The 112,757-nt window shown below is 74.8% G+C and carries 109 protein-coding genes, 2 tRNA genes and 1 other RNA gene (2 of these 112 cut by a window edge); 67 read left to right on the top strand and 45 right to left on the bottom strand.

Features of this window, described 5'->3' with window-relative positions; translation table 11 throughout:
• Together WJX68_RS06145 and WJX68_RS06150 are read left to right on the top strand one after the other, a co-directional pair.
• On the top strand, nt 1-872 hold the 3' portion of the coding sequence (locus tag WJX68_RS06145) for a UPF0182 family protein (protein WP_340286880.1). The gene continues 2,029 nt to the left of window position 1, outside the view; only the last 872 of its 2,901 coding nucleotides appear in the window; its start codon lies off the left edge, out of view; its stop codon occupies nt 870-872.
• Between the two features lie 93 nt (nt 873-965).
• Nucleotides 966-1,042, top strand: a tRNA-Met gene (locus WJX68_RS06150).
• Between the two features lie 47 nt (nt 1,043-1,089).
• Here the strand turns inward: WJX68_RS06150 and WJX68_RS06155 are convergent.
• On the bottom strand, nt 1,090-1,668 hold the full coding sequence (locus WJX68_RS06155) for a dihydrofolate reductase family protein (RefSeq protein WP_340286882.1): 579 nt from the start codon (nt 1,666-1,668) through the stop codon (nt 1,090-1,092).
• 87 nt (nt 1,669-1,755) lie between these two features.
• Between WJX68_RS06155 and WJX68_RS06160 the strand changes: the two genes are divergently transcribed.
• Complete coding sequence (locus WJX68_RS06160) at nt 1,756-2,361, top strand: TetR/AcrR family transcriptional regulator (protein WP_340286884.1); 606 nt, start codon at nt 1,756-1,758, stop codon at nt 2,359-2,361.
• Here WJX68_RS06160 and WJX68_RS06165 read toward each other — a convergent pair.
• A complete protein-coding gene (locus WJX68_RS06165) occupies nt 2,328-2,930 on the bottom strand; it encodes a class I SAM-dependent methyltransferase (RefSeq protein WP_340286886.1) in 603 nt (200 codons plus the stop codon). The genes WJX68_RS06160 and WJX68_RS06165 overlap by 34 nt on opposite strands.
• Nucleotides 2,931-2,963: 33 nt before the next feature.
• On the opposite strand from WJX68_RS06165, the gene WJX68_RS06170 reads away from it, so the two are divergent.
• A complete protein-coding gene (locus WJX68_RS06170) occupies nt 2,964-3,179 on the top strand; it encodes an RNA-binding S4 domain-containing protein (RefSeq protein WP_340286888.1) in 216 nt (71 codons plus the stop codon).
• Between the two features lie 3 nt (nt 3,180-3,182).
• Here WJX68_RS06170 and WJX68_RS06175 read toward each other — a convergent pair whose 3' ends face one another.
• Together WJX68_RS06175 and WJX68_RS06180 are read right to left on the bottom strand one after the other, a co-directional pair.
• Nucleotides 3,183-5,237, bottom strand: a complete 2,055-nt coding sequence (locus WJX68_RS06175) for an acyltransferase family protein (protein ID WP_340286890.1) — start codon at nt 5,235-5,237, stop codon at nt 3,183-3,185.
• A gap of 119 nt (nt 5,238-5,356) precedes the next feature.
• The gene (locus WJX68_RS06180) at nt 5,357-6,193 is read right to left on the bottom strand and encodes a transglycosylase SLT domain-containing protein (RefSeq protein ID WP_340286892.1); all 837 of its coding nucleotides are present in this window, start codon (nt 6,191-6,193) and stop codon (nt 5,357-5,359) included.
• 406 nt (nt 6,194-6,599) lie between these two features.
• Between WJX68_RS06180 and soxR the strand changes: the two genes are divergently transcribed.
• Nucleotides 6,600-7,070, top strand: a complete 471-nt coding sequence (gene soxR / locus WJX68_RS06185) for a redox-sensitive transcriptional activator SoxR (RefSeq protein ID WP_340286894.1) — start codon at nt 6,600-6,602, stop codon at nt 7,068-7,070.
• Nucleotides 7,071-7,122: 52 nt separating this feature from the next.
• The gene (locus tag WJX68_RS06190; RefSeq protein ID WP_340286896.1) at nt 7,123-7,878 is read left to right on the top strand and encodes a tyrosine-protein phosphatase; all 756 of its coding nucleotides are present in this window, start codon (nt 7,123-7,125) and stop codon (nt 7,876-7,878) included.
• Here the strand turns inward: WJX68_RS06190 and WJX68_RS06195 are convergent.
• Nucleotides 7,875-8,267, bottom strand: a complete 393-nt coding sequence (locus tag WJX68_RS06195; RefSeq protein ID WP_340286898.1) for a hypothetical protein — start codon at nt 8,265-8,267, stop codon at nt 7,875-7,877. The genes WJX68_RS06190 and WJX68_RS06195 overlap by 4 nt on opposite strands.
• 8 nt (nt 8,268-8,275) lie before the next feature.
• Nucleotides 8,276-8,518 carry a ribbon-helix-helix domain-containing protein gene (locus WJX68_RS06200; protein ID WP_340286899.1) on the bottom strand — a complete coding sequence of 81 codons (243 nt, stop codon included), beginning with the start codon at nt 8,516-8,518 and terminating at the stop codon, nt 8,276-8,278.
• Nucleotides 8,519-8,644: 126 nt separating this feature from the next.
• Between WJX68_RS06200 and WJX68_RS06205 the strand changes: the two genes are divergently transcribed.
• The 5 genes from WJX68_RS06205 (at nt 8,645) to WJX68_RS06225 (ending at nt 13,365) form a co-directional block, all read left to right on the top strand.
• On the top strand, nt 8,645-9,817 hold the full coding sequence (locus WJX68_RS06205; protein ID WP_340286901.1) for an acyl-CoA dehydrogenase family protein: 1,173 nt from the start codon (nt 8,645-8,647) through the stop codon (nt 9,815-9,817).
• Between the two features lie 14 nt (nt 9,818-9,831).
• Entirely contained in the window at nt 9,832-10,860 is a 1,029-nt protein-coding gene (locus WJX68_RS06210; protein ID WP_340286903.1) for an acyl-CoA dehydrogenase family protein, read from the top strand.
• A 104-nt stretch (nt 10,861-10,964) separates the two neighbouring features.
• Entirely contained in the window at nt 10,965-11,474 is a 510-nt protein-coding gene (locus WJX68_RS06215) for a PadR family transcriptional regulator (protein ID WP_340286904.1), read from the top strand.
• 32 nt (nt 11,475-11,506) lie between these two features.
• Nucleotides 11,507-12,613 (top strand): peptide chain release factor 2, encoded by a 1,107-nt coding sequence (prfB, locus tag WJX68_RS06220; RefSeq protein ID WP_340286906.1) that lies wholly within the window; start codon nt 11,507-11,509, stop codon nt 12,611-12,613.
• Nucleotides 12,610-13,365: a hypothetical protein gene (locus tag WJX68_RS06225; protein WP_340286908.1), complete on the top strand. Its 756-nt coding sequence runs from the start codon at nt 12,610-12,612 to the stop codon at nt 13,363-13,365. The genes prfB and WJX68_RS06225 overlap by 4 nt, the downstream gene beginning before the upstream one ends.
• A gap of 33 nt (nt 13,366-13,398) precedes the next feature.
• Here WJX68_RS06225 and WJX68_RS06230 read toward each other — a convergent pair whose 3' ends face one another.
• A complete protein-coding gene (locus WJX68_RS06230) occupies nt 13,399-14,610 on the bottom strand; it encodes a multidrug effflux MFS transporter (RefSeq protein ID WP_340286910.1) in 1,212 nt (403 codons plus the stop codon).
• A gap of 60 nt (nt 14,611-14,670) precedes the next feature.
• On the opposite strand from WJX68_RS06230, the gene WJX68_RS06235 reads away from it, so the two are divergent.
• The 3 genes from WJX68_RS06235 to ftsX are packed head-to-tail and all read left to right on the top strand — an operon-like array spanning nt 14,671 to nt 16,795.
• Nucleotides 14,671-15,150, top strand: a complete 480-nt coding sequence (locus WJX68_RS06235) for a MarR family winged helix-turn-helix transcriptional regulator (protein WP_340286912.1) — start codon at nt 14,671-14,673, stop codon at nt 15,148-15,150.
• Between the two features lie 52 nt (nt 15,151-15,202).
• The gene (gene ftsE / locus WJX68_RS06240; RefSeq protein ID WP_340286914.1) at nt 15,203-15,892 is read left to right on the top strand and encodes a cell division ATP-binding protein FtsE; all 690 of its coding nucleotides are present in this window, start codon (nt 15,203-15,205) and stop codon (nt 15,890-15,892) included.
• Nucleotides 15,893-16,795: a permease-like cell division protein FtsX gene (gene ftsX, locus WJX68_RS06245; RefSeq protein ID WP_340286916.1), complete on the top strand. Its 903-nt coding sequence runs from the start codon at nt 15,893-15,895 to the stop codon at nt 16,793-16,795. It begins immediately after the preceding gene.
• Here the strand turns inward: ftsX and WJX68_RS06250 are convergent.
• Nucleotides 16,767-17,639 carry an NmrA family NAD(P)-binding protein gene (locus WJX68_RS06250; protein WP_340286918.1) on the bottom strand — a complete coding sequence of 291 codons (873 nt, stop codon included), beginning with the start codon at nt 17,637-17,639 and terminating at the stop codon, nt 16,767-16,769. The two genes, ftsX and WJX68_RS06250, sit on opposite strands and share 29 nt — an antisense overlap.
• A 130-nt stretch (nt 17,640-17,769) precedes the next feature.
• Here WJX68_RS06250 and smpB point away from each other — a divergent pair, with 130 nt between their 5' ends.
• From smpB to WJX68_RS06280, 6 genes are all read left to right on the top strand, one after another.
• Complete coding sequence (gene smpB, locus WJX68_RS06255; protein ID WP_340286920.1) at nt 17,770-18,258, top strand: SsrA-binding protein SmpB; 489 nt, start codon at nt 17,770-17,772, stop codon at nt 18,256-18,258.
• 25 nt (nt 18,259-18,283) lie between these two features.
• A complete protein-coding gene (locus tag WJX68_RS06260; protein ID WP_340286922.1) occupies nt 18,284-19,228 on the top strand; it encodes an amidohydrolase family protein in 945 nt (314 codons plus the stop codon).
• The gene (locus WJX68_RS06265; RefSeq protein WP_340286924.1) at nt 19,229-20,488 is read left to right on the top strand and encodes a saccharopine dehydrogenase family protein; all 1,260 of its coding nucleotides are present in this window, start codon (nt 19,229-19,231) and stop codon (nt 20,486-20,488) included.
• Between the two features lie 81 nt (nt 20,489-20,569).
• Nucleotides 20,570-20,951, top strand: a transfer-messenger RNA (tmRNA) gene (ssrA, locus tag WJX68_RS06270).
• Nucleotides 20,952-21,063: 112 nt separating this feature from the next.
• Entirely contained in the window at nt 21,064-22,275 is a 1,212-nt protein-coding gene (locus WJX68_RS06275; protein WP_340286925.1) for a cytochrome P450, read from the top strand.
• A 5-nt stretch (nt 22,276-22,280) separates the two neighbouring features.
• Entirely contained in the window at nt 22,281-22,472 is a 192-nt protein-coding gene (locus tag WJX68_RS06280; protein WP_340286927.1) for a ferredoxin, read from the top strand.
• 9 nt (nt 22,473-22,481) lie between these two features.
• On the opposite strand, the gene WJX68_RS06285 is transcribed toward WJX68_RS06280, so the two are convergent.
• Nucleotides 22,482-23,210, bottom strand: coding sequence for a VIT1/CCC1 transporter family protein (locus WJX68_RS06285; protein WP_340286929.1), 729 nt, complete (start codon nt 23,208-23,210; stop codon nt 22,482-22,484).
• Between the two features lie 65 nt (nt 23,211-23,275).
• On the opposite strand from WJX68_RS06285, the gene WJX68_RS06290 reads away from it, so the two are divergent.
• From WJX68_RS06290 to WJX68_RS06300, 3 genes are read left to right on the top strand one after another with little or no spacing between them, the layout of a single operon-like run.
• Nucleotides 23,276-24,769 carry a cryptochrome/photolyase family protein gene (locus tag WJX68_RS06290; protein WP_340286931.1) on the top strand — a complete coding sequence of 498 codons (1,494 nt, stop codon included), beginning with the start codon at nt 23,276-23,278 and terminating at the stop codon, nt 24,767-24,769.
• A 51-nt stretch (nt 24,770-24,820) separates the two neighbouring features.
• Nucleotides 24,821-25,366 carry a MauE/DoxX family redox-associated membrane protein gene (locus WJX68_RS06295; protein ID WP_340286933.1) on the top strand — a complete coding sequence of 182 codons (546 nt, stop codon included), beginning with the start codon at nt 24,821-24,823 and terminating at the stop codon, nt 25,364-25,366.
• Nucleotides 25,366-26,103, top strand: a complete 738-nt coding sequence (locus WJX68_RS06300; RefSeq protein ID WP_340286935.1) for a DsbA family protein — start codon at nt 25,366-25,368, stop codon at nt 26,101-26,103. The genes WJX68_RS06295 and WJX68_RS06300 overlap by 1 nt, the downstream gene beginning before the upstream one ends.
• On the opposite strand, the gene yczE is transcribed toward WJX68_RS06300, so the two are convergent.
• The gene (gene yczE, locus WJX68_RS06305; RefSeq protein ID WP_340287244.1) at nt 26,054-26,695 is read right to left on the bottom strand and encodes a membrane protein YczE; all 642 of its coding nucleotides are present in this window, start codon (nt 26,693-26,695) and stop codon (nt 26,054-26,056) included. The genes WJX68_RS06300 and yczE overlap by 50 nt on opposite strands.
• 100 nt (nt 26,696-26,795) lie before the next feature.
• On the opposite strand from yczE, the gene yczR reads away from it, so the two are divergent.
• On the top strand, nt 26,796-28,262 hold the full coding sequence (yczR, locus tag WJX68_RS06310; protein ID WP_340286937.1) for a MocR-like transcription factor YczR: 1,467 nt from the start codon (nt 26,796-26,798) through the stop codon (nt 28,260-28,262).
• A 7-nt stretch (nt 28,263-28,269) separates the two neighbouring features.
• Here yczR and WJX68_RS06315 read toward each other — a convergent pair whose 3' ends face one another.
• The gene (locus tag WJX68_RS06315) at nt 28,270-29,769 is read right to left on the bottom strand and encodes a GntT/GntP/DsdX family permease (protein ID WP_340286939.1); all 1,500 of its coding nucleotides are present in this window, start codon (nt 29,767-29,769) and stop codon (nt 28,270-28,272) included.
• Nucleotides 29,766-30,311: a gluconokinase gene (locus tag WJX68_RS06320; protein ID WP_340286940.1), complete on the bottom strand. Its 546-nt coding sequence runs from the start codon at nt 30,309-30,311 to the stop codon at nt 29,766-29,768. The genes WJX68_RS06315 and WJX68_RS06320 overlap by 4 nt, the downstream gene beginning before the upstream one ends.
• Nucleotides 30,312-30,472: 161 nt before the next feature.
• On the opposite strand from WJX68_RS06320, the gene WJX68_RS06325 reads away from it, so the two are divergent.
• Together WJX68_RS06325 and WJX68_RS06330 are read left to right on the top strand one after the other, a co-directional pair.
• Entirely contained in the window at nt 30,473-31,210 is a 738-nt protein-coding gene (locus WJX68_RS06325) for a FadR/GntR family transcriptional regulator (RefSeq protein ID WP_340286942.1), read from the top strand.
• 139 nt (nt 31,211-31,349) lie between these two features.
• Entirely contained in the window at nt 31,350-32,285 is a 936-nt protein-coding gene (locus WJX68_RS06330) for a TrmB family transcriptional regulator (RefSeq protein WP_340286944.1), read from the top strand.
• 26 nt (nt 32,286-32,311) lie between these two features.
• Here WJX68_RS06330 and WJX68_RS06335 read toward each other — a convergent pair whose 3' ends face one another.
• On the bottom strand, nt 32,312-34,321 hold the full coding sequence (locus tag WJX68_RS06335; RefSeq protein WP_340286945.1) for a S9 family peptidase: 2,010 nt from the start codon (nt 34,319-34,321) through the stop codon (nt 32,312-32,314).
• 87 nt (nt 34,322-34,408) lie between these two features.
• Between WJX68_RS06335 and WJX68_RS06340 the strand changes: the two genes are divergently transcribed.
• The 4 genes from WJX68_RS06340 (at nt 34,409) to WJX68_RS06355 (ending at nt 38,314) form a co-directional block, all read left to right on the top strand.
• Nucleotides 34,409-34,481 (top strand) — tRNA-Ala (locus WJX68_RS06340).
• A 615-nt stretch (nt 34,482-35,096) separates the two neighbouring features.
• Nucleotides 35,097-36,659: a Re/Si-specific NAD(P)(+) transhydrogenase subunit alpha gene (locus tag WJX68_RS06345; protein ID WP_340286947.1), complete on the top strand. Its 1,563-nt coding sequence runs from the start codon at nt 35,097-35,099 to the stop codon at nt 36,657-36,659.
• 3 nt (nt 36,660-36,662) lie between these two features.
• Nucleotides 36,663-38,072, top strand: a complete 1,410-nt coding sequence (gene pntB, locus WJX68_RS06350) for a Re/Si-specific NAD(P)(+) transhydrogenase subunit beta (protein WP_340286949.1) — start codon at nt 36,663-36,665, stop codon at nt 38,070-38,072.
• 92 nt (nt 38,073-38,164) lie between these two features.
• Nucleotides 38,165-38,314, top strand: a complete 150-nt coding sequence (locus WJX68_RS06355; protein WP_340286951.1) for a hypothetical protein — start codon at nt 38,165-38,167, stop codon at nt 38,312-38,314.
• A gap of 128 nt (nt 38,315-38,442) precedes the next feature.
• Here the strand turns inward: WJX68_RS06355 and WJX68_RS06360 are convergent, their stop codons facing one another.
• Entirely contained in the window at nt 38,443-38,871 is a 429-nt protein-coding gene (locus tag WJX68_RS06360) for an ATP-binding protein (protein WP_340286953.1), read from the bottom strand.
• Nucleotides 38,872-39,085: 214 nt separating this feature from the next.
• Here WJX68_RS06360 and WJX68_RS06365 point away from each other — a divergent pair, with 214 nt between their 5' ends.
• From WJX68_RS06365 to WJX68_RS06395, 7 genes are all read left to right on the top strand, one after another.
• Nucleotides 39,086-39,916, top strand: a complete 831-nt coding sequence (locus WJX68_RS06365) for an RNA polymerase sigma factor SigF (RefSeq protein WP_422785665.1) — start codon at nt 39,086-39,088, stop codon at nt 39,914-39,916.
• Between the two features lie 279 nt (nt 39,917-40,195).
• The gene (locus tag WJX68_RS06370) at nt 40,196-40,930 is read left to right on the top strand and encodes a hypothetical protein (protein WP_340286957.1); all 735 of its coding nucleotides are present in this window, start codon (nt 40,196-40,198) and stop codon (nt 40,928-40,930) included.
• A 110-nt stretch (nt 40,931-41,040) separates the two neighbouring features.
• The gene (locus WJX68_RS06375; protein ID WP_340286959.1) at nt 41,041-41,754 is read left to right on the top strand and encodes an energy-coupling factor ABC transporter permease; all 714 of its coding nucleotides are present in this window, start codon (nt 41,041-41,043) and stop codon (nt 41,752-41,754) included.
• Nucleotides 41,751-42,056 carry an energy-coupling factor ABC transporter substrate-binding protein gene (locus WJX68_RS06380; RefSeq protein WP_340286961.1) on the top strand — a complete coding sequence of 102 codons (306 nt, stop codon included), beginning with the start codon at nt 41,751-41,753 and terminating at the stop codon, nt 42,054-42,056. Before WJX68_RS06375 ends, WJX68_RS06380 begins: the two co-directional genes overlap by 4 nt.
• Nucleotides 42,056-42,787, top strand: a complete 732-nt coding sequence (gene cbiQ, locus WJX68_RS06385) for a cobalt ECF transporter T component CbiQ (protein WP_340286963.1) — start codon at nt 42,056-42,058, stop codon at nt 42,785-42,787. The genes WJX68_RS06380 and cbiQ overlap by 1 nt, the downstream gene beginning before the upstream one ends.
• The gene (locus tag WJX68_RS06390; RefSeq protein WP_340286965.1) at nt 42,784-43,638 is read left to right on the top strand and encodes an energy-coupling factor ABC transporter ATP-binding protein; all 855 of its coding nucleotides are present in this window, start codon (nt 42,784-42,786) and stop codon (nt 43,636-43,638) included. The genes cbiQ and WJX68_RS06390 overlap by 4 nt, the downstream gene beginning before the upstream one ends.
• Before the next feature lie 4 nt (nt 43,639-43,642).
• The gene (locus WJX68_RS06395; RefSeq protein ID WP_340286967.1) at nt 43,643-44,503 is read left to right on the top strand and encodes an SAM-dependent methyltransferase; all 861 of its coding nucleotides are present in this window, start codon (nt 43,643-43,645) and stop codon (nt 44,501-44,503) included.
• On the opposite strand, the gene WJX68_RS06400 is transcribed toward WJX68_RS06395, so the two are convergent.
• Nucleotides 44,491-45,306 (bottom strand): crotonase/enoyl-CoA hydratase family protein, encoded by an 816-nt coding sequence (locus WJX68_RS06400; RefSeq protein ID WP_340286969.1) that lies wholly within the window; start codon nt 45,304-45,306, stop codon nt 44,491-44,493. The two genes, WJX68_RS06395 and WJX68_RS06400, sit on opposite strands and share 13 nt — an antisense overlap.
• Nucleotides 45,307-45,385: 79 nt before the next feature.
• Between WJX68_RS06400 and WJX68_RS06405 the strand changes: the two genes are divergently transcribed.
• Together WJX68_RS06405 and WJX68_RS06410 are read left to right on the top strand one after the other, a co-directional pair.
• On the top strand, nt 45,386-46,594 hold the full coding sequence (locus WJX68_RS06405) for an MFS transporter (protein WP_340286970.1): 1,209 nt from the start codon (nt 45,386-45,388) through the stop codon (nt 46,592-46,594).
• Between the two features lie 13 nt (nt 46,595-46,607).
• Nucleotides 46,608-47,396: a TrmH family RNA methyltransferase gene (locus WJX68_RS06410; RefSeq protein ID WP_340286972.1), complete on the top strand. Its 789-nt coding sequence runs from the start codon at nt 46,608-46,610 to the stop codon at nt 47,394-47,396.
• Here the strand turns inward: WJX68_RS06410 and WJX68_RS06415 are convergent.
• Entirely contained in the window at nt 47,384-48,919 is a 1,536-nt protein-coding gene (locus WJX68_RS06415) for an AMP-binding protein (RefSeq protein ID WP_340286974.1), read from the bottom strand. The genes WJX68_RS06410 and WJX68_RS06415 overlap by 13 nt on opposite strands.
• A 113-nt stretch (nt 48,920-49,032) precedes the next feature.
• The gene (locus WJX68_RS06420; RefSeq protein ID WP_340286976.1) at nt 49,033-50,241 is read right to left on the bottom strand and encodes an MFS transporter; all 1,209 of its coding nucleotides are present in this window, start codon (nt 50,239-50,241) and stop codon (nt 49,033-49,035) included.
• 54 nt (nt 50,242-50,295) lie between these two features.
• Between WJX68_RS06420 and WJX68_RS06425 the strand changes: the two genes are divergently transcribed.
• Nucleotides 50,296-51,477 (top strand): ROK family transcriptional regulator, encoded by a 1,182-nt coding sequence (locus tag WJX68_RS06425; protein WP_340286978.1) that lies wholly within the window; start codon nt 50,296-50,298, stop codon nt 51,475-51,477.
• Nucleotides 51,478-51,482: 5 nt separating this feature from the next.
• Here WJX68_RS06425 and WJX68_RS06430 read toward each other — a convergent pair whose 3' ends face one another.
• Nucleotides 51,483-53,219 (bottom strand): pyruvate dehydrogenase, encoded by a 1,737-nt coding sequence (locus WJX68_RS06430; RefSeq protein WP_340286980.1) that lies wholly within the window; start codon nt 53,217-53,219, stop codon nt 51,483-51,485.
• 178 nt (nt 53,220-53,397) lie between these two features.
• Here WJX68_RS06430 and WJX68_RS06435 point away from each other — a divergent pair, with 178 nt between their 5' ends.
• Nucleotides 53,398-53,553, top strand: coding sequence for a hypothetical protein (locus WJX68_RS06435; protein WP_340286982.1), 156 nt, complete (start codon nt 53,398-53,400; stop codon nt 53,551-53,553).
• Nucleotides 53,554-53,678: 125 nt separating this feature from the next.
• Here WJX68_RS06435 and WJX68_RS06440 read toward each other — a convergent pair whose 3' ends face one another.
• Nucleotides 53,679-54,599 (bottom strand): beta-keto acid cleavage family enzyme, encoded by a 921-nt coding sequence (locus WJX68_RS06440; protein WP_340286984.1) that lies wholly within the window; start codon nt 54,597-54,599, stop codon nt 53,679-53,681.
• A 50-nt stretch (nt 54,600-54,649) separates the two neighbouring features.
• On the opposite strand from WJX68_RS06440, the gene aroQ reads away from it, so the two are divergent.
• The 3 genes from aroQ (at nt 54,650) to WJX68_RS06455 (ending at nt 57,134) form a co-directional block, all read left to right on the top strand.
• Nucleotides 54,650-55,249, top strand: coding sequence for a gamma subclass chorismate mutase AroQ (aroQ, locus tag WJX68_RS06445; protein ID WP_340286986.1), 600 nt, complete (start codon nt 54,650-54,652; stop codon nt 55,247-55,249).
• A 95-nt stretch (nt 55,250-55,344) separates the two neighbouring features.
• Nucleotides 55,345-56,391 carry a 2,5-dihydroxypyridine 5,6-dioxygenase NicX family protein gene (locus tag WJX68_RS06450; protein ID WP_340286988.1) on the top strand — a complete coding sequence of 349 codons (1,047 nt, stop codon included), beginning with the start codon at nt 55,345-55,347 and terminating at the stop codon, nt 56,389-56,391.
• Nucleotides 56,388-57,134, top strand: coding sequence for a maleate cis-trans isomerase family protein (locus WJX68_RS06455; protein WP_340286990.1), 747 nt, complete (start codon nt 56,388-56,390; stop codon nt 57,132-57,134). Before WJX68_RS06450 ends, WJX68_RS06455 begins: the two co-directional genes overlap by 4 nt.
• Before the next feature lie 165 nt (nt 57,135-57,299).
• Here the strand turns inward: WJX68_RS06455 and WJX68_RS06460 are convergent, their stop codons facing one another.
• The 10 genes from WJX68_RS06460 to WJX68_RS06505 all read right to left on the bottom strand — a co-directional run bounded on the left by WJX68_RS06460 (nt 57,300) and on the right by WJX68_RS06505 (nt 67,012).
• A complete protein-coding gene (locus WJX68_RS06460; RefSeq protein ID WP_340286992.1) occupies nt 57,300-57,785 on the bottom strand; it encodes a hypothetical protein in 486 nt (161 codons plus the stop codon).
• A gap of 76 nt (nt 57,786-57,861) precedes the next feature.
• On the bottom strand, nt 57,862-58,716 hold the full coding sequence (locus WJX68_RS06465) for an alpha/beta fold hydrolase (protein WP_340286994.1): 855 nt from the start codon (nt 58,714-58,716) through the stop codon (nt 57,862-57,864).
• Nucleotides 58,713-59,354, bottom strand: coding sequence for an isochorismatase family protein (locus WJX68_RS06470; RefSeq protein ID WP_340286995.1), 642 nt, complete (start codon nt 59,352-59,354; stop codon nt 58,713-58,715). Before WJX68_RS06470 ends, WJX68_RS06465 begins: the two co-directional genes overlap by 4 nt.
• Entirely contained in the window at nt 59,351-59,863 is a 513-nt protein-coding gene (locus WJX68_RS06475) for a (2Fe-2S)-binding protein (RefSeq protein WP_340286996.1), read from the bottom strand. The genes WJX68_RS06470 and WJX68_RS06475 overlap by 4 nt, the downstream gene beginning before the upstream one ends.
• Nucleotides 59,860-62,214 carry a xanthine dehydrogenase family protein molybdopterin-binding subunit gene (locus WJX68_RS06480; protein WP_340286997.1) on the bottom strand — a complete coding sequence of 785 codons (2,355 nt, stop codon included), beginning with the start codon at nt 62,212-62,214 and terminating at the stop codon, nt 59,860-59,862. The genes WJX68_RS06475 and WJX68_RS06480 overlap by 4 nt, the downstream gene beginning before the upstream one ends.
• The gene (locus WJX68_RS06485) at nt 62,207-62,992 is read right to left on the bottom strand and encodes an FAD binding domain-containing protein (protein ID WP_340286999.1); all 786 of its coding nucleotides are present in this window, start codon (nt 62,990-62,992) and stop codon (nt 62,207-62,209) included. The genes WJX68_RS06480 and WJX68_RS06485 overlap by 8 nt, the downstream gene beginning before the upstream one ends.
• A complete protein-coding gene (locus WJX68_RS06490; RefSeq protein WP_340287001.1) occupies nt 62,989-64,395 on the bottom strand; it encodes an MFS transporter in 1,407 nt (468 codons plus the stop codon). The genes WJX68_RS06485 and WJX68_RS06490 overlap by 4 nt, the downstream gene beginning before the upstream one ends.
• 26 nt (nt 64,396-64,421) lie before the next feature.
• Nucleotides 64,422-65,690: an FAD-dependent monooxygenase gene (locus tag WJX68_RS06495; RefSeq protein WP_340287003.1), complete on the bottom strand. Its 1,269-nt coding sequence runs from the start codon at nt 65,688-65,690 to the stop codon at nt 64,422-64,424.
• A gap of 120 nt (nt 65,691-65,810) precedes the next feature.
• On the bottom strand, nt 65,811-66,341 hold the full coding sequence (locus WJX68_RS06500) for a MarR family winged helix-turn-helix transcriptional regulator (protein WP_340287005.1): 531 nt from the start codon (nt 66,339-66,341) through the stop codon (nt 65,811-65,813).
• Between the two features lie 86 nt (nt 66,342-66,427).
• Nucleotides 66,428-67,012, bottom strand: a complete 585-nt coding sequence (locus WJX68_RS06505; protein WP_340287007.1) for a TetR/AcrR family transcriptional regulator — start codon at nt 67,010-67,012, stop codon at nt 66,428-66,430.
• Nucleotides 67,013-67,187: 175 nt separating this feature from the next.
• Between WJX68_RS06505 and WJX68_RS06510 the strand changes: the two genes are divergently transcribed.
• Nucleotides 67,188-68,129: an SDR family NAD(P)-dependent oxidoreductase gene (locus WJX68_RS06510; RefSeq protein ID WP_340287009.1), complete on the top strand. Its 942-nt coding sequence runs from the start codon at nt 67,188-67,190 to the stop codon at nt 68,127-68,129.
• 61 nt (nt 68,130-68,190) lie between these two features.
• Here the strand turns inward: WJX68_RS06510 and WJX68_RS06515 are convergent, their stop codons facing one another.
• Nucleotides 68,191-69,822, bottom strand: coding sequence for a glycoside hydrolase family 13 protein (locus WJX68_RS06515; RefSeq protein WP_340287010.1), 1,632 nt, complete (start codon nt 69,820-69,822; stop codon nt 68,191-68,193).
• Between the two features lie 91 nt (nt 69,823-69,913).
• Between WJX68_RS06515 and WJX68_RS06520 the strand changes: the two genes are divergently transcribed.
• The 4 genes from WJX68_RS06520 to WJX68_RS06535 all read left to right on the top strand — a co-directional run bounded on the left by WJX68_RS06520 (nt 69,914) and on the right by WJX68_RS06535 (nt 72,062).
• Nucleotides 69,914-70,918, top strand: a complete 1,005-nt coding sequence (locus WJX68_RS06520; protein WP_340287011.1) for a LacI family DNA-binding transcriptional regulator — start codon at nt 69,914-69,916, stop codon at nt 70,916-70,918.
• Nucleotides 70,919-70,990: 72 nt separating this feature from the next.
• Nucleotides 70,991-71,206 (top strand): hypothetical protein, encoded by a 216-nt coding sequence (locus WJX68_RS06525; RefSeq protein WP_340287013.1) that lies wholly within the window; start codon nt 70,991-70,993, stop codon nt 71,204-71,206.
• A gap of 69 nt (nt 71,207-71,275) precedes the next feature.
• Nucleotides 71,276-71,644 (top strand): cupin domain-containing protein, encoded by a 369-nt coding sequence (locus WJX68_RS06530; RefSeq protein WP_340287015.1) that lies wholly within the window; start codon nt 71,276-71,278, stop codon nt 71,642-71,644.
• A 1-nt stretch (nt 71,645) separates the two neighbouring features.
• Nucleotides 71,646-72,062: an META domain-containing protein gene (locus tag WJX68_RS06535; RefSeq protein WP_340287016.1), complete on the top strand. Its 417-nt coding sequence runs from the start codon at nt 71,646-71,648 to the stop codon at nt 72,060-72,062.
• Between the two features lie 24 nt (nt 72,063-72,086).
• Here WJX68_RS06535 and WJX68_RS06540 read toward each other — a convergent pair whose 3' ends face one another.
• A complete protein-coding gene (locus WJX68_RS06540) occupies nt 72,087-72,860 on the bottom strand; it encodes an alpha/beta hydrolase (RefSeq protein ID WP_340287017.1) in 774 nt (257 codons plus the stop codon).
• A 51-nt stretch (nt 72,861-72,911) separates the two neighbouring features.
• Here WJX68_RS06540 and WJX68_RS06545 point away from each other — a divergent pair, with 51 nt between their 5' ends.
• Nucleotides 72,912-74,123: a macrolide family glycosyltransferase gene (locus WJX68_RS06545; RefSeq protein WP_340287019.1), complete on the top strand. Its 1,212-nt coding sequence runs from the start codon at nt 72,912-72,914 to the stop codon at nt 74,121-74,123.
• Nucleotides 74,124-74,235: 112 nt separating this feature from the next.
• Nucleotides 74,236-75,753 (top strand): alpha/beta hydrolase, encoded by a 1,518-nt coding sequence (locus WJX68_RS06550; RefSeq protein WP_340287021.1) that lies wholly within the window; start codon nt 74,236-74,238, stop codon nt 75,751-75,753.
• A 7-nt stretch (nt 75,754-75,760) separates the two neighbouring features.
• On the opposite strand, the gene WJX68_RS06555 is transcribed toward WJX68_RS06550, so the two are convergent.
• Complete coding sequence (locus WJX68_RS06555) at nt 75,761-76,780, bottom strand: YdcF family protein (protein WP_340287023.1); 1,020 nt, start codon at nt 76,778-76,780, stop codon at nt 75,761-75,763.
• A 202-nt stretch (nt 76,781-76,982) separates the two neighbouring features.
• Between WJX68_RS06555 and WJX68_RS06560 the strand changes: the two genes are divergently transcribed.
• A complete protein-coding gene (locus WJX68_RS06560; RefSeq protein WP_340287025.1) occupies nt 76,983-78,344 on the top strand; it encodes a ferredoxin reductase family protein in 1,362 nt (453 codons plus the stop codon).
• A gap of 5 nt (nt 78,345-78,349) precedes the next feature.
• Here the strand turns inward: WJX68_RS06560 and WJX68_RS06565 are convergent, their stop codons facing one another.
• The 3 genes from WJX68_RS06565 to boxC all read right to left on the bottom strand — a co-directional run bounded on the left by WJX68_RS06565 (nt 78,350) and on the right by boxC (nt 82,141).
• Nucleotides 78,350-78,835, bottom strand: a complete 486-nt coding sequence (locus WJX68_RS06565) for a hypothetical protein (RefSeq protein WP_340287027.1) — start codon at nt 78,833-78,835, stop codon at nt 78,350-78,352.
• 177 nt (nt 78,836-79,012) lie between these two features.
• A complete protein-coding gene (gene boxB, locus WJX68_RS06570; protein ID WP_340287029.1) occupies nt 79,013-80,425 on the bottom strand; it encodes a benzoyl-CoA 2,3-epoxidase subunit BoxB in 1,413 nt (470 codons plus the stop codon).
• Between the two features lie 3 nt (nt 80,426-80,428).
• Entirely contained in the window at nt 80,429-82,141 is a 1,713-nt protein-coding gene (gene boxC, locus WJX68_RS06575) for a 2,3-epoxybenzoyl-CoA dihydrolase (RefSeq protein ID WP_340287031.1), read from the bottom strand.
• Nucleotides 82,142-82,320: 179 nt separating this feature from the next.
• On the opposite strand from boxC, the gene WJX68_RS06580 reads away from it, so the two are divergent.
• Entirely contained in the window at nt 82,321-82,824 is a 504-nt protein-coding gene (locus WJX68_RS06580; RefSeq protein WP_340287033.1) for a DUF3558 family protein, read from the top strand.
• A 3-nt stretch (nt 82,825-82,827) separates the two neighbouring features.
• On the opposite strand, the gene WJX68_RS06585 is transcribed toward WJX68_RS06580, so the two are convergent.
• Entirely contained in the window at nt 82,828-83,271 is a 444-nt protein-coding gene (locus tag WJX68_RS06585; RefSeq protein WP_340287034.1) for a GNAT family N-acetyltransferase, read from the bottom strand.
• Nucleotides 83,272-83,367: 96 nt separating this feature from the next.
• The gene (locus WJX68_RS06590; RefSeq protein WP_422785666.1) at nt 83,368-84,969 is read right to left on the bottom strand and encodes a benzoate-CoA ligase family protein; all 1,602 of its coding nucleotides are present in this window, start codon (nt 84,967-84,969) and stop codon (nt 83,368-83,370) included.
• Nucleotides 84,970-85,173: 204 nt separating this feature from the next.
• Here WJX68_RS06590 and WJX68_RS06595 point away from each other — a divergent pair, with 204 nt between their 5' ends.
• The 4 genes from WJX68_RS06595 to WJX68_RS06610 all read left to right on the top strand — a co-directional run bounded on the left by WJX68_RS06595 (nt 85,174) and on the right by WJX68_RS06610 (nt 89,962).
• Entirely contained in the window at nt 85,174-85,980 is an 807-nt protein-coding gene (locus WJX68_RS06595; RefSeq protein WP_340287038.1) for a PIG-L family deacetylase, read from the top strand.
• Nucleotides 85,981-86,205: 225 nt separating this feature from the next.
• The gene (gene ctaD / locus WJX68_RS06600) at nt 86,206-87,960 is read left to right on the top strand and encodes an aa3-type cytochrome oxidase subunit I (protein WP_340287040.1); all 1,755 of its coding nucleotides are present in this window, start codon (nt 86,206-86,208) and stop codon (nt 87,958-87,960) included.
• On the top strand, nt 87,960-89,219 hold the full coding sequence (gene serB, locus WJX68_RS06605) for a phosphoserine phosphatase SerB (protein ID WP_340287042.1): 1,260 nt from the start codon (nt 87,960-87,962) through the stop codon (nt 89,217-89,219). Before ctaD ends, serB begins: the two co-directional genes overlap by 1 nt.
• On the top strand, nt 89,216-89,962 hold the full coding sequence (locus WJX68_RS06610; RefSeq protein WP_340287044.1) for a peptidyl-tRNA hydrolase: 747 nt from the start codon (nt 89,216-89,218) through the stop codon (nt 89,960-89,962). Before serB ends, WJX68_RS06610 begins: the two co-directional genes overlap by 4 nt.
• On the opposite strand, the gene WJX68_RS06615 is transcribed toward WJX68_RS06610, so the two are convergent.
• Both WJX68_RS06615 and WJX68_RS06620 read right to left on the bottom strand, forming a co-directional pair.
• Nucleotides 89,959-90,375, bottom strand: a complete 417-nt coding sequence (locus WJX68_RS06615) for an Ohr family peroxiredoxin (RefSeq protein ID WP_340287047.1) — start codon at nt 90,373-90,375, stop codon at nt 89,959-89,961. The two genes, WJX68_RS06610 and WJX68_RS06615, sit on opposite strands and share 4 nt — an antisense overlap.
• Before the next feature lie 72 nt (nt 90,376-90,447).
• Complete coding sequence (locus WJX68_RS06620) at nt 90,448-92,499, bottom strand: ATP-dependent DNA helicase (RefSeq protein ID WP_479692287.1); 2,052 nt, start codon at nt 92,497-92,499, stop codon at nt 90,448-90,450.
• Between the two features lie 152 nt (nt 92,500-92,651).
• Here WJX68_RS06620 and WJX68_RS06625 point away from each other — a divergent pair, with 152 nt between their 5' ends.
• Nucleotides 92,652-93,548, top strand: coding sequence for a thioesterase family protein (locus tag WJX68_RS06625; protein ID WP_340287049.1), 897 nt, complete (start codon nt 92,652-92,654; stop codon nt 93,546-93,548).
• 114 nt (nt 93,549-93,662) lie between these two features.
• Here WJX68_RS06625 and WJX68_RS06630 read toward each other — a convergent pair whose 3' ends face one another.
• The 3 genes from WJX68_RS06630 to WJX68_RS06640 all read right to left on the bottom strand — a co-directional run bounded on the left by WJX68_RS06630 (nt 93,663) and on the right by WJX68_RS06640 (nt 97,930).
• Nucleotides 93,663-95,009, bottom strand: coding sequence for a bifunctional folylpolyglutamate synthase/dihydrofolate synthase (locus WJX68_RS06630; protein ID WP_340287051.1), 1,347 nt, complete (start codon nt 95,007-95,009; stop codon nt 93,663-93,665).
• Nucleotides 95,010-95,012: 3 nt separating this feature from the next.
• Nucleotides 95,013-96,386 (bottom strand): L-serine ammonia-lyase, encoded by a 1,374-nt coding sequence (locus WJX68_RS06635; protein ID WP_340287053.1) that lies wholly within the window; start codon nt 96,384-96,386, stop codon nt 95,013-95,015.
• A 104-nt stretch (nt 96,387-96,490) separates the two neighbouring features.
• Nucleotides 96,491-97,930, bottom strand: a complete 1,440-nt coding sequence (locus WJX68_RS06640) for an MFS transporter (protein WP_340287055.1) — start codon at nt 97,928-97,930, stop codon at nt 96,491-96,493.
• Nucleotides 97,931-98,249: 319 nt separating this feature from the next.
• Between WJX68_RS06640 and WJX68_RS06645 the strand changes: the two genes are divergently transcribed.
• The 8 genes from WJX68_RS06645 (at nt 98,250) to WJX68_RS06680 (ending at nt 108,831) form a co-directional block, all read left to right on the top strand.
• Complete coding sequence (locus WJX68_RS06645) at nt 98,250-98,603, top strand: bifunctional 3-phenylpropionate/cinnamic acid dioxygenase ferredoxin subunit (protein ID WP_340287057.1); 354 nt, start codon at nt 98,250-98,252, stop codon at nt 98,601-98,603.
• Complete coding sequence (locus WJX68_RS06650; RefSeq protein WP_340287059.1) at nt 98,603-99,769, top strand: FAD-dependent oxidoreductase; 1,167 nt, start codon at nt 98,603-98,605, stop codon at nt 99,767-99,769. Before WJX68_RS06645 ends, WJX68_RS06650 begins: the two co-directional genes overlap by 1 nt.
• A 170-nt stretch (nt 99,770-99,939) precedes the next feature.
• Complete coding sequence (locus WJX68_RS06655) at nt 99,940-101,277, top strand: serine hydroxymethyltransferase (RefSeq protein ID WP_340287061.1); 1,338 nt, start codon at nt 99,940-99,942, stop codon at nt 101,275-101,277.
• Nucleotides 101,274-102,524 carry a sarcosine oxidase subunit beta family protein gene (locus WJX68_RS06660; protein WP_340287063.1) on the top strand — a complete coding sequence of 417 codons (1,251 nt, stop codon included), beginning with the start codon at nt 101,274-101,276 and terminating at the stop codon, nt 102,522-102,524. The genes WJX68_RS06655 and WJX68_RS06660 overlap by 4 nt, the downstream gene beginning before the upstream one ends.
• Nucleotides 102,525-102,550: 26 nt before the next feature.
• Nucleotides 102,551-102,841, top strand: coding sequence for a sarcosine oxidase subunit delta (locus tag WJX68_RS06665; protein ID WP_340287065.1), 291 nt, complete (start codon nt 102,551-102,553; stop codon nt 102,839-102,841).
• Entirely contained in the window at nt 102,838-105,666 is a 2,829-nt protein-coding gene (locus tag WJX68_RS06670) for a 2Fe-2S iron-sulfur cluster-binding protein (protein WP_340287067.1), read from the top strand. The genes WJX68_RS06665 and WJX68_RS06670 overlap by 4 nt, the downstream gene beginning before the upstream one ends.
• Nucleotides 105,656-106,294: a sarcosine oxidase subunit gamma gene (locus WJX68_RS06675; protein ID WP_340287069.1), complete on the top strand. Its 639-nt coding sequence runs from the start codon at nt 105,656-105,658 to the stop codon at nt 106,292-106,294. Before WJX68_RS06670 ends, WJX68_RS06675 begins: the two co-directional genes overlap by 11 nt.
• 32 nt (nt 106,295-106,326) lie before the next feature.
• On the top strand, nt 106,327-108,831 hold the full coding sequence (locus tag WJX68_RS06680; RefSeq protein ID WP_340287071.1) for a GcvT family protein: 2,505 nt from the start codon (nt 106,327-106,329) through the stop codon (nt 108,829-108,831).
• A gap of 174 nt (nt 108,832-109,005) precedes the next feature.
• On the opposite strand, the gene WJX68_RS06685 is transcribed toward WJX68_RS06680, so the two are convergent.
• The gene (locus WJX68_RS06685; RefSeq protein WP_340287073.1) at nt 109,006-109,671 is read right to left on the bottom strand and encodes a GntR family transcriptional regulator; all 666 of its coding nucleotides are present in this window, start codon (nt 109,669-109,671) and stop codon (nt 109,006-109,008) included.
• Between the two features lie 137 nt (nt 109,672-109,808).
• Here WJX68_RS06685 and purU point away from each other — a divergent pair, with 137 nt between their 5' ends.
• Nucleotides 109,809-110,657 (top strand): formyltetrahydrofolate deformylase, encoded by an 849-nt coding sequence (gene purU / locus WJX68_RS06690; protein WP_340287075.1) that lies wholly within the window; start codon nt 109,809-109,811, stop codon nt 110,655-110,657.
• A gap of 143 nt (nt 110,658-110,800) precedes the next feature.
• On the opposite strand, the gene WJX68_RS06695 is transcribed toward purU, so the two are convergent.
• Nucleotides 110,801-111,949, bottom strand: coding sequence for an aromatic ring-hydroxylating oxygenase subunit alpha (locus WJX68_RS06695; RefSeq protein WP_340287077.1), 1,149 nt, complete (start codon nt 111,947-111,949; stop codon nt 110,801-110,803).
• Nucleotides 111,950-112,610: 661 nt separating this feature from the next.
• Nucleotides 112,611-112,757, bottom strand: partial view of an isochorismatase family protein gene (locus WJX68_RS06700; RefSeq protein WP_340287080.1) — the 3' end only. The gene runs 414 nt beyond the window's last position; 147 of the gene's 561 nt are visible here — the last part of the coding sequence; its start codon lies off the right edge, out of view — the gene reads right to left on this strand; its stop codon occupies nt 112,611-112,613.

A 112,757-nucleotide genomic window follows, 5' to 3' on the forward strand; every position in this document is an offset into this window, starting at 1 on the left:
CGGAGCTGCAGGCGCACCTGCGCTACCCCGAGGACCAGTTCAAGGTGCAGCGTGAGCTGCTGACCCGCTACCACGTCGACGACCCGGGCGAGTTCTTCTCCACCGTGTCGTTCTGGGACGTGCCGTCCGACCCGACGGTGCAGGGCAGCGGCGGCACCCAGGACGCGCAGCCGCCGTACTACCTCTACGCCGGGCTGCCCGGCCAGCAGGGCGCGTCCTTCCAGCTCACCAGCGCCCTGGTGAGCCTGCGCCGCCAGTTCCTGGCCTCCTACGTCTCGGCGAGCTCGGACCCGGCGACCTACGGTCAGATCACGGTGCTGCAGCTGCCGAACGACACCCAGACGCTCGGCCCGCAGCAGGTCCAGACGCAGTTCCTCGGCTCGCCCGAGGTGTCGCAGGAGCTGAACCTGCTGCGCCAGAACCAGACCACGATCGACTACGGCAACCTGCTCACCCTCCCGGTGGCCGGTGGCCTGCTCTACGTCGAACCGGTCTACATCGAGCGGGCGGGCGGCGAGTCGTCCTACCCGCAGCTGGCCCGCGTGCTGGTCAGCTACGGCGGCCAGGTCGGCTACTCCGCCAGCCTGTCCGACGCGCTGAACCAGGTGTTCGGCGCCGGTGCGGGCGACGCGGCCGGTGCCGCGGCGCCCACGAACGGCCAGACGCCGACGCCGACCCAGCCGGCCCAGGGCGGCAACGGGCAGGCCAACCCGGCTGCTCCGAACGCCGCGCAGGCCAGCGCCGCGCAGCAGATCCGCCAGGCGCTGAACGACCTCAAGGCCGCCCAGCAGGCCGGTGACTTCGCCAAGCAGGGCGACGCGCTGGCCGAGCTGGACCGCGCGGTCTCGGCGTTCCAGAGCGCGGGAGGCTGACCCGCGCACCGGGCCGGACCCCCCTGCGGGCGGGCCCGGCCCGGTGTGTAGGGTTGCTCCTGCAACAGACGGGATGCAGTCGGTCCCGTCCGGCGCGGGGTGGAGCAGCTCGGTAGCTCGCTGGGCTCATAACCCAGAGGTCGCAGGTTCGAATCCTGCCCCCGCTACCACGCACGAAGGCCCCCGGGATCTCCCGGGGGCCTTCGTCATGCGGCCGTCATGCGGCGGGGACGTAGGTGTTCACGACCACGCCGGAGCCGTAGGGCACCGAGGACTCCAGGTGCAGGTCGCGAGGCCGGTAGCCGTCGGCGTCGTCGAACAGGGGGCGTCCCGCGCCCAGCACGACCGGGTTCACCTTGAGCACCAGGCGGTCGATCTCGCCGGCCAGCGCGGTCGCGAGCCGCCCGCCGCCGCACAGCCAGATGCCGGCCCCCGGCCGCCGCTTCAGCTCGCGCACGAGGTCCACGGGGTCGCACCCGGTCAGGGTGACGCCGGCGGGCACCGCACCGGCCTCGCGGCTGCGCGAGAACACGTACTGCTCCAGGTGCGGGTACGGGTCGGCGGTGACGTGCAGCCCCGCGGCGTAGGTGTTCCAGCCCATCAGCACGGTGTCGAACCGGGACCGGTCGGCCGTCAGGCCCAGCATCTCCAGCCCGACCGCGGGGATCGTGTCGGTCCACTCGCGCAGGATCATGTCGATGTGGTCGCCGGACTGCGCGAAGGCGTCGAACGTGCCGTCCGGGGCCGCGATGCGGCCGTCGAGCGACACCGCGACGTAGTAGACGAGCTCACGCACGGGCGCCTCCGGGATCTCGGATGAAGTACGACGGCTGTCGTGGTCGGAAAACTACAACAGGCGTCGTGGTTCGTCTAGGGTGGCCCCATGGCGCGCAACGACGACCGCAGGCACGGGCTGGCCGACGCCGGACTCGCCGTCCTGGCCAGGGAGGGTGCGCGCGGGCTCACCCACCGGGCGCTGGACCGCGAGGCCGGGGTCCCGACGGGCACCGCGTCGAACTACTTCCGCAGCCGGACCGAGCTCGTGCGGGCGCTCGCCGACCGGATCGGGCAGCGCCTGGCCCCGGACCCGGACACCGTGGCCCGGCTGCGCGAGGGCCCCGGCGGGACCGCCGGGTTCGCACGGCACGTCCGGGACATCGTGCGGCGGCTCACCGCCGAGCCGGAGGTGACGCTCGCGCTGTTCGAGCTGCGCCTGGAGGCCGCGCGGCGGCCGGAGGTGGCCGAGGTCGTGGGGGAGTGGCTGCGCGCCGGTTTCGCCGCCGACGTGGCCTACAACGAGGCCGCCGGCCTGCCCGGCGGCGCGCCGGAGATCGCGCTGTTCCACTACGCCGTCGACGGGCTGCTGCTCGACCGCCTGACGCTCTCGATCGACCCCGCCACCCCGGCCGGGGACGTCGTGGACGCGCTCGTCGCCGGGCTGCTGGGCCGGGAGGGTCAGGACGCGGGCGCGACCTCCAGCACCCGGTAGCCCTTCTCCGACACCAGCCGGGTCGCCGGGAAGCCCTGCTCGTCGCTCAGCCAGCGCGCCAGCGAGTCCGAGCCGAGGTTCTTGGCCACGACCAGGTACGCCCGCCCGCCGGGCATCAGCCGCGGCAGCCAGCGCAGCAGCAGCTCGTGCAGGGCGGCCTTCCCGGAGCGGATCGGGGGGTTGGAGTAGATGCCGGCGAACGTCACGTCGCCGGGCACGTCCTCGGGGCGGCAGGCGATCACGTTGCCCAGCCCGGCCGCGTCGGCGTTCTCCCGGGTCAGGCCCAGGGCGCGCTCGTTGAGGTCCACCGCCCACACCGGCAGCCGACGCCGGCGCGCGGCCAGGGTCAGCGCGATCGGGCCGTAGCCGCAGCCGACGTCGAGCAGCGGGCCGCGCACCGGCGGCATGGGCGCGGCGTCGAGCAGCACCTTCGTCCCGCGGTCGAGCCGGGTGTGCGAGAAGACGCCGGTGTCGGTGGCCAGCGTCAGGTCCGCACCGGACGTGTGCAGGCGCACCGACCCGCGGCGGCTGGCGACGGAGGGGCTGGCGCTGAAGTAGTGGTCACCCACGCCCGGGAATGCTACGGCGGGGACACTGGACCCATGACGACCCCGCTGGACGTGCCCATCCGCGACGAGCCGATCCGCATCGGCCAGTTCCTCAAGCTCGCCGGGCTCGCCGAGGACGGCGGGCACGCCCGGGAGATGCTCGAGGCCAACGAGGTCACGGTCAACGGCGCGCCCGAGCACAGGCGCGGCGCGCAGCTGCTCCGCGGCGACGTCGTCACCGTGGCCGGGCGGAGCGTCCGCCCGGCCTGAGGGTCACCAGCCGAGCTGGTCGAACGCCCGGGCGAGGTCCGGGGCGAGGGTCTCGGCGTAGGTGGCGGTGAGGTGGTTGTCGTCCATGTAGACCAGGACGTTGCCGACCTCGCTGCTGCAGGTCACCGGGTCGCAGATGCCGTTCGCCAGGTCGGCGAACACGACGTTGTGCGGCACGCCCGGCACCGTGGTCCACGGCGGGACCGGCTGGTAGAGCGTCGAGCGGTCGACCCCGCACTCGGGGGCACCGCGGCCCGCGGTCGCCACGCAGTCGACGACGTCGAACTCGAAGCGCGGGTTGTCCCGCACCGCGACGACCGGGATGCCGGCCTCGTCGAGGCGCTGCCAGGCCTGCACGAAGCCCTCCGGGGTCTGCTCGTGCAGACCGGGGCGCACGTCGCGGGAGGCCAGGGTCAGGACCGCGTCGGGGTGCATCTCGACGAGCTCGTCGTGGACGGCGGCGTTCCAGTCGGTGCAGCCCTGGTCGTCCGGCGCGGTCTCCGAGCGCACCGACATCGGGCAGGCGCCGCGGAACATGCTCACCATCGCCCAGTTGCGCTGCTCGGCGACGACCGCGAGCGTCGCCGCGTACTGCTGGGCGTGCGAGTCGCCGACGACCGCGACGGTGCGCTCGGAGCTCTCCGGGTGCGGGGCGGGGACGCGGCAGACCTCGAGCTCGGCGCCGTGCGTGGACGGCATGCAGTCCCAGCTCGTGCGGCGGTAGCTCCAGTCGTCGGGCGCCTGCACCAGCGACGGCGTCAGCTCGGCGTCGGCCGGGTCGAGCGAGACCGGGTCGAACTGCGGCGACAGCGCCCCGGCCCCCGGGTGCGTCGGCGACCCGGCCAGGACGGGCGAGGCCGTCCGTGCGACGGTGAGGCCGTACCAGGAGCCCGCCGCGACCAGCACCACCAGCGCGAGCACCAGCCCGGTGCGCAGGGCGCGGGCCACACCGAGCGCGGCGACCCGCTGCTCGACGAACCGGTGGGTGAGCCACGCCAGCACCAGCGACGCGGCGATCACGGCCGCGCCCTGCTCCAGGTCGAGGCGGTCCCGGCCGGTGGAGACCAGCGTGAGCACCAGGATCGGCCAGTGCCACAGGTACAGCGGGAAGGACAGGTCGCCGATCGTGCGCAGCACCCGTCCGGACAGCAGCCGGTCCACGCCCAGCCGGTGCCCCGACCGGCCCGCCACCAGCACCATCGACGCGGCGAGGGTGGGCCACAGCGCCGCCCAGCCCGGGAAGGCGCGGTCGACCTGCAGCAGCAGGCCGCAGGACACCAGCGCGACCACCCCGGCCCAGCCGAGCACCGCCCGGGCGCCGGCGGTCAGCTCCGGGCGGTCCTCGATCCGTGAGATCCACAGCGCGAGCAGCCCGCCCAGCGCGAACTCCCAGATCCGGGTCGCGGAGTGGAAGTAGGCCAGCGGCTGGTTCACCAGCGTCAGGTACACGGAGTAGACGAACGAGGCGCCGCCGAGGGCCAGCAGCGTCCCGGTGAGCCTGCGGTGCAGGTCGGCGCGGTCGCGGCGGGCGGCGATCGCGACGCCGGCGACGACCAGCGGGGCGAGCAGGTAGAACTGGCCCTGGATCGACAGCGACCAGAAGTGCTGCACGATGCTGGCCGCGTCGTCACGGGCCGCGTAGTCGACGGAGTTGTGCGCGAGCTCCCAGTTCTGCAGGAACAGCAGCGACGCGACCGTCTCCCGGACGGTGGGCAGCCACCGGTTCTCCGGCAGCAGCAGGTACCCGGCGAGCACGCCGGCGACGAGGACCACGGTGATCGCGGGCAGCAGCCGGGCGAACTGGCGCCGCCAGGTCGCGAGCACGTCCACCCCGCCGCGCAGCGCCGCGCGGTACAGCCCGCCGACGATGAGGAACCCGGTGATCAGGAAGAAGACGTCGACGCCGCCGGACACCCGTCCGACCCAGACGTGGTAGACGACGACGAGCAGCACGGCCAGGGCGCGCAGGCCCTGCAGCTCGGGACGGAACCGGGAGCGCGTACCGCCGTCCGCGGAGGTGGCGGGACGGGCGGACGGTGCTCCACCGGGATACGTCACGAGCGGCAGCTCCTCTCGGGTGCGGCGTGGGTAAAGAAGACTTTACGATTCACCGGGTGCAACGACGACGGCGGCCGCCGGGTTCCCCCGGCGGCCGCCGTCTGGTAGCAGGATCGTACTCAGTAGCCGATGTATCCACCGTGCGAGCCGACCCGGCCACCGGCGTCGAGCGTGTCGATGCCGTAGCGGTCGATCATGTAGCGGACGCCCGCGGTGATGTTCGCGATCGGGTCGGTGATGTCCCGGTCGGCGAAGTCGGGGTGCACGTAGGCCCGGAACGTCGAGGGGATGACCTGCATCAGGCCCTCGGACGGGTTGCCGGCCGCGGCGTTGGAGTCCCAGTTGTTGATGGCGTCGGGGTTGCCGTTGGACTCCTTGAGGATGATCTGCTTCAGCCCGGTCGCGTACGACTGGGACATCCCCATGTGGTCCAGGGCCTCGGCGATCCAGCCGTCCAGGCCGCCCTTGGCGACGATCGCGTCGATGCGCGCCTTCTCGGCCTGGCGCGCCTTCTCGGCGGCCGCGGCCTTCGCGTGCTCCTCGGCGATCTTCGTCGCGATCTCGCGGGCCTTGCCCATCGAGGCGAGGTCGGCGTCGCGGGCCGGCGCCGCGGACTGCAGCGCGCCGGTCGCGGTGCCGCCACCGGCGAAGGAGACCGGGCTGAAGAAGCCGCTGGCCGAGCCGTCGGCGGCCTTCTTCGCCGAGGGGATGTCCGCGGAGTACGCGGCCAGCGTCGTGGCGGCGGCGGTGCCGCCCTCCTCGGCGTCGGCCTGCGTCGACGTCCCGTCCAGGGTGGTCGGGACGATCGCGGCGAACGCGCCGGAGGCGAGCACGCCGAACGCGGCGCCGGTCGCGGCGGTCCGCGTGCCGGCACGGCGCGCGGCGTGCGCGGGGCCGTCCGGCCGGGGGGAGCGGACGGAGGGGGCAGCGGCCGTCGCTGCGGGTGCGGTCGCCACGGGTCGGGGGAACACGTGGCGGCCACCGGGGGAGCGGTGTCCGGGCAAGGGAACGCCTTTCAGATCACGGACGGCGCGCGGTGCACGAGCGGCCGGGTCGGGGGTCCCGGGGAGCCGGTCGGGGAGTCCGGCTCCGGCCCGCTCGAGATCGGGCCGTGATGACTTGGAAGAACCGTAGAGGGCCCGGCCACGGGGGTCCAGCCCCGGGGTCGTCGGTCGCCGCGCGGGACGCACCGTTCACCTGGTCCGCGATCTTGAGAGTGCCTACCGGGCAACCCGGTGGACGGTGCGGATCGTCCGACGGACGGTGATCATCGCAGGTGGCGGACGCGCGACGAACGGCGCGATACTGGACCCGGCTTCAGGTTCCGGACAGCCGGGCCGGTGCGGGGAACGGGGGACGGGGATGGACGCGAGCGACCTGCTCACCATCGGCGAGATCGTCGAGCGCAGCGGGTTCCCGCACTCGGCGCTGCGCTACTACGAGCGCGAGGGGCTGATCTCCGCGACCCGGACCTCGGGCAACCAGCGCCGCTACCGGCGCAGTGTGCTGCGCCGCCTCGCGTTCGTCCGGGCCGCCCGCTCGATCGGCATCGGGCTCGACGAGGTCCGGGCGGCCCTGGACGCGCTGCCCGCCGACCGCACCCCGACCCGCGCGGACTGGGCGCGGCTGTCGCGGTCCTGGCGCGGCCGGCTCGACGAGCAGATCCAGGCGCTGACCGCGTTGCGCGACGGCCTGGACGGCTGCATCGGCTGCGGCTGCCTGTCGATGACGACGTGCCGGCTGGTCAACCCCGGCGACGCCGCGGCCGCCCAGGGCGACGGCGCGCGGGTGCTGCCCCCCGCGCTGCGCCGGCCCCCGGTGCACGGCCGGTGAACTCCCGGCCGTGACCGCTGCCGGGGCGCCCGGGCCTGCCTAACCTGGAGCCGTGACCGATCTCGTGCCGGACCGCTGGTTGACCGTCGACGGCCTCGCCAACGCCCGTGACGTCGGGGGGCTGCCGCTGGAGGGCGGCGGCCGGGTGCGCCCCCGGGTGCTGCTGCGCACCGAGTCCCTGGAGGGGCTGGGGGAGGCCGCCGTCGCCCACCTCACCGGGGAGCTGGCCGTCGCGCAGGCACTGGACCTGCGCACCGACCACGAGCGCACGACCTACGGCCTCGGGGCGCTCGCCGAGGCCGGGATCCCGGTGCACCGGCTCAGCTTCATCCCCGAGACCGGCATCGCGCTGCCCGAGGTGGACCTGGACGACCCCCACCCGATGCTGCTGCACTACCTGGCCTACCTGGAGGACGGCCGGGACAACGTGGTCGACGGCGTGCGGCGCATCGCGGGCCTGGAGTCCGGCGCGACCCTTGTGCACTGCGCCGCGGGCAAGGACCGCACCGGCGTGCTCGTCGCACTGGTGTGCTCGGTGGCGGGCGTGCCGCGCGAGCAGATCGCCGAGGACTACGCGCTGTCGGCCACCCGGATCGACGCGCTGTTCACGAAGTGGACGACCGCGTCCGGCGAGCCGATGCCCCCGGCCGAGGAGATCGACCGGCACCGGCCGCGCGCCGAGGTGATGGCGGAGTTCCTGCGCCTGCTCGACGAGCGCCACGGCGGCCCGGTCGGGTGGCTGCGCTCCCACGGCGTCACCGACGACGAGCTGGCCCGCCTGCGGGCGCGGCTGCGCGAGCAGGACTAGGGGAGCTCCTCGATCGGCACCATCGGGTCGAGCTTGCGCAGGGCGCCCGGGTCACCGGTCACCGCGGGCCAGCCCCGCCGCCGCGCCGCGGTGACCACCTGGCCGAGGACGATGTCGTCGAGCCCCTGGGAGGCGAGCAGCAGCCCGGCCTCCTGGGCGCTCTCCGGCGAGAGCTCGTGGATCACCGTGTTGGGCAGCCCGAGCAGCACCTGCAGGGCCGAGTGGTGCTCGGCGTCCACCATCGACCAGGCACGGCCGAGGGCGGTGCTGGGCACCGCGAGCACGATGTTCTCCTCCACCGCGGCCCAGACCAGCGCGCGCATGTAGACGGGGCGGCCGGTCGCGAAGGCCGCCAGTGCCGAGGAGTCGAGTACGCGTCCGCCGATCATCGCGGGGCTCAGCCGACGGCCACGGGCGGGACCGGGCGCAGCGAGCGTCGCGCCGCGTCCAGCTCGTCGGCCGGCGGGGGGCCGCCGTAGAGGTCGGCCAGCGTGGCGAGCGAACGGTCCCGGTCCTGGCGGGCCTTCACGGCCTCCGCCACGTACGCGGACAGGCTCGCCGCCGATCCGCGGGACACCGCGTCCCGTGCCTCTGCCACCAGCTCCGCCGGCAGCGTGACCGTCACCCGCTCGCTGCGCATACCGCGAGGGTACTCCCTGCATACCGCCGCGGACCACGCGACGTGCCGGGTCGGGCAGGTTACCGGCGGGTATGGAAAGCTCCGGGCCGGGACAGTGCCGACCTCACAGCAGAACGGGTGTTCTCCATGGACCTGACCTTCAGCCCGGCCGAGGAGGAGTTCCGCACGGAGCTGCGCTCCTGGCTCTCGGCCCACATCCCCGAGGAGTGGACCCGCACCGGGTTCTGGGAGTCCCTCGACGACGACGAGAGCTTCCGGCTGCGCCGCGACTGGGAGCGCGACAAGGCCGACGCCGGGTTCGCCGGCATCCAGTGGCCGACCGAGTACGGCGGCCGCGGCGGCACCCCCGGCATGAAGGCCATCTACGACGAGGAGATGGTCCGGGCCCAGGCGCCGCGCACCGTCAACCCGCTCGGGCTGACCTTCCTCGCCCCGACCGTCATGGCGATCGGCACCGACGCCCAGAAGAAGGACATCATCGGCCCGCTGCTGCGCAACGAGGTCGTGTGGTGCCAGGGCTTCTCCGAGCCCGGCGCCGGGTCCGACCTCGCCGCGCTGTCCACCAAGGGCGTGCGCGACGGCGACGACTTCGTCGTCAACGGGCAGAAGGTGTGGACCACCAACGCGGTGCACGGCGACAAGATCTTCACCATGGTCCGCACCGAGGCCGGGTCGGAGAAGCACCGCGGCATCTCGATGCTGCTGATCGACATGGACCAGCCCGGCGTCACCGCGCGCCCGCTGCGCCAGATGAGCGGCGCCAGCGAGTTCGGCGAGGTCTTCTTCGACGACGCCCGCGTCCCCGCCGCCGACTGCCTCGGCGAGATCGGCGACGGCTGGCGCACCGCGATGCTGCTGCTGTCCTTCGAGCGCGGCGCCTCGGGCATCTCGCAGTACACCGAGTTCCGCCGCCAGTACGACGAGATCGCCGCCGTCGCGCGACGGCTGGGCCGCGACACCGACCCGGTGATCCGCGACGACCTCGCCCGCGTCCTGGTCGAGCTGGAGTGCCTCAGGCTGCACTCGATGCACGTGCTCACCCAGGTCGAGCAGGGCCGCGACCTCGGCTTCGAGGCGTCGATGACCAAGCTGCAGTGGTCCGAGGCCTTCCAGGACCTCTGGGAGGTCTACGACCGGATCCTCGGCGAGGACGCCACCCTCGACGCGCTGCCCGACGGCACCGACCTGCGCCCGCTGCACGGGCAGGCCATGTGGTCGCGGTCGGTCACCATCTGGGGCGGCTCGTCGCAGGTCCAGCGCAACGTCACCGCCGAGCGCGTGCTCGGCCTGCCGCGGTAAGGGGAGCTCGGCACATGTTCTTCGCACTCACCTCCGACCAGCAGGAGTTCGGCGCCGCGGTGCGCGACTACCTGGCCGAGCGGTTCGACCTGGCCGCGGTCCGCACCGTCGTCGAGGACCCGTCCTCCGACGGCAACCCGGAGTCGCTGTGGCGCGCCGCGGGGGAGCAGGGCTGGACCGCGGTCACCGTCGGCGAGCAGCACGACGGGCTCGGGCTCGGCCTCGTCGAGGCCCAGGTGATCGCCCGCGCGCTCGGCGCCGGCGTCGCCCCGGGGCCGTGGCGCGGCACCGTGCTGGCCGCCGAGGCGATCCGGCTCGCCGGCTCCGAGGAGCAGCAGGCGGCCTGGCTGCCGAAGCTCGCCGCCGGCGAGGCCGTCGGCGGCCTCACCACCCGCGGCAGCGCCGCGTCCGGGCTGCCGGTCGTGGAGTACGGGGCGATCGCCGACGTCGTCGTCGCGCCCACCGAGGACGGTCTGCCCGGGCTGTCGCTGGTCACCGGCGCGTCCTCGACGCCGGTCGGCAGCTACGACGGCACCACCCGGCTCGCGTCGCTGACCGGCGGGACCGCCGAGGCGCTGCCGGGGATCACCGTCGACCTGCAGCGCCACCTCGTCGACCGGGCCACGGTGCTCGTCGCCGCCGACCTCGTCGGCATCGCCCGGGAGGCGCTGAGCCGCACCGTCGCCTACGACCGCGAGCGCACCCAGTTCGGGGTGCCGGTCGGCTCGTTCCAGGCGCTCAAGCACGCGATGGCCGACCTGCACGTCGGGGTCACCATGGCCGAGCACGCCGCGCTCTACGCCGCGCACGCGCTGGACGCCGGGCTCGACGGCGCCGAGCTCGCCGTCGCCGTCGCCAAGGCCAAGTGCAGCGACGTCGCGCTGCAGGCGACCGCGGCGATGATCCAGTTCCACGGCGGGATCGGCTACACCTGGGAGCACGAGGCGCACTTCTTCTACAAGCGCGCCAAGCGGCTCGCCGGCCAGTACGGCGACGTCGCCGTCTCGCGGGAGCGGATCGCGTCGCTGACGCTCGCCCCCTGAGCCGACCCGCCGGGCCCGCGCGAGGCCACAGTGCACGCCGTCTGCTCAGGGCGGACGTGCGCTGTGGACTCGCGCACCGGCCCGGGACGTGGGACCGTCGGACGATGGCCCCCGTCACACCGGTCAACGCCACCGCCGCCGCCCTGCTCGGACTGCTCCACGGCGGACCGATGACGGGCGGGCAGCTGGTGGCGACGGCCGGCGAGCGGTTCGGGCTGTTCTTCTCCGTGACCCGCAGCCAGGTCTACCGGGAGCTGCCGGCGCTGACCGAGGAGGGCCTGCTGCGGCTGGGCAAGCAGGGCCCGCGGGCCAGCCAGCAGTACGTGATCACCGCCGCCGGCAAGCGGTCCTTCAAGTACTGGCTGGCCACCGGCGGCGACGCCGACGCCGTCCGCAGCCCGCTGGTGCTGCGCCTGCTGCACGCCGGGACGCTGACGGTCAAGCAGCGCACCGAGCTGCTGCGCTCCGCCCGCGAGGCCTACACCGAGCGGCTCGCCGCGGCCCGCGCCGCCGCCCGCGCGAACGAGGACCCCTACGGCCGCCCGGTGGCCGACTTCGCCGTCGCCCACACCCGGGCGATGATCAAGCTGATCGACGCGGTCCCCGAGGACTGAACCGGGTCGCGCCCCGCGTACCCTCGACCGTTGTGAACTCCGACGTCCAGGCCGACCTGAAGGACCTCGACACCACGCTGTCCAGCATCGAGGCCGTCGCCGACGTGCCCCGGCTGCGTCAGGAGATCGAGGAGCTCTCCGAGCAGGCGGGCCGGCCGGACCTCTGGGACGACGTCGAGGCCGCCCAGCAGATCACCAGCCGGCTGGCCTACGCCCAGGGCGACCTGCGCCGGCTCGACGACCTGCGCCGCCGTCTCGACGACGTGCCCGTGCTCTACGAGCTCGCCGAGGACGAGGGCGACCAGTCCGCGATCGCCGACGCCGACGCCGAGCGCGCCAAGCTGCGCACCGAGATCTCCTCGCTGGAGGTCCGCACCCTGCTGTCGGGCGAGTACGACGAGCGCGAGGCACTGGTGACCATCCGGTCCGAGGCCGGCGGCATCGACGCCGCGGACTTCGCCGAGATGCTGCTGCGGATGTACCTGCGCTGGGCCGAGCGCCACGGCTACGGCACCGACGTCTACGAGACGTCCTACGCCGAGGAGGCCGGGATCAAGTCGGCCACCTTCGCCGTCCACGCGCCCTACGCCTTCGGGACGCTGTCGGTCGAGGCGGGCACCCACCGGCTGGTCCGGATCTCGCCGTTCGACAACCAGGGCCGCCGCCAGACCTCGTTCGCCGGGGTCGAGGTCGCGCCGGTCGTCGAGACCTCCGACCACATCGAGATCGACGAGAAGGACCTGCGCGTCGACGTGTTCCGCGCGTCCGGCCCCGGCGGCCAGGGCGTCAACACGACCGACTCCGCGGTCCGGCTGACCCACATCCCGTCCGGGATCGTGGTGGCCTGCCAGAACGAGCGCTCCCAGCTGCAGAACAAGGCCTCCGCGATGGCCGTGCTGCAGGCCAAGCTGCTGGAGAGGCGCCGCCAGGAGGAGCGCGAGCTGCGCGACTCGTTCAAGGAGGCCGGGTCCTCCTGGGGCAACCAGATGCGCAACTACGTGCTGCACCCGTACCAGCTGGTGAAGGACCTGCGCACCGAGCACGAGGAGGGCAACCCCTCCCAGGTGCTCGACGGGCAGATCGACGAGTTCATCGAGGCCGGCATCCGCTGGCGCAAGCAGACCGAATCGGACTCGTGACCCGCGTGCTGCGGGCCGTCGCGGGCGGCGCGCTGGCCGTGCTCGCGCTGGCCGGGTGCACCACCGGCACCCCGGCCCCCGGCGCGGACGGTGCCCCGGCCGCCGCCACCGCCCCGTCGGCGCAGGACGCCGTGGCCGCGGCGGGCCGCGCGCTCGCCGACGCCGGCTCGGCCCGGGTCGACGTCGAGCTGGACTCGGTCACGGGCCCGGTGCGGGCCTCGGGCCCGGTCCGCTTCGCCCCGTTCGCCGCGGACCTCACCGTCGCGCTCGGCACCCGCGGTGCCCGGGTACGGGTGCTGGAGGACCGCGCCTGGGTCCGCTTCGGCGGGAGCGACCGCTGGCAGCCGCTGTCCACGGGGCTCCTCCCGGTCGGGGCCGTCGGCGGGATGCTGCACGCGGCGCCCGGGCTGCGCGACGTCGTCGCCGCACCGGGCACGACCGAGGTCGGCGGGATCGCGGCGACGACGGCCACCGGATCGGTCGACCTCGCCGCCGCGCGGGCGGGCGCGCCGGACCCGGCGGTCGCGGCCCACCTCGACGAGCTCGCGGGCCTGGTCTCGCCGGCGCCCCGCGTCACGGCGTGGCTCGGCGCCCCCGACGCCGCTCCGGCCGACCGCGGGCGGCTGCTGCGCCTGCGCCTGGAGCCGCAGGCCCCGCCCACCGGGACGCAGAGCGCCGGCGCGGCCGTACCGGGCGCGATCACGGTCTCCTTCGCCGACCCCGGGCTGCCGGTGGAGGTCACCGCCCCCTGACCCCGCGTCGCGGGCCGCGCCGCCGGGGACGGCTCAGCGGGGCGCGGTCGCCCCGCGGGTCAGTGCGGCGAGCGACACGGCGGAGAGCGTGGCCGCGGTCAGCATGGTCACGGCCATCGCCGTCGCGCTCGACCCGACCAGCGGGGAGACCAGCGCGCCGAGCCCGAACTGCGTCGCCCCCAGCAGCGCCGAGCCCGTCCCGGCGCGGTCGCGGACCTCGCCGGTCGCCAGCGCCGCGCTGTTGCCCATCACGAAGCCCAGCGTGGCCAGCGTCGTGAACAGCAGGACCAGCACCGGCCAGCGGGCGGCCCCCAGCAGCACGACGAGCAGCAGGGCCGCGCACCACACCACCAGGCCGCCGACGGCCGTCACGAGCTGGCGCCGGGGGGCGACCCGCACGGCGAGGCGGCTGCTGGCGATGTTGCCCAGGACCAGACCGGCCGCGTTCGTGCCGAACGCGAGCGCGTACTGCGTGGTCGTGAGCCCGAGCGTCTGCTGCAGCACGAACGGCGACCCGGAGATGTAGGCGAACATCATCGAGAACGACGTGGCGAAGGTCAGCACGTAGCCGACGTAGCGGCGGCGCCGGAGCAGCTCGCCCACGTCGGCGACGGTGCGCCGCAGCCCGCCGGCGGACCGCGCCGACGTCGGCAGCGTCTCGTGCACCACCAGCAGCGAGGACACCAGCATCAGCAGCGCCAGGCCCGCCAGCACGACGAAGATCCCGCGCCAGCCGACGAGCCCGCCCAGCGAGCTGCCGATCACCGGGGCGACGACCGGCGCGATCCCGTTGATCGCCATCATCAGCGAGAACAGCTGCGCGGTGCGGGCACCGGTGGTCCGGTCGGAGATCATCGCGCGGCTGAGCACCAGCCCGGCCGCACCGCCGAAGCCCTGCAGGAACCGGGCGAGCACGAGCACCGCGGTCGTCGGGGCGACCGCGCTCGCCAGGCACGCGACGAACAGCAGGACGGTCCCGGCGAGCACCAGCCGTCGCCGGCCCCAGCTGTCGGAGAGCGGCCCGATCACCAGCTGGCCGACGGCCAGCCCGACCAGGAACGCGGTCAGCGTCAGCTGGGTCGCCGACGCCGTCGCCCCCAGCTCGGTGGCGACGGTGGGCAGCACCGGCAGGTACATGTCCGTCGCGAGCGGCGCGACCGCGGTCAGCAGGGCGAGCACGCTGATCCACAGGCCGTCCGGCACGCCGCGCCGGGTCGTGGTGCTGCGCCCGCTGTCCACGGTCATGGTGCTCCCCTCGAAGTCACCTATGAAGATATATATGAACCGTGGAGTAGTATCGCCGCTGTGACGGAGGTCAACGGGCCCGCCGAGTGGGTGGAGCTGGTCGGGTCGGTGCACGACCTGTCCCGGGTGCTGCGGGCGGCGGGTGAGCGTGCCGTCGGCCTCGACGCCATCACCGGCTCCGAGCACGAGGTGCTGCGCTGGGTCTCGGCGCGGCCCGGGCAGACCGTCTCCGCCGTCGCGCGCGGGCTGGGCCTGCAGCCCAGCAACGTCTCGACGACCGTCCGGTCGCTGGTCGGGCGCGACCTCGTCGAGCGCCGGACCGACCCCGCCGACGGCCGGCGCGCCCTGCTGCACCCCACGGCCCGGGCGCAGCGCCACGGCGAGCTGCTCGCCGCGGCGTGGTCACGGGAGATCCGGCGGGCGCTCGGCGAGCTCACCGGCGCCGACGCCGACGCCCTGCGCGCCGCGGTCCCGGCGCTGCGCCGCCTCGCCGGGGCGCTCGACCCGGCGCGGGACCCGGTCACCGCCGGTCCGGCCTGACGGGCGTGTCGTCACGGCCCGTGTACGCCGGGCGGCGGTACCGTCCCGCTCCGTGATCGAGCTGCGGGACGTCACCAAGCGCTACCCGGCGTCGGGGCGTCCGGCGCTCGACCGGGTGAGTGCGACGGTCGGGGCCGGCGAGTTCGTGTTCCTCATCGGACCCTCCGGATCGGGCAAGTCCACCCTGCTGCGCCTGCTCCTGCGCGAGGACGTGCCCACCGGCGGCTCGATCACGATCGACGGCCTGGACGTCGCCCGGCTGCCGCGGCGGCGCGTCCCGAGGCTGCGCCAGCGGATCGGCTGCGTCTTCCAGGACTTCCGGCTGCTGCCCAAGCGCACCGTCGCGGGCAACGTCGCGTTCGCACTGGAGGTACTGGGGCGGCGCCCGTCGGAGATCCGGGTCGCGGTCCCCGAGCTGCTGGAGATGGTGGGCCTGCAGGGCAAGGCCGAACGGATGCCGCACGAGCTGTCCGGTGGGGAGCAGCAGCGCGTCGCGATCGCGCGGGCGTCGGTGAACCGGCCGCCGCTGCTGCTCGCCGACGAGCCCACCGGCAACCTCGACCCCGAGACGAGCCGGGAGATCATGCAGGTCCTCGAACGCATCAACCGCGGCGGCACGACCGTGCTGATGGCCACCCACGACGACTCCATCGTGGACGCCATGCGGCGCCGGGTGATCGAGCTGGCCGACGGTCGGGTGCTGCGCGACGAGGCCCGCGCGGTGTACGGGGCGGGCCGGTAGATGCGCCCCGCCCTGCTGTCCCGCGAGGTCTCCTCGGGCCTGCGCCGCAACGTCACCATGACCGTGGCGATGGTGCTCACCACCGCCGTCACCCTCATGTCGGTCGGCGCCGGGCTGCTGGTCCTGCGCACGATCGACGACATCTCCGCGCTCTACACCGACCGGCTCGAGATCCAGGTGGCGCTGACCCCGGACGTGTCGGAGACCGACCAGGACTGCTCCGGCCCGACGTGCGCGTCGCTGCGCGCCGCGCTGGCGTCCGCGCCGGGGGTCGGGCAGGTGGGCTTCGAGTCCCAGCAGCAGGCCTGGACCCGCTTCCGGGAGCTGTTCGCCGGGCAGTCGGTCGCCGACGTCGCCCGGCCCCAGTCCCTGCCCGCCACGCTGCGGGTGACGCTGACCGACCAGCAGGCCGGGGCCGCGGCCGCACGCGCCGCCGTCGAGGGACGGCCGGGCGTGCGCGGGGTGATCGACCAGCGCGACGTCGTCGGCACGCTGTTCGACTTCCTCGACGGCGTGCGGAACGTGGCGTTCGCGCTCGCCGTCGTGCAGGCGCTGGCCGCGATCCTGCTGATCTCCAACACCGTGCAGGTCTCGGCGTTCACCCGGCGCACCGAGGTCGGCGTCATGCGGCTGGTCGGGGCGACCCGGTGGACCACGCAGCTGCCGTTCCTGGTCGAGGCGGCGATCGCCGGTGCCGCCGGCGGGGCGCTGGCCGGGATCGGGCTGGTCGCGGCGAAGTACGCGGTGGTCGACGACCTGTTCGCCGCGATCGGGCAGGCCGGGGTGATCCCGCCGGTGCGGATCACCGACGTGCTGGTCGTCTCGGCGCTGCTGGTGCCGGCCGGGGCGCTCGTCGCCGGGGTGACCGGCTACGTCACGCTGCGGGCGTACGTGAAGGTGTGAACGCCGCGGCGTGGTCGCGGGTGAACCCCTCCAGGGTGCGGGCCGGGCGTCCGGTGAGCCGGGCGACGGCGTCGTCGACCCGGGCGGCCTCGCCGCGGGCGTAGTGGGCGTAGTCCTCGACGAGCCCGGCCGCCTGCCAGGGCGGCAGCAGACCGTCGAGGGCGGCGGCGAACGCGTGCGGCTCGACGTCGTCGAACGCGACGGGCGAGCCGGTCGCGGCGCTCAGCGCGGCCGCGATCTCCGGGTGGGTGACCGCGCGCGGCCCGGTCAGGTCGTGCACGGCGCCGTCGTCGCCCGCCCCGGTCAGGACGGCCGCGGCCGCGCCGGCGATGTCGCGCACGTCGACCGCGCTGACCGCGGCGTCGCCGATCGGGGCCCCGAAGCGCCCGGTGGCCGCGACCTGCCCGGCGAAGGCCAGCAGGCCCTGCAGGAACAGGTTGGGCCGCAGCACCACGTGCCCGGTCCCCAGCCCGCGCACGTGCCGCTCGACCGCGGCGTGCCAGCGCAGGAACCGCACCGGGGAGTCCTCCCGCGCGGCGAGCTGCGACAGCAGCACGAGCCGCCCGGTCCCGGCGGCGGCCGCGGCGTCGGCGACGGCGCACTGGGTCGCCGCCGCGTCCGGGGCCGACGGCGAGTTGAGGAAGGCCGCGTCCACCCCGTCCAGCGCCGCGGCGACGGCCGCGGGGTCCCGCAGGTCGCCCCGCACGACCTCGGCGCCGTGGCCCGCGGGCAGGCGGGCCGGGTCGCGGACCAGCGCCCGCACGGCGGCGCCCCGCTCGAGCAGGGCGGGCAGCAGTGCGCGGCCGACGCCGCCGGTCGCACCGGTCAGAAGGACCGTCGTCATGTCGTCTCCCGAGATCGTCGAACCAGGACGAGAGCAGTGCTCTCGTCCTGAGTCTGCGCCGGGAGGGCCCGGAATGCAAGAGCAGTGCTCTCGCCGGATACCGGTGGCGCGGCGCGGGTAGGCTGGACGTGTGAAGGAACAGGGCCGGAAGGTGATCGCGCAGAACCGCCGTGCCCGGCACGACTACGCCATCCTGGAGGAGTTCGAGGCCGGGGTCGCGCTCAAGGGGACCGAGGTGAAGAGCCTCCGTCTGGGCCGGGCGTCGCTGACCGACGCCTTCGCCACCATCGACGACGGCGAGATCTTCCTGCGCAACCTGCACATCCCGGAGTACGTGCGCGGCAGCTGGACCAACCACGAGCCGCGCCGCACCCGCAAGCTGCTGCTGCACCGCGGGGAGATCGACCGGCTGATGGGCAAGACCCGCGAGGGCGGGCTCACGCTCGTCCCGCTGTCGCTGTACTTCAACGACGGCAAGGTCAAGTGCGAGCTCGCGCTGGCGAAGGGCAAGAAGGACTACGACAAGCGACGCGATCTCGCGAAGAAGGACGCGCAGAAGGAGATCGCCCGCGCCGTCGGCCGCGCCGCGAAGGGGCGGGCCCGCGACCTGCGCGGCTGACCGGGCGCCCGCCTAGGGTGGGGCCGTGGATCTCCCCGCGCCACCGGTCGACGACGCCGACGTCCCCCGCTTCACCGCCGAGCTGGACCTGCCCGGCCTGGTCGACGTGCACGTCCACTTCCTCCCGCAGCGCATGCTGGACAAGGTCTGGGCCTACTTCGACGCGGCCGGCACCCACTACGGCACCGAGTGGCCGGTGCGGTACCGGCTGCCCGAGCAGGAGCGTCTCGCGGCCCTGGAACGCCTCGGCGTGCTGCGCTTCGCCCCGCTGACCTACCCGCACAAGCCCGGGATGGGGGAGTGGCTCACCGGCTGGGCCGGGGAGTTCGCCGACGCGCACCCGCGCGCCGTGCGCACCGCGACCCTCTATCCCGAACCGTCCGTCGTGGACTACCTCGGCCGGGCCGTCGAGCAGGGCGCGCGGGTGGTCAAGGTGCACGTCCAGGTCGGCGGCTTCGACCCCCGCGACCCGCTGCTGCGCGACGCCTGGGGCCTGCTCGCCGACGCGGGCGTCCCGTCGGTCGTGCACTGCGGCGACGGCCCGATCCCCGGCGAGCACACCGGGCTCGGCGTGTTCGCCGAGGTGCTGCGGGCCCACCCGCGGCTCCCGGTCGTCCTCGCCCACGCCGGGATGCCCGACTTCCGCGGTGCGCTGGAGCTGCTGGAGCGCCACCCGAACGTCGTGCTGGACACCACGATGGTCGGCACCGGCTTCTCGCAGCGGATGGCGCCGCTGCCCCCGGACTGGCCCGCGCGGCTGGCCGAGCACCCCGGCCGGGTCGTGCTCGGCACGGACTTCCCCAACATCCCCTACGCCTACGCCGAGCAGCTCGCCGCGATCGCCGGCTGGGCGGCGGCCGAGCCGCGCCTGGGCCGGTCGTTCCTGCGCTCGGTCCTGCACGACGCCCCGGCCGCCCTGCTCGGCGTCGACACCGCCGAGACCCCCGCCGACTCCCCGAGGAGCTCCTGAATGGTCAGCCCGCAGCACGACCCGACCGGCGGCGCCGCCCCGGACGAGCCCGTCGACATCGCCCTCTACGGCGCCACCGGCTTCGTCGGCGGGCTGCTGGCCCGGTACCTGGCCGAGCACGCCCCGCCCGGGGTGCGCATCGCGCTGGCCGGGCGCTCGGAGGCCAGGCTGGCCGCCGCGCGGGCCGCGCTGCCCGGGCGGGCCCGGGAGTGGCCGCTGATCGTCGCCGACGCCGCCGACCCGGCCGCGACCGACCGGCTCGCCGCCGCTGCGCGGGTCGTGCTCACCACCGTCGGCCCCTACGCCCGCTACGGCCTCGGGCTCGTCGAGTCCTGCGCGAAGGCCGGTACGCACTACGCCGACCTGACCGGCGAGGTGCTGTTCGTGCGCGAGGCGATCGACCGCTTCCACGCCGTCGCGCAGGCCTCCGGGGCGCGCATCGTGCACTCCTGCGGCTACGACTCGGTGCCCTCGGACCTGGGGGTCTGGCTGGTCCACCGGGCGGCCGAGGCCGACGGCTCGGGCGGGCTCACCGAGGTCCGCACGGTCGCGACGATGCGCGGCGGCGTCTCCGGAGGGACGATCGACTCGCTGCGCGGGCAGCTGGACACCGTCCGCGGCGACCGCGACGCCCGGCGGGTGGCCGCCCGCCCGCACTCGCTGAGCCCGGACCCGTCGGCCGAGCCGACGCCGTCGCAGCCGGCCGACGCCGGACCGCCCGCCCGGCTGCCCGACGGCACCTGGACCGCGCCGTTCGTCATGGCGTCCTACAACACCCGGATCGTGCGCCGCTCCAACGCGCTGCTCGACCACGCCTACGGCCGCGGCCTGCGCTACGGCGAGCTGCAGGGCTGCGGGCGCGGCCCGGGCGGTGCGGTGGCCGCGGCCGCGGTCACCGGTGGCCTCGGCGCGCTGGTGGGGGCGTTCATGGTGCCGCCGCTGCGCCCGCTGCTCGACCGGGTGCTGCCGGCGCCGGGCACCGGGCCCTCGGAGCGGACCCGCGAGCGCGGCTGGTTCCGGATGGACGTGCGCGCCGAGACCGGGTCGGGCCGCCGCTACCGGGCGCGGGTCTCGGGGCCGGGCGACCCCGGCTACGCGGCCACCGCGGTGATGCTGGGCGAGGCCGGGCTGGCGCTGGCGCTGGGCGGCTCGGCGCTGCCCGACCGCGCGGGCTGCCTCACCCCGGCCACCGCGCTGGGCGACGTGCTGGTCGACCGCCTGCGCGCGGCCGGGCACGTCTACGAGGTCCACGCCGACTGACACGCCGCCGCGGAACCGGAATGATCCGGACCGCCCGGGGCGTTATGCTGGTCGTCCGCGCGGAGCGACCGCGCGGGTCGAGGGGGTGAACGGTTTCGACTCCGATCGTCGATCGAGGTGAAGCGTGCCGAGGAAGGCGACGATGATCTCGTTAACCATGCGTCGCAAAAAAATAAGTGCCGACAACAGTCGCACTGCCCAGAGCGCTTACGCGCTCGCTGCCTGATCACCAGGTAGGGGCTGTCGGGCCGGAGGCGTCCCCGCTCCGGTTCCCGGCATCATCTCGGGGACTCACCCTGCGGCCCGGCCGCGGAGTCGCAGGGGACATCTCACAGCGGCTGGGATCGTCACACCGGCTCGTCCGCGTGACCGGTGGATCCGAGCAGAGACAGAGCGGACTGCGCACGGAGAAGCCCTCGTGAACCGACGGAGGACCCGGGTTCGATTCCCGGCACCTCCACCCCACGCCGAACGGCCCCGCCCCGACCCCGGGACGGGGCCGTTCGGCTGTCCGGGCGGTGATCATTGCATGGTGAAACTGTGCATTGCTAACGTCGTCGGTGGGAGTGATGCCGATGACCGCCGTGACCGACCCCGTCCCCACCTACCCGATGGCCCGCGGGTGCCCGTTCGACCCGCCCGCCGAGCTCGCCGGGATCCGCGAGGAGTCCGCCGGGGTGACCCGCGTCCGGATCTGGGACGGCAGCACGCCGTGGCTGGTCACCCGCTACGACGACGTGCGCGCCGCACTGGCCGACCCGCGGCTGTCCGCCGACGCCGACCGCGACGGCTACCCGGCCGCCTCCCGCGCGCGCCGGGCCCGCTCGGCCGGGCGGCGCCGCAGCTTCATCATGATGGACGACCCCGAGCACGCCCGGTACCGGCGGATGCTCGTCGGCGAGTTCACCGTGCGGCGCATCGAGCGTCTGCGTCCGCTGGTGGAGCGCACCGTCACCGAGCTGCTCGACGCGATGGCGGCCGGGGAGAACCCGACCGACCTCGTGCAGGCCTTCGCGCTGCCGCTGCCGTCGCTGGTCATCTGCCACCTGCTCGGCGTCCCCTACGCCGACCACGCGTTCTTCGAGGGGCGCAGCCGGGTCCTGGTCGACCTGACCTCGGGCGAGCAGGCCGCGGCGGCCGCGTCGGACGAGCTGCAGGACTACCTCGCCGGGCTCGTCCGGGTCCGCCGCGCCGCGCCGCGCGACGACCTGCTCGGCGCGCTCGCCGACCGCGTCGGGGCCGGTGAGCTGACCGAGGACGAGGCGAGCGCCTCGGCGCTGCTGCTGCTCGTCGCCGGGCACGAGACGACCGCGAACATGATCGCGCTCGGCACGCTGACCCTGCTGCACCGGCCCGACCAGCTCGGCGTCGTCCGCGACGGCGACGACGCGCAGGTCCGGGCCGCGGTCGAGGAGCTGCTGCGGGTGCTCACGGTGACCCACACCGGGCGGCGCCGGGTCGCCACCGAGGACCTGGAGCTGGGCGGGGTCACGATCCGGGCCGGCGAGGGCGTCGTGCTCGCCGCCGAGACGGCCAACCGCGACCCGCGCCAGTGGGAGCACCCCGACGAGGTCGACGTGGCCCGCGGGACCAACCGGCACGTCGCGTTCGGGTTCGGCGTGCACCAGTGCCTGGGGCAGCCGCTGGCCCGTCTGGAGCTGCAGATCGCCCACCCGGCGCTGCTGCGGCGCTTCCCGGACCTGCGGGTCACCGTGCCGGACTCGCAGATCGCCTTCCGCGACGAGATGGCGGTCTACGGCGTGCACGCCCTGCCGGTGGCATTCTGATGGCCATGCGCGTGACCGTGGACAAGGACCTCTGCATCGGGGCCGGACAGTGCGTCGTGACCGCCCCCGACGTGTTCGACCAGGACGACGACGGCATCGTCGAGCTGCTGACCGACTCGCCGGCCGAGAGCGACCGCGACGCCGTCAAGGAGGCCGAGCACGTCTGCCCGGCTCGGGTCATCCTCGTCGAGGAGTGACCGGGGCGCTCAGGCGGCGCCGACGCCGATGAGCATCCCCACCAGGTACGTGGCGCCCGCCGCGATCGCGCCGAACGCCAGCTGGCGCAGCGCGGCGGCCCACCACGACCGGGCGGTGAAACGCGAGGTCAGCGCCCCGGCGACGAGCAGTCCCACGCCGCCGACGGCCAGGCCGAGCGCCAGCGAGCCGTAGCCGAGCAGGAACGTGACCAGCGGGACGATCCCGCCGGTCACGAACGCCACGAACGACGACGCCGCCGCCACCCACGGCGACGGCTGGTCGTCCAGGCTCACGCCCAGCTCCTGGCTGACGTGCATCCGCAGCGCCAGCTCCGGGTCGCGGTGCACCTCGCGGGCGACCGCGGCCGCGGTGTCGGTGGTGAGCCCCATCCCCCGGAACCGGGCGGCCAGCTCGTGCTCCTCGGCCCGCGGGTGCAGCGCCAGCTCCCGCCGCTCGACGGCGGCCTCGGCGTGCACGGCGTCGTTCTGGGTGCCGACCGAGGCGAACTCGCCCAGCGCCATCGAGAACGCGCCGGCGACGACCCCGGCCAGGCCGGTCAGCACGATCAGGTCGCGGTCCGCGCCCCCGCCGCCGACGCCGGCGATCAGCGCGATCGTGGTCACCAGGCCGTCCATCGCGCCGAACGTGGCGGCGCGCAGCCAGCCGCCGGAGACGTCGCGGTGGGCGTGGTCGTGGTGGTGCTCGGCGAGCTCCGCCTCCAGCTCGGGATCGTTCACGCACGCAAGGGTAGGGCGGTCCGGCTCGCCGCGCGGGGCGTCCCGGGCGGCCCGACACTGGGCCGATGGCATCCGACTCCGGCGACGCGCCGCTGTGGCTGTTCGCCGACCAGCTCGGCCCGCACGTCTGGGACACCGAGGAGCACGCCGGCCGCGAGGTGGTGATCGTCGAGTCCGGCCGCGCGCTCGGGCGGCGGCGCCACCACCGCCAGAAGCTGCACCTGGTGCTGTCCGGGATGCGCCACCTGGCCGAGGAGCTGGGTGACCGGGCCACCTACCTGCGCACCGGCACCTACCGGGAGGCGCTGGAGAAGGTCGGGCGCCCGGTGGTGGTGCACCAGCCGACGTCGTTCCCCGCCTCGGACATGGTGCGCCGCTTCCGGTCCGAGGGCCTGGTCGCCGAGATCCGCCCGACACCGACCTTCGCGCTGTCGAAGGAGGACTTCGACGCGTGGGCGGGCGACCGCGAGACGTTCCGGATGGAGGAGTTCTACCGCGCCCAGCGCGAGCGGTTCGAGATCCTCATGGACGGCGACGCGCCCGTCGGGGGGAAGTGGAACTACGACCACGACAACCGCGAGTCCCCGCCGAAGGGCGCCGACACCCTCGGCGTGACCGGCCCGTGGACCCCGCGCGAGGACGCGGTCGACGAGAAGGTCCGCGCCGACCTCGACGCCTCCGGCTACCCGATGGTCGGCAACGACGGCCCGCGCCGCTTCGCCGTCACCCACGACGAGGCCACCAGGGCCCTGCGGCACTTCGTGGAGCACCGCCTCGACGCGTTCGGCCCGTACGAGGACGCCGTGCTCGCGAAGGACCCGACGATGGCGCACTCGCTGCTGTCGGTCCCGCTGAACCTCGGTGCGCTGCATCCGCTGGAGGCGGTGCGCGCCGCGGAGCAGGCCCACCGCGACGGCACCGCGCGGCTGTCCAGCGTGGAGGGCTTCGTCCGCCAGGTCATCGGCTGGCGCGAGTACGTCTGGCAGCTGTACTGGCGGTTCGGGCGCGGCTACACCCGGCGCAACCACCTGCGGGCCCGCACGCCGCTGCCCGAGTGGTGGACCGACCTCGACGCCGGCGCCGTCACCGCGAACTGCCTGTCCCACGTGCTCGCCGGGGTGCGCGACCACGGCTGGACCCACCACATCCCGCGGCTGATGATCCTCGGCAACCACGCCATGCAGCGCGGCTACCGGCCCGGCGAGCTCAACGACTGGTTCTCCTCGGCGTTCGTCGACGGCTTCGCCTGGGTCATGCCCGCCAACGTGATCGGCATGAGCCAGCACGCCGACGGCGGCCGGATGGCGACCAAGCCGTACGCCTCCGGCGGCGCCTACATCGACCGCATGACCGACTTCTGCTCCGGCTGCGCGTTCGACCCGAAGGTGCGCGTGGGGGACAAGGCCTGCCCGTTCACCGCCGGCTACTGGCAGTTCGTGCACCGCCACGAGGAGCTGATGGCGGCCAACAACCGCACCGCCCGCGCCGTCGCGACCATGAAGCGGCTCAGGGACCTGGAGCCGCTGCTGGAGCAGGAGTCGGCCCGCGAGGAGTTCTGAGCGCGACCGGGTGACGCCGGGCGCCGGTGGTGCTCGCTAGGCTCTCCGGCCGTGACCGCCGCCCGCCCGCTCGACGTGCTGGGCACCGTGCTGCGGCTGGGGCTCGCCGCGGTCTGGCTCGTGTCGGGCGTGGTGAAGCTGTCCGAGCCGTTCACCACGTCGGTCGCCGTCGCCGCGTACCGGGTGCTGCCGGACGCGCTGGTCACCCCGGTCGCGCTGGTGCTGCCGCCGGTGGAGGTCGCGCTCGGCCTGCTGCTGCTCGCCGGGTTCGCCACCCGGCTCGCCGCCGTGGTGGGGGCGCTGCTGGTCGCGGCGTTCGTGGCCGGGCTGGTGCAGGCGTGGGCGCGCGGGCTGGCCATCGACTGCGGCTGCTTCGGCGGCGGCGGGCCGGTCGACCCCGACGACACCCGCTACGGCCTGTCCCTGCTGCGCGACCTGGCGTTCCTGGCGGCCGCGGTGTTCCTCGCCGTCCGCCCGCGCACGCTGTGCGCGCTCGACCGGCGCCGGGCCGCGACCCGGGACGACGCGGCACACGACGACGCGGCACACGACGACCACGACCGGCCCGTGCCGGTGGACGCGACGGAGGAGCACTGATGGGACAGCGTGAGCGCGAGCGCCGCGAGGCCGCGCAGGCCCGGCTGCAGGCGGCCGGGATCACCCCGCCCCGCACCTCGGGCGGGACGGGCCGCATCCTCGCGATCGGCGCGGTGGTGCTGGTCCTCGCCCTGGCCACGGGCGTCTACGTGCTGTGGGAGAACTACCGCAGCGAGACGGCGGCGACCTACGCGGTGGCCCGCGACGGCGTCGTCGTGCGGGCGGGGGACCAGGCCGCGCCGGTCACCGTCGACGTGTACGAGGACTACCTCTGCCCGACCTGCAAGCAGTTCGAGAACTACTACGCCTCCGACCTCACCGCCGCGGTGAACGCGAAGAAGGCGAAGGTCGACTACCACCACATCGTCATCCTCGACGAGCGCTCGACCCCGCCGGGGTACTCGACCCGGGCCGCCAACGCCGCGCTCTGCGCCGCCGACGCCGGGATCTTCCCCGAGTACCACGCGCGGCTCTACGCCGACCAGCCCGCCGAGGGCTCCGCGGGGAAGTCGGTGCAGGAGCTGATCGCGCTCGGCACCGAGCTGAAGGCGACCGGCGACTTCGCCGGCTGCGTCACCCGCCAGGCGAACAGCCAGGCGATCGCGGACGCGACGAAGGCCGCCGTGGCCGACCCGGCCGTCTCCCCGGGCGGCCGCTTCGGCACCCCGACCGTGCTGGTGAACGGGGTCAAGATGGATCTGAGCAACGGGGACTGGCTGTCCCGCGTGACCGGCTGACCGGGCCGGGCGCCGCGACGGTCAGCCGCGGCAGGAACCACTGCACGAGCGGGCCGACGGCCAGCGCGTAGGCCACCGTCACCACGCCGAACACGCCGCCGAGCGCCCACCCGACGAGCACCACGGTCACCTCGATCGCGGTCCGCACCAGCCGCACCGACAGGCCGGTGCGGGCCGCGAGACCGGTCATCAGCCCGTCGCGCGGGCCGGGGCCCAGCCCGACCCCGATGTAGGCCGCCGTCGCCGCCGCGTTGAGCACGATCCCGGCGACGGCGTAGCCCACCCGCAGCCACGGCGCCTCCGGGGCGGGCAGCACGGCGAGCGCGAGGTCGACGGTGGCCCCGATGACGACGACGTTGGCCAGGGTCCCCAGCCCGGGCCGCTCGCGCAGCGGGATCCACAGCAGCAGCACCCCGGCCGCCACCAGCACCGTCACCGCGCCGACCGACAGCCCGGCCCGGCCCGCGACGCCCTGGTGGAACACGTCCCAGGGCATCGAGCCGAGGCCCGCACGCATCATCAGCGCCATGGACACCGCGTAGCCGACGAGGCCGGTCACGAGCTGGGTGAGCCGCCGCGGCCGCCGCGTCATGCGCAGCGACCAGCGGGAGGAGTCGATCGTCACGATGTGGCATGCTGCCCGCACCGGTGGCCTGCTGTCACCGGTCCAATGCGGGAGAAGTGGACTGCAGATGGCGCAGGGGATCTCGGCGGTCCGGCTGGCCGGGCTGTGCGGCGACGTCCGCGACGGCCGCGGGCCCGCCTACCGTGCGCTCGCCGACGCCGTGCGCGTGCTCACCGCCGACGGGCGGCTGCCGTCGGGCACCCGGCTGCCCGCGGAACGCGCGCTGGCCGAGGCGCTGGGGGTCAGCCGGGTCACCGTCGCCCGCGCGTACCGCGACCTGCGCGACGAGGGCTGGGCCGACGCACGCCACGGCGCCGGGACCTGGGTGCGGCTGCCCGGGGGCAGCGGCGGGGTCGACGGGGTGTGGGCCCCGGGCCCGGTCGACGGCGGCGTGATCGACCTGGCCCACGCGGCCCCGGCCGCGCCCGCGGAGCTGGCCGTGCTGGCCCGGCGCGCGCTGGACCGGGGGACGGCCGAGCTGGCCGGGCACGGCTACGGGCCCGAGGGCCTGCCCGCGCTGCGGGCCGCGATCGCGGACCGGTTCACCGCCCGCGGGGTGCCGACGGGACCGGAGAACGTGGTCGTCACCGGCGGGGCGCTGCACGCGATCGGGATCGCCGTCGCCGAGCTCGCCGGGGCCGGGGACCGGGTGCTGGTCGAGCACCCGACCTATCCGTCGGCGCTCGACGTCGTCGCCGACGCGGGGGCCGTCGCCGTCCCCGTCTCGGCCGGCGACGACGCCCCGCCGCAGACGGTGCTGCCGCGGGCGGCCCGCCAGACCGCGGCCCGGGTCGCGTACGTCATGGCCGACTTCCAGAACCCCACCGGCCGGCTGCTCGACGACGACGCCCGCGCCCGTCTCGTGCAGCGTCTCGCCCGGCAGGGCACGGTCGCGCTGGTCGACGAGACCTTCGCCGAGCTGGACCTGCGCGCCGGCGCCGCGTCCCCGGCGCCGTGCGCGGCGCACGCCGCCGGCGAGGACGACGTCGTGACCGTCGGCGGGCTCAGCAAGATCGTGTGGGGCGGGCTGCGGATCGGGTGGATCCGGGCCGGTCGCGGGCCCGCCGCCCGGATGCGACGGCGGGTGGCCCGCGCCCAGCTGGGGCTGCCGGTCCTCGAGCAGCTCGTCGCCGTCGAGGTGCTGGAGCGGATCGGGGCGCTGCGCGCCGAGCGGGTCGCGGTGCTGCGGTCCCGGCGCGACCGGCTGGCCGCCGAGCTCGCGCGGACCCTGCCGGGCTGGCGCTTCCGGGTGCCCGACGGCGGCCTCGCCCTGTGGTGCGACCTGGGCTCGCACTCGTCCACCGCGCTGACCGCCGCCGCGCCCCGGCACGGCCTGGTGCTGGCGCCGGGCCCCCGGTTCGGGGCCGGGCACGCGTTCACCGACCGGCTGCGGGTGCCGTTCACCCATCCCGAGCCGGTGCTGGCCGAGGCGGTGCGGCGGCTGGCCCGCACGGTGGACGACGTGCACGGCCCGGGTGTCCCGGCCGGCCCGGGCGGGGCCGACCCGGCCACCCGGGCCGGCGTCGTCGTCTGACCGGGGTCTACAGGACCAGGTCCAGCAGCAGCACTAGCACCAGGCCGCTCACCGAGATGACCGTCTCCATGATCGACCAGGTCTTGATGTTCTGGCCGACGGTCAGCCCGAAGTACTCCTTGACCAGCCAGAACCCGGCGTCGTTGACGTGGGAGAAGAACAGCGAGCCCGCGCCGATCGCCAGCACCAGCAGCGAGGTCTGGGTCGGGTCCAGGGTCGGCAGCAGCGGCACCAGGATGCCCGCCGCGGTGACCGTCGCGACCGTCGCCGAGCCGGTGGCGAGCCGGATGGCCACGGCCACGAGCCAGCCCAGCAGCAGCGCCGACAGGCCGGCGCCGGTGGCCCAGCCGGCGATCATCGCCCCGATGCCGGTGTCGACCAGGGTCTGCTTGAACCCGCCGCCGGCGGCGACGATCAGCACGATCCCCGCGATGGCGGGCAGCGAGCGCTCCAGCGACCCCATGATCCCGGTGCGGGTCATCCCGGAGCCCGCTCCGAGGGTGCCCATCGCGACCAGGACCGACAGCAGCAGCGCCACCAGCGGGGTGCCGACGAAGTCCAGCGCGGCGCGGACCGGGTGGCCCTCGGCGAACGAGATGTCCCCGACGGCCTTGCCCATCATCAGCACGACCGGCAGCAGCACGGTCGCCAGGGCGGCGCCGAACCCGGGCCGCCGGGTGGGGCCGCCGTCGGCCGCCGGGCCGGACCCGGTGCCGGCGTCGGTGCTGCCGCTGTCGGTGCTGCTGCCGGTGCCGTCGGTGGTGCCCCCCGCGGCGCCCGCGGCGGCACCGGCGGGGACCCGGGACTCGAACAGCGCGGGCGGGCCGACGTCGACCCAGCGGGCCGCGAGCCGGGCGAACACCGGACCGGCGAGCACGATCACCGGGACCGCGACGACCACGCCCAGGACCAGGGTGATGCCCAGGTCGGCGTCGAGGATGCCGATCGCGGCGAGCGGACCCGGGTGCGGCGGCACCAGCCCGTGCATCGCCGAGAGCCCGGCCAGCGCCGGGATCCCGACGGCGATCAGCGACACCTGGGCCCGGCGGGCGACCAGGAAGATCACCGGCATCAGGATGACCAGGCCGATCTCGAAGAACATCGGCAGCCCGATCAGGGCGCCGACGCCGGCCATCGCCCACGGCAGCGTGCGCGGCCCGGACCGGGAGACGATCGTGTCGACCAGCCGGTCCGCGCCGCCGGAGTCGGCGAGCAGCTTGCCGAACATGGCGCCCAGCGCGATCAGCGTGCCGACGCTCGCCGCGGTGGAGCCGAAGCCGTCGGTGAACGCCTCGACGGCGTCGCCCATCGACATCCCGGCGACACCGGCGACCAGCAGCGAGCCGATGGTCAGGGCGAGGAACGGGTGCAGCGAGAACCGGGTGATCAGCAGGACCAGCGCGACGATGCCGACCAGGGCGGCGGTGAGCAGCCGGCCGGAACCCGCGACGGGCTGGGCCTGCTCGGCGGCGAGCAGGACGGGGCCGGAGACCAGGAGGTGGGTCATCGCGCGCACACCTCCGGCCCGGTCGCGGCGGCCGTGGCACCGGCGACGAGCTCGTCGACCGGGCGGCGGATGTCCAGGGTCGCGCCCGCCTCGTCGGCGGTGAGCGGCTCGAGGGTGTCGAGCTGGGAGTCCAGCAGCGCCGGCGGCATGAAGTGCCCGGAGCGGCCGGTGATGCGCTCGCCGAGGACGGTGCGGTCGCCGCACAGGTGCACGAAGACGGTCGCGGGGGCGTGGCTGCGCAGCCGGTCGCGGTAGGCGCGGCGCAGGGCCGAGCAGGCGACGACCAGGCCGGTGCCGGCGTGCCCGGCCAGCTCGGCGCCCACGGCGTCGAGCCAGGGGCGGCGGTCGTCGTCGGTCAGCGGGACGCCGCTCTCCATCTTCGCGACGTTGGCCGCCGGGTGCAGGCCGTCGGCGTCGGTGAACGGGACGCCCAGTGCGTCGGCGAGGGCGGCCCCGACGGTGGACTTCCCGGAGCCGGACACCCCCATCACGACGACGAGCGGGTGGGGTGACGCCGGTGGCGTCCCGGGCTGGTGCGTCACTGCATCGGCTCCTCACGGTGTGGCGGCATCGGCACGCGAGCCGTGGGTACCCGGCCCGCTGTGGGCTCCAGAGTCGGCTATAAGTACTACTTTTACAAGACCGGATCGGTACAGATACGTTGATTGAGCGGTCGGTGCGTCACGGATGGCACGATTCGACCGTGGCGGGCGCAGCGGAGGGTTCGGGACTGCACGCGGACGTGCTGGACCGGCTCGGTGCGGCGATCGCCGCCGGGGAGATCGCGCCGGGTGAGGTCCTGCGGGCCGACGAGCTCGTCGGCCGCTACGGCGTCTCGCGCACCGTCGTGCGCGAGGCGGTCCGGGTGCTCGAGTCGATGGGCCTGGTCCGCAGCCGGCGACGGGTCGGGACGACCGTCGCGCCCCGCGGGCAGTGGAACGTGCACGACCCGCGGGTCATCCGCTGGCGGCTCGACGGCCCCGGCCGCGACGCCCAGCTCCGATCGCTGTCGGAGCTGCGGGGCGGGGTCGAGCCGCTGGCCGCGGAGCTGGCGGCGGCGCGCGCCACCCCCGAGCAGTGCGGCGAGCTGGTCGGTGCGGTGATGGACATGACGGTGCACGGGCGCTCGGGCGACCTGCTCGCGTACCTGGACGCCGACGTGCGCTTCCACCGCACGCTGCTCGCCGCGTCGGGGAACGAGATGGTCGCGGCGCTCGGCGACGTCGTCGCCGAGGTGCTGGCCGGTCGCACCCGTCACCACCTGATGCCCCGGCGTCCGGAGCCGGACGCGATCCGGCTGCACCGCGACGTCGCCGACGCCGTCCGGTCCGGCGACCCGGAGGCGGCCGGAGCGGCGATGCGGGCGATCCTCGCGGAGGCCGACGCGGCCATGCGCGCCGGCGCGACGGGGCCGGCCGGGCCCGCCGATCCCCGATTGTGATGATCCGGCTGATTCGGGCGTAGCGATCAGTTGTCCGCGACCGATTCCCTCAGGGCTGTCCAGGAGGGCGGTGGCTGTGGCACCGTGCCGCAGAACTGGGCTGAAAGAGTGAGTTGATCTCGCAATGTCCGTGCGGCGGGTGACCGAAGAACTGCAGCGCCTCGGGATGTCGGGCTACGAGGCGAAGGCCTACGTGGCCCTGGTCGGGGCCGGTGAGCCGTTGAACGGCTACGAGGTGGCCAAGCGCTCGGCGGTGCCGCGCAGCACCGTCTACGAGACGCTCGGCAAGCTGGTGGGCCGCGGTGCGGCGTTCGAGGTCCGTACCGCCGAGGGTGTCGGCTACGTCCCGCTGCCGCCGGCGACGCTGCTGGAGCGGATGCGCCGCGACTTCGACCGCACCCTCGGGATCCTGGAGAACGAGATGCCGCGCCTGATGGCGCCGTCCCAGATCCGGCTCGTGCACTCGCTGACCGAGCGCCGGATGCTGCTGGAGCGGGCCGAGGACGTCGCCGCCGCCGCGCGCTCCGAGCTCTACGTGCTCGGCTGGCCGGAGGACGTCCAGCCCCTGCGCTCCACGATCCGGCGGGCCGAGGAGCACGGTGTCGACGTCGCCACGGTCGTCTTCGGACCCGACGACGACCCGATCGGCTGGTTCACCGAGCACCGCTTCTCCGCGCCCGAGGTGGTGGAGGACAACCTCGGGCGGCGGATGCTCGTCGTGGTCGCCGACCGGGACCAGGCGGTGATCGGCGGGATGACCGAGGACAAGACCTGGGGGATGTACACCGACGACCCGGCCGCCGTGCAGCTCGCGCACCTCTACGTCCGGCTCGACATCGCGATGCACCGGGTGGCGGACCGCTTCGGCACCGACGGCTTCGAGGAGTTCTGGGCGGGCGACCCGGGGCTGCAGCGGCTGCGGGAGCCGGTCGGCGACCCGGTCCGCGGCGAGCACGGCGACGTGCACGGCGGCACGGACGACGGCGGGCACGGCGGCGGGCACGGCGGCACGGTCGGCGGCGGGCGCGGCCCCACGGACGGGACCGGGGACGGCGGGCGGAGCCGGGCGGTCTGACCGGCCCGCCGCCGTCGCCCGGGGGGTCAGCCGGCCGGCACCTGGTCCGGCCGCCTGCCGCCGAGGTGACGGCCGAAGAAGTCCAGGACGATCCGGGCCCGCTGGACCCGGTGGCGCGGCGAGCCGTCGCGGGACAGGCCGTGGCTCTCCTCGGGGAACCGCCAGTACTCGACCGGGCGCCCCAGCAGCCGCAGCGCGACGAACAGCGCGTCGGCCTGCTCGACGGGGCAGCGCAGGTCGTTCTCCGAGTGCAGCAGCAGCATCGGCACGGTGATGCCGCGCACGTGGTGCAGCGGCGACATCCGGCGGTACTCCTGCGGGGCGTCGAGCCACGAGGTGCCCAGCTCGTGGCGGAACCAGCCCGCCGCGTCCGAGCTCCAGTCCAGCGACTCCAGGTTGTTGACCGCCCGCTCGCTGCAGGCGGCCGCGAACCGGTCGGAGTGGTGGGCGGCCAGCCACGAGGTGAGGTAGCCGCCGTAGGACCCGCCGAGGACGCCGACGCGCTCGCGGTCGAGCTGGTCGTAGGCGTCGAGCGCGGCGTCGAGGGCGGCGAGCACGTCGTCGGCGTCGACGCCGCCCCAGCCGGTGCCGGGCGCGGTGGTGGCCAGCGGGCTGCGGATCGCCCGTGCCCAGGCCTCGGTGGACCCGGTGGAGCCGTGCGGGTTGCACCAGACGACGGCGTAGCCCGCGCCCGCCCACAGCCGGAACTCGTCGAACCAGGCGTCGGAGTACTGCGTCATCGGGCCGCCGTGGATCGACAGCAGCACCGGGATCCGGCCACCCGCGCCGGCCGCCGGCTCGTCGGGCAGCAGCACCCAGGTGTCGATGTCGCCGTCCCCGGCCGGGGAGGGGACGGCCAGTCGCACCGGGCTGCGCCCGGGCCCGACGGCGTCGTGGAACGGTTCGGTCAGCGACGTGAGCCGGCGCAGCGACGGCTCGCCGTCACCCTCGTCGACGACGTGCAGCTCCGCGAGGTGGTCGTGGTCGGTGACCAGGACGGCGGTGGTCCCGCCGGCGCGGTCCACCGCGGACACCGCCCGCCGGCCGGTCAGCACCGGCTCGGCGCCGCCGCCCTCGACGGGCACCCGGTACAGGTGGACACCGCCGCCGTCCTCGCAGGACACGAGCAGCCGACCGTCGTCCCAGATCGGGGGGCGCGCACCCGGGAACGGCCGCCAGGTCCGGTCGAGCCCCGTGGCGAGCACCTCCTCCCGGCCGGTCGCGACGTCGACCAGCGCCGGCGACGCGTGCGCGGGGACGGCCACGTGGTCGTCGGAGGCGAGGGTGGCCAGGCGTGCCCCGTCCGGGGACCAGGACGGGTGGGTGTGGGAGCGCCCGCTCGCGGTCAGCAGCCGCGGCTCCCCGCCGCCCGCGGCGTCCACCAGGTAGATCCGCGAGGTCTCGTACAGGTCCCAGTCCGGCTCCCGGTCCGCGACGACGGCGAGCGACCGCCCGTCCGGCGACCACGCGGGCGCGGAGTGCTCGTACGGCCCGCCCGCGACGACGACCGGCTCCCCGCCCCCGGCGTCGACCACGAACACCGACGACGGCCGGTCGATGATCCAGCCCTCGCCGTCGAGCCGGCTGAACAGCCGGTCGATCCGGCGCGGCTCGCGCGCCCGCTCGTCGTCGCCGGTGGCGTGGCGGGCCGTCCGCTCCCGGGAGACGAACGCGAGCCGGCGCCCGTCCGGTGACCACACCGGCTCGGAGATCCCCTCGTCCCGCTCGCACACCACCACCGGCTCGCCGGGGACGCCGACCGGCAGGACCCGCAGGCGCGACCCGCCGCCGTCGCGGCCCGAGACGACGGCGAGCGACGTCCCGTCCGGCGACCAGACGGGGGAGGAGTCGCCGTGCTCGGAGCCGGTGAGCCGGCGCGGCGGCCCGCTGCCGTCGGCCGGGGTGATCCAGATCGCGGAGCGGTAGCGGTTGGCGGGCAGGTCGACGCGGCGGAGCGCGAACGCGATCGTGCTGCCGTCGGGGGAGACCGCGGGGGTGCCGAGGGAGACCAGTCGTCCGATGTCAGAGGGTTGCACGGGGCCCGACGCTAGGGGGCGGCGCCGGGAGGGGCACCCCCCTTTCCGGCCCGGAAACCGGCCCGTGTAGTGTTCTTCATGTCGCAAGGGGCTGTGGCGCAGCTGGTAGCGCACTTGACTGGCAGTCAAGGGGTCAGGGGTTCGAATCCCCTCAGCTCCACCCTTCTTCATCAGGCCAGGACTTCGGTCCTGGCCTTTTCTCTTGCCTGGATGTAGCCGTGCCGAGTGACTTTCCGAGTGTCTGTCGCTTCCCTCGGGGCCCGACCGGTGAGCAGTGGCCGGTTCTCCTGCTGAAGCGCCGCACGCAGTCGACCGCGGAGTAGATCCCACCGGCTGTCCCGGCGAGATGCTCGACCGGGACCGGGAGGCCCGCGGTCGCGGCGAGGTCCCGGCGATGGTGCCGCCCGTCGAGACGGGCCGGCGCGCCTCGTCCGTGCTGTGGACTCCGGACTCGTGGCGGTGGTGTGCCGGGATCCACGAGCAGCGCCCGATCACCTCCGGCGGACGGACGAGATCTCGATCACCCGAGGGGCGGTCGCAGTTCCCGGCACTACCCGTACCGGGAATCCCCAGCGTGCAGCGCCCGCCCCCCGTCGGGAGGGTCCCCCGCGCCGATCTTCGCGATAGGCTCCCGCAGGCCACGACCTGTCCCGAGGGCGGGGGCCGGGGGCCTCTTGTGACGCACTCGTGACTGCGCGTCCGGCCTTCCGGCATTACCTTCCGAAAGGCCCGCGACCAGCGCGAGCGTCGACGCTCGTGAGATCGAGGAGAGTGCATGAGCGACAGCCCAGAGCCGTCGGGACCGGCGATGCGGATCGGTGTGGCCGCGGAGTCCGAGCCCGAGACGCGCGTCGCGATGAGCCCGGAGACGGTCGCCAAGGTCGTCGGCCTGGGCTACGCCGTCGCCGTCGAGTCCGGTGCCGGCGCGCACGCCGGCTTCACCGACGAGGCCTACTCCGAGGCCGGTGCCGACGTCGTCGAGGGCCCGGTGTGGGACAGCGACGTCGTCGTCACGATCAACGCCCCCCGGCCCGAGGAGATCGGGAAGCTGCGCGAGGGCACGGTGCTGATCTCCATGCTCGCGCCGCGGTTCGAGGAGGAGCGCACGGCCGCGCTCGCCGCGCAGGGCGTCACCGCGCTGTCGATGGACGCCGTGCCGCGCATCTCGCGCGCCCAGTCGATGGACGTGCTGTCCTCGATGGCCAACATCGCGGGCTACCGCGCGGTGATCGAGGCCGCGCACGCGTTCGGCCGCTTCCTCACCGGCCAGGTCACCGCCGCGGGCAAGGTCCCGCCGGCGAAGGTGCTGGTCGCGGGGGCCGGCGTCGCCGGGCTCGCCGCCATCGCGACGGCGAACAGCCTGGGCGCGGTCGTGCGGGCCACCGACCCGCGCGCCGAGGTCGCCGACCAGGTCAAGTCCCTCGGCGGCGAGTACCTGGCGGTCGAGGTGGAGCAGGAGGCCTCCACCGACGGCTACGCCAAGGCGACCTCCGCCGACTACGACCAGCGGGCCGCGGAGATCTACTCCGAGCAGGCCGCCGCCTGCGACATCATCATCACCACCGCGCTCATCCCGGGGCGCCCGGCGCCGAAGCTCATCACCGCGGCCGACGTCGCGTCGATGCGGCCGGGCAGCGTCGTCGTCGACATGGCGGCCTCGCAGGGCGGCAACGTCGAGGGCTCGAAGGCCGGCGAGGTCGTCGTCACCGACCACGGCGTCACCGTCATCGGTTACACCGACCTCGCCGCCCGCCTGCCCGCGCAGGCCTCGCAGCTCTACGGCACCAACGTGCTGAACCTGCTCAAGCTGATGACCCCGGAGAAGGACGGGCGCCTCGCGCTCGACCTGGAGGACACCGTCGTGCGCGGCATCACCACCGCGCACGGGGGCGAGACGCTCTGGCCGCCGCCCGAGGTCAAGGTCAGCGCGGCGCCCGCCGCGCAGCCGGCCGAGAAACAGGCGCCGGAGAAGGAACCGGAGAAGGAGCGCTCGCCGTACGCGGGCCTCGCCGCCGGCGTGCTCGGCGCGGTCGCACTGTTCCTGATCACGGCGTTCGCCCCGGCCGAGCTGGCCGGGCACCTCACGGTGTTCGTGCTCGCGATCGTGATCGGTTTCTACGTCATCGGCAACGTGCACCACGCGCTGCACACGCCGCTGATGTCGGTCACCAACGCGATCTCCGGGATCATCGTCGTCGGCGCCATCCTGCAGGTCGGCACCGGCGGCGACGCCCTGGTCATCGGGCTCGCCGCGGTCGCGGTGCTGCTCGCCGCCATCAACATCGTCGGTGGCTTCGCGGTGACCCGCCGCATGCTGCAGATGTTCACGAGGAGCTGACCCGTGCAGACGTGGACCACCGCGGCCTACCTCATCGCCGCGATCCTGTTCGTGACCAGCCTCGCGGGGCTGTCCAAGCACGAGACCGCCAAGTCGGGCGTGCTGTTCGGCATCGCCGGCATGACGATCGCGCTGGTCGCCACCGCGGTCGTCGCCCTCGGGGCGGCGTCCGGGCTGGGCGTCGCGCTGCTGATCGTCGCCGTCGTCGTCGGTGCGGCCATCGGGCTCTGGCGGGCCCGGGTCGTCGAGATGACCGGCATGCCCGAGCTCATCGCGCTGATGCACAGCTTCGTCGGTCTCGCCGCCGTGCTGGTCGGCTGGAACGGCTTCCTGGAGGTCGAGGCCGGGCACCTGGTGCTGGAGGGCTCGCTGCTGAGCATCCACCACGCCGAGGTCGCCGTCGGCGTCTTCATCGGTGCGGTCACCTTCACCGGTTCGGTCGTCGCGTACCTCAAGCTCTCGGCGAAGATCAAGTCCGCGCCGCTGACGCTGCCCGGCAAGAACGCGCTGAACCTCGGCGCGCTGCTGGTGTTCGCGGTGCTGACGGTCTACTTCGTCATCGCGCCGCAGGTGTGGATCCTGGCGGTGCTGACCGTCGTCGCGCTGCTGCTGGGCCTGCACCTGGTCGCCTCGATCGGCGGCGGGGACATGCCGGTCGTGGTGTCGATGCTGAACTCCTACTCCGGCTGGGCGGCCGCCGCGGCGGGCTTCCTGTTGGGCAACGACCTGCTGATCATCACCGGCGCGCTCGTCGGCTCCTCCGGTGCCTACCTGTCCTACATCATGTGCAAGGCGATGAACCGGTCGTTCATCTCCGTCATCGCCGGTGGGTTCGGGGCGACCTCGTCGGCGGCCGCCGACGTCGAGGGCGAGCACCGCGAGATCGACGCCGACGGCGTCGCCGAACTGCTCGCGAACGCCGACAGCGTCGTCATCACCCCGGGCTACGGCATGGCCGTCGCCCAGGCGCAGTACCCGGTCGCCGAGCTGACCCGCACCCTGCGCGACGCCGGGGTGGAGGTCCGCTTCGGCGTCCACCCGGTCGCGGGCCGGCTGCCCGGGCACATGAACGTGCTGCTCGCCGAGGCCCAGGTGCCCTACGACATCGTCCTGGAGATGGACGAGATCAACGACGACCTCGCCGAGACCGACGTCGTCCTGGTCATCGGGGCCAACGACACGGTCAACCCGGCCGCGTCGGAGGACCCGGGCTCGCCCATCGCCGGCATGCCGGTGCTGCGGGTGTGGGAGGCCAAGGACGTGATCGTGTTCAAGCGGTCGATGGCCCCCGGCTACGCGGGCGTGCAGAACCCGCTGTTCTTCCGGGAGAACACCCAGATGCTCTTCGGCGACGCCAAGGAGCGCGTGCAGGACATCCTCGCCGCCACCAAGAGCCTCGCGAAGTCGGGCTGACCCGGACGACTTCACCCGGGCGGGGCGCAGGTGTTACCGAGGTGACTCCTGCGCTCCGCCTGTCCGGAACATCCGGTGGGCACCCTGTGACGATGAGTGAGAGCAGCGCACAGCACGCGAACCCGTCCTGGCCGCATCCCGAGAGCGAGGCCGCCCGCCACGACGGCCGCTACACGCCCGTCGCCCGCACCGGGCAGCGTGGGCACCGTCCGGAGGACCCGGCCGCCGCGATGCGGGACTGACCCGCACCGCACACCCGGTCCGGTACGGACCGGGCCCGATCCGCCACCACCGGTCGCCGTCACCCGCCCTCGGGCGTGGGGTGCGGCGACCTCGTCGTTTCCGGGGTCGTTCCCGGGGGCCGTGCCGCTCAGCTACCGGGCCGCTCCGGGACGCACAGCCCCGGGCAGCGGCCGAGCGTGCCGTGGAAGGTCACCGTCGTCCCGTCGGGGCCGGGCTCGACCCGCACGTCCTCGGCGACGGCCTCGATCATGCCGATGCCGCGGCCGCGGTACCCCGGGTCCTCGGGCGGGTCGCGCCACCGCCCGTGGTCGGAGACCTCCATGCGCACCCGCAGGCCGTCCGCGTCGCCGCGCAGCGTCACCGTCCCGTCGGGCCCCGAGGCGCCGTAGGCGTGCTCGATGCTGTTCGACACGGCCTCGTTCACCGCGAGCACGAGGTCCTGCACCGTCGGGCACTGCCGGTCGGTCCCGCACAGCGACGCCAGCCAGCGGCCCGCCTCCCGGCGGGAACGGCCCGCCGCGCCGGGGTCGGCGGGGAGCTCGAGGTGCAACGACATACCGGGGCTGTACCCGCCGCACCGCCGTGCAACTCCTCGCAGCGACCGCCGATCGACCCGGCCGGCCGGACCCCCCGGGTTCGACGTGCGGGCCCGCCGCACCCGGCCTACCGTCGGCGGGTGATGGCAGTCGATCATTGCCGGCCGTGGAGACGGCGTGGCTGAGGTGAGCACGTCCGCCGGCGGCGTCGTGGACGAGCGCGTCGACGTCGCGCTGCCCGACGGGCCGGGCGAGGACCGTACGACCGGTGGCAGCGTCGCGACCGACGAGTACGCCCACCTCGACGCGCCGCTGCGCGCGCTCGCGGCCGCGGCCGCCGACGACCCGGCACGCGCCCGGCTGCGCGACGAGCTGGCCGCCGGCTTCCACCCCGTGGTGCGTCACATCGCGGGCCGCTACCGGCACCGCGGCGAACCCGTCGACGACCTGGAGCAGGTCGGCGCGATCGGGCTGCTGAACGCGCTCGACCGGTTCGACCCCGGCCAGGGCACCCCGTTCCTGGCCTACGCCGTGCCCACGATCACCGGCGAGATCCGCCGCTACTTCCGCGACCGGACCTGGTCGATGCGGGTGCCGCGCCGGCTCAAGGACATCCAGAGCCGGATGGCGCGCGCCCAGGAGGAACTCGCCTCCCGGCACGGCCGCGCCCCGAAGGTCTCCGAGCTGGCCGAGCACCTCGGCATCGGCCGCGAGGAGGTCATCGAGGGGCTGCAGGCGCAGGACTCCTACCGCTCGGACTCGCTGGACCAGATGGTCGGTGACACCGACAACCCGCTCGGTGAGATCGTCGGCGGCATCGACGCCGGACTGGACACCGTGGAGGCGCGCGAGTCGCTGCGGCCCGCGCTGCGCCGCCTCCCGGAGCGGGAGCGGACCATCCTGATGCTGCGGTTCTTCGGCAACCAAACCCAGACCCAGATCGCCGCGCAGGTGGGCCTGTCCCAGATGCACGTCTCGCGGCTGCTGGCCCGCACGCTGGTCACCCTGCGCGGCTACCTCGCCGACGACGAGCCGGAGCGCGCCGGCGTCCCCGACGCCAGCTGAGCCGGCTACGACGTCCGGGCGACGTCCGCGGGCCCGGGGTGCTCCGTCCGGGGCACGACGTGTGCCGGAGGGCGTGCGGTGGTCCCCGCGGTGTTTCCGGTGCCCTCTCCCGGGGCACCCTCCCGTGTTCCGCGCACGTCACCGTCCGTTCACGGCGGCGTCGCGCCCAGTACGCCGCGAGACCGTCGTCGTGACCCCTGTACGGCCTGCCCGGCCGGTGCCCCGGCACCCGCCGGTGACCTGTCGTGCCCGGGACACGACGGCAGGAGAAGAGGATCCGTGTCCCTGCAGCAGAAGATGCCCGCCGTCACCACCACCGGCGCCAAGCGCGACCGCAAGGAGGCCAAGCGCACGCTGGCCGCGACCGCGGAGCGCGTCGAGCTCGCCGCCGCCCGTGCCGAGCAGGCCGCCGCCCGGGTGCAGCGCGCTGCCCTGATCGCCGCCGAGGCCGCCGGCACCGTGACCGTCGGCGAGAGCGCCGGGCGCCCCGGCGACGCCGGATCCGGCGCGAAGGCCGGGAAGAAGGCGGCGAAGAAGGCCGCGGGGAAGAAGGCCGCGGGGAAGGACCGCCGCGCGGCCGTGAAGGCGGCGAAGAAGGAGACCGCCGCGGCCCGCCGCGCGGAGGAGAAGGAGGCCGAGAAGGCCGTCCGCGCCGCGAGGAAGGCGGAGAAGAAGGCGAAGGCCCGCGCCGACGCCCAGCGCGCCGAGCAGGAGAAGGCGGCGAAGGCCGAGCGGAAGGCGGCCAGGAAGGCCAGGGCCGCCCGCCAGGAGAAGGTCGCCCGGCGCGACGCGGCGGACAAGGCCGAGAAGAAGGCCCGGAAGCTGGCGGAGCAGCAGGTCGTCGCGGAGCAGCCGGGTACCGGTGTCGGGACTCCGGAGACCACGCCGGCCGAGCGCGAGGCGCGCCGCCGCGATGCCGAGCAGGAGGCCGCCAGGCTCGCCGCGGCCGCCGAGCACAAGGCCGGGGCCGACCGTCCGGCCGAGGTGCACCACACCAACGGCGTCCGGGCCTGAGAGCGGGCCGGCGACCGGACCCGGCGCGGTCCGGTCGCCGGTGCGAGCCAGGTCATATGACGGACTGTTCAGTCTTGCAAGATTGCGGGGGGTCGCCGTAGCGTTCGTCCGTGCACATCGCCGAGGGCTATCTCCCGCCGCTGCACGCGGCGGCCTGGACCGTCGTCGCCGCGCCGTTCGTCGTGCACGGCGCGCGGGCGGTCGTCCGCCGGGTCCGTGAGGACCCCGACACCACGCTGCTGCTCGCCGCGGCCGGCGCGTTCACGTTCGTGCTGTCGGCGCTGAAGATCCCGTCGGTGACGGGGTCGTCGTCGCACCCCACGGGCACCGGGCTGGGCGCGGTGCTGTTCCGGCCACCGGTGATGGCCCTGCTCGGGACGGTGGTGCTGTTCTTCCAGGCGGTGCTGCTCGCCCACGGCGGCCTCACCACCCTGGGGGCGAACGCGTTCTCCATGGCGATCGCCGGGCCGTGGATCGCCTACGGCGCCTACGTGCTGGTCCGGCGCCTCGGCGGGTCGCTCGGCCCGGCCGTGTTCGCCGCCGCGTTCCTCGGCGACCTCACGACGTACACGATCACCAGCGCCCAGCTGGCGCTCGCGTTCCCCGACCCGACCTCGGGCGTCGGCGGTGCCTTCGTCACCTTCGCCTCGATCTTCTCGATCACCCAGATCCCGCTGGCCGTGGCCGAGGGCCTGCTCACCGTGCTCGTGGTGCGGCTGCTGGTCCGGATCACCCCGGACGAGCTGCGCCGGCTGGGCGTGCTGCGCCCGGGCCGCGGCGCGACCCCGGCCGCGCAGGACCCGCAGAAGGAGGCGTCGACATGAGCCGCTCCACCGTCACCAACGTCCTGCTCGCCGTCGCGGTGCTCGCGCTGTTCGCGATCCCGGTGCTGTTCGTGCCCGGCGAGTACGCCGGCTCCGACGGGCAGGCCGGCGAGGCCATCGAGGCCACCGGCTACCAGCCGTGGTTCACCCCCGTGTGGGAGCCGCCGTCCGGCGAGATCGAGTCCGGCATCTTCGCGATGCAGGCCGCGGCCGGCGCGGGCGTGCTCGGCTACTGCATCGGCGTCGCGCGGACCCGGCGACGGGCGCAGCTCGCCCGCGAGGCCGACGCGCCCCGGACCTGATGCTGCTGATCGACGAGACCGCGCACGCCGGCCGGTGGCGGGCCCGGCACCCGGGGGAGAAGGCGTTCCTCGCGCTCGGGCTGCTCGTGCTCGCCGTCGTGCTGCCGCCGTGGCCGGGCGCGCTGCTGACCGGTGGTGCGGCGCTCGCGCTGCTGCTCGCCGGGGCCCGGGTGCCGTGGCGGACCGCGCTGCGCCTGCTCGCGCTGCCGCTCGGGTTCGTGCTGGTCGGGGCGCTGCCGCTGCTCGTCACCGTCGGGGGCGACCCGTGGCTCGCCCCCGCCCCGGACGGTCCGGCCCGGGCCGCCGAGCTCGTCGGGCGCTCGCTGGCCGCGGTGGCCTGCCTGGTCCTGTTCGCCGCGACGACCCCGCTGACGGACACCGTGGCGCGGCTGCGGTGGATCCCCCCGGCGGTCCTGGAGATCACGCTGCTCGTGTACCGGATGTTGTTCCTGCTGCTGGACTCGCTGACCGCGGTCCGCGAGGCCCAGGCCCTGCGGATGGGGTTCCGCACCCGCCGCGCCACGTTCCGCTCGCTCGCCGCGCAGGGCGGCGCGGTGTTCGTCCGCGCCTTCGACCGGGCCCGCCGGCTCGAGGCCGGGCTGGCCGCCCGCGGCTACGACGGCAGCCTGCGCGTACGGGTCCCGGCCCGGCCGGTGTCCCCGGGGTTCGTCGCGGGGAGCGCGGCGCTGCTCGTCGCCGTGCCGGTCCTGGCCCTGGCGGTGGCGTGGTGAGCGCGGCACCGGTGCTCGAGGCGCGCGGGCTGCGCTTCGCCTACCCCGACGGCCCGGCCGTGCTCGACGGGGCCGACCTCGCCGTCGCGCCCGGGCGGCGGCTCGCCGTGCTCGGGCCCAACGGCGGCGGCAAGACGACGCTGTTCCGGCTGCTGCTGGGCCTGCTCGCCCCTGCGGCCGGGGAGGTCCTGCTCGACGGCGAGCCGGTCCGCCGCACCCGGCGGGGGCTGGTGCGGCTGCGCGAGGCGGCCCAGCTCGTCCTGCAGGACCCCGACGACCAGCTGTTCTCCGCCGACGTCGCGCAGGACGTGTCTTTCGGCCCGCTCAACCTCGGCCTGCCCGGCCCCGAGGTCGACGCCCGGGTGCGGGACGCGCTCGCCGCCGTCGGGATCTCCGGGCTCGCGGACCGGCCGACCCACCGGCTGTCCTTCGGCCAGCGCAAGCGGGTCGCGATCGCCGGTGCGCTGGCCGTGCGGCCCCGGGTGCTCGTGCTCGACGAGCCGACCGCCGGGCTGGACCCGGCCGGGGTGGAGGAGCTCGTCGCGGTGCTCGCGGACCTGCACGCGGCCGGCACGGCGGTGGTGCTGTCCACCCACGACGTCGACCTGGCCCACCGCTGGGCCGACGACGTCGCCGTCGTCGCCGGGGGCCGGGTGCGGCGCGGCCCCGCCGACCGGGTCCTCGACGACGCGGAGCTGCTCGCCGGGGCCCGGCTCGGCCCGGCCTGGGCGCCGGCCGTCGCCCGGCTGCTGGCGCTGGCCGGCCACGACGGCGCCGCCCCGCGGACCGCGGCGGAGCTGCACGGGCTGCTGACCGGACTTGCGGTCCCGGAGGCCGGGGCGAGAGGGTGACGCCGTGCGCGACCCGGACCGCCACCTCGACCCCGACGCCGTCCCCGAGGTCGACCTGACGCTGCCCAACCCCGCCCGGGTGTACGACTACCTGCTCGGCGGGGCCCACAACTTCGCGACCGACCGGGAGTTCGCCGAGCGGATGCTGACCGCGCTGCCGCACGCGCGGCGGGCCGCCGTCGCCAACCGGGCGTTCCTCGGCCGCGCGGTGCGGGCCTGCCTGGAACGGGGGGTCCGCCAGTTCCTCGACCTCGGCTCCGGCATCCCCACCGCGGCGCCGGTGCACGAGCTCGCCCGGCGGATCGACCCGGCCGCCCGCGTCGCCCACGTCGACGTCGAGCCCGTCTCGGTCGCGATGAGCCGCGAGATCCTCCACGGCGTGGACGGCACCTCGATCACCGCGGCGGACCTCACCGACCCGGCCGCGGTCCTGGCCGCCCCGGGGGTCGCCGGGCTGCTCGACCCGGCCGAGCCGGTCGCCGTGCTGGCGGTGTCGGTGCTGCACTTCGTCGCCGACGACACGCTGCTCGCGACGCTGGCCGACACCTACGCGACCGCGTTCGGGCCGGGCAGCATGCTCGTGGTGTCCCACGGCAGCACCGACGTCGACGACCCCGCGGCCGCCCACGACATGCGCACCGTCGAGCGGCTCACCCGGGAGACGTCGCAGCCCGCCCGGGCGCGCGACCGCGCCACCCTGCGCCGGCTGCTCGTCGACCGGCCCGGGCACCGGCTGGACCTGCTGGAGCCGGGCCTGGTCGACGTGACCGCCTGGCGGGCGGAGGACCTGCCGGCCGGGCGGCCCGTGGGGATGTACGCCCTGGTCGGCGAGGTCGTGCCGGTCGCGGGCGGTCAGTCCCGGTAGACCCCGGGGCGCTTCTGCAGGAACGCCGAGACGGCCTCGGTGAGGTCCGCGGAGACGAGCTGCCCGCCGTTCCAGGTGGCGATCTGGTCCAGCGAGTCGGCGACGGTGTGGTCGCGGGCGTAGGTGATCGCGTACTTGGTGCCGCGCAGCGCCAGCGGGGACTTCGCCGCCAGTGACGCCGCGAGCGCGGCGACACCGGTCTCCAGGGCCTCGGCGTCGTCGTAGACGCCGTTGACCAGGCGCAGCTCCTTCGCCTCGGTGCCGGGCACCGGGCGGCAGGTGTAGGCCATCTCCCGCGCCACGCCCTCGCCGACGATGCGCGGCAGCCGCTGCAGCACGCCGACGTCCGCGGCCAGGCCCATGTCGACCTCCTTCAGCACGAACGACGCGTCCGCGGTCGCGTAGCGCAGGTCGCAGGCGACGGCGAGGTCCAGGCCCGCACCCAGGCAGACGCCGTGGATCGCCGCGATCACCGGCGTGCGGCAGCGCTCGACCGCGGTGAGGCACTCCTGCAGGTCGAGGATGGTGCGGCGCAGGGCGTCGGCGCCGTGGCCGGGCGAGTCGCCGCTCGCGGTGTCGCGCAGCCCGCCGAGCATCGAGACGTCGATGCCGGAGCAGAAGTGCCGGCCGTTGCCCGAGATCACCACGACCCGGACGGCCGGGTCGGCGTCCAGCTCGCGGACCGCGTCGCGCAGGCCGAACCACATCGGCTCGTCCAGCGCGTTCGCCGCCTGGGGCCGGTCGAGGCGCAGCCGCGCGACCCCGTCCGCCACCTCGACCGCGATGCCCGTCGGCTCACCCATCTGCCCGCACTCCCGTCCTCGTCGACCGTTCCGGAACGGAGGCTACCGCGCGGTAACCCCGGCCTGACAGGATGCGGCGGTGGGGCGAGGGGGCCGGGCGGGCCGGACGTGGTGGGTGGCCTGCGGGCTGCTGTTCGCGACGGCGTTCGGCACCAACGTCCCGACCCCGCTGCTGCTGGTCTACCGGACCGAGCTGGACCTCTCGGCGAGCACCCTGGCCGCGATCTTCGGGGTGTACGCGCTCGGGCTGGCCCCGTCGCTGCTGCTGGGCGGGCCGGCGTCGGACCGGTTCGGACGGGTGCGCGTGCTGCTGCCCGTCGCCGCCGGGGTGGCCGGGGCGTCGCTGCTGTTCCTCGGCGGCGCGTCGTCGCTGTGGCTGCTGTTCGCCGCCCGCTTCGTGCAGGGCCTCGCCTCCGGGGCGGTCTTCTCGGTGGGCAGCGCCTGGCTGCAGGACCTCGCCGGGCCGGACGGCGCCCCGCGCGCCGCGCGGGCCGCGTCGGTCGCGCAGACCCTCGGGTTCTGCCTGGGCCCGCTGACCTCGGGGCTGCTCGCGACGTCCGGCCCGCTGCCGCTGACGCTGCCGTACCTGGTCCACATCGCGCTGCTGGCGGTGGCCGTCGGCGCGGTGCTCGCCGTCGTCGGGACGGGGACGCGCCCGGCCGGTCCGCGGGCGGGCGGGCTGCTGCCCCGGCCGGGCCTGGGCGCGGCCGAGCGGCGGGTGTTCCTGCGGGTGGTCGTACCGACCGCGGTGTGCGTGTACGCGTTCCCCTCGGTCGCGGTGACCGTGCTGCCGCTGCTGCTGCCCGGCCTCACCGGCGCCGTCGCGTTCACCGGGCTGCTCGCCGCGCTGACGCTCGGCACCGGGACGCTCGTGCAGCCGTTCGCGCACCGGCTCGGCGCCCGCACCGGGCCCGCCGGGACCGCGGCCGGCGCGCTCGGCCTGCTCGTCGCGACGCTCACGGCGCTGCTCGCCCCGGCCGGGCCTGCGGCCGTCGCCGGGGTCGCCGGCGCCGGGCTGCTGCTCGGAGCGGGCGGCGGGCTCTGCCTCAACGCCGGGCTGACGCTTGTCGCCCGGCTGGCGCCGGAGTCCGGGCGGGGCGCGACGAACGGGCTGTTCTACACCGCGGCCTACACCGGCTTCGCGACGCCGTTCCTCGCGACCGCGTTCGTCGCGACGACGGCGCTCGCGCTCCCGCTGGCCGTGCTGGCCGTCGTGGCCGCGGCGACGGCGGGGTGGCTGGCCGTGCGGTCCGGTGACGCCGCGCCGTCCCGGCCCGCGCCGCGGTGACTACGCTCGCCGGGTGCCCGACCTGACCAGCACCGCCAACCCGCGCGTCAAGAACCTGGTCCGGCTGCGCACCCGCCGCCACCGCGACGCCGCCGGCGTCACGGTGATCGAGGGCCACGACGAGCTGGCCCTCGCGCTCGACGCCGGGGTCGTCCCGGACGAGGTGTACTGGGCCCCCGACCTGGTCCGCTCGCCGGAGCTGCTGGACCGGATGCCCGGCGCACGGCGGTTCTCGGTGAGCCGCGACGTGTTCGCCCGCATCGCCTACCGCGAGTCCCCGGACGGCTGGCTCGCCGTCGCCGCCGCCCCGGGCGTGGGGCTCGACGACCTCGACCTCGGCCCGGACCCGCTGGTGCTGGTCGCGGAGGGCGTCGAGAAGCCCGGCAACGTCGGTGCGATGCTGCGCACCGCCGAGGCCTGCGGGGTGGACGCCGTCGTCATCGCCACGCCGGAGCGCGGCGGCACCGACTTCGCCAACCCCAACGTGGTGCGCGCGTCGAAGGGGACCGTGTTCGCGGTGCCGGTGGCCTCGGCAGCGACGCCCGAGGTGCTGGACTGGCTCGCCCGCCGCGGGATCCGGACGTTCGTCACCACCCCGGCCGGCACGACCGGGCTCGCCGGGACCGACCTGACCGGCCCGACCGCGCTGGTGATCGGGACCGAGGCCACCGGGGTGACCGACGCGTGGCTCGAGCGAGCCGACGCGACGGTCGTCATCCCGATGCGGGGCCGGGTGAACTCGCTCAACGCCTCCATCGCCGCCGCGGTCGTGCTGTACGAGGCGGTGCGTCAGCGTGGCTGAGCGGCGAGCTCGGCGCGCAGCGCCTTCTTGTCGGTCTTGCCGACCCCGGTGAGCGGGATCCGCTCGACGAACTCGACGCTGCGCGGGACGTACATGTCCCCGGCGCGCTCGGCGACCAGCGCGGTCAGCTCGTCCTCGTCCGGGGCGGGGGATCCCGCGACGACGGCGGCGTGCACGGTCTCGGTGCCGTCGTCGTCGGGCACGCCGAACACGGCGGCCTGGCGGACCGACGGGTGCTCCATGAGCAGGTCCTCCAGCTCCGTGGTGTACACGTGCCCGCCCACGACGACGATCATGTCCTTGACCCGGTCGAGCAGGTGCAGGTAGCCGTCGGCGTCCTGGCGGGCGACGTCGCCGGTGCGCACCCAGCCGTCGACGACGGTCGCGGCGGTCAGCTCGGGCTGCTTCCAGTAGCCGTCCATCTCCATGCCGGTGCGCACCCACAGCTCGCCCCGCCCGCCGGGGGCGACGGGCCGGCCGTCGGCGTCGGTGATCGCGATCTCGGTGGTCGGCAGCGGGCGCCCGACGGTGCCCAGCAGCTCGGGCCGGGAGTGCTCCTGCGGGGTCAGCGCACTGATGCCGCCGGCCTCGGTCTGGCCGTAGAACTGGGCGAACACCGGGCCGATCCGCTCGACGGCCTCGGCCATCCGCCGCGGCGCGGCGGGCGCCCCGCCGTAGACGACCGACCGCAGCGAGGAGGTGTCGGTCCGGTCGAGGTCGGGGTGGTCGAGCAGCCGGTAGATCAGCGGCGGGAGCAGGAAGGTGTGGGTGATCCGCTCGCGGGCGACCGCGGCGAGGAACGCGCCGGGCTCGAAGCCGTCCTGCAGCACGACGGTGCCGCCGGAGGCCAGCGTGCGGTCGGCCAGCGCGCCGCCGACGTGCGCGACGGGGGTGGCGACGAGCAGCCGGGCGCCGCCGTCGCCGTCGCCGCCGCCGTCGGCGCCGAGGCCGGTGAGCCGCCGGCGCATCTCGGCGCCGCGGCGGTGGTGGTCGAAGGTGTAGGTGATGCCCTTCGGGTGCCCGGTGGTGCCGCCGGTGTGGCGGATCTGCTCGACGTCGTGCGGGCGGGCCCGGTCCCGGATCGGCGAGGCGGGCGCCCCGTCGGCCTCGGCGAGCACGTCGGGGTCCGCGCCGTGGGCGCCGAGCCAGAGCGCGGCCGGGCCGTCGAGCCGCGCGAGGACCGGCTCGGCGGCCGCCGCGGCGTCGGCGTCGGCCAGCACGACGGCGGCCTCGACGTCGACGACGATGCGGGCCCGGGCGGCGGCCGAGAGTCCCTCGTGCGGCTGGGCGATCCCGGCGCCGAGCAGGTTCACCGCCATCCGTGCGACGAGGGCCTCCGGGGTGTTGCCGGCCAGCAGCGCGACGACCGTGCCCGGCCGCACCCGCCCGTCGAGGACGTGGGCCAGCCGGTGCACCGAGCGGACCAGCTCGCCCGCGTGGATCCGTCGGTCGCGGTGGACCAGGGCCTCCCGGCCGGGGTCGGCGGCCAGTGCGTCCAGCAGTTCCTCGACGTCGGTGGGCATCCGGGACTCCTCTCGCAGGGGATCGTTGTCCAACGCAACGATCAACTCCGGTCGAGGCTTCCCGTTCGTGATCTGATCGACACCTCTCGGTTCGCGGCCCCGCGCGGGGGTGCTCACGCGGCGAGCGCGAGCTCCCCGCGGCGCTCGGCCCGCTCCATCCGGACCGCCACCCACAGCGCGGTCAGCCCGAGCAGCGGCAGCACGGTCGCGACGGCGGCGGGCGAGGTCCAGCCCCAGCCGGCGGCCAGGACGAGCCCGCCGAGCGCCGCGCCGAGGGCGTTGGCGACGTTGAACGCGGCGTGGTGCAGGGCCGCGCCCAGCGTCGGGCCCTCGCGGCCGGCGTCCATGAGCCGGGTGGCGAGCGCCGGGGTGGTCGCGGTCGTGGTGAACGCCAGCGCGAACAGGCCCAGCAGCGCGAACACCGCCGAGGACGCGGTCAGCGCGAACAGCGCCATCGACACCGCCGCCGCGGCCAGGCCGCCCGCGATGGTGCGCACCGGCGCCGCCTCGGCGAGCCGGCCGCCGACCTGGTTGCCCAGGGTCATGCCGACACCGAACACGGCCAGCGCCAGCGGCACCGCGGTCGCGGCCATGCCGGTGACCTCGGTGAGCACCGGGGTGACGTAGCTGTACACGGCGAACGAGCCGCCGAAGCCGGTCGCGATGACGGCCATCGTGATCCACACCTGGCCGCGGCGCAGCGCCGTCAGCTCGCGCAGGACCGAGCCGCGCACCTCGTCGCGCACGTCGGGCACCAGCCGCCAGACGGCCAGCATCGTCACCACGGCGACGCCGGCGACGGTCAGGTACGCGGCCGACCAGCCGGCGGCCTGCCCGAGCCAGGTGGCACCCGGCACGCCCACGATGTTGGCGATCATCAGCCCGCTCATCACGGTCGCGATCGCCCGTGGCCGCCGTTCGCGCGGGACCAGCGAGGCGGCCAGCACCGAGGCGGTGCCGAAGTAGGCGCCGTGCGGCAGCCCGGCCAGGAACCGGGTCACGACGAACGTCCCGAAGTCCGGCGCGAGCGCCGAGGCCAGGTTGGTCAGGGCCAGCGCACCGGCCAGGGCCAGGACGAGGTGCTTGCGTGGCCACCGCGCGCCCAGTACGGCGAGCACCGGCGCGCCGACGACGACGCCGAGCGCGTAGGCGCTGATGGCCGTACCGGCCTCGGGCACGGTGGCGCCCAGGTCGGCGGCGAACGCGGGCAGCAGCCCCATCGAGGCGAACTCGGTGGTGCCGATGGCGAGGCCGCCGAGGGCCATCGCGGCGAGTGCGGGTCCGGTGGTGGGAGAGTGGTCCGGGGTGAGAGGCTTTTTCATCGCGACACGAGGATAAATACCGTCAGGTCGGGGGTGTCAAACCAGATGACGGCGATGTCAGCCGGTTCACGTCCGGGCCGGGCCGAGACCGACCGGTGGCGGGCCACCGCCGAGGTGCTGGCCGAGGTCCGCCGCGAGCCCGGGCTCACCCGGGTGGAGCTGGCCCGGCGGCTGCGGCTGGCCAGCGGCTCGGCCACCGAGATCGCCGCCCGGCTGCGCGAGCTGGGGTGGGTGCGCGAGGAGCGGGCCCCCTGCGGCGGGCGCGGGCGCCCCACCACGACGCTGGCCCCCAACCCGGACGGGCCGGCCGTGGTCGCCGTCGACGTCCGGTTCGAGGGCTGGCGGGCCGCGCTCACCGGGCTCGGCGGGACGCCGGTCGCGCTGCGGTCCGGGACGCACCGGCGTCGCGACCCCGACGCCGTCGCCGCGGAGCTGGACGCGGTCGTCGCCGGCCTGGCCGCCGAGGCGCCCGGGCCGGTGGTGGCCCTCGGCATCGGCGTGGCCGCCACCGTCGTCGACGAGCACTTCGCCGAGAGCGGCGGCGGGCAGGGCTGGAGCCCGCTGGACGTGCGCCGGATCGGGGCCGGGTCGGACCTGCCGGTGCTGGTGGGCAACGACGCGAACCTCGCCGGCGTCGCCGAGGTCCGCGACGGCGCCGCCGCCGGTGCCCGCACCGCGCTGTTCCTGACCGTCGAGGTCGGCATCGGCGGTGCGCTGCTGCTCGACGGGCGCGCCCAGACCGGCGCCCGCGGCGCGGCCGGCGAGCTGGGACACCTGCCCTTCGGCGACCCCGGCGCGGTGTGCGCCTGCGGCGCCCGCGGGTGCTGGACCACCGGCGTCGACGGCCGGGCGCTGGCCCGGATGCTCGGCGAGCCCGAGCCGGACGCGCCCTGGAGCTACGCCCGCGCCGTGCTCGACCGCGCGGCCGCGGGGGAGCCCGGCCCGTCCGCGGCCGTCACCTCGGCCGCCGCGTCCCTGGCGCGGGGCACCGCGGGCCTGGTCAACGCGCACGACCCGGAGGTCGTCGTGCTGTCCGGGCTCGGGCCCGCGCTGCGCGCCGCGGCCCCCGAGGCGTTCGACGTCGCCTACGGCGCCGGGCTCATGGCCTTCCGCCGCTCGGTCGCGCCGCCGGTGCGCGACGCGGCGCACGGCGCGGACGGGGTCCTGCGCGGGGCGGCCGCGATCGCGCTCGACCACGCCGTCTCCGCGTCCGGGCTGGCCGCCCGCGCCGGCTGAGCCGCTCAGGGCCGCGGGATCGACCGCAGGTTGCTGCGCGCCAGCTCCACCATCCGCCCGACGCCGCCGTCGAGCACGGTGCGGGTCGCGGCGAGCGCGAACCCGCGGACCTGGGCGGCGGTGATGTGCGGCGGGATGGACAGCGCGTTCGGGTCGGTGCGCACGTCGACCAGCGCCGGTCCGCGGTGGTCCAGCGCGCGGCGCAGCGCCGCGCGCACGTCGGCCGGGTCCTGCACGGTCTCGGCGTGCAGGCCGGCGGCACGGGCCACCGCGCCCAGGTCGGCCGGCCCGTGGTCGGTCTGGAACGACGGGTAGCCCGCCACCATCATCTCCAGCCGGATCATGCCCAGCGAGCCGTTGTTGAACGCGACGACGGTCAGCGGCAGGTCGTGCTCGGCCGCGGTGAGCAGCTCGCCGAGCAGCATGGTCAGGCCGCCGTCGCCGGACAGCGAGACCACCTGGCGGTCCGGGAACGCGTACTGCGCGCCGATCGCGTGCGGCAGCGCGTTGGCCATCGTCCCGTGCCGGTAGGAGCCGATGATCCGGCGCCGGCCGTTGGGTGAGAGGTAGCGCGCGGCCCAGACGTTGCACATGCCGGTGTCGACGGTGGCGATCGCGTCGTCGGCCATCTCCTCGTCGAGCACGGCCGCGACGTGCTCGGGGTGGATCGGACGCAGGTCCTGCACCCGGCGGGTGTAGGCGCCGACGACCTTCTCCAGCGCCTCGGCGTGCCTGCGCAGCATCCGGTCCAGGAAGGACCGGTCGGTCTTCTCCGCGATCCGCGGCAGCAGCGCGTCCAGGGTGGACGCGGCGTCGCCGTGCACGCCGAGCTCCAGCAGCGTGCGACGCCCGAGGCGCGCGGGATCGGTGTCGATCTGCACGGTCCGGGCCTGGGGCAGGAACGAGTCGTAGGGGAAGTCGGTGCCGATCAGGACGAGCAGGCCCGCCTCGTGGGTGGCCTCGTAGCAGGCGCCGTAGCCGAGCAGCCCGGACATGCCGACGTCGTAGGGGTTGTCGTACTGGATCCACTCCTTGCCGCGCAGCGAGTGGCCGATCGGCGCCTTCACCCGGCCGGCGAGGGCGAGCACCTGCTCGCGTGCGTGCTCGATCCCGGCGCCGACGAACAGCGTCACGGTGTCCGCGGCGTCGACGAGCCGGGCCAGCTCGGCCACCTGCTCCTCCGACGGCGCCACGACCCCGGTGGGTGGGGACAGGTGCGAGGCGCCGGTGTCGTTCGGGGCGTCGAGCGCGCTGACGTCGCCGGGCAGGACGAGCACGGACACGTCGGACTCGGCGAGCGCGGTCTGCATCGCGATGCGCTGCATGCGCGGCATCTGCTCGGGCCGCGAGATCAGCTCGCAGTAGGCCGAGCACTCGGTGAACAGCCGCTCGGGGTGGGTCTCCTGGAAGTAGCCGGTCCCGATCTGGACCGACGGGATGTGCGAGGCGATCGCGAGCACCGGGGCGCCGGTGCGGTGGGCGTCCATCAGGCCCTGGATCAGGTGCGTGTTGCCCGGCCCGCAGCTGCCGGCGCAGACCGCGAGCCGCCCGGTCAGCTGGGCCTCCGCCGCGGCGGCCAGCGCGGCCGCCTCCTCGTTGTGCACGTGCACCCAGCGGATGCGCCCGTCGCGGCGGATCGCGTCGGCGATCGGGTTGAGGCTGTCGCCCACCAGCCCGTAGATCCGCTCGACTCCGGCCTGGTGCAGCAGCTCGATCATCTGGTCGGCCACGGTGCGGCCCATGTCGTCCTCCTCGCGCTCGGGGTGCACCGTCCGGGTTCCCGGACCGGCCGCACCGGCAACCGTCGGGTCGTGACGGTGCCCGGCGAGGTCACGACTCGGGTATCGGAATCGATTCCCCCGCTGCGCGCCGGTGCCGTTCCGAGTACTTTCCCCTCACATTCCTGGGAGGGGACGCGAAATGATCATTCTGGGTCTGATCCTGCTACTGGTGGGGTATTTCGCCAAGATCACCCTGTTGTACTACCTGGGAGGCCTGCTGGTGATCATCGGCGTGGTCCTGCTCATCCTCGGGGCGATCGGACGTCCGGTGGGTGGGCGCAAAGCCTGGTTCTGACCAGGCCGGTCGCCGTCCGCCGCGCCGAGGCGCGACCGGGCGCGTGACCGGCGCCGACGACGCCGCGGGGCGGGTTCCCGGAATGTTCCGGGCGCCCGCCCCGCGTGTGTGTCGTGACGAAAGGGTCAATTCCCCGGCGTGTCCGGCACCGCCCGCCGGGTGATTCCGAGAATGTCGCGCGCGTCCGCCGGGGAGGCGGGCCGAGCGCCCACCCGGTCGAGCGCCCGCAGGGCCCCGTCGAGCAGCTCGCGGTTCGACGGCGTGCCGCCCCGGCCGTCGTCGAAGTCCTCCAGTCCGACCCGCAGGTGCCCGCCGCGGCGCACCGCCAGCTCGGCCAGCCCGGAGCCCACGACGTCGCCGCCGAGCACCGCGACCGACCACGGCAGCCCGGACGGCTCCAGCAGCTCCAGGTAGGCCTCCAGCGCCGCGGGCGTCGGCGGCAGCCCGAACTGCAGCCGGTCGGCGAAGTAGAGCTTCACGATCGCGCCCGGGGGCACGCGGCCGTGGCGGTGCAGGGTCAGCGCGGTGCGCAGGAAGCCCGGCTCGAAGATCGAGATGCTCGGCGCGGCACCCAGCTCGGCGGTGCGGGCGAACATGTACTCGGTGTCGGCGAAGGAGTTCTGGTACGGCTCCGGCGCGGCGGGTCCCGGGCAGGTGCCGTCGTCGAGCAGGCCGACGTTCACCGAGCCCGGGTCGACCAGGGTCATGTGCCCGCGCCGGCCCAGCTCCGCCACGTGCGCCCACCGCCGCTCCACCGGGATGCCGCGCGCCCCGGCGGCCATCGTCGGGTAGAGCAGCGCGTCCGGGTGTGCGGCCAGCACCGGGTCCCAGGCGGCCAGGTACGGCTCGACGGCGTGCACCCCGTCGGTGGTGAACATCGGCTCGTCGTTGTGGTGGTGCACGATGGCCGCCCCCGCGTCGAGCACGTCGACGGCCTGCTCGGCCACCTCCGCCGGGGTGCGGGGCACGCGCGGGTTGCGTTCCCGCGTCGTCGTGCCGTTGAGTGCCACTTCCAGGATGACCGCGGTGTCCACGTCACCCAGCATCACCGCCACCGGCGCCCGCGCGCGAGGGCTGCGGTCGTAGGCTCGGGCGTGTGATCGGGACACGCCGCGCCGCACTGGCCGGGTCGGCCCTCGTGCTCGCCCTGCTCGCGGGCTGCGGGGAACAGCAGGCCCCGCTGACCGAGGGGCCGCCCGGCGCGTCCCCCGCGGACGGGCTGGTGCGCGTCGTCGCCCTGTCCGCGCAGCGCGCGCAGGTCTCCGACCGGGTCGCCGCGGCCAAGCTCGGCACCGGGCAGGCCGTCACCGACCCGGCGCGGGAGGCGGCCGTCGTCGACGGGATCCGGGCCGAGGCGGGCCGCGACGGCGTCGACCCGGACTGGGCGGCGCGCATCGTGACCGACCAGATCGCCGCGAGCACGCAGGTGCAGGACGACCTGCTCCGGCAGTGGGCCGAGCGCCCGGACACCGCGCCCGTGCAGCGGCCCGCCCTCGCCGAGGTCCGTCCCGAGCTCGACCGGATCGGCGACGAGCTGGTGGCCGCGCTGAAGCTGGCCGGGCCCGCCCGGGCCAACGAGGACTGCCCGTCCACCCTCGCGCAGGCCGCCGTCGCGCAGGCCCAGGGCCTCGACGACGTGCACCGCAACGCCCTCGGGCGCTCGCTGGCGTCGGTCTGCGACGGCACCCCGGACTGACCCGCCGTGTGACGGCCGGGTTTCCACCCCCGCCGAGGTCTTGCGTATCCGGATAGTACGTGCTCGGATTAATCGACGAGCCACGGAGGTGCGCGATGGACCAGAACCTGTTCAACGACATCTGCCTGCAGCAGCTGACGCTGTCGGGCGTGCACGAGGGGGAGACGGTCGTCGTCCTCACCCGCGGAGCGGAGCGGACGGCGTACGCCGACGCCTTCCTCTGGGCGATCGGGAAGCTGGGCGCGACCGGCTACCACATGCGGCTGCCGTCGCCACCGGACGCGAGCGGCGCGTGGGCCGTCGGCGACTCCGGGCTGGGCCGGATCCCGCTCGCCGTCGACGCGCTCAAGGCCGCGGACATGGTCGTGGACTGCACGTTCCTGCTCTTCAGCCCCGAGCAGTTCGCGATCCAGGACGCGGGCACCCGCATCCTGACCGCCGTCGAGCCGCCCGAGCTGCTCGCCCGGCTGATGCCGACCACCGAGCTGCGCGAGCGCGTCGAGACCGGCGCCGAGCTGCTGGCCAAGGCCTCGACCATGCGGATCACCAGCCCGCACGGCACCGACGTCACCTACCGGCTCGGCATGTACCCGACGATGAGCGAGTACGGCTACACCGACACCCCCGGCCGCTGGGACCACTGGCCCGCCGCGTTCGTGTTCACCGGCGGCGCCGACGACGGCGTCGACGGGCGGATCGTCCTGGCCCCCGGCGACGTGCTGCTGCCGTTCAACACCTACGTGCAGAGTCCGGTCGAGATCACCGTCGAGGAGGGCTTCATCCGCGACATCCGCGGCGGCGCCGCCGGCAACGGCCTCGACGCGGACCTGCTGCGCTCCTACATCGAGAGCTTCGAGGACCCGCGCGGCTACGGCATGAGCCACGTCGGCTGGGGCCTCGACGAGCGCGCCCACTGGCACGGCCTGACCCAGTTCGGCGGGGGCATGGGCATGGAGCTGCGCAGCTTCTACGGCAACGTCATGTTCTCCATCGGCCCGAACAACGAGCTGGGCGGCCCGAACGACACCGCCTGCCACTTCGACATCCCGATGCGCGGCAACTCCCTGTACCTCGACGACGAGCTGATCGTCGACGCCGGTGAGCTGACCGTGCCCGAGATGAAGCCGGTGACCCGCCGATGACCGACCACCACATCGGCATGATCGTGCCGAGCTCGAACCTCACCATGGAGACCGAGCTGCCGCGGATGCTGCGTGCCCGCGAGGACGTGCTGCCCGACGACCGGTTCGTCTTCCACGCCGCCCGCGCCCGGATGCAGCACGTCACCCCCGAGCAGCTGCGCGCGATGAACGCCCAGGCCCGGCGGGCGGCCGCCGAGCTGGCCGACGCGCGCCCGGACGTCGTCGCCACCGCCTGCCTGGTGGCGATCATGGCCCAGGGGCCCGGCTACCACTGCACCGCCGAGGACGACATCACCGCCGCGCTGCGCGCCGAGGGCTCGCAGGCGCCCGTGGTCTCCAGCGCCGGGGCGCTGCTGTCCGGCATCGCGGCGCTCGGCGCCCGGCGGGTCGCGATCATCACCCCGTACATGCAGCCGCTGACCGACGCCGTCGTCGACTACCTGACCGACGCCGGGGTCGGGGTCGTCGACTCGCTGTCGCTGCAGGTCCCCGACAACCTGGCCGTCGCCCGGCTGGACCCGGCCGACCTGCGCGAGCACTGGCGCAAGCTCGACCTGACCGGGGCCGACGCGCTCGTGCTGAGCGCGTGCGTGCAGATGCCGTCGCTGCCCGCGATCGAGGCGGTGCAGGAGGCCGCCGGCATCCCGGTGCTGTCCGCGTCGACGGCCACGACCCACCGCGTCCTGACCGAGCTCGGGCTCGAGCCGCGGGTGCCCGGCGCGGGGGCGCTGCTCGCGGGCTGAGGACGGCCCGACCCGGGACCCGCGTGCCGCACCGGCACGCGGGTCCCCGTCGTCCGGCCGAGCGTCGTCGTGATCACCGGTTGTGGAGCGCAGCGGCCGGGGAACGGACGTCGGGGCTCCACGACCGGTGATCATGGAGGTGGGCGCCGTCCGGCCGGGCGCGGGTCAGGTCTGCGCGCCGGCCGCGGTCGCCATCCCCTGCACGGTCTCCTGGACGTCGCGGAACGCCGGCCCGCAGGTGCCGGCGTCGCCCTCGGAGAGCGTCCCGGGATCGGCCTCGCACCCGGCGGCGGCGAAGCGGTCGAGCGCCTGCCCGACGAGGTCGGCCTGGGCCGCCGCCGCGGGCGCGTCCTGGCGGACCTGGGGCAGCGCGTTGCGGATCTCGGTGGTGAAGCGCCCGCAGCGCGGGAAGACCCGCGTGGGGTCACCGGACCAGCAGGGATCCTGGGCGTAGAAGCGGAACTTGGTCTGCAGCGCCTCCAGGCCGGGCGCCCCGACCCGGTCCGACGCGCTCTGCCCGGGCCACGGTTCGGTGTCCTTCCCGGACGTGGCGGCGGACCGGTCGGCCGAGCAGCCGGTGAGGAGCAGGGCGGCCACCACGAGGGGGGCGGCCCGCATCAGGAGCGCGATCGGGCGCGGGCGGGGGGACACCCCTGCGACGGTAGGCCCGTCGCGGCCACACCGCCGCCCCGGCCCGGTGGTCGTCACGGGCCGGGGCGGCGGCGGGTCACACCAGCGCGGTGAGCGCGTCGCGCAGCAGCCGCAGCGCCGCGTCCGGGGCGTCCCAGAACACCATGTGCCCCGCGTCCGGGACGGCGACGAGCTCGGCGCCGGGCCGGGCGGCGGCCAGCTCGGCGACACCGTCGGCGGGCACGACGGGCGAGGCCGCGCCGTACAGCAGCGTGGTCGGCGCGGGCACCCGCGGCCAGGTGCGGAGGAAGTCCTCGGACTCGAACCCGGCGTGCGTCGCGCGGATCGCGGCCTCGTCGCAGGAGTCCAGCCAGCGCGCCCGCAGCTCCTGCTCGCGGCGCGGCCAGCGCGGCCAGGAGCGGGCGACCTCGTCGGCGTCGGTGCCGCGCTGCGCCTCGTGCAGCTGCCCGAGGAACGCCTCCAGCGTCGTCGGGTAGGGGGCGCGGCCGGGCCCGGACAGCGGGGGGTCGACGAGCACCGTGCCGCGCAGCGGCCGCCGCGTCGCGGCGACGGCGGCGATCCGCGCGCCCATCGAGTGCCCCACCAGCACCGGCTCGGCGCCGAGGCCGAGCCCGTCGAGGACGGCGAGCACGTCCTCGGCGTAGTCGTCGAGCGTCCAGGACGTGCCGGAGTCGGACAGTCCGCGGCCGCGGACGTCGAGCACCACGGGCCGGCACAGGTCGGTGACGGCGCGGGCGACGAAGTCCATCGTCACCGCGGGGCTGGTGATGCCCGGCAGGACCAGCACGGGCGTGCCGTCGCCGCCGTAGTCCAGAGCGTGCAGCCGGACCTCGCCGTTGCGGGCCCAGCGGGAGACCGCGGGGACGTCGGCGAGGTCGGCCAGCGCGTCCTGCCGGACGCCGCGGGTGGTGACGGTGTGCGCAGTGGTCATGCCGAGAGCTCCTTCAGCCAGCCGAGCGCGTCGTCGAGGCCGACGACGTCGCCGTACTTGGCGTGGATGTCGAACAGGTTGGCCTCGTGCGGCCCCGGCGCCCGGTCGCCGACGCAGTCGCGCGGCACGAGCACGCCGAACCCGGACTGCACCGCGTCGACGGCGGTGGCGCGCACGCAGCCCGAGGTCGTCGCCCCGCAGACCAGCACGGTGTCCACGCCGGCGGCGCGCAGCAGGCTGGCGAGCCCGGTGTCGAAGAACGCCGACGCGCCCTTCTTCGTGATCGTGTGGTCCTCCCGGCGCACGTCGAGGCGCCCGTCGAACGCGACGGCGTCGGTGCCCTCGACGAGCCCGCGCATCCCGGGCGCCTTCACCAGCCACGGCAGGGTGTCCAGCTCGGCGGGGGTGTAGGCGATCGTGGTCCAGACGACCGGGGCGCCGAGGTCGCGGGCGGCGCCGACCAGCGTCGAGGTCGCGGCGACGACGCCGCTCAGGTCGCTGCCGGTGGGCCGGGCCGGGTCGGTGAACCCGACCGTCAGGTCCACGACGACGACCGCGGGCCGGGTGCCGCGCCGGGCGGCGGCGCCGAACCCGGCGGTCGCGTAGGTGGCGTCGGTGGCGGCTCCGTGCAGGCTCATGCGGACACCCCGTCCAGCCGGGCCCGGAGGGCGGCGCGGCGGCGCCCGGCGCAGTCCTCCACCGCGTCGACGATGGTCTGGTAGCCGGTGCAGCGGCACAGGTTCGAGGCGACGACCTCGCGGATCTCCTCGCGCGTCGCGTCGGGGGACTCGGCGAGGTGGCCCTCGGCGAGCATCAGGAACCCGGGCGTGCAGAACCCGCACTGCAGGCCGTGGTGCTCGGCGAAGCAGGACTGCAGGTCCGACAGCTCGCCGTCCGGCCCGGACAGCGACTCGACGGTGCGGATCGCACTGTTCTCGACCTGCACGGCGAAGATCAGGCAGGCCCGGGCGGGTGCGCCGTCGACGAGCACGGTGCAGGCCCCGCAGATGCCGTGCTCGCAGCCGACGTGGGTCCCGGTGAGCCCGAGGTCGTGGCGCAGCACGTCGGCGAGCGTGCGGCGCGGCGGGATCACCAGGTCGTGGCGTTCGCCGTTCACGGTCAGCTCGACCAGCGCGACGTCGGTCATGCGGGCACCTCCCGGAGGGCCTGGAAGATCGTGGAACGGGCGACGGGCGTCGAGTCCAGCTCGACCCCGGTGTGGCGCAGCGCGTCGTTGACGGCGTTGAGCACGGCGGCGGGGGCGCCGATGGTGCCGCCCTCGCCCGCGCCCTTGGCGCCGTCCGCGGTGAACGCGCACGGCGTCTCGAGGTGCTCGATGCGCACGTCGGGGATCTCGGCGGCGGTCGGCACCTTGTACTCCATGAAGCTGGGCGCGAGGGGCTGCCCGGCCTCGTCGTAGACGACCTGCTCGAACAGCGCCCCGGCGATGCCCTGTGCGATGCCGCCGCGGGCCTGCCCCTCGACGACGCGCGGGTGGATCGCGACGCCGCAGTCCTCGACGCAGACGTAGCGCAGGATCTCCACGCCGCCGGTGCCCGGGTCGAGCGCGACGACGCAGCCGTGGGTGGCGTTGGAGAACGTGCCGTCGCCGCCGACGTCGAAGCTCGCCGTCGCGGTCAGGCCGGGCCCGACGTCCTTGGGCAGCAGGTGCGCCCGCAGGTAGGCGACGTCGGCGAGCTCGGGGTAGGTGAACGTCCGGTCCCCGGCCCGCACCCCGCCGCGCCCGTCGAGGGCGGTCGAGTCGAGGTCGACCTCGCCCAGGTGCGCGGCCAGCGCGCGGAGCTGGTCGCCCAGCTTCAGCGCCGCGGCCGCGGCGGCGGACCCGCCGACGGTCACCGAGCGGGAGGCGAAGGAGCCCCAGCCGTAGGTGATCCGGTCGGTGTCGCCCTGCACGATCGTCACCTTGTCGTAGGGCAGCCCGAGCCGGTCGGCGACGATCTGGGCGAACGTCGTCTCGTGGCTCTGGCCGTGGGACAGGGTGCCGGTGGTGACGGTGACGGTCCCGTCGAGGTCCATCGTGATCTGCGACAGGTCGAACCCGGGGACGACCTGCATCTTCCGGGCCGCGAACGCGCCGGAGCCGTAGCCGGTGCGCTCGGAGAAGCAGGAGTACCCGACGCCGAGGACCCGGCCGTCGTCGAGCGTGCGGCCGAGCCAGCCCTCCTCGCGCAGCACCTGCTCGCACAGGTCGAGGGACTCCCGGTAGGAGCCGGGGTCGTAGGTGATCGCGTTGACCCCGCGGTAGGGGAACTCGGTGATCAGGTTGCGCCGCCGGACGTCGAGCGGGTCGAGCCCGAGCTCGCGGGCGGCGCGCTCCATCAGCCGTTCCATGACCATCACGTACTGCGGGCGCGACACCCCGCGGTAGGGGGCGGTGGGCGCCTTGTTGGTGGTGACCGCGCGCCCGCGCACGCGGTAGGCCGGGACCCGGTAGACGCCGGGCATCTCGGCCGAGGCCATCAGCGGCTCGATGCCGGCGGTGAAGGGGTAGCAGGAGTAGGCGCCCATGTCGCAGACGACGTCGGACTCCAGCGCCAGGATCTCGCCCTCGGCGGTGAACGCCGCGCGCGCGGTGTAGTGCTGCTCGCGGGCCAGGAAGCTCGCGGTCAGCGCCTCGCGCCGGTCCTCGATCCACTTGACCGGGCGCCGGAGCCGCGTCGCGGCGGCCGCGGCGGCGATCTCCTCGCGGCCGACGACGCACTTCTGCCCGAACCCGCCGCCCATGTCGGGCACGACGACCCGCACACGGCCCTCGTCGAGCCCGGCGCAGCGGGCCAGCACCGTGCGGACCTGGTGCGGGACCTGGGTGCAGGTGCGCACGACGAGCTGGCCGGCGCGGTCGTCCCACTCGGCGACGACGCCGCGGGTCTCCAGCGGCAGCGCGTTCTGCCGCCCGGTGCGGGCCTCGACCCCGACCACGGTGTGCGCGGTGTCGAAGACGTCGTCGATGCCCTCGGTGGCGAACAGCGAGACGTCGACGAGCACGTTGCCCGGCGCCTCGTCGTGCACCGGGGGACCGGCCGCGGCCAGTGCCGCGGCCTCGGTGACCACCGGGTCGAGCGGGTCCAGCTCGACGAGCGCGGCCTCCACGCCGTCCTCGGCGGCGTAGGGGTCGGTGGCGAGCACGACCGCCAGCGGCTCGCCGGCGTAGCGGACCTTGTCCCGGGCCAGCACCGGCATCGACGTCGGCGTGAACTCCTCGGTCGGGCGGTCGAGCAGCGCGGTGATGTCGCCCAGCGCGAGGTCCGCGGCGTCGAAGGCGGCGACGACGCCGGGCACCTCCCGCACCTGCGACAGGTCCACCGACAGCACCCGGGCGTGCGCCTCGGTGCTGCGCACGAACGCCGCGTGCAGCATCCGGGGCAGCGTGATGTCGTCGACGAAGCGGCCGCGGCCGGTGAGCAGGCGGGGGTCCTCGCGGCGCGGGACCGAGGCGCCGACCCAGGTGCCGTCGGTACGCAGACCGGGCTCAGCCACGACCGGCCTCCTCCCGGGCGCGGGCGACCAGGGTGCGGACCAGGCCGCGCCGGTACTCCGCCGGGACGCCGGGCTCGTCGCGCAGCTCGAGCGCGTCGGCGATCTCGTCGGGGGTGCCGGCGCCGGGCACGAGCACCGGGACGGCGCCGACCCCGCCGAGCACGACGTCGCCGGTGTCCAGGTCCGCCGCGGCGGCGACGACGGCGAAGTCGCCGCGCCGGTCGGCGTACTCGGTGAGCGCGGCCCGCGGGGCGGGCCGGCCGAACACGACCTCGACGATCACCTCGTCGGGCTCCAGCGCGGTGGTGAACGGCCCGAGGAAGAACCCGCGCGCCGCGACCTCGCGGCGACCGCCCGGCCCCTCGGTCACGACGACGGCGTCGAGCAGCACCGCGAGCAGGCACCACTCGGCGGTGGCGTCGCCGTGCGCGACCGACCCGCCGACGGTGCCGCGGGTGCGGATCGGCAGGTGCCCGACCCAGCGCATCGCCCGCGACAGCACCGCGAAGTCCGGTCCGAGGTCGGCGCGCTCGACGGCGTGGTGCGTGGTGAGCGCCCCGAGCCGCAGGGCGGCGCCGTCGCGGCGGATGCCCGCCAGCCCCGGCACGTGGGTGAGGTCCACCAGGTGTCCGGGCCGCGCCATCCGGTAGTTCATCATCGCGACCAGGCTCTGCCCGCCGGCGAGCAGCTTCGGGTCCTCCTCGGCCAGCTCGGTGAGCAGGCCGACCGCACCGCGCACCGACGACGCCCGGTGGTAGGTGAACGCCGCGGGCTTCACGCCTTCTCCACCTCCGCGACCGGGCGGGCGTCGACGGCCTCCTCGTCGCCGGTGATCCGGTCGAGCTCGCGGCCCTTGGTCTCCGGGGCGCCGAACGCCATGAACGCGACGGCGCCGAGCACCAGCAGCCCCATGAGCGTGAAGGTCAGGGGCAGGCCGAGCACCGGCCACAGCAGGCTGCCGAAGATCAGCGGCACGAAGCCGGTGACCGCGCGGCTCGACGACGACGCCCAGCCGAAGCCCGAGGCCCGCAGCTCGGTCGGGTACAGCTCGGAGACGTAGGCGTACATGACCGGGATGACGACCAGCGCGAAGAAGCCGAACACGCCGATCATCACGACCGCCGCCGTCGGCGAGCCCATGACCAGCGAGAACACGATCAGCGACAGGGCGGCGCAGGGGGCGGCGACACCGATGACCCACTTGCGTCCGACGACCTCGACGAGCAGCACCGAGGTGATCACGCCGAGGATGCCGACCGCGTTCATGACGGTGGTGGAGCCGAACGCGGCGACCTCGCCCATGCCCTGGGCGCGCAGGATCGACGGCATCCAGGACAGCGCCGCGTAGTAGACGACCATGACGGTGACGAACAGCGACCAGGCGACGCCGGTGATGCGCGGGTTGAACGCCCAGACGAGCTTCAGCTGCTCCAGGCCGGCGGCCAGGCCGCGGCGCCGCGAGGTCACCGGCTCGGGCGCGGCGGCGGTGATGGCGTAGGGCTCGGGTGCGGCCCCGGTGCGCAGCACCATGTCGTCGATGACCGCGCGGGCCTCGGCCTCGCGCCCGGTGCGGGCCAGGTAGATCGGGGACTCCGGGACCCCGCGGCGGATCCAGACCAGCAGCAGGGCGGGCAGCACCATCAGCGCCAGCATCCAGCGCCAGTTGCCGTCGACCGGGACGAGCAGGGTCGCCGAGAGCCCGGCCAGCGTGGTGCCGACCGGCCACCAGCCGTCCATCGCGGCGAGGACCTTGCCGCGGTAGCGGCGCGGGGAGAACTCGCTGACGATCGCGTAGTCGACCGGGATGCAGCCGCCCAGGCCGATGCCGGCCAGGAAGCGCAGCGCCAGGAAGACCTCCCAGTTCGGCGACAGCGCGCCGAGCACGGAGAACAACGCGAAGATCATCAGCGTGATGCTGAAGACCCGCTTGCGGCCCATCCGGTCCGCGATCGTGCCGAAGGCGATCGCGCCGACGGCCATGCCGATGAGGTTGGCGGTCGCGACCAGGCCGCGCTGGCCGGTCGAGAGGTCGAACTCGACGCCGAGCAGCGGGGTGAGGAAGCCGTTGAGGGCGACGTCCCAGGCGTCGAACATGTAGCCGAGGCCGCCGATGAGGAAGATCTTGCCCTGGACGTTCCACCGCCAGGGCAGGTCCTGGACGACCTGGTCTCCGGTACGCATGTCGGTCTCCTGTGGGGTGCGGGTCGTCAGCGGGCGAACTGGTAGGTGATGGCCTCGTCGTCCGGGTCGTGCAGCGGCGAGCCGCGCCAGAGCCAGTCGTAGGAGAGGTCGGACTCGCCGTCGAAGCGGCGCAGCTTGTCGTCGCGCTCGCGCTGCTCGGGGCCGTCGGGCAGGTGGTAGAAGTCCATGTTCTGCAGCGAGGCGTCCTGGACCATCCCGGCGTGCTTGGCCCGCCGGAACACGTAGCGGCTCAGCGCGCCGTCGATGCCGGACCGGCCGGCGGCGCCGAGCTCCTCGGCCAGCACGGCGGCGTCCTCCATCGCCTGGGACGCGCCCTGGGCCTGGTAGGGGAGCATCGCGTGGCAGGCGTCGCCGAGCAGGGCGACCCGGCCGTCGATCCAGACGGGGTCGCGGCGGCGCCGGTACAGCGCCCAGACCGAGACGTCGTCCTTGGCCTTGGACAGCATCGCCGGGACGCGGTCGTCCCAGTCGGCGAAGTCGGCGACCAGGTCCTCGGCGGTGGCCGGGGCGCTCCAGTCGCGCCGCACCTGCTCGGTGCACGGCACGATCGCGACGACGTTGAGGCACTCGCCGCCGCGGATCATGTAGTGGACGAGGTGCTTGTCCGGGCCGTACCAGATGGTGGAGTGGTAGCGGTCGAGCAGGAACCGGGTGGCGGGGTCGGCGGCGATGAGCTCGCCGGGGATCAGCGCGCGGTAGGCCATCTCGCCGGAGAACACGAGCGTGTCGTCGAACCCGGCGAGGTCGCGCACGGCCGAGCGGATGCCGTCGGCGCCGACGAGCAGGTCCCCGGCGACGCGGTCGCCGCGGGCGGTGACCGCGACCGGCCGCAGCGGGTCGGTGCGGTCGAGCTCGACGACCTTCGCGTCGGTCCGCACGGCGACGACCGGGCCGGGCCCGTCGGGGTCGAGGCAGGCGTCGAGCAGCACGCGGTGCAGGTCGGCGCGGTGGTAGTGCCAGTACGGGGCGCCGTAGGTGTCGACGACGCGCTGCCCGAGCGGGAGCTGGGCGATGATGCTGCCGTCGGCCCAGCGGCGCCGGACCTGGTCCTGCGGGGCGGTGTGGATGCGCTCCAGGGCGCCGCGCAGGCCGAGCCCGATGAGCACGCGGCTGGCGTTCGGCGCGGTCTGGATGCCGGCGCCGACCTCGCCGAGCTGCGGCGCGGCCTCGAGCACGGTGACCCGGAAGCCCTGCCGGCGCAGGGCCAGCGCGGCGGTCAGCCCGCCGAGACCGCCGCCCGTGACCGTGATCTCCAGGGACTGGCTGGGTGCCACGACAATCCTCCTCGCGTCCGTCGGGCCGTGTGACGTGGCCCGCACGAGAAGTAATCCGAGCACGTACTATCCGGATACGCAAGGATTTCCCGTGAACGACCCGGGACCGTAACCCGGCTCTTACCCGGCGGCGCCGTCGGAACCGTTGCCGGACAGCGCGTCCCGCTCGGCGACGGCCTCCCAGTGCGCGCCGAGCGCGTTGAGCAGCCCGGCGATCTCGCCGCGCCGGTCCTCGGGCACGGCGGCGAGCAGCTCGTGGTCCAGGCGGCGGGTGCGGCGGGTGACCTCGGCCAGGGCGGCGGCGCCGGCCTCGGTCAGGGAGAGGATCTTGCGACGGGCGTCGCGCGGGGACTCGGTCCGCTCGATCAGGCCGCGCCGCTCCATGCGCCGGCACACGTCGGCCATCGTCGAGGTGTCCAGCGCGACCGCGCCGGCCAGCGAGCTCTGGTCGGACTCCGGGTAGGCCCGGATCGCCGAGAGCACCGCGAACTGGGGGCCGGTGAGCACCGAATCCACGTGCCGGCTCCAGGCGGACAGGTAGGCCTGGTACATCCGGCGCGCCCCGTAGCCGGGCGCCGCGACGAGGTCGGCCGGTGGTGCGGAGGCCACCGCCGGCGTGCGTCCCCCGGTGCGGCGCAGCGTCTCGCCCATGGTGCCTCCGTGCTGGTCCGACCCCTCGTCCGCAGGCGATCCTACGTGTCCGGACGATCACCCCGGGTCGCCGGTCGGTGCTCCGGTCAGCGGGGGCGGAGCCCGTCCACGAGCAGGTCCAGCAGCCGTCCGGCCTGCTCGCGGTTCGACGGGTCGGCGACGGCCATGCAGATCCCGCTGGTGCCGACGAGCACGTCGGCGGCGTCGACGTCGGCGCGCAGGGTGCCGTCCTCGATGCCCGCGCGGTGCAGGATCCGCACCGCGTCGATCATCCGCTCGCGGCTCTGCGCGAACGGGTTGTGCCCGCACGCGACCAGGGCGTGCAGCGTGTCGGCCAGGTGCTTCTTGGTGATCACGTAGTCGACGAAGCGGTCCATCCAGGCCCGCAGCGCCCGGTCTGCGGGCAGTTCGGCGCGCAGCTGCTCCGCGGCGGCGCAGAGCCGGTCGAGCTCGTTGCGGTAGACGGCCTCGACCAGCGCGTCCCGGCTGGGGAAGTGGCGGTAGAGGGTGCCGATGCCGACCCCGGCGTCCTTCGCGATGCCGTCGAGGGTGGGGGCGGGGCCGCCCCGGCTCTCCGCGGTGAACGCGCGCACGGCCGCGGCCAGCAGCAGCTCGCGGTTGCGCGCGGCGTCGGCGCGCAACCCGGGACGGGTGCCGGTCCCGCTGGCCATGACGGTGCCTCCTCGATCGGAACGAACGACCCCACGATACGTCTTGCGATCCGGAGGACGCTCCGGATAGAGTCACGGATCATACGGAGGATCCTCCGTTTCTCGTCCCCCGGCCGGCGCGGCGGCGCATCGACGATGCCGCCACCCGGATCCGGGCAGCCGAAGGGATCTCGCCATGCTGTTCCGCTCCACGACCGACCGATCCCGTCCCGCCGTCCCCGCCGTCCCGCCCGTCGCCGTCGCCGGGGCCGGGACGGCCGCCACCACCGCCGCCGACGTGCTGGCCGGCGTCGACCTCACCGGCCGCCGTGCCGTCGTCACCGGTGCGACCTGCGGCGTCGGGCTCGCCGCCGCCCGCGCCCTGGCCGCTGCCGGGGCCGAGGTCACCCTGGCCGTGCGCGACCTCGACGCCGGCGCCGCCGCCCGCGACGGCATCGTCGCCGACACCGGCAACGAGCACGTCGCCGTCGGCGAGCTCGACCTCGCCGACCAGCGTTCGGTCGCCCGCTTCGTGCGGCTGTGGGACGGGCCCCTGCACATGCTCGTGCACGCCGCCGCCGTCGCCGGGGCGCCGCTCACCCGCACCGTCGACGACTGGGAGCTGCACCTGGCCGTCAACCACCTGGGGCCGGCCTCGCTGACCTCGGGCCTGCACTGGGCGCTGACCGCCGTCGACGGCGCGCGGGTGGTCACCGTCAGCTCCGCCGCGCACCTCGACGCCGCGTTCGACGCCGAGGACCCGCACTTCGCCGGCGGGCGCTACGACGCCCACCTCGCCCACGCCCGCTCCCGTACGGCCGCCCTCCTGCACGCGGTGGAGACCGCGCGCCGGTGGTCCTCGGACGGGATCGCGGTGAACGCGGTCAACCCGGGCCCGTCCGGCCGCGACCCCGAGCAGGGGGCGGCGACCGTGGTGCTGGCCGCGGCGTCGCCGCTGGTCGGGGGCATCAGCGGCCGCTACTTCGAGGACCTCGCCGAGGCGGGGACGGCCGGGGCGGGCGCGACGCGCGGGGTCGCCGCGCACGCACTCGACCCGGTGGCGGCCCGCCGGGTGCACCGCTGGACCGAGCGCACGCTGCGCGAGGTCTGGTTCGCCGGGCTGCCGATCGTCGCCTGACCCGCCGCGCGCGTGCGTGGTCCCCGGGGGGACGGGGACCACGCACGGGCGCCGGGGCCGGCTAGTGGCGCAGCCACACCGCGGTGTCCGCGGGGACCTCGTCGCGGACGGTGAGCGGGCCGCTGGACAGCATCACCTCGGCGTCCTCGGGCAGTGACACCGGTGCGGAGGAGACGTTCACCAGGCAGGTGAAGCCGTCGTCGCCGTCGTCGGAGGTCCGGTCGAAGGCCAGGGTGCCCTCCGGCGAGGTCCGCCAGGCCAGGGCGCCGCCGCCGAGGGCCGGGTGCGCGCGGCGCAGGGCCAGCGCGTCGCGGTAGAGGTGCAGCACCGAGTCCGGGTCGGCCTCCTGCGCGTCCGCGGCGTGCGCGGCGAACACCCCCGGCTGGGGCAGCCACGCGGGGCCGCCGAAGCCGAAGCTCGGCTCGCCGGCCGCCCACGGCAGCGGGACGCGGCAGCCGTCGCGCCCGCGCAGGGTGTGCCCGGACAGCTCCCAGGTCGGGTCGTCGAGCTGCTCGACCGGGATGTCCTCGACCTCGGGCAGCCCGAACTCCTCGCCCTGGTAGAGGTACGCGGTCCCGGGCAGCGCCAGCATCAGCAGGGTCGCCGCGCGGGCCCGGCGCAGGCCGAGCGCGGGGTCGGCGGGCAGGTCCAGCACGTCGTCGAGGTTCCAGCCGCGCCCGGCCTCGGGCTTGCGCGCGAGCCGGCTGGGGTGGCGGCACACGTCGTGGTTGGACAGCACCCAGGTCGCCGGCGCGCCGACCGCGGTGTTCTCGGCGATCGCGTCGTCGATGTTGGACCGCAGGTCGTCGGCGAGCCACGCCGCGGTCAGGAAGTTGAAGCTGAACGCGGTCTGCAGCTCGTCCGGGCGCAGGTAGCGGGCCAGGCGCTGCGGGTCGGGGACCCACGCCTCGGCGACGAACACCCGCGGCGGGTCGTAGGTGTCGCCGATGCGCCGCCACGACCGGAAGATGTCGTGGATCTCGTCGCGGTCCAGGTAGGGGTGGGTGCCGTCCTGGACGTCGTTGACGCCCTTCACGACGTCGGGCAGCCCGGGCTCCTTGACCATCGAGTTCGCGACGTCGACGCGGAACCCGTCCACGCCCCGGTCGAACCAGAAGCGCAGGGTCTCCTCGAAGTCCGCGCGGACCTCCGGGTGCTCCCAGTTGACGTCGGGCTGCCGGATGTCGAACAGGTGCAGGTACCACTGGCCGTCCGCGACCCGCTCCCAGGCGGGTCCGCCGAACATCGACTCCCAGTTGTTGGGCGGCAGCTCGCCGGACTCCCCGCGGCCGTCGCGGAAGACGTAGCGGGCGCGCTCCGGCGAGCCGGGGCCCGCGGCCAGTGCCGCGCGGAACCACGCGTGCTCGTCGGAGTGGTGGTTCGGGACGATGTCGAGCAGCACCCGGATGCCGCGCTCGTGCGCCTCGGCGATCAGCGCCTCGGCCTGCGCGATGTCGCCGAACATCGGGTTGACCGCCCGGTAGTCGGCCACGTCGTAGCCGCCGTCGGCCAGCGGCGACGGGTACCAGGGGTTGATCCAGATCGCGTCGACGCCGAGGCGGGCGAGGTGGTCGAGCCTGCTGCGCAGCCCGGCGACGTCACCGGTGCCGTCACCGTTCCCGTCGGCGAAGCTGCGGATGTAGACCTGGTAGACGACGGCGTTGCGCCACCAGTCCTGCTCGTGCACGGACATGATGCTCCCGGGTGAGGATCGTCGGGCGGGCGGTGTTGCAGAGTGTTTCATCCGGTTGCAGCCGCTGTCGAGTCACGGGCACGATGCCCCCGTGACGGACGAGCCGGTGCACGAGGTCGTCCGCCGGGCGGGTGTCCGGCGGGTCGCCGAGCTGGCCGGTGTCTCCCCGGCGACGGTGTCGCGTGCGCTGCGCGAGGGCACCCCGGTGTCGCACGGCACCCGCGAGCGGGTCCGCCGCGCCGCCGCCTCCCTCGGCTACACCGTGCCCGTCCGCCCGCTGACCGTCGCGGTGCTCGCGCGCTTCCCGACCCGCTGGTTCTTCGCCGAGGCCGTCGCCGGGGTGGAGTCGGTGCTGTCCGCGGCCGGGCACGTCACCCAGCTGCACAACCTCGGTGACCCGGCGGCGCGGGCGCACTTCTTCGCCACGCTGCCGGTGCGCGGGCGCGCCGACGGGCTGATCGTGGTCGCCTCGGCGATCGACGCGGTCGAGGCCGCCGCGCTGGACGCGCTCGCCGTGCCGGTGGTCGTGCTCGGCGGGGACATGCCGGACCGCCCGCGGATCGGGATCGACGACCGCGCCGCCGCCCGGGCCGCCGTCCGCCACCTGCTCGGGCTGGGGCACGCCGGCGTCGCGCTCGTGTCGTTCGACGCCGCGGTGCCCGACGGCGCCGCCACCACCGCCGACCGGCGCGCCGGCTGGGCCGACGCGCACGCCGAGGCCGGGCGCCCGTGCGGCCCGGTCGTCGTCGCCGGGGCCGGGATCGCCGACGGCGACGAGGCCGCGGCCCGCCTGCTGTCGCTGCCCACCCTGCCCACCGCGGTGTTCGCCATGTCCGACGAGCTCGCGATCGGCGTGCTGCGCACCCTGCGCCGGGCCGGGGTCGACGTGCCGGGGCAGGTGTCGGTCGTCGGGTTCGACGACCACGACTCGGCCGGGGTCGCCGACCTCACCACCGTCGCCCAGCCGGTCCGCCGCCAGGGCGAGCTCGCCGCGCACGCCCTGCTCGCCGCGCTGGCCGGCGACGAGCCGGAGCCGTGCGAGCTGCCCACCCGGCTCGTCGTGCGGGCGACGACGGCGCCGCCGCGCCCGGCCTGACCCGGTCGGCCGACCCCTGTCGCCGGGGCGTGGACCGTGGTTGTCTGACCGTGACGCCACGGGGAGGTCGGTGTGGTCCGGGTCGAGGGGCACTGGCGCAACCGCAGCTGGGTCCGCACGCACTACCGGCACCCGCTGAGCCCGGACGCCGACCAGACGGTGCTCGTGCTTCCGCCCGCCCGTGCGGTGCGCATCGACCTGTCCGCGCACGGCCCGTTCCCGGCCGAGCCGGTCGCCGGCCGGCCGGGGCCCGCCCTGCCCGCGCCCCGGCCGCCGCGCGAACGCTGAGGGGCCGGGCCGCTGCCCGTCCGGGCGGCCGGGTGTCGCGCGCGGGGGGCCACGTCGGAGGATGGGACGGTGCCGAAGCTGATCGAGACCGCCAGCCGGGTCACCGCCGCCGGGACCCCGCCGAAGACCATCGACGAGTACGTGGGCCGGGTGAACTCCGGTGACGCCGCGCTGTCGATGGCCCACATGCGCAGCCCGTCCGGCTGGGCCGAGCCCGGCCAGACCCCCGAGTTCGACGAGTACACCCTCGTCCTGCGCGGCGCGCTGCGCGTGGAGTTCGCCGGCGGCGAGCTCACCGTCGCCGCCGGGCAGGCCGTGCACACCGCGCCGGGGGAGTGGGTGCGCTACAGCTCGCCCGGCCCGGACGGCGCGGAGTACGTCGCCGTCTGCCTGCCGGCGTTCGAGATCGGTGCCGCGCACCGCGACGACGAGGACTGAGATGCGCGCGCGCATCCTGCTGCTCGCCGCCGTCGCCCTGCTGTGCGCCGGGTGCGGCGGGGACCCGCAGTCCGCGGCGACCGGCCCGCGCGCCGCCGCGGCCGCCGACCTCACCGGCGTGCGCTGGCTGCCCGCCGACGGCGCCGCCGGCGGGCGGGCCTACGCCGAGTTCGCCCCCGACGGGACCTGGACCGGCTCCGACGGCTGCAACGGGCAGGGCGGCACCTGGTCGCTGGACGCCGACGGCACGTTCACCGCCACCGCGAACCCGAGCACGCTCATCGGCTGCGAGAACGTGCCGGTCGCGCAGTGGGTGTCGTCCGCGGTCCGGGTCGCCGTCGACGGCGGGGACCTGCTCCTGCAGCGCACCTCCGCCCCGGCGGGTGCGGTCGGGGCGGCCCGGCTGGTCCGCGGCTGAGCCGCGGCCCCGGGCGGACCCGCCTCACCGCGGCAGCGGCAGCCAGTCCAGGACGTCGCGGATCCGCGCGTCCCAGTAGCCCCACTCGTGCTCGCCCGGGCCGAAGGCGGTGGTCACGGCCACCCCGGCGGCCCGGGCGTGCTCGGCCAGGCGCACCGACTGCGGGTGCAGCGGGTCCTCGGTCCCGGCACAGACGTAGAGCGCCGGGGCCGGCCCGCGCAGGCCGTCGAGCAGCGCGAACAGGTCGGCGTCGGTGCCGGCGACCGGGCGGTCGCCGAGGATGCGCTCCCAGATCCGCGGGTCCTCCTCGCGCGGCGGGCCCGCCGCCAGCGCCGCCAGGTCCAGCGCCCCGGACAGCGACGCCGCCGCGGCGAACCGGCCCGGCTCGCGCAGCGCCCAGGCCAGCGCGCCGTAGCCACCCATCGACAGGCCGGCCACGAATGTCCCGGCCGGGTCGGAGGACACCCGGAAGAAACGCGCCACCAGCGCCGGGAGCTCCTCGGTGACCCAGGTGCGGTAGCGGCCGCCGTAGGCCTGGTCGGTGTAGAAGCTGCGGTGCACCTGCGGCATCACCACGGCCAGGCCCAGCTCGTCGGCGTAGCGCTCGACGGCGGTGTAGCGGGTCCAGGCGGTGTCGTCGTCGGACAGCCCGTGCAGCAGGTAGAGCACCGGCGGCGGCGCGTCGAGGTCACGCACGCCCGCCCCGATCCGGGTCCGCGACGGCTGCGGCAGCAGCACCGTGACCGAGGTGGCGAGACCGAGGGAGTCGGCGACGACGTCGCAGCGCAGCCGGGCCATTCCGGCGATACTCGCGGGCGGGTCCGCACGCGGTCAAGGCACACTCGTGGTGTGCACGTCCTGATGTCGACCACCGCCGCGCACGGCCACGTCCACCCGAACCTGCCGGTGATGGCCGAGCTCGTCGCCCGCGGCCACCGCGTCACCTACCCGGTGCCCGAGCGCTTCGCCGAGGCCGTCTCCGCCACGGGCGCGACCGCGCTGCGGATCACCACCGACCTGCCCGACCCGGCGAGGGGCGAGCAGTGGCCCGACGGCGGGATCGAGGCGATGCGGCTGTTCTCCGCCGAGGCCCGCTCGGCCTACGCCCAGATCGCCGACGCGCTGCAGTACGAGAGCCCCGACGTCGTCTGCTACGACGGCTCGGGCTGGGCCGGGCACGCCTTCTCCCGGGTGCGCGGCATCCCGCGGGTGGAGCTGGCCCCGCACATGGTCGCCTGGGACGGCTTCGAGACCGACATGGCCGAGGCGTTCGCCTTCCTCGACGCCCCCGACGGCCTGGCCTGGCGCGCCGAGCTCGACGCCTGGCTCGACGAGGTCGGCGCCGGCGTCGGCAACCGCGAGTTCCTCGGCCGGCCGGACCGCTCGGTCGTGCTGATCCCCGAGGCCATGCAGCCCGAGCTCGACCGGGTGGACCGGGAGCGCTACACCTTCGTCGGCCCGGTCATCGGCGACCGCTCCCACCAGGGGCTCTGGCCGAAGCCGGCGGCCCCGCTGCTGCTGGTGTCGCTGGGCTCGGCCTACACCGACCGGCCCGCGTTCTGGCGTTCCTGCATCGAGGCCATGACCGGGACGGGCTGGCAGACGGTGCTCGCCACCGGGCCGCACGTCTCCCGCGAGGACCTCGGCGAGATCCCCGACGACGTCGTGGTCCGCGAGTGGGTGCCGCAGCTGGCGGTGCTGGCCCACGCGTCGGCGTTCGTCACCCACGCCGGGATGGGCGGGGCCACCGAGGGTCTCTGGCACGGTGTCCCGATGGTCGCGGTGCCCCAGGCCGTCGACCAGTTCGGCAACGCCGACCGGATCGCCGCGCTCGGCGTCGGCGAGCACCTGCCCGCGGGGCAGGTCACGGCCGAGACGCTGCGTGCCGCGGTGCTGCGGGTGTCCTCGTCCGACGCCGTCGCCGCCCGGTGCGCCGAGGAGAAGGCCACCGCCCGCGCCGCCGGCGGGGCCCCGGCCGCGGCCGACGTGATCGAGTCGCTGGTGCCGAACGCGCTCTGCGCCGCCTGCGCGCTCGTCGGAGGGTGCGGCGGGAGGCGCTGACTGCTCCGTTCGGGGCACCGACGGGCGTGGCGATTGTGGACACAGCGTTGCGAATGGCAACGTCGTGCCTCTCGGTCGGGGGACGGGCGCAGGCGCCCGGAGAGGTGGAGCCGTGCGCAGGACGATCACCACGCTGCTCGTCGCCGTCGGGGTGGTGCTCGGCACGGCCGGACCGGCCGCCGCGGCCACGCCGGCCGCGCCCCCGGCCCCCGCGCCGGCGATCACCTGGGGGCCGTGCAGCAGCCCGTCGCTGGCCCAGGCCAAGGCCGAGTGCGGGTTCCTGAAGGTCCCGCTCGACCACGCGAGACCGGCCGGGAAGCAGATCGAGATCGCGGTGTCGCGGGTGCGCCACACCGTGCCCGACGCGCAGTACCAGGGCGTCATGCTGGTCAACCCGGGCGGACCCGGCGGCCCGGGGCTCGGGCTGTCCCGGCTCGGCGGTGCCGTCCCGAAGAACGCCGGCGCGGCCTACGACTGGATCGGCTTCGACCCGCGCGGCGTCGGCACCAGCCGTCCCGCACTGAGCTGCGACGCCGGCTACGGCGGCTACGCCCGGCCGGACTACCGGCCGGAGAACGGCGCGGAGAAGGCGTGGCTGCCGAAGGCGAAGGCCTACGCCCGCGCGTGCGGCGCGGCCGGCGGCGACCTGCTCGCGCACGTCCGCACCGAGGACACCGTCCGTGACATGGACCTGATCCGCCGGGCCCTGGGCGCGAAGCAGATCAACTACTACGGCTTCTCCTACGGCACGATGCTCGGCCAGGTCTACGCCACGATGTTCCCGGGCGCGGTCCGCCGGATGGTCCTCGACGGCGTCGTGGACCCCCGCGACTGGTGGTACCGGGCCAACCTCAACCAGGACGTCGCGTTCCAGCGCAACATCGAGACCTTCTTCGACTGGGTCGCCAAGAACGACGCGACCTACCACCTCGGCAACACCGGCGACGCCGTCGAGAAGCGCTTCGGGACGCTGTACGAGAAGTTCCGGAAGGCGCCGCTCGGCGGGCGGATCGGCTCCGCGGAGTGGACCGACATCTTCCTGCGCGCCGGCTACAACGTCGGCGAGTACACCACCGTGGCGGAGGCGTTCGTCGCCGGCACGAAGTCCGACGCCGCCGCCCTGAAGGCCGCCTACGACCAGGCCGGATCGCCGACCGACGACAACAACTACGCGATGTACCTCGCGACCCAGTGCACCGACGCCCCGTTCCCCACCGACTGGGCCACCTGGAAGCGCGACAACACCGCGACCGACCGCACGGCGCCGTTCGAGACCTGGGGCAACGCCTGGTACAACGCGCCCTGCCGGGACTGGCCGGTGAAGCCCGGGCCCGCCCCGAAGGTGGAGGGCACGCTCAGGACCGGCCCGCTGCTGATCTCCGAGACCTACGACGGCGCCACCCCCTACTCCGGTGCGCTGCAGGCCCGGCGGACCTTCCCCGGCTCGGCGCTGATCGAGGGCGTCGGCGGGCACACCCACTCGTCGTCGCTGTCGGGGATCGCCTGCACCGACGACACCGTCGCCGACTACCTGCTCACCGGCGCGCTGCCGAAGCGCACCGGCGGGGACCGCTCGGACAAGCAGTGCCCGCCGCTGCCGCCGCCGGACCCCGCCGCGGCCGGCGGGTGAGCCGGGCTCAGGCCACCAGCAGGAGCACGAGCGGCACCGGGAGGGCCACGAGCACCAGCAGCACCGCGTTGACCACCCGGTACTCGCGCAGGACGGCGACGAACTCGCGCAGCACCGCGCTGGGCCAGTAGTACCCGGCGGTCGGCGCCCCGACGGCGTGGGCGTCGACCCCGAGCCGGCGGGCGAGCAGCGCCGCGCGGAACGCGTGGTAGTTGCTGGTCACGACGATGCCGGGACCGTCGCCGACCAGCGCCGCGCCGAAGCGCAGGTTCTCCTCGGTGGTGCGCGACGCGGTCTCGGTGCGCAGCACCGCGGGGTCGGCGCCGTGCGCGGCCGCCCAGCGGGCCATCGCCTCGCCCTCGGCGAGCCGCTCGTCGTCGCCCTTGCCGCCGGACAGCACCAGCCGTCCGGCGCCGCGGCGGTCGAGCTCGGCCATCCCGGTCGCGATCCGCGACGCGAGCAGCGGTGGCACCTCGCTGCCGTGCAGCCCCGACCCGAGCACGAGCACCCAGTCGGCGGGCCGGTCGCGGACCAGCCACCGGTACAGCCGGGCGTAGCCCAGGAACGCGGCGAACTGGAACGCCAGGAACGCGGCGGCGAGCAGGCAGGCCAGCCACAGGGCGCGCAGCCACAGCCGGTCCAGCGCCAGCACCGGCCAGGCCGCGACGAGCAGCCCGACGATCCCCAGCCCGGTCAGCAGCGACAGCGAGTTCCCCGGCGTGAACCGTTCCCGGCGCAGCATCACCGCGCCGTTGAGCAGGCAGAACACCGCGAAGACCACGGTGAGCAGCGGGGAGAGCACCACGACCAGCGCGATCGCGCCGGCCACCGGGTTCCCGCCGGCACCGGCGAGACCGAGCACCCAGCCGAGGAGCAGCGCCGAGGCGAGCAGCCAGTAGGCGTTGCCGAGCCGGCGCGGGTCGCGCCGCACCCGGCGCACGGTCAGCGTGGTGACGACCAGCGCGAGGACGATCGGCACCACCACCAGCGCGGTGGCGGTCAGCAGGGTCGGCGCGGTGTCGGTCATGGTCCGCCGATCCTGGTGCCCGCCACGGTGGTGCGCGCCGCGCCGGCCGGGCCTCACCCGGCCGTGGCGGCCGGCGGTCGTCGCGGCGCGCCGGGCCGGGTCCCCGCCCGCCGCGGTGATCGGAGAGGATGGCCCCACTGTGTCGTCCCTCTTCTCGCCGACGGTGCGTGTCCCCGGTGGCCGGTTCAGGCCGGACCCGCCGGTGCCGGCGCGCGACGTCGCACGCGCCGACCGCCGGGTCCGCCGCGCGTCCGGCGTGCTCGCGGGGCTGGCGGTGCTGCTCGTCCTGGCCTGGTGGGTCGACGGCGGCGGCCTCACCGGTCTCGTCGAGGGCGGCTCCCGCGCGGTCGCCGAGTGCGGACGGCTGTGCGGGCTGCTTGCGTCGCTGCTGCTGCTCGGGCAGGTGCTGCTCGCCGCCCGGGTCCCGGTCCTGGAGCACGCGTTCGGGCAGCGGCACCTCATCGCGCTGCACCGCGGCACGGGCGTCGCGTCGTTCGCCGGGATGCTGGGCCACGTCGGGTGCGCCAGCTGGGCGCACGGCAGCGGCGGGCCGGGCGGGGTGCCCGACGGGTTCTGGCTGCTGACCCGGACCTGGCCCGGGATGGCGGCCGCGTCGCTGGGCACGGCGCTCGTCGTGCTCGTGGTCGTCACCAGTGCCCGGTGGCTGCGCACCCGGCTGCGCTACGAGTGGTGGCACCTGCTGCACCTGTGGGGCTACGCCGGGGTGTTCCTGGCGCTGCCGCACCAGCTCTGGGCCGGGCGGGAGTTCACCTCCTCACCGCTGCGGACGGTCTTCTGGTGGGGGCTGTGGGGTGCCGCGGTGGCCGCCGTCGCCGTCTGGCGGATCGCGGTGCCGATCGTGCGCTCGCGCCGGCACCGGATCACCGTCGCCGCGGTGCTCCCCGAGGGCGACGGCAGCGTCTCGGTGCACATGACCGGTGAGCGGCTGCGCGAGCTGGGTGCCTCGGCCGGGCAGTTCTTCGTGTGGCGCTTCCGGTCCGGGCGCGGCTGGCCCGCGGGCAACCCGTACTCGCTGTCGGCGCCGCCGACGAAGCGGACGCTGCGGATCACCGTCAAGCAGCTCGGCGACGGCAGCGCGGCGGTGCCGAACCTGCGCCAGGGCACCCGGGTCTACATCGAGGGCCCGTACGGCCGGCTGACCCCGCGCACCCGCACCAGCCCGCGGGTCGCCCTGATCGGCGCCGGGGTCGGCATGACCCCGCTGCGGGCGCTGGCGGAGAAGTTCCTCAACGAGTCCGCCGACGTCGTCGTGCTGCACCGCTTCACCCGCGAGCCGCTGTTCGCGCGCGAGTTCCTGCGCCTGGCCCGGGAGCGGAAGCTGCACGTCGTGGCGTCGCCGGGGCGCCGCCGGGGGCCCGACTCGTGGTGGGGCGCCGACGCGGGCCGCGTCGACGACCTCGCGGCGCTGCGCGCCCGGATCCCCGACATCGCCGTGCGCGAGGTGTACGTCTGCGGGCCCGGCCGCTGGACGGCGATGGTGCGCCGCACCGTGCTCGCGGCCGGGGTGCCGGAGCGCCGGGTGCACGTCGAGAACTTCGGCTGAGCGCCTCAGCGGGCCAGGCGCTGCAGCAGCGCCATCACCTCGCCGAGGGTCGTCTCGACCACGCGCAGGCGGTGGGCGTCCGCGGCGCCCGGCGGGAGCGGGGCGCCCGCCGTCCCCGGGGTGCGCCGGGGCAGCGACGGGAGCGGCTCCGCCGGGCCGCCGGAGGTCGCGGGCCCGGCGGCCGACGGGGTACCGGCGGCGTCCGTGGCGGCGCCGCGGCCGTCCGCCGCGGCGGGCGCCGGCGCGACGCGGGGGCCGGCGCCGGACGCCGGCTCCAGCGCGTCGAGACGCTCCAGGGCCGCGCGCAGCGTGGCCTCGGCGCTGTCGGCGCGGACGGTCTCGCGGCGGCCCTGCTCCACCAGCCGCGCGACCCAGCTCGCCCACGCGTCCACCTCGGCGCGCCGGTAGCCCCAGGGCGCGGTGCCGAACACCGGGGGAGTCGCGTCCCCGTCCGGCACCGGCACCCCGGTGTCGTCGCGTTCCGTGCTCACCGCGCCCCGTCCTGTCACCACGGGGTCAGTCAACTGCTCCGATCCGGTGCCGCGCGACCGCGAACTGCGGAGAGTGGTCACCCGATCGGCGAACGGTGATCACGGACGGTCGAACGGCGCCGGGCCCCGTCCGGTGTGGACGGAGCCGGCGCCGTCGTCGCCGTGGTCGCGCCCGGCTCAGGCCAGGTGGACGTACTCGTAGTCGAAGGGCTTGCCGTTGATCCCGTTCGACGGCGGCGCGATCCAGCCCGCGATCCGGCCGGGCTCGTAGACCGGGCGCATGAGGTTCTGCACGAACGTCCGGTCCGCCTCCGACGGCAGCCAGTCGTCCCGGCGGGTCTCCCACACCTCGGAGGAGATCAGGTCGCCCTTCGGCGTGAGCCGGTGGCCGGAGAACAGGCCGACCTCGCGGTTGAACCCGACGTGCGGCAGGTACACGCGCTGGTCGAAGCCGTTCTTCTCCAGGATCCGGTTCCAGCGCTTCACCCCCGAGCCGCAGTCCTTCACGTACTCGTTGCGCAGGTCGAGGTTCAGCGCGAGCAGCGCCGGGACCTCGTCGGTGACGACGGCGCCGTCGCGGACCTGCTCCATGCCGTAGCCGTCGTCGGTCAGCACGTGGTCGTCGGAGCGGCGCTCCTCCTGCCAGCGGCCCTTGAGCCCGGCGGTGAAGTAGTTCGCCGCGTTCGTGGACTGCTCGGAGCCGAACAGGTCGAGGCTGACCGAGTAGTGGAAGTTGATGTACTTCTGGATCACGTCCAGCGGGACGCCGCCGTGCGGGGCGATGTCGGTCGTGTCGTGCTCGCGCATCAGCTCGCAGGTCCGCTGGACCACGCGGTCGATGCCGGTGGTGCCCACGAACATGTGGTGGGCCTCCTCCTTCAGCATGAACTCGCAGGTGCGCGACAGCGGGTCGAACGCGGACTCCTTCAGCGTCCCGAGCTGGTACTTGCCGTCCCGGTCGGTGAAGTAGGTGAACATGTAGAAGCTCAGCCAGTCCGGGGTCTCCTCGTTGAACGCGCCGAGGATGCGGGGGCTGTCGAGGTCGCCGGAGTTGCGCTGCAGCAGCGCCTCGGCCTCCTCGCGGCCGTTGCGCCCGAAGTAGGCGTGCAGCAGGTACACCATCGCCCAGAGGTGGCGGCCCTCCTCCACGTTGACCTGGAACAGGTTGCGCAGGTCGTAGAGGCTCGGCGCGGTCTCGCCGAGGCGGCGCTGCTGCTCCACCGACGCCGGCTCGGTGTCGCCCTGGATGACGATGAGCCGCTGCAGGTCGGCGCGGTACTCACCGGGGACCTGCTGCCAGACGGGCTCGCCGCGGTTCTCGCCGAACGCGATGCGGCGGTCGTCGCTGCGCTCGGACAGGAACACGCCCCAGCGGTACTCCTCCATCGCGACGTGGCCGAACTGCGCCCAGCCCTCCTTGCCGACGTCGACGGCGGTGCGCAGGTAGACGTCCTGGGTCGGCACGGCCGGGCCCATCGTCTTCCACCAGGTCAGGAAGTTCGGCTGCCAGGACTCCAGCGCGCGCTGCAGCTTGCGGTCCCCGGCGAGGTCGACGTTGTTCGGGATCTTCTCGGAGTAGTCGATGCTCATGGCTCACACCCGCTTGCGGTCGAAGTCGGCCCTGCGGCCCGTCCCGTACTTGCGCAGCGCGCCCTCCGGCCCGGAGGCGTTGGGGCGCACGAAGATCCAGTTCTGCCAGGCGGTGAGCCGGCCGAAGATGCGGCTCTCCATCGTCTCCGGCCCGACGAACCGGTGGTTGGCCTCCATCCCGGTCAGCGCGTCGGGCGAGAGCGAGGCCCGCTCCTCGAGCATGATCCGGACCTCGTCGTCCCAGTCGATGTCGTCCGGGGCGTCGGTGACCAGGCCCAGCTCCAGTGCCTCGCGCGCCTCGATCCGGCGCCCGGCCTCCTGCCGGAGCTTGGCGACGTGGTCGTCGTCGCCGTAGAAGCGCGACGCCAGCCGGGTGAGCCCGTTCGGCATCGGGAAAGCGCCGAAGTTGCTCGCCGAGAGCATGATCTGGGCCTCGTCGCCCTGCTCGTCGCCCTCCACGGTGCCGTCGAGCATGTACTGGCGGTCGCAGGCCAGCGCCAGCTCCAGCAGCGCCCCGGCGAAGCAGGAGCCCGGCTCGATCAGCGCGATCAGGCTGCGGCTGGTGACGTCGAGGCGCTTGAGCGTCCGCTTGAAGTAGTGGCGGATCTCGTCGACCAGCCAGTCGCTGCCGGAGTGCGTCTCGATGACGCGCTCGAAGGCCAGCGCGTCCTCGACGTCGCCGCGGGTGCGGATCACCCAGGTCCCGAGCGCGGGCTCGTTGCTGCGCAGCCGCAGGACCAGGTCGTCGAGCTGGCGGGTCATGGCCAGCGGCCAGAAGTCCGCACCGAGGGCGTGGACGCGCTCGATGCTCTCCGGGACACCGCCCTCCGGGCCGTCGATGGTGATCTCGACCAGGCCGCGGTCGCGGTCGAACTCCGCGCGCACGTGCGGGTAGGTGAGGGCGTCGGCGGTCTCGGTCCGCTGCAGCGGCGGCAGCTCGATGCCCTCGCCCCCGGCCGGGCGCGACGACGCGGCCGCGGCCTCGGCGGCCCGCTCGGCGACCGTCTCGTCCCACCGGCGCTTGGGGATCACCTCGTCGACGAGCTTCCACTCCACGGCCTGCGTGCCGCCGAAGCCCTCGGACTTCGTCGCGAACACGTCGGCGCGGTCCTTGCGGACGCGCCGCTTGTCGGTGACGCGGGTCAGCCCGCCGGTGCCGGGCAGCACGCCCAGCAGCGGGACCTCGGGCAGCGCGACGGTGGAGGAGTTGTCGTCGATCAGCAGGATGCGCTCGCAGGCCAGCGCCATCTCGTAGCCGCCGCCTGCGGCGGTGCCGTTGACCGCGGCGATCCAGGTCTGGCCGGAGTGCGCGGTCGCGTCCTCGATGCCGTTGCGGGTCTCGTTGGTGAACTTGCAGAAGTTCACCTTCCACGGGTGCGAGGACCCGGCGAGCATCCGGATGTTGGCGCCCGCGCAGAAGTTGCGGTCCTTCGCGCTGGTGAGCACCACGGCCCGGACCTGCGGGTGGGTGAAGCGCAGGCGCTGGGTGATGTCGTAGAGCTCGATGTCGACGCCGAGGTCGTAGCTGTTCATCTTCAGCTCGTAGCCCTCGACCAGGCCGCCGGCCTCGTCGACGTCGAGCCGGACGTAGGCGACGGCCGGGTCGTCCGCGTCGATCTCCAGCCGCCAGTGCCGGTAGGACGACGGGTCCCGGTCGAAGTCCACCCGAGGGGTGTCGGCGCCGTCCGGGTCGACGGACGGGTCTGCACTGCTCATGGACTCCGCTCCTCCTCGCGTCGTTGCGGTCGTCAAAGACTACAGCGAAGTGACGTCGCGACGGAAGAGTGTGGAGTGTTCGCGATCACGGACGGCGCCCCCCGACCCGGCGTTCGCGACCGCGACGGGCTTCCCGCGTTCCGCCCCGGGGCCCGCGCCGCCCGGGCACGATCCCGCTCGTGCACCGACTCCGGCGCGCGGGTGCGGCCCTCGCCGCCGCGTCCCTGTCCCTGCTCGCCGGCTGCGGCGGGGCGACCGCCGTCGCCCCGGCCGCGGACCTGTCCGCCCCGCCCTGCTCCCTCGTCCCGGACGGCGAGCTCGCCGGGCTCGGCCTGACCGGCCCCGACCGGGCCACCGGGCAGCCCGCGCCGAGCTGCAGCTGGGACACCGCGGGCAGCGGGGGCGGCGCGGCCGGGTTCTCCGTCACGGTCCCGACCGTGCTGTTCGTCGCCGCGCAGCCCGGGGCCTACGACGCGGCGCTCGACCAGCTGCGGGCCGGGGGCGCCCTCACCGAGGACCCCCTGGACGGGCGCCGCGCCGCCACCGGCGGGGCCGGGGGCGCCTGCCTGGCGGTCGTCGACACCGGGTCGGGGGCGCTGTCGGTGGTCAGCGGCGCCACGCCGGACCCGTGCGGCGCGGCCCGCCGGATCCTCGCGGCGGCGCTGCGGACCGCGACGGCCTGACCGTCAGCCCCGGTTCTGCACCAGATCGGCCGGGACCTGCTTGCGCAGCTCGCCGACGTCGTTGCGGGCGAAGCCGCGCGCGGTGAGCCAGGCGGTGACCGGCTCGGGGTCGGGGTGGCCGTGCGGCACGACGTTGTAGAGGTAGTTCAGCCGCCGCCGGCCGGCCTCGGCCTCCAGGCGCGCCAGCACGAAGGAGCCCACCCCGGTGTGCCGGGCCGCGGGGGCGACGAGGACGAGGATCTCGGCGTCGCCCCACGTGCCGTCGAGCCTGCCGTAGGCCACGGTCGCGCCGCCGGTGTCCTCGACGCGCCACCACTCGTCGCCGAGCGGGTCGCCCTCGCCGGGCCTGCCGAGGCCGAACAGCGCGGGGTCGAGCCCGTCGAGCACCCGGGCCTTGCGGTCGTCCCAGGTCGCGGGGGTCTCCGGGATCCAGTCCCACGTCTGCACGCCGGCCTCCTCGCCGTCGGTGTATCCGGTGAGTGAACCCCGGCGGGGCCGCCCGGGTCGAGCGATCGTCCTACATCGAGACACCGCCCACGGTCCTCAGACCACGGCCTCCGGGTCGCCGGGGCCCGCGGTGGCCCCCGGCAGCGCGGCGGCGTGCGCGCGCAGCCGGTAGCGCTGGATCTTCCCGGTGGGCGTCTTGGGCAGCTCGTCGACGGTGATCACCGCGCGCGGCCGCTTGAACGCGGCCAGCCCGTCACGGCAGAACGCGACGAGCTCGCCCTCCGACGGCGCCGCGGCCGGGTCGCGGGGCACGACGAACGCCACCGGCTTGTCCAGCCCGTCGTCGTCGGGGATCCCGACGACGACCGCCTCCGCGAGCCCGGGGTGTTCCAGCAGCCGCGTCTCGACCTCGCCGGGGGAGACCCAGATGCCGCCGACCTTGAGGACGTCGTCGGCGCGGCCCAGGCAGGTCCACGACCCGTCCTCGCCGCGGACGTACTGGTCGCCGGTGCGCATCCAGCGACCCTGGAACACGGCCCGGTTGACCTCGGTGCGGCACCAGTAGCCGGTGCAGACCGAGTCCCCGGCGACGTAGAGCATCCCCTGCTCGCCGGGGCCCTCGATCACGCTGCCGTCGGGGCGGCGCAGCTCGACCTCGTAGCCGGGTACCGGGAACCCGGAGCTGCCCGGGACGACCTCGCCGGGCCGGTTGGAGATGAAGATGTGCAGCGCCTCGGTGGAGCCGATGCCGTCGAGGACCTCGAAGCCGTAGCGGTCCCGGACGCCGTGGAACATCCGCGCGGGCAGCGCCTCGCCCGCCGAGGCACCGCGGCGCACGGTGGCGAACCGGTCGCGCGGCAGGTCGGCGGCGATCATCGGGCCCCAGAAGCTGGGGACGGCGAAGAACAGCGTCGCACCGTGCTCGGCCGCGAGCGTCGAGTACAGCTCGGGGTTCGGCCGCGACGGCTCGAGCACCGCGCAGGCTCCCACCGCGAGGGGGAAGAACATGCTGTTGCCGATGCCGTAGGCGAAGAAGAGCTTCGCGACCGACAGGCACACGTCGTCGCGGCGGATGCCGAGCACCTGCGTGCCGTAGGTGTCGCAGACGAACCGGATGTCGCCGTGGCGGTGCATGGCGCCCTTGGGCTTGCCGGTGGTGCCCGAGGTGTAGAGCCACAGCGCCTGCGACTCCGCCCACGTCGGGTGCGGGTCGGCCAGCGGCTCGGCGCCGGCCAGCAGCGCGTCCCAGGTGAGCGACTCGGCCGCGGTGGTCATCGGGGCCGTGCCGGTGAGCACGACGCGCTCCACGTCCGGGGCGCCGGCGACGGCCTCGGCGAGCTGCGGCGCGAACGCCTCGCCGCCGATCACCGTCGTCGCCCGGGAGTCGTGGACGAGCACGGCGAGCTCGCGGCCGGTCAGCATCGTCGAGCACGGCACGGCGACGGCGCCCGCCCACAGCGTCGCGAGGATCGCGGTGAACAGCTCGACGTCGTCGGGCATGACGAGCAGGACGCGCTGCTCGGGCCGGACCCCGGCGCGGCGCAGCGCCCCGGCGACGAGCCGGACGCGGTCGGTCAGCCCGTCGTAGGTGAGGCTGCCACCGGGGAAGCGGACCGCGGTGCGGTCGCCGTCGCCGGCCCCGACCCGGTCCCGGGTGAGGAACGCGGCGGCGTTGAACCCCTCCGGCCCCGCGTGCAGGGGCGGTGCGGCGGGCACGCCGCCGCCGGTGGGGCGGGCGGTGGGACGACTGCTGTCAGCGCTGACGACATCGGCCATGGTGGGTGGCTCCTGTGCCGGTTCGGGGAGCTGTGATGCTACACACATCCGACGGCGCGTCAACGGTCTGTAGATCGACGACGGCCCGCTGCGGAGCGGCCGGGACCTGCTCCTACGCTCTGGTCCGTGGGGACCCTCGTCAGCTTCCATGCCCATCCCGACGACGAGTCGATCGGCACCGCGGGCACGCTCGCCAAGGCCGCGGCGCTCGGCCACCGCGTCGTCCTCGTCTTCGCCACCCGTGGCGAGCTCGGCGAACCCGTGCCCGGCGTGCTCGCCGAGGGGGAGCAGCTGCCGGTGCGCCGCTCCGCGGAGTGCCACGAGTCGGCGCGCGTGCTCGGCGTCGCCCGCGTGGAGTTCCTGGGCTACGTCGACTCCGGGATGATGGGCGAGGCGACCAACGACGCCCCCTACTGCTTCTGGCGGGCCCCGGTGGAGCACGCGGCCAAGCGGCTCGCGCTGATCCTCGAGGAGGAGGAGGCCGACGTCCTCACCACCTACGACGACAACGGCGGCTACGGCCACCCCGACCACATCCAGGTCCACCGCGTCGGCGCCCGGGCGGGCGAGCTCGCCGGCGTCCCGGTCGTCGCGCAGAACACCACCAACCGCGACTGGCTGATGCGCGGGATGCGCGGGCTGCGGGCCGAGCGCGGCGCGGACTGGGAGATGCCCGAGATCCCCGACGACGGCTCGTTCGGCAAGCCCGAGTCCGAGATCACCCACCGGGTCGAGGCCGTCGAGTACGCCGAGACCAAGCGGGCCTCGATGCGCGCGCACGCCAGCCAGATGGGTCCCGACCACTTCATGCTGACCATGCCCGACCCGGTCTTCGCGATGGGTCTGGGCACCGAGTTCTACATCGTCGACGCCCAGCCCAACCCGGCCACGGCGCCGGAGGTCTGGACCGAGGTCTTCGAACCGCTCCGGTGACACCGGCCGCCCCGACGTGGTGATCGTGGCGAACGCCGCCCTGGTTGAGCGGCCGGGGGGTGTCGGTTCTACCCTTCGTAGAGCACAATCGGCGAGCGCCGTGCGGCGGACCGGTGTCCACCCTGTGGATCACCCGGCCCGGACGGGCGCCGCTTGCCGGTCGGGAAGTACAGTCCTCCCGTCCGCGAGGACGTGCTCAGGTCAGGCAAGTGCATGGAGGCCCAGGTGACAGCCGTCGAGCCCAAGCCGATCTCGACGCGCCCGTATCCGGCGCGGCGTGAGGGCAAGGGATCCACGTTCCTCAAGATGTTGAGGACGACGGACCCGAAGGACATCGCGATCCTCTACCTGACGACGTCGTTCGGCTTCTTCGCCGTCGGCGGTGTCATGGCGCTGCTGATCCGCGCCGAGCTCGCGCGACCGGAGCTGCAGTTCCTGTCGACCGAGCAGTACAACCAGCTGTTCACCATGCACGGCACGATCATGCTGCTGCTGTTCGCGACGCCGATCGTCTTCGGTTTCGCGAACTACATCGTCCCGCTGCAGATCGGTGCCCCCGACGTCGCGTTCCCGCGGCTCAACTCGTTCTCCTACTGGCTGTACCTGTTCGGCGGGATCATCGTCGTCTCCGGCTTCCTGACCCCGGGCGGCGCCGCGGACTTCGGCTGGTTCGCCTACACCCCGCTGTCGGACGCGGTGCGCTCGCCCGGTCCCGGCGGTGACCTCTGGATCATGGGCCTGGTCGTCTCCGGTCTGGGCACGATCCTCGGTGGCGTCAACTTCGTGACGACCATCGTCTGCATGCGCGCCCCGGGCATGACGATGTTCCGGATGCCGATCTTCACCTGGAACATCTTCATCACCGCGCTGCTGGTGCTGATCGCGTTCCCGATCCTGACCGCCGCGCTGCTGGCGCTGGCCGCGGACCGCCACCTGGGCGCCCAGGTCTTCAACCCGGCCAACGGCGGGGTGGTGCTCTGGCAGCACCTGTTCTGGTTCTTCGGCCATCCCGAGGTCTACATCGTCGCGCTGCCGTTCTTCGGCATCGTGTCCGAGATCTTCCCGGTGTTCTCCCGCAAGCCGATCTTCGGCTACAAGGGCCTGGTCTTCGCGACCATCGCCATCGCGGCGCTGTCGGTCGCGGTGTGGGCGCACCACATGTACGCCACCGGCGCGATCATGCTCTCGTTCTTCGCCTTCACCACGTTCCTCATCGCGATCCCGACGGGCGTCAAGTTCGTCAACTGGATCGGGACCCTGTGGAAGGGCAAGATCACCTACGAGACGCCGATGCTGTTCTCGGTCGGTTTCCTGGTCACGTTCCTCTTCGGCGGCCTGACCGGCATCCTGCTCGCGATGCCGCCGGTGGACTTCCACGTGTCGGACACCTACTTCGTCGTCGCGCACTTCCACTACGTGCTCTACGGCACGATCGTGTTCGCGACCTTCGGCGGGATCTACTTCTGGTTCCCGAAGATGACCGGCCGGTTCCTCGACGAGAAGCTCGGCAAGATCCACTTCTGGCTGACCTTCGTCGGGTTCCACCTGACGTTCCTGGTGCAGCACTGGCTGGGCAACGAGGGCTACCCGCGGCGCTACGCGGACTACCTGCCCTCCGACGGGTTCACCACGCTGAACACGATCTCCTCGATCGGTGCGTTCGTCCTCGGTGCCTCGACGCTGCCGTTCTTCTACAACGTGTTCAAGAGCTACCGGTTCGGGCGGGTCTGCACCGTCGACGACCCGTGGGGCTTCGGGAACTCGCTGGAGTGGGCGACCTCGTCCCCGCCGCCGCGGCACAACTTCACCGAGCTGCCGCGGATCCGGTCCGAGCGCCCCGCGTTCGACCTGCACTACCCGCACCTGGTGGAGAAGGCGCGCGCCGAGGCGCACGTCGGCGGCAAGGCCCACCCGACCGAGGTGCTGGCGCAGAAGGTCGGAGAGGAGTCGCAGCCCGACTCCGACCCCAAGTCCCGGTAGTGCCCACCGACCTCCCCGGTCCGGCCCGGCCCACCGTGCTCGTCACGGTGACCGGGCCGGACCGGCCCGGTGTCAGCTCGGTGCTGTTCACCGCGCTGACCGCGGCCGGTGTGGAGCTGCTGGACCTCGAGCAGGTCGTGGTCAACGGCCGGCTCACCCTCGGCGCCCTCGTCGTCCCCGACGGCGACCCCGAGGACCTGCAGGACTCGGTCGGCTCGGCCATGGACTCGATCGGGATGGCCGTCCACATCGAGATCCAGCGCGACGGCCGGCAGGACGCGCGCCCGCCCTCGACGCACGTCGTCACAGTGCTGGGCCGCCCGATCACGGCGCGCGCGTTCGGTGCGATCGCCGCGGAGCTCGCCGCGGTCGGCGCCAACATCGACTCCATCCGCCGGGTCGCGGACTACCCCGTGACCGGGCTGGAGCTGCTCGTCTCCCCGGTCCCCGAGGGCGACGCCGACGCCTACCCGCCCGGCACCCTGCGCCGCCGTCTCGTGCGGGTCGCCCGCCAGGCCGGCGTGGACGTCGCGGTGTCGCGTGCCGGGCTGGCCCGGCGGAGCAAGCGGCTGATCGTCTTCGACGTCGACTCGACCCTGATCCAGGGCGAGGTCATCGAGATGCTCGCCGCCCGGGCCGGTGCCGACACCGAGGCCGAGGTCCGGCGGGTCACCGAGGAGGCGATGGCCGGCCACCTCGACTTCACCGAGTCCCTCACCCGCCGCGTCGCCGCGCTGAAGGGGCTGCCCGCCTCCGTCGTCGACGAGGTCGCCGCCGAGATCGAGCTGACCCCCGGTGCCCGCACGACGATCCGCACGCTGCGCCGTCTCGGCTACCGCTGCGGCGTCGTCTCCGGCGGGTTCACGCAGGTCATCGCCGGTCTCGCCGGTGAGCTGAAGCTGGACTTCGTCGCCGCGAACCAGCTGGAGATCGCCGACGGGCTGCTCACCGGACGGGTCGTCGGCGAGGTCGTCGACCGGGCCGGGAAGGCGGTGGCGCTGCGCCGCTTCGCCGACGCCCACGAGATCCCGCTCGAGCAGACCGTCGCCGTCGGCGACGGTGCGAACGACATCGACATGCTCTCCACCGCAGGGCTCGGGGTGGCGTTCAACGCCAAGCAGGCGTTGCGCGAGATCGCCGACACCTCGGTGTCGGTGCCCTACCTCGACGTCGTGCTGTTCGTCCTGGGCATCACCCGCCACGAGGTCGAGGCCGCCGACGCCGCCGAGGGCGTGCTCCGCCGGGTCCCGCTGGCGTGACGGCGCCGGTCCTCGACCTGCTCGCGGGCCGCTACGGCGCCGGTGCCCGCGGCCGGGAGATCGCCCCGGAGGCCGACGGCGTCGTGCGCGCCATGCCCGTCGTGCTGCGGATCGAGCGCGACCCGCTGCCGGCCCGCACGCCGCTGCTGGAGGCGGCCGCGACGGCGGCGGTGGCGGTCTGCGCCGACCCGCGCGCCCAGCCGGGCGGCGAGTGGCACGACGCCGTCGCCCCCTGGGTCGACGGGCGCATCCGCAAGATCGCGCGCCGGGCGCGCGGCGCGCACTGGCGCGCGGTCCAGGAGCTGCCCGGGGTGACGGTGCGGGTCGGCGACGCCGAGGCCCGCGCGCTGCTCCCCGGACCGGTCGACGAGGCGCCGAAGGTGGTCTCGCGGCTCCAGATCGGTGGCACCGAGCTGCCCGCCGACGAGCCCGGCGCCCCCGACCCCGGCGCCCCGCTGGTCCTGCTGTCCCCGTACGCGCCGATGACGGTGGGCAAGGCCGCCGCCCAGGTCGGGCACGCCACGATGCTGCTCGCCGCCGCGGCCGGCTGGCCGGTGGGCCCGGTGCCGGTCTGCGCGGTGCGGACCGCGACCCCCCGGGACTGGGCGCGGCTGTGCCCGGCCGCCGACGACGGCACCGGCGGGGTGGTCGGCGTCCGCGACGCGGGGTTCACGGAGGTGGACCCGGGCACGATGACCTGCCTGGCCCTGCCCCGTGCCGGGTACGCCGCGCCCGGCCGCTAGACCGTCGCGGTCAGCGTGACCTCGACGTTCCCGCGGGTCGCCTTGGAGTAGGGGCACATGGTGTGCGCCTTCTCGACCAGCTCGTCGGCCGCGGACTGCTCCAGCCCGGGCAGGTGCGCGGTGAGGTCGGCGGCGACGTGGAAGCTGACGTCGTCGGGCTGCAGCTGGATGGTCGCGGTGACCTCCGAGCCGTCGGGGAGCGCCGTCCTCGCGGCGCGGGCGGCGAGACCCAGCGCCCCGTGGAAGCACGAGGCGTACGCGGCGGCGAACAGCTGCTCGGGGTTGGTGCCGCCACCGGGCCCGCCGAGCTCCGGCGGCATCTTCAGGTCCTGGTCGATGAAGCCGTCGTCGGTGCGGATGCGGCCGTCGCGGCCGCCGCCCGAGGAGGTCGCCTCGGTGGTGTAGTTCGCCATGGGTGCGCTCCCTCGATCGTGATCAGTTGCGCACAACGTAACGAACCGGCAACGGCGGCGCAGCGCGGGACGTCAGGACGCCTCGCGCAGCCGGCGCAGCGCCCCGTGGACCTTCTCCCGGTCGGTGGTCTCCCAGAACGGCGGCAGGCTGGCCCGCAGGAACCCGCCGTAGCGCGCGGTCGCGATCCGCGGGTCCAGGATCGCCACGACCCCGCGGTCGTCGGTGGCGCGCAGCAGCCGTCCGGCGCCCTGGGCGAGCAGGAGCGCCGCGTGCGTCGCCGACACCGACAGGAAGCCGTTCCCGCCGCGCGCGTCGGTAGCCTTCTGCCGGGCCGCGACGAGCGGGTCGTCCGGGCGCGGGAACGGGATCCGGTCGATGATCACGCAGGACAGCGACGGGCCCGGCACGTCGACGCCCTGCCACAGCGACAGCGTGCCGAACAGCGAGGTCTCCGGGTCCTCGGCGAACCGTTTGACCAGCAGCATCGTCGAGTCGTCGCCCTGGCACAGCAGGGGAGTGTCGAGCGTGCCGCGCAGCGCCTCGGTGGCCTGCTTCGCCGCCCGGGTGGAGGAGAACAGGCCCAGCGTGCGGCCCCCGGCGGCGCGGACGAGTCCCTCGATCTCCTCCAGCGTCTCCGGCGCGAGGCCGTCGCGGCCGGGGCTGGGCAGCCGCCGGGCGAGGTAGAGGATCCCCGACTTCGCGTGCGCGAACGGCGAGCCGACGTCGAGGCCCTGCCAGCGCGGCGCGTCCGGGTCCTGCACGGGGCCGTGCCCGGTGTCCTCCGGTGTCGCGCCCTGGGGCGACGGGGCCGAGGCGGGCAGCCCCCACTGGCGGGCCAGCGCGTCGAACGACCCGCCCAGGGCCAGCGTCGCCGAGGTCAGCACGGTGGTCCGGGTGTTGAACAGCCGCTCGCGCAGCAGCCCGCCGACCGACAGCGGCGCGACCCGCAGCACCTTCTGACGGGAGCCGTCCGGACCCTGCTCACCCAGCCAGACGACGTCGCGGCGCCGGGCCGGGTCGGTCTCGGAGAACGTCTCCAGCAGCCGTGCCGCGGTGTCGACGACCTCGTCGAGCACGGCCTGGGCGAGCTTGCGGGCGGCCGCGCCCTCGGGGTCGGCGTCGTCGGAGCGCTTGTTCGCACCCATCGCCTGGCGGCACGCCGCCCCGGCGGACAGGATCGCGTTCAGCGCGCCCGCGGCCGCGGGGGACAGCGACTCCCAGCGCCCTGGCGCGACGTCCTCCAGCACGGCGGCGAGGCCCTCGCCGGACTCGGCCAGCCGGTCGGCGGTGTCCTGGTCGACGAGCTTGCCGCAGCGCCGGGCCGCGGTCGCGACGGTGCCCGCGGTCAGCTCCGCGGTGGCCGCGCCGGTGACCCGGTCGACGAGCTCGTGCGCCTCGTCGACGATCACCACGTCGTGCTCGGGCAGCACCTGCGCCTCGCCCATCGCGTCGATCGCGAGCAGCGCGTGGTTGGTGACGACGATGTCCGCCCGCCCCGCCTCGGCCTTCGCCTTCTCGGCGAAGCAGTCCTCCCCGACCGGGCAGCGGCTCGCGCCGAGGCACTCCCGCGCCGTCACCGACACCTGGCGCCACGCGGAGTCCGGGACCCCGGGGACCAGCTCGTCGCGGTCCCCGGTCTCGGTGTCCGAGGACCACTCGTGCAGCCGCTTCACCTGCCGCCCGAGCGCCGAGACGGCGAACGCGTCGAACAGCTGCTCGTCGCCCGGATCATCGTCCATGTCGCCGTGCAGCTTGTTCATGCACAGGTAGTTCCGCCGCCCCTTGAGGATGGCGAAGGTGGGCTCGCGGCCCAGCACCGTCTTCAGGCTCTTCGCGACCCGCGGCAGGTCCCGGTCCACGAGCTGGCGCTGCAGCGCGATCGTCGCCGTCGAGACGACGACGGTGGTGTCGCGGGCGATCGCGTGCCGGATCGCGGGCACGAGGTAGGCCAGCGACTTCCCGGTGCCGGTGCCCGCCTGCACGGCCAGGTGCTCCCCGGACGACAGCGAGCGGCGTACCGCGTCGGCCATCCGGTCCTGGCCCTCGCGGCGGGACCCTCCGACGGAGGAGACGGCCACCTCCAGCAACTCGTGCACGCCGGGGAGGTCCTTCACGGCGAGCAGGCTACCGAGCACCCCCGACGGTCCCGCCCGGCGGCGCCCGGCCGGCACCACGGGCCGCGCCGGTGCCGCACGGGAGCCGGTGCGTCGGACACCACGTGTGACATCGGGCGGCCGGGCGGCGGTGAGCGGCGACACAGCGTCACGATGGAGGGGTGACAGCCACCATCACCACGCAGAACGCGACGGTGCCCGAGCCCGCGGACTTCCCGGTGCTCATCGAGCACGAGGCCCGCTACGCCGACCTCGACCCGAGCCGCCGCATCGGGCGCGACGCCCTGGTCCGCTGGTTCGAGGACGCCCGCGTCGCCGTCGAGCGCGACACCTTCGGCGCCGACCTGGTCGCCCGCCTGCAGTCCCGGGTGCGGCTGCTGCTCGCCGCGATCCGCGTCGACGTGCTGGCCCCGCTGCGGGTCGCCGGGTCGTACCGGATCGGTGTCGGGGTCAGCCACGTCGGCACCACGTCGTTCTCCTACCGCTACGCCGTGTTCGCCGGCGACGAGTGCGTCGCCACCGGCGAGTCGACGTCGGTGCACACCGACGGCACCGCACCCGCCCCGCTGGGCGACGAGGTCCGCGGCGCGCTCACGACGCTGCGCATCGGCGCCCCGGCCCCGGTCCGCCCGGAGCGCGGCGCGGAGCGCGCGGTCCGCGAGAACTACCCGTTCCGCTGGGACGTGCGCACCCGCTTCACCGACCTGGACACCAACCGCCACGTCAACAACGTCGCGCTGGCCTCCTGGTACCTCGACGGCCTCGCCGAGCTGCACTCCGACGTGCTCGGCTACCCGACCGGCGGCCCGCTCGACGGGCTGTCCCCGTCGTCGCTGTCGGTGCAGTACCTGTCCGAGGTGCACTACCCGGGCATCTACCAGATGCGCGTCGCCGTCACCGACATCGGCGAGGACACCGTCCGCTACGTCTGCGGGCTGTTCACCGAGCGCCGGCTCATCGGTCTCGCCGAGGCCGAGGGCTTCCACCACGCCCCGGGCGAGGGCGGCGACGCCGTCCGCCTCGCCGAGAAGCTCGCCCCGTTCCGCTTCCAGGGCTGACCCGCTCCCGGTCCCGGCCGGCCCACGGCCGGGCCGGTTCCGGGAGGGCCACCTGGGTCCGGTCGGCCGGCGACCGCGGGCCGTCGACGTCCACGAACACGTCCCCGGTGATCGTCATGCCGGCTGCCCCTCGGGGACGGCCGCGCGGTCCAGCCGCGACCCGACCGCGCCGGGCAGCCGGAACGACCCGGCCACCACGACGGGGTCACCCCCGCCGGTCGTCAGGGCGTGGTCGACGGCGTCGGCGGGGTCCGCGACCGCGACGGCCGGCACCCCGGCCGCCCTCGCGGCCGCGGCGACCTCGGACGGGCTCCAGTGCCGCGAGGCGTGCCGCCCGCCCGGCAGCCCGGTCGCGACGACCCGGGCCGCGGCCCCGGCGACCGCCCGGACGGCCTCGCCCAGGTCCTTGTCCCGGGCCAGCGCCAGCACCCAGGTCACCGGGCGTCCCGGGTGGGTCTCGGCCACCGTGGTGGCCAGCGCGGACAGCTTCAGCGCGTCGTGCGCGCCGTCGAGGACCACCGGGGTGCCGTCGACGGTGCGCCGCTCGAACCGCCCCGGCAGCGAGGTCAGCGCCAGCCCCTGACGGACGGCGAGCGGGTCGAGCGTCCAGCCGTCGCGCCGGGCGATCACCGACACCGCGTGCAGCGCCAGCACCGCGTTCCCGGCCTGGTGCCTGCCGTGCAGGCCCAGCGGCACGTCCGACCATCCGGCCAGGTCCACCGTGGTGCCCGCCGGACCGGTCCGGGCCGGCGCGGCCGCGGCGGCGACGTCCACGACGTCGAGCAGGGTGTCGCGGAACGCCGCCTCCCGGGCCACCGCGGCGTCGGTCTCGGGGCCGCCGCGGGCCAGCACCGCGCGGCCGCCGACCGGCAGGATCCCGGCCTTCTGCGTCGCGATCTCGCCGAGCGTGCTGCCGAGCAGGTCGACGTGGTCCAGGCCGATCGCGGTGAGCACGGCCAGCTTGTCCGGCCGGGCGACGACGTTCGTCGGATCCAGCCGGCCCCCGATGCCGGTCTCAACGACGGCGTAGTCGGCCCGCCCGGCGACGGCGGCGAACCCGAGCGCGGTCACGACCTCGAAGAACGAGCAGCGCTCGCCCCGGCGCGCCTCGACCGTGGCCACCGAGCGCGCGACGGCGGCGAGCCGGTCGTCGAGCACGTCCGCGCGGACCGGCAGGTCACCGATGCGGAAGCGCTCGCGGACGGTGTAGACGTGCGGCGAGGCCTGCACGCCCACCCGGAACCCGTGTCGGGTCAGCAGCGACGCGACGAACGCGCACACCGACCCCTTGCCCGCGGTCCCCGCGACGTGCACGGTCCGCACGGCCTCCTGCGGATCGCCCAGCCCGGCCAGGACCTCGCGGGTGCGGTCCCGGGGCGCGTCGGGTGCGGTGCCGTTCCGGCGCCCGGTCGCCGGGCGCGACAGCAGGAACCGCTCCAGCTCGTCCTGGTCGGCGAACACGGCTCAGCACTCGACGATGTTCAGCGCGAGACCACCGCGGGCGGTCTCCTTGTACTTGTCCTTCATGTCCGCGCCCGTCTCCCGCATCGTCGTGATGGCCTTGTCCAGCGAGACGTGGTGCACCCCGTCGCCGTGCGCCGACATCCGCGCCGCGGTGATGGCCTTGATCGAGGCGACCGCGTTGCGCTCGATGCACGGGATCTGCACCAGCCCGCCCACCGGGTCGCAGGTCAGGCCGAGATTGTGCTCGATGCCGATCTCCGCGGCGTTCTCGACCTGCTCCGGGGTGGCGCCCATGATCTCGGCGAGCCCGGCGGCGGCCATCGCGCAGGCCGACCCGACCTCGCCCTGGCAGCCGACCTCGGCGCCGGAGATCGACGCGTTCTCCTTGAACAGCAGCCCGACCGCGCCCGCGGTGAGCAGGAACCGGACGACGGAGTCGTCGTCGAAGCCGGGCAGGAAGCGCTCGGCGTAGTGCAGCACGGCCGGGACGATCCCGGCGGCGCCGTTGGTGGGGGCGGTGACGACGCGCCCGCCCGCCGCGTTCTCCTCGTTGACCGCCAGTGCGTAGAGCGTCACCCACTCCATCGCGTGCAGCGCGTCCGGCTCGCCGGTCGCGGCCTCCAGCCGCTCGCGCAGTGCCTTCGCCCGGCGCCGCACCTTCAGCCCGCCGGGCAGCGTGCCGCCGGTGCGGGTGCCGCGCTCGACGCACTCCTGCATCACCGACCAGATGTGCAGCAGCTCGCCGCGCACCACGTCCTCGGTGCGCCGGGACAGCTCGTTGGCCAGCATGACCCCGGAGATCGACAGCCCGTGGGCGCGGGTGAGGCCGAGCAGCTCGTCGCCGGTGGTGAAGGGGTGGGCGACCGGGGTCGCGTCCTCGACCAGGACGGGGCGCCGCGCCTCGTCGGAGTCGAGCACGAAGCCGCCGCCCACCGAGTAGTACTCGCGCCTGTCCAGGACGGCGCCGTCGGCGTCGAAGGCCTGCAGCAGCATGCCGTTGGAATGGAAGTCGAGCCGGCGGTCGCGGTGCAGCACCACGTCGTCGTCGGGGGCGAAGGTGATCTCGTGGATCCCGCCGAGGCGGATCCGGCGCCCGGCGCGGACGTCGGCGACCATCGGGTCGGCGCCGACCGGGTCGACGAGGTGCGGCTCGTGCCCGGCGAGCCCGAGCACGACGGCCTTGACGCTGCCGTGGCCGTGCCCGGTCGCGCCGAGCGAGCCGAACAGCTCGACCCGCACCGACGCCGTCCGTGGCAGGTCGCCCGAGGTCCGCAGGCGCCCGACGAACCGGGACGCGGCCCGCATCGGGCCCACGGTGTGCGAGCTGGACGGACCGATCCCGACCGAGAACATGTCGAACACGGAGATGCTCACGGTCGCTCCGTCCCACGCCGGGCTCTGGTCACGGCAGCGATGTTAGATTGATATATCAATGGTGCCAAGAGGGCCGTGCCGGGCCGGGGTCGCAGGCGACGGGGTCAGCGCGTGTGGTCGTAGGGCTGCTCGAGGGGTACGCCGTCGGGCGAGAGCGGGGGCGGGGGCAGGTCCGCGCTGGAGGTCAGCGGGGCGGCGCCGGCCAGCGGGCTGCCCGCGGTCTCGGGCAGGAACACCACGCCGACGACGCCGACCAGCCCGGCCGCGATCAGGACGTACCCGGGCCAGTCGAGGTTGCCGGTCGCCGTCACGGCCGTCTCGATCAGCGTCGGCGCGGTGCCCGCGAACAGCGACACCGACAGGTTGAACACCACGCCCAGGGCGCCGTAGCGGACCATCGTCGGGAACTGGGCGGGCAGCGTCGAGGGGAGCACCGCGGCGAACCCGACCAGCACCGCGCCCAGCATCGCCAGGCCGACGATCTGCCCCACCGCGCCGTCGCGCATCAGCCACACCGCGGGCAGGCCCACCACCACCAGGGCCAGGCTCGCGGTCATCAGGACGGGTCTGCGGCCCACCCGGTCGCTGAGCCGCCCCACCCCGGTGATCACGCACAGCATGCCGAGCATGACCGCGACGAGCATCGCGCCGGTCGCCGCCCCGGACGCGCCGAGCCCGCCGTGCCGCGGGAGCGTCCCGGTCAGGTAGGTGGGCATGTAGTTGGTCAGCACGTAGTGGGTGACGTTCCAGGCGACGACCAGCGCCGCGGCCACCAGCGCGGGCGTGCGGTAGCGCTGGAGCAGGATCTGCATGGCCCGCCGGTAGGGCATCGCCGCGAGCGCGGGGGAGCGCTCCATCAGCTGGCGGAACGCGGGGGTGTCCTCCAGGCGCATCCGCAGGTAGATCCCCGCGATCCCGAGGGGCAGCGCGAGCAGGAACGGGATCCGCCATCCCCAGGCGAGCAGGTCCTCCTCGGGCAGCACCGCGACCAGCGTCCCGCAGATGCCCGCGCCGAGGGTGTAGCCGGTGATCGTGCCGAACTCCAGCCAGCTGCCGAAGAACCCGCGCCGGCGGTCCGGCGCGTACTCCGCGACCAGCGTGAGCGCGCCGGTGTACTCCCCGCCCGCGGAGAAGCCCTGCAGCATCCGGATGAGCAGCACCAGCAGCGGCGCGGCGATCCCGGCCGTCTCGTAGGACGGCACGACGCCCAGCGCGAGCGTCGCGACGGTCATCAGCAGGACCGTGAAGGCGAGGACCCGGGTGCGGCCGATCCGGTCCCCGAGCGGGCCGAGGACGAACCCGCCGAGCGGGCGGACGACGAACGCGGCCGCGAACGTCGCGAGCGTCAGCACCAGCGACCACTGGCCGGCCTCCGGGAAGAACACCCGGTTGAGCACCACCGCGGCCAGGAAGGAGAAGAGGCCGAAGTCGTACCACTCGGCGACGTTCCCGACCGATGCCGCCGCGGCCGCCCGCCGGACCGTGCGCTCCTCCTCGACCGCGACCGGGCCGCGGCGCCGGGGCCTGCGCGGTCCGTCGGTCATGGGTCTCCCTCGGGTCGTACGGCCGTGTGGGGTGGCCACGCCGACGCGGCGACGCGGTCGCCACACCACCATTCTCGCGGTCGTGGTGTCACGTGTCCATGAGTGATATATCTTTCGTCGACATATGGCCCGGACTGTGCCGGTGCCGGTTCCGGGGCCCTCCGGTCACCGGCGACGGCCGCTCACATTTCCACGTCGTGACACCGCCGGACTCCTCCGCCCGGCCGGCGAACTGCCCGTTGACGGCGGCGACCTGCGGCCTCACCATTCGGTTGCGCATGGCATGGCGAGTTTCACGATAGGCAACAGTGGAGGAAGCATGATCTTCGTGGGCGAGCTGTCCGACATCCCCGTCGGGGAGTCCGTTCGTGTCCAGGGCACGGTGCCGATCGCCGTCTTCAACGTCGACGGCGAGCTGTACGCCATCGACGACACGTGCACCCACCAGGACGCCTCGCTGTCCGACGGATGGCTCGAGGACTGCGCGGTGGAGTGCCCGCTGCACGCGGCCTGTTTCGACCTGCGGACCGGCATGCCGAGCGGCCCGCCCGCGAAGACGCCCGTCCGCACGCACCAGGTGGTGATCGCCGACGGTGCGGTCCACGTCGTCGAGTCGGTCCCCGCCTCCGGTGCCGCGACCGGCGCCCGGCCGGGTGTACGGGCCGGCACCTGATGCGCGACGTCACGGTCGTCGGCGCCTCGCTCGCCGGACTCGCGACGGTGCGCGCGCTGCGCGCGCAGGGGTTCGCCGGGAGGGTGACGGTGGTCGGCGACGAGAAGCACGCCCCCTACGACCGCCCCCCGCTGTCCAAGGAGTTCCTCGCCGGGACCTGCGACGAGGACGCCATCGCCCTGAGCGGGGAGGACGACGACGCCCTCGACGCCGACTGGCGCCTCGGCCGGACCGCGCTCGCCCTCGACGGCCCGGGCCGGGTCGTCACCCTCGACGACGGCTCCACCCTGTCCGCCGACGCCGTCGTCCTCGCCACGGGTGCCCGTGCGCGGAACCTGCCGGGTGAGCTGCCCGGTGGCGTGCACACCCTGCGCACCCTGGACGACGCCCGCGCCCTGCGCGCCGACCTCGTCCCGGGCCGGCGGCTGGTGGTGGTCGGCGCCGGGTTCGTCGGGGCCGAGGTCGCCTCGACCGCGCACGGGCTCGGCCTGGACGTCACGATCGTCGAGGCCGCGCCGGTGCCGCTGGCCCGCGCGCTCGGTGCGGAGATGGGCACCGCCTGCGGCCGGCTGCACGCCGCCGCCGGGGTGGCGCTGCTGCTCGGGACGGGGGTGGCCCGGCTCGCCGGCTCGCCGCGGGTCACCGGCGTCGAGCTGACCGACGGCCGCGAGCTGCCCGCCGACGTCGTCGTGGTCGGGATCGGCGCGATACCGAACGTCGAGTGGCTCGACGGCTCCGGCCTGGAGCTCGACGACGGCGTGGTCACCGACGCCGCGGGCCGCACCGGCCTGCCCGGGATCGTCGCGGTGGGGGACTGCGCCAGCAGTCACCGGGACTACACCGGGAGCCGCCTGCGGCTGGAGCACTGGACCAACGCCCTGCAGCAGCCGGTCGTCGCGGCCGCGGCGCTGCTCGGTACCGGGCACGCGCTGCCCGCGCACCACGCCGTGCCCTACTTCTGGTCCGACCAGTACGGGCACAGCATCCAGTTCGCCGGGCACCGGGCCGCCGACGGCTCGGTCCGGATCGACGACGGGGACCCCGGGGGCGAGGGCGGCTTCCTGGCGGTGTTCCTCGACTCCGCGGGCGGGGCCGTCGGCGTGCTCGGCGTCGACCGCCCGCGGCCGTTCGGACGGCTGCGCCGGGAGCTCGCCAGGCGGCTCTGACCCCGGTCGTGCCCCGGCGGCGCAGGTCCCGGTGCGGACCTGCGCCGCCGGCGTGTCCGGGCCGTGCGTGCGCACCTCGACGAGCCCCTTGACCTGCCGGGACCGCCGTGCGACGCTGAACGAGGACAGTTGATATATCAGTCTGGTGGGTAAGATATCTGGAGGTGCCCATGACGACGTTCGCCGTGGATCGGGGTCCGTCGGACGGTGCGACGCGGGTCCTCGACAGGACGCTCGCCGAGACCGACCCGGAGGTGCACGCGGCCGTCGCCGCCGAGCTGGGCCGCCAGCGCGGCACCCTGGAGATGATCGCCAGCGAGAACTTCGCCCCGCTGGCCGTGATGCAGGCCCAGGGCTCGGTGCTCACCAACAAGTACGCCGAGGGCTACCCCGGCCGCCGCTACTACGGCGGCTGCGAGCACGTCGACGTCGTCGAGCAGCTCGCGATCGACCGCGTGACGGCGCTGTTCGCCGAGAGGAGCGCAGGCGGAACGAGCCTCGGCGCCGCCGGCTACGCCAACGTCCAGCCGCACTCCGGCGCGCAGGCCAACGCCGCCGCCATGGCCGCGCTGCTCGACCCGGGCGACACGATCCTGGGCCTCGACCTGGCCCACGGCGGGCACCTCACCCACGGCATGCGGCTCAACTTCTCCGGACGCCTCTACGACGTCGCCGCCTACCACGTCCGTGCCGAGGACCACCGCGTCGACATGGCCGAGGTGGAGCGCCTGGCCCACGAGCGCCGCCCGAAGCTGATCATCGCCGGCTGGTCGGCCTACCCGCGGCAGCTGGACTTCGCCGCGTTCCGGCGGATCGCCGACGCGGTGGACGCGTACCTGATGGTCGACATGGCGCACTTCGCGGGCCTCGTCGCGGCCGGGCTGCACCCGTCGCCGGTGCCCTACGCCGACGTCGTCACGAGCACCACGCACAAGACCCTGGGCGGCCCGCGCGGCGGCATCGTCCTGGCCCGCGCCGAGCACGCCAGGAAGCTCAACTCCCAGGTCTTCCCGGGCCAGCAGGGCGGCCCGCTGGAGCACGTGATCGCGGCCAAGGCCGTCGCGTTCAAGCTCGCCGGCGAGCCCGCGTTCGCCGAGCGCCAGCGGCGGACCCTGGAGGGGGCGCGGATCCTCGCCGAGCGGCTGCTGGCCGAACCCGGCATCGGGGTGGTCTCCGGCGGCACCGACGTCCACCTGGTCCTGGTCGACCTGCGCGACTCCGAGCTCGACGGCAAGCAGGCCGAGGACCGGCTGCACCGGGTCGGCATCACCGTCAACCGCAACGCCGTCCCGTTCGACCCGCGCCCGCCGATGGTGAGCTCCGGGGTGCGGATCGGGACCCCCGCGCTGGCCGCCCGCGGCTTCGGCGCCGAGGAGTTCACCGAGGTCGCCGACGTCGTCGCCCGCGCCCTGCGCCCCGCCGCCGGCGACGCCGAGCTCGACGGGCTGGCCGCCCGCGTCACCGCCCTCGCCGACCGCCACCCCCTCTACCCGGAGCTGACGGCATGAGCACCACCCCTCCCGGCGCGCACCTGCCCGAGCACCCCGACGCCCTGTGGCGCAACCCCGAGCCGAAGCGCTCCTACGACGTGGTGATCGTCGGCGGCGGCGGGCACGGCCTGGCCACCGCGCACTACCTGGTGAAGAACCACGGGATCACCGACGTGGCGGTGCTGGAGAAGGGGTGGCTCGCCGGCGGCAACATGGCCCGCAACACCACGCTGATCCGCTCCAACTACCTCCTGGACGAGTCGGCCTTCGTCTACGAGCACGCGCTGACGCTGTGGGAGGGGCTGGAGGAGGACCTCGGCTACCCGATCCTGTTCTCCCAGCGCGGCGTGCTGAACCTCGCCCACACCGAGCAGGACGTGCGCGACTCGGTCCGCCGGGTCGAGGCGAACAGGCTCAACGGGATCGACGCCGAGTACCTCGGCCCCGACGACGTCGCCAAGATCTGCCCGATCGTCAACGTCTCGCACGACATCCGCTACCCGGTGCTCGGCGCGACCTACCAACCCCGGGCCGGCATCGCCAAGCACGACTACGTCGCCTGGGGCTTCGCCCGCCGCGCCGACTCCGCCGGCGTCGACCTGATCCAGGACTGCGAGGTGCTGGACTTCCTCACCGAGGGGTCGGTGGCCGACGGCACCGCGAGGGTGACCGGGATCCGGACCAGCCGCGGTGACATCGCCTGCGGGCAGGTCGCGCTCTGCGCGGCCGGGCACACCTCGACCCTGCTCGACCGGCTCGGCGTCGACACCCCGCTGCAGTCGCACCCGCTGCAGGCGCTGGTGTCCGAGCTGCTGGAGCCGGTGCACCCGACGATCGTCATGTCGAACGCGGTGCACGTCTACGTCTCCCAGGCGCACAAGGGCGAGCTCGTGATGGGGGCCGGCGTCGACTCCTACAACGGCTACGGCCAGCGCGGCGCCTTCCACATCATCGAGCGCCAGATGGCCGCCGCGGTCGAGCTCTTCCCGGTGTTCGCGCGGGCGCACCTGCTGCGCAGCTGGGCGGGCATCGTCGACGTCACCCCGGACGCGTCGCCGATCGTCGGGCGCACCCCGTACGCCAACGTGCTGGTCAACTCCGGCTGGGGGACCGGCGGCTTCAAGGTGACGCCCGGCCTGGGCTGGTGCCTGGCCCACACCATCGCCACCGGCGAGCTGCACCCGCACATCGCCCCGTTCTCCCTCGACCGGTTCGTCACCGGCGCGCTCGTCGACGAGCACGGCGCCGCCGGCGTCGCCCACTGAGCCGCAGCGACCCTCAGGAGCCAGAAGTGCAACTCATCGACTGCCCCTGGTGCGGCCCCCGCGAGGAGGTCGAGTTCCACTACGGCGGACAGGCCCACGTCGAGTACCCGGCCGCACCCGCCGAGCTCGACGACGAGCAGTGGGCGCGCTACGTGTTCTTCCGGGACAACCCGAAGGGCCCGTTCGCGGAGCGCTGGAGCCACGCCGCCGGCTGCCGCCGCTGGTTCAACGCCGTCCGTGACACCCACACCTACCGGTTCCTCGCCGTCTACCCGGTGGGTGGGGCCCGGCCGCAGATCCCGGGGACCCGCTCATGACCCGCATCGACGGGTACGGCCGCGTCGACCGCACCCGCACGCTGGACTTCGTCGTCGACGGCACCACCTACACCGGGCACCCGGGCGACACGCTGGCCTCCGCGCTGCTCGCGAACGGCGTCACCGTGCTGGGCGGCTCGGTCACGCTCGGCCGCCCGCGCGGCATCGGCGGGGCCTGGGTCGAGGACCCGGCCGGCCTCGTGCAGATCGAGGAGCCGTTCCCCGAGCCGATGCTGCAGGCCGCCACCGTCGAGCTGTACGACGGCCTGGTCGCCCGCGGCCTGAACGGGCAGGGCCGGCTGGCGACGGTCCCCGACACCGCGCGGTACGACCACCGCCACGCCCACTGCGACACCCTGGTGGTCGGCGCCGGCCCGGCCGGGCTGCTCGCCGCGCGCACCGCGGCCCGCCGCGGCGACCGCGTGGTGCTCGTCGACGACCGTCCGGAGGCCGGGGGCTCCCTGGTCCCGGCCGACCGGATCGACGGCCGCGCGGCGCACCGGTTCGTCGCCGACGTCGTCGCCGAGCTCGCCGAGAACCCCGAGGTGCTGCACCTGCAGCGCACCACCGCCTTCGGCCACTACGACGACGGGTTCGTCCTGGCCCTGGAGCGACGGACGGGAGAGGCCCGCGGAACGGGCGTCGGCGCCGACCACCTCGGCGCGGCCGCCCCCGCGGACCGGTCCCGCCGGCGGGTGCACCGCATCCGGGCCGGGAGGGTCGTCGTCGCGGCCGGCGCGATCGAGCGCCCCGTGGTGTTCGCCGACAACGACCGGCCGGGCGTCATGCTCGCCTCCGCGGCGCGGGAGTACCTGCACCGCTACGGCGTGCTCACCGGCCGCGAGGTCGTCGTGTTCACCACCGACGACGCCGCCTACCTCGCCGCGGCCGACCTGGCCGGCGCGGGGGCGCGGGTGACCCTCGTCGACGCCCGCACCGCGCTGCCCGCCGAGCGCGCGCGGGAGTGCACCGCCGCCGGGGTGACGCTGCGGGCCGGGGCCACCGTCGTCGGCTCCGACGGCGACGCCGCGGGCCGGGTCCGCGCCGCGCACGTCGCGACCCCGGGAGCGGACGGGCCCCGCACCGAGGTGCTGGCGTGCGACCTGCTGCTGGTCTCCGGCGGCTGGACCCCCACCGCGCACCTGTTCAGCCACGTCCGCGGCCGGCTCGTCTACGACGCCGGCCTGGGCGCGTTCCGCCCCGGTGCCGCCGTCGAGGGCACCGAGGTGATCGGCGCCGCGAACGGCACCCTCGACCTGGCCGGCTGCCTGTACGAGGGCGCGGGCGGCGACGCCCCGAGCTCCGCCCCGGAGCCCGCGCGCACGCCCGCCCTGGTGCTGTGGCGCACCGCGGGGGACTCCTCGCGCCAGTTCGTCGACATCGCGCGGGACGCGACCGTCGCCGACATCGAGCGGGCCGTCGGCGCCGGGCTCCGCTCGGTGGAGCACGTGAAGCGCTACACCACCATCGGCACCGCCCACGACCAGGGCAAGACCTCCGGCACCATCGCCTCCGGGATCACCGCGGAGCTGCTGGGCCGCCCGGCGGGCGACCTCGGGACCACCACGTTCCGCCCGCCCTACACCCCGGTGTCGTTCGCCGCGCTCGCCGGTCGCGAGCGCGGGGACCTGTTCGACCCGGTCCGGACCACCGCCGTGCACCCGTGGCACGTCGCGCACGGGGCGGTGTTCACCGATGTCGGCCAGTGGAAGCGGCCCCGGCACTTCCCGCGGGCCGGCGAGGACCCCGACGCCGCCGTGCTGCGCGAGTGCGCCGCCGCCCGCCGCGACGTCGCGATCATGGACGGCTCCACCCTGGGCAAGATCGACGTGCAGGGCCCGGACGCGGGGGAGTTCCTCGACCTCGTCTACACGAACCTCATGAGCAGCCTGAAGATCGGGCGCGTCCGCTACGGCGTCATGTGCGGCAACGACGGCATGGTCACCGACGACGGCACCGTGCTGCGCATCGCCGAGGACCGGTTCCTGCTCACCACCACCACCGGTGGTGCCGCGTCGGTGCTGGACCACCTGGAGGACTGGCGCCAGACCGAGGTGGGGCACCTGAAGGTGAACCTGACCTCGGTCACCGAGCACTGGGCGGTGTTCCCGGTCGTCGGGCCCCGCTCGCGTGAGGTGATCTCGGCGGTCTTCCGCGACGTCGACGCCTCCGCCGAGGCGTTCGAGTTCATGACCTGGCGCGACACCGAGCTCGACGGGGTTCCGGTCCGGCTGGCCCGGATCTCCTTCTCTGGGGAGCTGGCCTTCGAGGTCAACGTCGACGCCCGGTACGGCCTCGCCGTGTGGGAGCGGCTGATCGCCGCCGGCCGGCCGTACGGCATCACCCCCTACGGCACCGAGACGATGCACGTGCTGCGCGCCGAGAAGGGCTACCCGATCATCGGGCAGGACACCGACGGCACCGTCTCCCCGCACGACCTGGGGATGAGCTGGGTGGTCTCGAAGAAGAAGGCCGACTTCGTCGGCAAGCGCTCCTTCGCCCGCCCGCTGAACTCCGACCCGCTGCGCAAGCACCTGGTCGGGCTGCTCCCGACCGACCGCAGCACCCGGCTGCCGGAGGGCGCGCAGATCGTCGAGTTCGCCGCCGACGGCACCCTGCCCCCGCCGCCGGTCCCGATGCTCGGCCACGTCACGTCCAGCTACCTGTCCGCGGAGCTGGCGCGGCCCTTCGCCCTGGCCCTGCTCAAGGGCGGCCGCGACCGCATCGGCGACGTCGTGCACGTCCCGCACCAGGGGGCACTGGTCCCGGTCGAGATCACCGGACCCGTGCTCGTCGACCCGGAAGGGGCCCGCCGTGACGGCTGAGCTCGCCACCACGCACCCGCTCGACAGACACGCCCCGGCACTGGCCGGGCTCGCCCGGGCCACCGGCGGCGGCCTCTCGGTCGAGATCCTGCCGACCGCGCAGTCGGTGACGCTGCGGCTCGACCCGGCCGGACCGGCCCGTGCCGGTGTCGAGGCCGCGCTCGGCGCCGCGCTGCCGACCCGGCCGAACACCTGGGGCGCCGCCGGCGACGGCGAGGTCGTCTGGCTCGGCCCCGACGAGTGGCTGGTCACCAGCCGCTCTCCGAACGCCGCCGTCTCCGAGGCGGCACTGCGCGAGCTCGTCGCCGGAGAGGCGGGCGGCGCCGCGGTCGACACCTCCGCCCAGCGGGTCGTGCTGCGGATCGGCGGGCGCCTGGCCCGCGAGCTGCTGTCCCTCGGCTGCTCGCTGGACCTGCACCCGCGCTCGTTCCCGGCCGGGCGCAGCGCCCAGACCCTGCTCGGCCGGGCCGGGGTGATCCTGCTGGCCCGCGACGACCGCGCCGACGCCGACGGGGGAGCGGTGTTCGACCTGCACGTGCGCAGCTCGTTCGCCGGTCATCTCGCCGACCGGCTGCTCGACGCGGCGTGCGAGTTCGCCACCTCCACCGCCCCGTCCACCGCCGGCTGACCCGCCCGACGAGCACGCAGAAGGAGACCACCATGACCCCCCGTGTCGTCATCATCGGAGCCGGGATCGTCGGGGCGAACCTGGCCGACGAGCTCACCGCCCGCGGCTGGACCGACGTCACCGTCCTGGACCAGGGGCCGCTGCCGCTGACCGGCGGCTCCACCTCGCACGCCCCCGGCCTGGTCTTCCAGACCACCGGGTCGAGGACCATGACCGCGTTCGCCACCTACACCGTCGAGAAGCTGAAGAGCCTCGACGTCGACGGCGGCCGGTGCTTCGACCAGGTCGGCGGCCTGGAGGTCGCCACCACCCCGGAGCGGCTCGCCGACCTGCACCGCAAGCAGGGCTGGGCGATCTCGCGCGGCGTCCCGGCGTCGGTCGTCGACGCCGCCGAGTGTGCGCGGCTGCACCCCCTGCTCGACGCCGGCCAGGTCCTCGGCGGGCTGCACACCCCGACCGACGGCCTGGCCGGGGCCGCCCGCGCGGTCGTCGCGCTGGCCCGGCGCGCGGAGTCCCGCGGCGCGGTCTTCCGCGGCTCGGTGCGCGTCACCGGCATCGCGCAGTCCGGCGGCCGGGTCACCGGCGTCGAGACCGCCGACGGCGAGACCGTCCCCGCCGACGTCGTGGTGTCCTGCGCCGGGTTCTGGGGCCGCGAGCTCGGAAAGCTCGTCGGGATGCGGGTGCCGCTGCTGCCGCTGGCCCACCAGTACGCCCGCACCACCCGGGTCGAGCAGCTCGTCGAGCGCAACAGCGCCGATGCGCGCTCCGCCGGGGCTCCGCACGGTGACCTGGTCGAGGCGCGGCTGCCGATCCTGCGCCACCAGGACGCCGACCTCTACTACCGCGAGCACCACGACCGCATCGGCATCGGCTCCTACGCCCACCGCCCGATGCCGGTGTCGATCTCCGAGCTGCCCGAGGTCGGCGACGGCGAGGTCGGCGAGCGCAGCCAGCCCTCGATGCTGCCCTTCACCGCCGAGGACTTCGCGCCGCAGTGGGAGCAGAGCACGCAGCTGCTGCCCGGCCTGACGCACTCGACGATCGAGCACGGCTTCAACGGCGTCTTCTCCTTCACCCCCGACGGCGGCCCGCTGATCGGCGAGTCCGCCGACGTCGCCGGCTTCTGGGTCGCCGAGGCCGTGTGGGTCACCCACTCCTCGGGCGTGGCCCGCTCGGTGGCGCAGCTGCTCGTCGAGGGCCGCAGCGAGCTCGACCTGCACGGCTGCGACGTCAACCGGTTCGACGAGGTCCGGACCACCGACGCCTACGTCGACGAGACCTCGCAGCAGAACTTCGTCGAGATCTACGACGTGCTGCACCCGCTGCAGCCCAGGCTGTCCCCGCGCGGGATCCGGACCAGCCCGTTCCACGACCGGCAGCGGGAGCTGGGCGCGTTCTTCCTGGAGTCCCAGGCCTGGGAGCGCCCGCACTGGTACGAGGCCAACGCGGCGCTGGTGGAGGACATGCCCGCGCGGTGGCGTGGCCCGTCCCGCGACGCCTGGTCGGCGATGTTCCACTCGCCGGTCGTCGCGGTCGAGGCGTGGAAGACCCGCACCGCGGTCGCGATGTACGACATGACCCCGCTCCGGCGCCTGGAGGTGTCCGGGCCGGGTGCCTGCGCGTTCCTGGAGGGCCTGACCACCGGCAGGATGGACAAGTCCGTCGGCGCGGTCACCTACACCCTGATGCTCGACGAGGGCGGCGGCATCCGCAGCGACCTCACCGTCGCCCGCCTCGGCGAGCAGCTGTTCCAGGTCGGCGCGAACTCCCACCTCGACCTCGACCACCTGCGCCGCGCGCTGCCCGACGACCGCTCGGTGACCGTCCGCGACATCACCGGCGGCACCTGCTGCATCGGCGTCTGGGGGCCGCTGGCCCGCGACCTGGTGCAGCCGCTGTCGCGCGAGGACTTCTCCCACGAGGGCCTGAAGTACTTCCGCGCGATGTCCGCGCACATCGCCGGGATCCCGGTGACCGCGATGCGGCTGTCCTACGTCGGCGAGCTCGGCTGGGAGATCTACACCGGCGCCGAGTACGGCCGGAAGCTGTGGGACGTGCTGTACGAGGCCGGGCGCCCGCTCGGCGTCGTCGCGGCCGGGCGGGCGGCGTTCGACAGCCTGCGCCTGGAGAAGGGCTACCGCTCCTGGGGTGCGGACATGTCCACCGAGCACGACCCCTACGAGGCCGGCCTCGGCTTCGCCGTCCGCCCGCACACCAAGGGCGACTTCGTCGGGCGTGCGGCCGTCGAGAAGATCGACCCGGACGCCGTCACCCGCAGGCTGACCTGCCTCACGGTCGACGACCGCCGCAGTGTCGTGCTCGGTCACGAGGCCGTGCTCGTCGACGGCGAGCCCGCCGGCCACGTCACCTCCGCGGCGTACGCCCACACCCTGGGCACGCCGGTCGCCTACGCCTGGCTGCCCGCCGGGCTGCCGGTCGGGGCGACGGTCGAGATCCAGTACTTCGACCGCCGCATCCGCGCCTCGGTCGCCGCCGAGCCGCTGTTCGACCCGGAGATGAGCCGCATCCGGCGCTGAATCCCGGAGCCCGGCCCACCCGGCCGGGCCCCGGAGCCGCCGCGCACGCCGTGCGGCGAGCCGACCGCGGCGCCGACCGGAGTCGCCGACCTGCTGCGCCGGGCCGGCACGGTGACCGGCGACCTGCGGGAGCAGATCCGCTCGGCGCGGGCCCACCGGTGAGCGGACCGGGACTCAGACGACCGCGCGGACGGCCTTCTCGAACCCGATGACGTGCGCCCGGGCCCGCTCGGCGGCCTCGTCGGCGCGCTGGCCGGCGATCGCCCGCAGCAGGCCCGAGTGCTCCCCGACGTGTTGGTCGAAGTGCGTCATCCGGTCCAGGAACAGGCAGAAGATCCGGGTCGCGAGGTTGTCGTAGCGGATCAGTGTGTCCTCGAGGTGCGGGTTGGCCGCCGCCTCGTAGATCGTCCGGTGGACGTGCAGGTCCCAGCGCATGAGCGCGTCGCGGTCCAGTGTGCGCACGTCGATCCGGTCGATCGTGTCGGCCAGCTCGGCGAGGTCGGCCCGGGTGGCGGGGCCCGCGTACTCCGCGGCGCGGCGCGCCGCGAGCGGCTCCAGCTGGGCCCGGATCTCGGAGATGTAGGCCAGGTCGGTGATGTCGACCCCGGTCGCGAACGTCCCGCGGCGCGGGTAGGAGACGACCAGCCGGTCGATCTCCAGCCGCTTGAGCGCCTCCCGGACCGGGGTGCGGCCGACCTCGAGGGACTTCGCGAGGGCGACGTCGTCGATGGCGGTCATCGGCGGGATGTCGAGCATGATCAGCCGGTCCCGGATCACCGTGTACGCCTTGTCGGCGAGCGAGGTGTACTCCGGCTCGGCGTCGTCGGGGAGAGCGGTCACGCCCGCATGCTAACCGACACGTGTGCGTAACAGTCCTCGAACACGGCCACACCTCTTGACTATGACTGATATATCAATGCACCATCCGGGGGTGCCGCGGTCTCCGCGGACCGCGTCCGAGCCGAGGAGAGGCCGCCGTGTCCCGTTCCTTCATCCTGACCCTGAGCTGCCCGAACCGCACCGGCATCGTGCGCGCGGTCAGTGCCTTCCTGTTCGAGCACGGCTGCGACATCGACGAGTACCAGCAGTTCGACGACCCGGTGCGCGGCCGGCTCCACCTGCGCACCCGGGTCGGCGCGGAGTACGACGTGGACCTCGGCGCGGTGAGCCGGGACTTCGAGTCGGTCGCGGCCGAGTTCGGCATGACCGTCACCTTCTCCGACGCCGCCCCCGCCAGGATCCTGGTGATGGTGTCCAGGCTCGGCCACTGCCTCAACGACCTCGTCTTCCGCTGGCGGGCCGGCAGCCTCGGCGCCGAGATCGTCGCCGTCGTGTCCAACCACGAGGACCTGCGGCCGATGGCCGAGGCGGCGGGGCTGCCGTTCGTGCACGTGCCGGTGACCGCGGGGACCAAGCCCGAGGCCGAGGCCCGGCTGCTGTCGCTCGTCGAGGAGTTCGACGCCGAGCTGGTCGTGCTCGCGCGCTACATGCAGGTGCTCTCCGACGAGACGTGCAAGGCCCTGGAGGGCCGGGCCATCAACATCCACCACTCGTTCCTGCCAGGGTTCACGGGCGCCCGGCCCTACCACCAGGCCTACGAGCGCGGCGTGAAGCAGGTCGGCGCCACGGCGCACTACGTGACCCCGGACCTGGACGAGGGCCCGATCATCGAGCAGGAGGTGATCCGGATCGACCACTCCTACGACCCGAAGGCGCTGCAGATGGTCGGCCGCGACGCCGAGGCGCTCGCGCTGTCGCGCGCCGTCCGCTGGCACTGCGAGCGCCGGGTGCTGCTGACCGGCGGCAGCACCGTCGTCTTCCGGTAGCCGGCCCCGCCGACGGCCCCGTTCGGCGCACCGCGGGGCGGGGCCGCGCCGCGTCCGGGGCGGCGGGGGCCCGGACGCGCGACCGCCCCGCGCCGGCAGGCCGGGCGGGGCGGTCGTGGTGGTGGCCGGGGGCGGCGCGGGGCTCAGCCCACCCGGTCGCGCACCCAGTCGTGGAACTCGCCGATGTGGTGCTCGCTGGGCACGAGCACGCCGCCCTTCTCGTAGGAACGGGAGTCCATCGCGAGCTGGCAGCGCTCGCAGGCGTCGAAGTCCTGCACGTTCACCCGGTGGAACAGCTCCACCGAGCGGTCGATGTCGGCGCCGGAGTCCACGACCTCGGGCAGGTACAGCCAGTCGCAGACGACCAGGGTCCGCCCGGGCGTCAGCGGGAACATGCGGTGGAACACCACGTGGTCGGGGACCAGGTTGACGAACACCGACGGCCGCACCGTGATGGCGTAGTAGCGGCGGTCCTGCTCCTGCGCGACGCCCGGGATGCGGGCGAGCCCCTCCGAGCCGTCGACGGTGAAGCCCCGCACGTCCTCGCCGAACTCGGCGCCGTGCCCGACGAAGTACTGGGCGGCGAGGCCGTCGGCGAACTCCGGCAGCACCTCGGTGAGCTCGGGGTGGATCGTCGCGCAGTGGTAGCACTCCATGAAGTTCTCGACGATCTGCTTCCAGTTCGCCTCGACGTCGTAGGAGATGCGCCGGCCGAGCTTCAGGTTCTCGACGTCGTAGCCGACGATGGCGTCCGGCGAGCCGAGCCGGGTGGTGACGTCACCGATCACCGTGTCGGTGAACGAGGGCGGCTCCTCGGCCAGGCTCAGCCAGACGTAGCCCAGCCACTCGCGCACGTGCACGGTGTGCAGGCCGTACCCGGCCTTGTCGACGTCGGGCATCGAGCTCAGGTTCGGCGCCGCGACGAGCCTGCCGTCCAGGCCGTAGGTCCAGGCGTGGTACGGGCACTGGAAGGAGCGCCTGACCTGGCCCTTCTCCTCCGTGCACAGCCGCGCGCCGCGGTGCCGGCAGACGTTGAGGTAAGCCCGCACGGAGTCGTCCCCGGCCCGCGTGACGATCACGCTCTCCCGCCCGATCCGGACGGTCTCGAACGCGCCGGGCTTGTCCAGGTCCGCGGCCAGCACCGCGCAGAACCAGGTCTTGTGGAAGATCTCGTCCTGCTCGGCCCGGAAGATCGCGGGGTCGGTGTAGTAGTGGCCGGCGAGGGTCGCTCGCAGGCTGTCCGGGAGGCTCTGCCCCCCGGTGGCGGGGTTCGACAACTCGCCGGTCGTCATGGCGGTACTCCTCGTGGGCGACGTCGGGATGGGCGGCCGGCCGGCCGGTCGGGACGGGGCGTGTCGACGGCGGCGACCGGAGCCGTGGACACACCCGGGAAACACCAGAAACTGTTGCGTAAAAGACAACAGGTCTCTCACTGCGCACCACGATGGGAGCGCGTCGCGCGGGTCGGTGTCAAGAGGCCGCAGCGGTGGTGTCCGTGCAGGCCGGAGGCGCGGGCCGGCCGCCGCGGGCGGGGTGTCGGACCTGCCGGTGGCACGGTGGCGGCTCCGGTGTCGTCGGGCTCCGGGCGGCGGGTCGGGGGTTGACCGTCGCTCCGGCCACATCATAACGTCTACAGATATATTAATCGAGTATCTGATACGCGCAGTCGATCGCACGGACCGCGGGACCCGGTTCTCCGACGACCCCGGCGTCCAGCTCGTGGCGATCAGGAGTACCGCGATCAGGAGTACCGCGATCAGGAGTACCGCGATCAGGGGTACCGATGCGGTCGAGCAGGCCGTCGACCGGGCCACCGACCACCACGGCGACGACGTCTCCGTGAAGGCCGGCCCGTTCACCACCGGAGGCGAGCCCGCCGGCCCCCCGCGGCGAGCCGGAGCCCGCCGGCGACGGGCGGGCGGATCCCGTCGGCACGGCCGAGCGCCGCGGAGCTCAGCCGGTCCGGACCTCCACGCCCGCGTCGGCCAGCTCGGCCAGTGCCCGCTCGGTGGTCTCCGGTGCCACGCCCGCGCAGTGCCGCAGCAGGACCGTCGTGGTCAGCCCGAGCCGGGACGCGTCCAGCGCGGTCGCCCGGACGCA

Source organism: Pseudonocardia spirodelae (assembly GCF_037727765.1).
GTDB classification, from domain to species: Bacteria; Actinomycetota; Actinomycetes; order Mycobacteriales; family Pseudonocardiaceae; genus Pseudonocardia; species Pseudonocardia spirodelae.

Bases quoted from the DNA above. Each gene is read 5' to 3' on its own strand.
- WJX68_RS06415 (WP_340286974.1), bottom strand. From the start codon at position 48,919: ATGCCCACCGACGTCGAGGAACTGCTGGACGCACTGGCCGCCGACCCC.
- ftsX (WP_340286916.1), top strand. From the start codon at position 15,893: ATGCGCCCCGCCCTGCTGTCCCGCGAGGTCTCCTCGGGCCTGCGCCGC.
- WJX68_RS06160 (WP_340286884.1), top strand. From the start codon at position 1,756: ATGGCGCGCAACGACGACCGCAGGCACGGGCTGGCCGACGCCGGACTC.
- WJX68_RS06650 (WP_340287059.1), top strand. From the start codon at position 98,603: ATGCGCGACGTCACGGTCGTCGGCGCCTCGCTCGCCGGACTCGCGACG.
- WJX68_RS06475 (WP_340286996.1), bottom strand. From the start codon at position 59,863: ATGACCGACGTCGCGCTGGTCGAGCTGACCGTGAACGGCGAACGCCAC.
- WJX68_RS06435 (WP_340286982.1), top strand. From the start codon at position 53,398: ATGATCATTCTGGGTCTGATCCTGCTACTGGTGGGGTATTTCGCCAAG.
- WJX68_RS06670 (WP_340287067.1), top strand. From the start codon at position 102,838: ATGACCCGCATCGACGGGTACGGCCGCGTCGACCGCACCCGCACGCTG.
- WJX68_RS06500 (WP_340287005.1), bottom strand. From the start codon at position 66,341: ATGGGCGAGACGCTGCGCCGCACCGGGGGACGCACGCCGGCGGTGGCC.
- WJX68_RS06655 (WP_340287061.1), top strand. From the start codon at position 99,940: ATGACGACGTTCGCCGTGGATCGGGGTCCGTCGGACGGTGCGACGCGG.
- boxC (WP_340287031.1), bottom strand. From the start codon at position 82,141: ATGAGCAGTGCAGACCCGTCCGTCGACCCGGACGGCGCCGACACCCCT.
- WJX68_RS06615 (WP_340287047.1), bottom strand. From the start codon at position 90,375: ATGGCGAACTACACCACCGAGGCGACCTCCTCGGGCGGCGGCCGCGAC.
- WJX68_RS06315 (WP_340286939.1), bottom strand. From the start codon at position 29,769: ATGACCCACCTCCTGGTCTCCGGCCCCGTCCTGCTCGCCGCCGAGCAG.
- WJX68_RS06695 (WP_340287077.1), bottom strand. From the start codon at position 111,949: ATGACGACCGGCGAGTTGTCGAACCCCGCCACCGGGGGGCAGAGCCTC.
- WJX68_RS06300 (WP_340286935.1), top strand. From the start codon at position 25,366: ATGGGACAGCGTGAGCGCGAGCGCCGCGAGGCCGCGCAGGCCCGGCTG.
- WJX68_RS06430 (WP_340286980.1), bottom strand. From the start codon at position 53,219: ATGGGCCGCACCGTGGCCGACCAGATGATCGAGCTGCTGCACCAGGCC.
- yczR (WP_340286937.1), top strand. From the start codon at position 26,796: ATGGCGCAGGGGATCTCGGCGGTCCGGCTGGCCGGGCTGTGCGGCGAC.
- WJX68_RS06360 (WP_340286953.1), bottom strand. From the start codon at position 38,871: ATGTCGTTGCACCTCGAGCTCCCCGCCGACCCCGGCGCGGCGGGCCGT.
- WJX68_RS06515 (WP_340287010.1), bottom strand. From the start codon at position 69,822: ATGTCCGTGCACGAGCAGGACTGGTGGCGCAACGCCGTCGTCTACCAG.
- WJX68_RS06455 (WP_340286990.1), top strand. From the start codon at position 56,388: ATGACCGACCACCACATCGGCATGATCGTGCCGAGCTCGAACCTCACC.
- WJX68_RS06470 (WP_340286995.1), bottom strand. From the start codon at position 59,354: ATGAGCCTGCACGGAGCCGCCACCGACGCCACCTACGCGACCGCCGGG.
- WJX68_RS06170 (WP_340286888.1), top strand. From the start codon at position 2,964: ATGACGACCCCGCTGGACGTGCCCATCCGCGACGAGCCGATCCGCATC.
- WJX68_RS06465 (WP_340286994.1), bottom strand. From the start codon at position 58,716: ATGACCACTGCGCACACCGTCACCACCCGCGGCGTCCGGCAGGACGCG.
- WJX68_RS06440 (WP_340286984.1), bottom strand. From the start codon at position 54,599: ATGCTGGGTGACGTGGACACCGCGGTCATCCTGGAAGTGGCACTCAAC.
- WJX68_RS06420 (WP_340286976.1), bottom strand. From the start codon at position 50,241: ATGAAAAAGCCTCTCACCCCGGACCACTCTCCCACCACCGGACCCGCA.
- WJX68_RS06490 (WP_340287001.1), bottom strand. From the start codon at position 64,395: ATGCGTACCGGAGACCAGGTCGTCCAGGACCTGCCCTGGCGGTGGAAC.
- WJX68_RS06205 (WP_340286901.1), top strand. From the start codon at position 8,645: ATGGACCTGACCTTCAGCCCGGCCGAGGAGGAGTTCCGCACGGAGCTG.
- WJX68_RS06345 (WP_340286947.1), top strand. From the start codon at position 35,097: ATGAGCGACAGCCCAGAGCCGTCGGGACCGGCGATGCGGATCGGTGTG.
- WJX68_RS06640 (WP_340287055.1), bottom strand. From the start codon at position 97,930: ATGACCGACGGACCGCGCAGGCCCCGGCGCCGCGGCCCGGTCGCGGTC.
- WJX68_RS06210 (WP_340286903.1), top strand. From the start codon at position 9,832: ATGTTCTTCGCACTCACCTCCGACCAGCAGGAGTTCGGCGCCGCGGTG.
- WJX68_RS06555 (WP_340287023.1), bottom strand. From the start codon at position 76,780: ATGACCGACACCGCGCCGACCCTGCTGACCGCCACCGCGCTGGTGGTG.
- WJX68_RS06540 (WP_340287017.1), bottom strand. From the start codon at position 72,860: ATGGCCCGGCTGCGCTGCGACGTCGTCGCCGACTCCCTCGGTCTCGCC.
- WJX68_RS06510 (WP_340287009.1), top strand. From the start codon at position 67,188: ATGCTGTTCCGCTCCACGACCGACCGATCCCGTCCCGCCGTCCCCGCC.
- soxR (WP_340286894.1), top strand. From the start codon at position 6,600: ATGGACGCGAGCGACCTGCTCACCATCGGCGAGATCGTCGAGCGCAGC.
- WJX68_RS06290 (WP_340286931.1), top strand. From the start codon at position 23,276: ATGGCATCCGACTCCGGCGACGCGCCGCTGTGGCTGTTCGCCGACCAG.
- cbiQ (WP_340286963.1), top strand. From the start codon at position 42,056: ATGCTGCTGATCGACGAGACCGCGCACGCCGGCCGGTGGCGGGCCCGG.
- WJX68_RS06680 (WP_340287071.1), top strand. From the start codon at position 106,327: ATGACCCCCCGTGTCGTCATCATCGGAGCCGGGATCGTCGGGGCGAAC.
- WJX68_RS06450 (WP_340286988.1), top strand. From the start codon at position 55,345: ATGGACCAGAACCTGTTCAACGACATCTGCCTGCAGCAGCTGACGCTG.
- WJX68_RS06275 (WP_340286925.1), top strand. From the start codon at position 21,064: ATGACCGCCGTGACCGACCCCGTCCCCACCTACCCGATGGCCCGCGGG.
- WJX68_RS06660 (WP_340287063.1), top strand. From the start codon at position 101,274: ATGAGCACCACCCCTCCCGGCGCGCACCTGCCCGAGCACCCCGACGCC.
- WJX68_RS06505 (WP_340287007.1), bottom strand. From the start codon at position 67,012: ATGGCCAGCGGGACCGGCACCCGTCCCGGGTTGCGCGCCGACGCCGCG.
- boxB (WP_340287029.1), bottom strand. From the start codon at position 80,425: ATGAGCATCGACTACTCCGAGAAGATCCCGAACAACGTCGACCTCGCC.
- WJX68_RS06265 (WP_340286924.1), top strand. From the start codon at position 19,229: ATGGTCAGCCCGCAGCACGACCCGACCGGCGGCGCCGCCCCGGACGAG.
- WJX68_RS06200 (WP_340286899.1), bottom strand. From the start codon at position 8,518: ATGCGCAGCGAGCGGGTGACGGTCACGCTGCCGGCGGAGCTGGTGGCA.
- WJX68_RS06645 (WP_340287057.1), top strand. From the start codon at position 98,250: ATGATCTTCGTGGGCGAGCTGTCCGACATCCCCGTCGGGGAGTCCGTT.
- WJX68_RS06230 (WP_340286910.1), bottom strand. From the start codon at position 14,610: ATGACCGTGGACAGCGGGCGCAGCACCACGACCCGGCGCGGCGTGCCG.
- yczE (WP_340287244.1), bottom strand. From the start codon at position 26,695: ATGACGCGGCGGCCGCGGCGGCTCACCCAGCTCGTGACCGGCCTCGTC.
- WJX68_RS06355 (WP_340286951.1), top strand. From the start codon at position 38,165: ATGAGTGAGAGCAGCGCACAGCACGCGAACCCGTCCTGGCCGCATCCC.
- WJX68_RS06535 (WP_340287016.1), top strand. From the start codon at position 71,646: ATGCGCGCGCGCATCCTGCTGCTCGCCGCCGTCGCCCTGCTGTGCGCC.
- WJX68_RS06380 (WP_340286961.1), top strand. From the start codon at position 41,751: ATGAGCCGCTCCACCGTCACCAACGTCCTGCTCGCCGTCGCGGTGCTC.
- WJX68_RS06400 (WP_340286969.1), bottom strand. From the start codon at position 45,306: ATGGGTGAGCCGACGGGCATCGCGGTCGAGGTGGCGGACGGGGTCGCG.
- WJX68_RS06195 (WP_340286898.1), bottom strand. From the start codon at position 8,267: ATGATCGGCGGACGCGTACTCGACTCCTCGGCACTGGCGGCCTTCGCG.
- WJX68_RS06280 (WP_340286927.1), top strand. From the start codon at position 22,281: ATGCGCGTGACCGTGGACAAGGACCTCTGCATCGGGGCCGGACAGTGC.
- WJX68_RS06250 (WP_340286918.1), bottom strand. From the start codon at position 17,639: ATGACGACGGTCCTTCTGACCGGTGCGACCGGCGGCGTCGGCCGCGCA.
- WJX68_RS06215 (WP_340286904.1), top strand. From the start codon at position 10,965: ATGGCCCCCGTCACACCGGTCAACGCCACCGCCGCCGCCCTGCTCGGA.
- WJX68_RS06425 (WP_340286978.1), top strand. From the start codon at position 50,296: ATGTCAGCCGGTTCACGTCCGGGCCGGGCCGAGACCGACCGGTGGCGG.